Origin of the sequence: Vibrio sp. CK2-1, from assembly GCF_021726515.1 — a bacterium.
Lineage (GTDB): Bacteria > Pseudomonadota > Gammaproteobacteria > Enterobacterales > Vibrionaceae > Vibrio.
In genome coordinates, this window is record NZ_JAKKCJ010000003.1 from 403,156 (window position 1) to 518,498 (window position 115,343).

A 115,343-nucleotide genomic window follows, 5' to 3' on the forward strand; every position below is an offset into this window, starting at 1 on the left:
TACTTTATTTAGACAGGCGGTACTTGTGCTTTCTGTTTATCATCACTCGTGTGAGAAAGAGTTATTGAATAAACTGGGCAATGAATTTTGTAAGTACATCGGAAGAGTTAGAAATGCTGATGGGCCTATCTCACATGGGCAACCATCACCCAAACCAAATACGAGTTCTAGAACACTTGCAATTATGGTTGAGAGTGTAACAGATATTATCGCTTTCCATATGCTGGAAGTCTTCTCCCTAATTGATTTTCAGCGTGAAGATACCCCTAGTGAACAACTGGCAATTACTGAGTCTTTTATGTTGAAAACCGACGAAGAGTTGGGGAGCATATGTGAGCGAGAAAAGATTGTTCGTGAGTTTAATGACTTTTTAGATGAGCAGTACCCTCTTGAAGGAAAACCTCGCTACAGCCGTGCACTTTATGAGCAGTATTCAGAGGACTATGAAATCCAGCTTCAAGAATTCATTGATAGTAAAGAACAGGAGTTGATGGAATGACTACGCCTAATCTTCAAACCGAAGCACAATTAGAAGAAAGCCTCATCCAGCGATTAGTCGGATTAGGTTATGCGCGTGTGTCTATCCACAATGCTGATGAGTTACGCGCGAACTTAAAGCAGCAGTTAGAAGCTCATAATAAAATCGAGCTGAGTCATGGTGAATTTAACAAGATTCTGAATCATTTAGATAAAGGGAATGTTTTTCAACGAGCAAAAACACTGCGTGACCGGTATCATTTAACCCGGGATGATGGTTCAGGTTGCTACATTCAGTTTATGAATACAGCCCATTGGTGCCAAAACCAGTACCAGGTAACGAACCAGGTCACTCATGTGGGGAAATATGAAAATCGCTACGATGTGACTTTGTTGGTAAATGGTTTACCACTGGTTCAGATTGAACTAAAGAAGCGTGGTATTGAGATAAAAGAAGCTTTTAATCAAATCAACCGCTACCAACGCCATAGCTTTTGGGCTGAAAGTGGTCTGTTTAACTATGTGCAGCTGTTTGTGATCTCCAATGGTGTAAACACGAAATACTATGCCAACAATCGCAAACAAGATTTTAAACAAACCTTCTATTGGGCAGATGCAGAAAATAATCTGATTACCCATTTGGACGATTTTGCAGACGTATTCTTAGAAAAGTGTCAGGTCTCTAAGATGATCAGCAAATATATTGTGTTACATGAATCTGACAAGATTCTTATGGTGCTGCGCCCATATCAATATTATGCAGTGGAAGCAATTGTTGAGCGAGTAATGCAAGGTCGCAAGCACGGTTATATTTGGCATACTACTGGTTCAGGCAAAACGCTTACTAGCTTTAAAGCGGCGCAGATTCTCACTGAATTACCTAAAGTGCACAAAGTAGTTTTCGTTGTAGACCGTGCCGATTTGGATTATCAAACCACTAGAGAGTTTAACCATTTCAGTGAAGGTAGTGTGGATGGTACTTCCAATACTAATTCACTTGTGAATCAAATGGCAGGTGATAACCCACTAATTGTAACCACTATCCAAAAGCTCAATACTGCAATAACTAAACCCAAACATGAAGTAGCAATGGACGCTCTGCGTGATAAACGAGTGGTGTTTATTTTTGATGAATGTCACCGCTCTCAGTTTGGTGATACCCACAGAAATATCATCAATTTTTTCAGCAATGCACAAATGTTCGGCTTTACAGGTACCCCTATCTTTAAAGAAAACGCTACCACGAACCAGTTGGGGAAACGTACTACTAAAAATTTGTTCACAGAATGTCTGCATAAATATCTAATTACCAATGCTATTGCTGACGAGAACGTATTAAAGTTTTCGGTGGAGTATTGGGGTAAACTTAAGCAAAAAGACGGTAGTTTGCTTGATGAACAAGTAAACAACATCAACAAAAAAGAGTTTTACGAGTCAGAGGAACGTATTAATAGCATCGTAGATTGGATTGTTGCTAACCACAATCGAAAAACTCACAACAAGCAATTTTCCGCCATGATGTGTGTGAGCAACAAAGATCTTCTCATCAAATACTACGAAGCCTTTAAAGCCAAAAAAGATGCTGGATATCATAACTTACGGGTGGTAACTATATTCACTTATACTTCTAACGAAGAAGACGACGATGCAAATGGTCTGATTGGTGAACCTGAGTTTGATATTAAAACTGACACCCCAATAACGAAACATAGTGGAGAAGCTCTAGAAGGGTTTGTTGATGATTATAACACTCTGTATCACACCAAACACTCGGTGAAAGATAGTAAGAGTTTTTATTCCTACTACAAAGATATTGCTAAGCGTATGAAGGAGCGCGATAAAGAGGGCTTTGAAGACAAAGATCGTGCAGATATTTTATTGGTGGTTAATATGTTCCTTACGGGATTTGATGCTAAAAAGCTCAACACTTTATATGTCGACAAAAATCTGAAGTATCATGGTTTAATACAAGCCTACTCACGCACCAACCGAATATTGGGAGAGCTGAAATCTCAAGGTAATATTGTTTGCTTCCGAAACTTGAAAGATAGTACAGACGAAGCCATACAACTTTTTTGTGATACCAATGTCAACGAAGATATTTTGATGGAACCTTATGAATTTTATGTTGAACAATTCAATCAAGGTTCAGTTCATGTACTCGCATTGGCAGACACACCTGCTGCCGTGAATGATCTGCATTGTGAAGACGCTCAATTGGCTTTTGTAAAAGCATTCCGGCATTTAATTCGTACACTCAATAAGTTAAAGTCTTTTGTTGGCTTCTCATGGCTAGATTTGAAATTTGACGAGCAAACATTTGAAGATTTCAAGAGCAAATACCTAGACATCTATGATCGAACTCATGACAAAGAACCTGGGGGGTCGATTCTAGGAGAAATAGATTTTGAGCTGGAGCTTATCCACCGTGATGAAGTAAATGTAGCTTATATTTTAAGATTGCTAAGGAATATCAAAGAAAAACACATAAGTGCGAATGGTGATATACAGAAAGCTACGGAAGATGTCCTCAATATGTTAGGAAAAGAAGTACAGTTGAGGAGTAAACGGGAATTAATTGAAAAATTTATACACGAGTACATGCCTAATATAGCACCAGAACAGAACTTACAGGATATCTTCGTAGGTTATTGGTATAAAGAAAAGCGCAAAGCAGTCCACCAACTTTGCGTGAAAGAAGGGTTAAATAAAGAAGCCGTTTACCGTATGATGGATGAATATAGTTTTACGGCTAAAGATCCGCTGCGCGATCAAGTGTTTTCTGCAATGGTTTATAAACCTAAGTTGATGGAGCGAAAAGCCATTTACACTAGAATTTTAAAAGAGTTCAAAGATATTATCCAAAAATACGAAGATGACACAGGAAGTCTTGGTACGAATGAAGATCCTTCGGAGTACGAGAATTTAGGTTTAGAAAACTTAGCTCATTCCATTGGCGATGCAGTTGTATTCTTTACGAATGAAATTAACTACTCACGACAAGCTACAGAATTAGCACGGTTTACTATCAAATTGGATAGACCCTATAAACAAGGGTTAGCAAGTTTAAGTAGTTATGGTATTGGAAGCGAGTTACTAGGTAGAGGAGTCATCAATGATGACATTCTTGCTGAATATCTGCGTTTGACAGGTAATTTACAAAACACCTTGGGTGAGTATGGCTTTAGTTTTTTTGATAGAAGCAATGTTCAAGAAGATATGCTGTTGTGGTCACTTAGTGAAGCTCGCGAAGGGAGTACTGTACTAGAATTCGTTCTACACGCTTGGGGTTATAGTGCAGCGATAGGCGGGCCAATCATGGCATTTTTAAGCGCATATCCTAAAGCCAGTGATGGTTTTGAAAGACTAAAAGCTGATATCAAAAAACAATTTGGTAAACCAGATAGTCAACCTGATCCCATGGTTATCTCAGAACGTCTAGATGAGGAACTGAGAAAGCTTCGTAAGAAGCATTAATGGGGACTGTTGTCTCGTGACAATCTCACCAACATGCTATAAGCGTCTTTTAACTATTATCAGGCGCTTAGAGAGCTTGTGAAACTATCGTTTTCAGTTAATCATTTGCCTAGCCTTTGCTTAAAGTAATGCTTTCTGAATGTCGTTTTTTTGAAATGTTCAATCTTTCAGTTGCTTATCGTGTTAGGTCGAATCCCTCACTCTCGAAGCCCTAGCAGAAATGCTGGGGCTTTTTTACTATGTAGACCTCTATATTTTCTTTATCTCCCATCGCCATATCCAATTGAGTCATATATCATTATAAACAAATGACTTATCTCTGGTTTTCTATGTCCCAAACGCTTGCTATCTATAACGAAAATGCAGCTCAATTTGTTGAGCAATATGACTCCGTTACCTTTGAATCGGTTCATCAGTCTTGGCAAGAGTATTGGCCTCAATCCGGCTATAACGTTTTAGATATTGGTGCTGGCTCTGGGCGTGACTCACGTTGGTTTGTGAATCAAGGTTGTGCAGTGGTTGCGGTAGAGCCTTGCGATAATCTACGTCAGCTAGGAAAACAAAACTCACCAGATTCGATTCAATGGTTTGGAGACTACCTACCAGATTTAGTCGGTGTTGAGGCATTGTCTCGTCAATTTGATTTGATCTTATTATCTGCGGTTTGGATGCATATTCCAGTTGAACTACGTCCGGCTTCATTAAAGGCTTTAGCTGAACAATTAAATGCTAAAGGTAAGATCGTGATTACACTGCGTCATGGTGACTTTGATGATGGGCGTGAAGGTTACGATGTGTCGATCAAAGAAATTGAAAAATTAGCCAATCAAGTAGGTTTAGTGATATGCCAACAATCCGGTTCTGATGATGTATTGCAACGTAACTCAGTGATTTGGGAAACGGTTGTATTAAGCCAACAAAATTAGAGTGAATATGACACCAATTCATCACCAACAGCAGCAACAGCAGCAACTAGATTTTATTGCCTACATTCAACGTTTGCTTGTTGAAGGTGATTTTACGGCAACGTACAAGTTTGCTTTATTACATGCGCTGGCCGATGTATGTGTCGAACAAGCAGTCGTATATGAAAATGGTGACCTAAATATTCCTTTAGACCTATTAGCTGAAAAACTGATTATTTTGTATTGGCATCATGCTGTACCATTTTCATCAGAACACACGGGTGAAATGGCACTGCTTAAACAGAATAGTGGCGGGCAATCTAAGGTCATTTCGGTGCTTTATGAATGCCAACAAAATAACATCCGCAGTTTACGAGCCTTAAAACAAAGTTCGCAATGGCCAAGCGTTTTTAAAGCTGCCATGCGAACTTTAAAAGAGGGGCCTCTTTGGCGTTTGCAAATTCTAGCTAAACAAGAAGAGTGCTTTCTTTATCCCCATATTAAAGGCCAATCGTACATTACGTTAAAGTCAGGCATTGCTTCTTGCTTTAGACGTTTTTACGATCTGGTTGTTTATCTAGCAAAAAACTCGTGGCTACAAAAAATTCAAAGTATTAAACATAATCAAAGTTTGATTGGCCCACAAAGTCAGTTGCATGATTTTCTATTTGGTTTAGACCGCAATGCACTAGGCAAAGCAAAGCCGATACTCGAAGAATTACAACATGGTCTGTGTTTTTACTGCCAAAAGCCGTTAAATGGAAATACAGAAGTGGATCACTTTATTCCTTTTGCTCGTTATGCCAATGACCTAGGGCATAATTTTGTCGCTGCCCATCGCGCTTGTAATAACAATAAACGTGATTTTTTAGCAGGGCAGAAGCATAGAGAGAATTGGGAAGATCAAAACCTCGTCCAGTTTAAAACGACGATTGAATCTGAGTTGAGCACTTATTTTCATTGTGATGTCGATAAGTCTCGCGCGGTAAGTAATTGGGCCTACCAAGTCGCACACAGTAATGGCGCAAAGCTTTGGTTAGCAAAAGATAGCTTTGAATTAGCGGTAAGCCAGCCATTGCAATATAGCCAACCGTTGGGACTAGTGGCTGAAAAACCTGCTAAATATGAATAGTTGAAAACTCTAGCTTATATTTTGTGTTGATCCTTTCATTGTTATTTTCCCTATCATTTTTTCCCATCTCTATTTTGGTACTAGCACTTTTGCCACCGCGCTCACATTCTTACTTTCTTTTCTATCAACAAAACGCAAGTTGTCGACAATCTCTTTGACATGCGCCTCCTTTGTCGCTTAATTTATTACCATTAAATGTATATTGTTGACACTTTGTGTCGGAGTGAGTGTGAATGGCGAGTGTAGCAGACAGCGTGATAAGCAATATTTCTGATACTAAGGAACATACTAAATCAGAAAGTTTGACCGAGTATTTAATCGAAGCGATTGTGAATGGTGAGCTAGAGCCTGGGAGTAAGATCTCTGAGCCTGAACTGGCTAAGCGTTTCTCGGTCAGCCGTGGGCCGTTGCGTGAAGCGATTATGCGGGTGGAAGCCTTGGGGTTAATTGAGCGTATTCCACATGTTGGAGCTAGGGTGACGACGTTCTCGCAGCAAAAGCTTATCGATTTATATGCGGTGCGTGAAGCATTGGAAGGCATGGCGGCTCGCTTGGCTGCGCGTTGTATGACCGATGATGAAATCGATGCGTTAGAACAGGTATTGTCGACACATTCAGAACATATCAATCAATCGGATGGCCAGTCTTATTTTCATCAGCACGGCGACTTTGATTTCCACTACTGCATTATTAAAGCCAGCCGTAATACTCAATTGATTACCTTGTTGTGTGATGAGTTGTATCACTTATTACGCATGTATCGTTATCAATCCCCACGTTCTCATTCCCGTCCGGTTGATGCGCTCAACGAACATCTATTTATTTTTCAGGCTATTAAAAATCGTGATGAAGAATTGGCAGAGATGCTGATGCGTCGACACATTTCAGGTAGTCGCAAGTTAATCGAACAGCAAATCGGTTAGATAAACCTATTCAAGTTAAGGAGAACGACAATGGCGACATTAAGCCAGAGGCAACAATTGACTCAAGGACAAAAGTTTCGGCTCGCGGTAGAGCAAAATGAACCGCTGCAAATCGTCGGTACCATAAACCCTTATTGCGCCATGATGGCAAAGAATATTGGTCATCAGGCGATCTACCTTTCTGGTGGTGGCATTGCTAATGCATCTTATGGTTTGCCCGATCTCGGCATTACTACCCTGAACGATGTGTTGGTGGATGTTGAGCGGATTACCAATGCGTGTGATCTCCCTTTGCTAGTGGATATCGATACCGGATTTGGTGGGGCGTTTAACATTGCGCGCACCATTAAGGCAATTGAAAAGGCAGGTGCAGCGGCGGTTCACATGGAAGACCAAGTGGCGCAGAAGCGTTGTGGTCATCGTCCTAATAAAGCGATTGTGAGCCAGCAAGAAATGGTCGACCGAGTAAAAGCCGCGGTAGATGCTCGCAGCGATGAAAGCTTTGTGGTGATGGCACGTACTGATGCGCTGGCAATTGAAGGTATTGATAAAGCCATTGAACGTGCGATTGCTTGTGTCGAAGCGGGCGCAGATATGATCTTCCCGGAAGCGATGAACCAGCTAGAGCAATATGTTCAGTTTTCTGAGGCGTTGCAGTCGGCGGTTGGGCGTCATGTACCAATTCTGGCCAACATTACTGAGTTCGGCCAAACGCCATTATTTAGCGGTGAGCAATTAGCCAAAGCCAAAGTGGATATGGTGCTTTACCCTTTAAGCGCATTTCGAGCAATGAACCGCGCGGCAGAAAATGTTTATAAGCATTTGTTAGTTGAGGGCAATCAAGAAGCGTTGCTGGACCAAATGCAGACTAGGGCGGAGTTGTACCAGCATCTTAAATATCATGATTATGAAGATAAGTTGGATAGATTGTTTTCGGAAGAATAGTAAGAATGGAGCCGGGTTTCGAGGACGCTGCGCTCGGGAGCCGAAAAGCGGGGGAGATTGTTACGGGTTGCGTGTGGCGTGAATGCTTCGCTACGTGTAAGAGCTGAGTCGGGCTTCGGGGACGCTACGCTCGGGAGCCGAAAAGCGGGAAAGATTGTTTCGAGTTGCGTGTGACGTGAACGCTTCGCTACGTGCAAGAGCAGAGCCGAGTGTCGGGGACGCTACGCTCGGGAGCCGAAAAGCGGGAGAGATTGTTTCGGGTTGAGTGTGGCGTGAACGCTTCGCTACGTGTAAGGGTAGAACCGGGTTTCGAGGACTCTATGCTCGGGAGCCGAAAAGCGAGAAAGATTGTTTTGGGTTGCTTGTGACGGTTAGCGAGGAAGGCTTTTACTCGCAACTCGAAGCGGAGCGCACTCGGATCTCGCAACCCATTATTGATATCGAAAAGGAGTTCTAAATGACAAACAAAACTTTATCTGGAGCCGGTTTACGTGGACAAAGTGCAGGCACGACTTCGTTATGTACTGTTGGCAAATCAGGCACAGGGTTAACTTACCGCGGCTATGATATTACCGACTTAGCCAATCACGCCCAATTTGAAGAAGTGGCGCATCTATTACTGGTCGGGTATTTGCCTAATCAAACCGAACTTGATGCTTATAAAGACCGTTTAATTGGTCTGCGTGGACTGCCGGATGCGCTTAAACAAGCGTTAGAACTGATCCCAGCAAGTGCACACCCAATGGATGTGATGCGTACTGGTTGTTCTGTGTTGGGTAACCTAGAACAAGAAACTGATTTTACCCAACAGCAAGCGGCAACAGAACGTATGTTAGCGTTGTTTCCGGCGATTATTTGTTACTGGTATCGCTTTAGTCATGATGGCGTGCGAGTCGATACTTTCGATCAAAGTGAAGATTCCATCGGCGGTTATTTTCTCAAACTCCTCACCGATAAAGCACCCAGTGAACTGCATAAGCAAGTCATGCATTGCTCGCTAATTTTATACGCTGAGCATGAATTCAATGCTTCAACCTTTACTGCGCGAGTTTGCGCTTCAACCTTGTCTGATATTCATTCTTGTATTACTGCGGCTATTGGTAGTCTGCGCGGGCCGTTGCATGGTGGTGCCAATGAAGCCGCCATGGAAATGATTCAAGATTGGAAAACGCCAGATGAAGCGGAAGCCAATATTCTGAAAATGTTGGCCAATAAAGACAAGATCATGGGCTTTGGGCATGCGATTTATCGTGAAAGTGACCCTCGTAATGCACTGATTAAACAATGGTCGAAAAAGCTTTCTGAAGCGGTAGGTAACACACAACTTTATGCGGTTTCAGAGCGTGTCGAAGCTGTAATGAAACGTGAAAAAGATTTGTTCTGCAATGCCGATTTCTTCCATGCTTCGGCATATCACTTCATGGATATTCCCACTAAGTTATTCACGCCAATATTTGTCATGAGTCGACTCACTGGCTGGGCGGCGCATGTGTTTGAACAACGAGCCAATAATCGAATTATCCGTCCTAGTGCTGATTATGAAGGGCCAGAACATCAAGAGTGGCTGCCGATTTCGCAACGAGCATGAGCAACGTCTGCAACATCAAGATATGGAGAAAATGATGAACAATCAATATCGAAAAGTATTACCCGACACTGGGTTGGAGTATTTCGATGCGAGTGCGGCGGTAGAAGACATTCAAGCTGGTGCTTATCAAGGTTTACCTTATACCTCGCGCGTGTTGGCAGAAAATTTAGTGCGTCGTTGCGAGCCTGAACATTTACAAGCGTCACTACGCCAGCTTATAGAACGTAAACGAGACTTGGATTTTCCTTGGTATCCGGCGCGGGTAGTGTGCCACGACATTCTTGGCCAAACGGCATTAGTAGACTTAGCGGGCTTGCGTGATGCGATTGCTGAACAAGGTGGCGATCCAGCCAAAGTGAATCCGGTCGTTGAAACCCAGCTTATCGTCGACCACTCATTGGCGGTAGAACATGCCGGCTTTGAAGGTGATGCGTTTGATAAAAATCGCGCCATAGAAGATAGACGCAATGAAGACCGCTTTCATTTTATCGAATGGTGTAAAACCGCGTTTGAAAATGTCAGCGTGATCCCTGCCGGCAATGGGATTATGCATCAGATTAATTTGGAGAAAATGTCTCCGGTTATTCAAGCCAAAGATGGGATTGCCTTTCCTGATACTTGCGTGGGAACCGATAGTCATACGCCGCATGTAGATGCACTAGGCGTGATTGCGATTGGCGTTGGTGGATTAGAAGCTGAAACCGTGATGCTTGGGCGTCCGTCGATGATGCGTCTGCCGGATATTGTGGGCGTAAAACTGACCGGTAAGCGTCAACCGGGTATTACCGCTACCGATATTGTACTGGCGATAACGGAGTTTTTGCGCAATCAAAAAGTCGTGTCTGCCTACCTGGAGTTTTTCGGCGAAGGGGCGCGTGATTTAACCATTGGTGACCGCGCGACCATTTCTAATATGACCCCGGAATACGGTGCATCTGCGGGAATGTTTTATATTGATGAACAAACCATTCAATACTTGAAACTGACCGGTCGTGATGAACAGCAAGTTGCTTTGGTCGAACAATACGCCAAGCAAACCGGATTATGGGCAGATGATTTAACCGAGGTTGATTATGAGCGAGTACTGGAATTCGATCTCTCTAGCGTGCAACGTAATATGGCTGGGCCGTCCAATCCGCATCGTCGTTTACCGACCAATCAATTAACCGAGCGTGGCATAGCCAGTGCGTGGCAAAAGAAAGAAGGTGAACTGCCAGATGGTGCGGTGATCATTGCCGCCATTACCTCGTGCACTAATACTAGTAATCCTCGTAATGTAGTGGCGGCAGGGCTGGTGGCGAAAAAAGCCAATCAACTTGGTTTAGTGCGTCAGCCTTGGGTGAAAACCTCTTTTGCACCGGGCTCTAAAGTCGCCAAGTTATATCTTGAAGAAGCCGGTTTATTATCTGAATTGGAGCAGCTAGGTTTTGGCATTGTCGGCTATGCCTGCACTACTTGTAACGGCATGAGTGGCGCGCTTGATCCGACTATTCAACAAGAAATTATTGAACGCGATGTCTACACTACCGCGGTGTTATCGGGCAATCGTAACTTTGATGGTCGAATTCATCCTTATGCCAAACAGGCGTTCTTAGCTTCTCCACCATTGGTCGTCGCTTATGCGCTTGCTGGAACTATTCGTTTTGATATTGAGCGAGATGCGTTGGGGCATGATGGGCAAGGTAATCCTATCTATCTTAATGACTTATGGCCAAAAGATGAAGAAATCGATCAGGTAGTCAATGAGCATGTGAAGCCGGAACAATTTCAGCAAATTTATGTGAAGATGTTTGAAAAAGATAGCAACATTTATCAAACCAAGCCGCTGTATGACTGGCGTAAAATGAGTACCTATATTCGCCGCCCGCCGTATTGGGAAGGCGCGCTGGCCAGAGAATGTACTTTAAAAGGCATGCGGCCGCTGGCGATTCTCGGCGATAACATCACCACCGATCATTTATCCCCATCTAATGCGATTTTAGCGTCCAGCGCGGCAGGGGAATACCTAGCCAAAATGGGGCTGCCAGAACAAGATTTTAACTCTTACGCGACCCACCGAGGCGATCATTTAACTGCGCAACGTGCGACTTTTGCTAACCCGAAACTGTTTAATGAAATGGTGCTGGAAAATGGCGAGGTCAAGCAAGGCTCTTGGGCGAGAGTGGAGCCGGAAGGCAAAGTCACTCGCATGTGGGAAGCGATTGAAACCTACATGCAGCGCAAGCAGCCGTTGATTATTGTTGCAGGTGCTGACTATGGCCAAGGTTCATCGCGCGATTGGGCAGCTAAAGGTGTTCGCTTAGCTGGCGTTGAGGCGATTGTGGCCGAAGGCTTTGAACGCATTCACCGTACTAACCTAGTTGGCATGGGCGTACTACCGCTGCAATTTAAACAAGGGACTAACCGACATACTTTGGCACTCGATGGCACCGAGTTATATGACGTGAAAGGGGACATTACCCCAGGTTGTGATTTGGTATTAGTGATTACTCGGGTAAATGGTGATCAAAAAGGCGAAGTAGTCGAAGTTGAGGTGACTTGTCGTTTAGATACCGCCGATGAAGTGTCGGTGTATCAAGCGGGTGGTGTATTACAGCGTTTCGCGCAAGACTTTTTGGCGCACTAACTGGTGTAGATGCAGGATATAGAGGGTTTTAAATATGAATCAATCGGTGACGGTGTCACAATTATCTAAAACGCAACAAATAAAAGTTTCAGCAACCTACATGCGCGCCGGAACCAGTAAAGGTGTGTTTTTCAACTTAGCGGATTTACCTGCAAGTGTTCAACAAGCCGGAGAAAGCCGAGACCGCTTTTTACTGAGAGTAATTGGTAGTCCAGATCCGTACGGCAAACAAATTGATGGCATGGGCGGCGCAACCTCGAGCACCAGCAAGGTGGTGATTTTATCCAAAAGCGATAGCCCAGATCACGATGTCGATTACCTGTTCGGCCAAGTGTCTATCGATAGTCCTTTTGTTGATTGGAGCGGCAACTGCGGTAATTTGTCTTCTGGTGTCGGTGCCATGGCGCTGCATATGGGGTTAATTGATGAGAGTCACATTCCAAAGCAAGGGCGGTTAGCGGTTCGAATTCGCCAAGTGAACATTAATAAAACCATAGTCACTCACGTACCGATTCAGTATGGCCAGGTGCAAGAACTCGGGGATTTTGAGCTTGATGGCGTGACCTTTCCAGCGGCAGAAATTCAAGTCGATTTTCTAGACCCAGCTGATGGTGAAGCGGCTGATGGTAAAGGTTCGATGTTTCCCACTGGCAATGTGGTCGATGAGCTCGACGTGCCGGGAGTAGGTTGCTTTCAAACTACCTTTATCAATTCCGGTATTCCAACCATGTTTATTGATGCTCAAGCACTAGGTTATCAAGGCACTGAATTGCAAGATGACATCAATAATGATGAAAAAGCGTTAGCCATGTTTGAAACCATTCGTGCTCATGGCTCGGTTAAAATGGGTTTAATTGAGCATGTCGATCAAGCCAAGCAGCGGCAACATACGCCTAAAATTGCTTTTGTTAGCTCGCCCAAAAACTATGTGACTTCTAGTGGTCAGCCTGTGAATGCCGGTGATATTGATGTGTTAGTCCGCGCGTTATCAATGGGGAAATTGCACCACGCCATGATGGGCACCGCCGCGGTGGCGGTTGGTTCCGCCGCTAGTGTGCCGGGTACAATTGTGAATCTTGCCGCTGGTGGTGGCGAGCGCGAATCTGTGGTGTTTGGCCACCCATCTGGCAGCTTAAAAATTGGCGCTAAGGCTAGCTATACATTGCTTGAAAATGGTGAGCGAGATTGGAAGATAGAAAAAGCCAGCATGAGTCGCAGTGCGCGGATATTAATGGAAGGCTGGGTTCGCGTGCCCAATCAGTTTTAATAAAGGAATTTTAATAGCGGAATTGTTTATCAGGTTCACATTCAATTGATAAATCACTAGGTAGCACGATGTCTTTTGGTAGTATCTTTAAATTATTTATATTTTAAGGATAAAACATGCAGCAAGATGTCGTGTATTTTTCAGATGATCAACGTGTCAGTTTAACCTCTTATATTCAACCTAAGTGCAGTGAACTACCAAATCAAACGGCATTGCCAGCAGTGATTATCTTCCCCGGTGGTGGCTATAAAATGCTATCCGAAAGGGAGTCTGAGCCGGTAGCTTTTTCTTGGTTAGCCAAGGGTTATAACGTGTTTATTCTGCGCTATTCGATTCAAGAACACGCAGCATTTCCTCAACCTATGCTCGATGCTTTTAAAGCGATTGCTCATGTTCGTCAGCAGCATCAGCACTACAATATTCACCCTGATAAAATTGCCTTGCTTGGTTTTTCCGCTGGTGGGCATTTAGCGGCGAGCGTTGGTACTTTGTGGAATCGTGAAGAATATCAGCAATTAGCCGGTGTAGAAGGGCAAGAGCATAAACCTAACGCACTAGTCTTGGCGTATCCGGTGATCACTACCGATTGGATGAAGTTAAATATTGAAGCCAATTTAAAGAATATTCTGCGTGAGAAATTTGATGATCCGCAGATGATTTCCACGGTCACTTGTCATCATAATGTGGGGCCGCACACGCCTCCGACCTTTCTTTTTCACACTACCGAAGATCAATCTGTACCTGCTTCCGATAGCTTAAAATTTGCTAGCGCACTAGATGATCAGGGCGTGCCTTATGAGCTGCATATTTTTCAACGTGGACCGCATGGTATTTCGCGAGCCAATGCCTTAACCGATGACGGTACAGGGCTAAAAATAGAGCCGGAAGTGCAGTGTTGGGGAGATTTATGTTCAGCCTGGCTAGACCGATTGTTTGAGCATAATCGATAAATATAATCTAGACATTTACTTTAGAACTAGATGTTAAAGCATTCTTGATGGTGAAAAATATTCAGGATCAGGAATGCTATTTATTTAGCTCAGACTAGTTTAACCACGACTAGTTTAACCGCGACTAGTTTTTATTACCGTGAGTCATTTCATCAAACTCAGGTTGGTAGCTTACAACCTTATTACGACCGGTTTGTTTAGCTTGATATAACGCATGATCGGCATAAGAGATGGCTTCGCTCACAGGAGTGGCAGCCTCTGTACTTTCATAAATACCGGCACTGATCGTAAATTGAGTTGGTAGGCAATCAATAGCAGCGACTTTTGAGCGAATAAGTTCAGCTAATAAGTAGGCTTGATGTAGATTCATATTTTGCAAAAGAAGTACAAACTCTTCACCACCATGTCGTGAAGCGAGGATTCGTCTTGATTGATATTGCTTCAAAATATTGGCGGTTTCTCTAATCGCATTGTCACCTTCATTGTGGCCGTAGGTGTCATTAATGGCTTTAAAGTAGTCAATATCGAGGATGATGACAGAGTAACCATTATCCAGTTTAGCGCCTTTAGAGTTCGCGTATTGCATAAAACTACGGCGATTATGTAACCCAGTTAAGAAGTCTTTTTTCTCGGCTCTAAGTTGGCGTTTATGGCGATAAGTTAAGGTAACAACTAAAGCGCCAATCACTAGGAATAAGCTCACTCCCGCCATCAATAGGCCATGAGATAATAAGGTCGTCGAGTGGGTTAATTCGTCAGTAGAAATACCGGATGCGATGATCCAATCTAAAAATGGATAATATTTATAGGCAACGGTTTTGGTGACTTCTTGGCCATTCTGAGGGTGCAGTAAATAAGTGAACGTACCTTCATGATCGCTTAGTGCTTGTGCCATAAAGCGGTTGGCGCTATTGCCAATCAAGGTACTAATGGGTTGCCCTTCATTGGTAGGGTGTAATATCAGTTGTCCATGGCTATTCATTACGTAAACATAACCGGTTTTTCCATAGTTATATTCACGCAGTTTTTGCTTTAAAAAATCACGATCGACTAATGACAGCATCTCGCTTTTGTAGGCGGAGGCGGAAACCACATTGCCATTGGGCAACTTGACTGAGAATGCGACCTTAAGACGTGGCTTTTCATCACCTGGATTTTTCCATTCATATTCTAAAAATGAAGAGTCTTGGGATAGTTGCTTCTGAATAAAGGCAAAGTGTGAAACATCGGTATTTTTTAAGAAAGGGTGAGAGAGATAAATACCACTAGGGCTGAGAATAGAAACATAGCCACTTTTCCCAACATGAATCTGATTGATTAATGCATCAAGAGCATGTTCGATGTTTTGGTCTTTAAAATGCAAAGATTTATTTTGTGTAACCGTCACTACGTCCTTAACGGTAAAGGCAACCCCGCGTAGATAGTTCTCTATCGCTTCATTAACCGTGGTATCAATGATGTCATAAGTGGCTTTAACGGTTTGATGAAAGACATGTTGCGTGGTCTGGGTTAGGCGTTTTTCTACATTGTAGAATTGTACGACAGTGTAACCAATGGATGAGCATATAAGAGCTGATAAAACGAAGATCAACGTAATGATCATTGGCTTTTTGTTCATGCCGCACGGTGCCTATAGACTGTATTAATTAAAGTGAGATAGTACCACTTTTTGTCTTTCGCATTGAATTATTCATAACAAAAAAAGGGATAGGTCTTATTTTAAGATCTATCCCTTATGGTATAACCCTATGTTATACCCAAGTCACTTGAGTATATTAATCAAACTCTGGTTGATATATGACGGTTCTATTTCGACCCGTTTCTTTGGCTCGATATAAAGCATGGTCAGCGTGAGAGACCGCTTCGCTAATTTTCTCTTTACCTATATAACTTTCATAAACACCAGCACTGATGGTGAAATTGCTTTGTAAGTGAGAAATCTCAGAAACTCGTTGGCGAATAATTTCAGCCAGTAAGTAAGCCTGTTGAACATTCATATTTTCCATCAAGATCAAGAACTCTTCACCTCCATGACGAGACACAATGATTTTTGAATATTCAAAAGCTTTTAAAACTTTAGCGGTTGCCAAGATAACCAGATCGCCTTCACCATGACCGTAGGTATCATTAATTGTTTTAAATTTATCAATATCGAGAATAATGACCGAATAAGGTAGACCTTCTTTTTGTTCCAGAATCTTGGTGTATTCCATCACGCAGCGACGGTTATTTAAGCCAGTTAAAAAGTCTTTTCGCTCAATCATTAAAATACGCTTATGGCGCGAATTCAGGCCATAAGTAAGCCCCGCAATAATCAATAATAAGCAAATTACCGCCATGGCTAGACCATGCCAGAGTAGGTCTGTTGGCTTAGTGAGTTCATCTTGAGAAATACCAGAGGCAATAATCCAATCTAAATACGGATAATATTTATAGGCCACAGTTTTAGTGACGGTTGAACCATCAGGCATAAGCAGAGGGTAGGTGAAACGACCTTCGCTTTTTTCGTGAGCTTTACGCATAAACTCATCGGCACTATCCCCGATCAAGCTACGAATAGGTTTTCCTTCGCTAGTTGGGTGCAGCACAAAGTTGCCTTTACGGTCGACAACATAAACATAGCCCGTCTTTCTAAAGTTATAATTTTTGAGCTTTTGTGTCATGGCTTCTTTGTCGATGAGGTTCATCATTTCGTCTTTATAAACTGAAATGTTGATCACAAAGCCATCATCTAACTTCATTGAATAGGCAACTTTCTGACGCTTTTCTTTTTCACCGGGATTTTGCCAATCGTATTCTAAAAATGTTTCATCGTGAGAGAGTTGTTGCTGAATAAAGTCGCGTTCAGAAATATCTTTTCCTGCGGCATAAGGGTGAAAAATCAACTTGCCTGCTGGGCTCACAATAGAAATATAGCCGCCTTCACCGACACGTGTTTGATTAACAAATGCTTTGAAGGTTTGGTTTAATCGAGCTTGGTTAAGAGGCAGCTTTTCAGTGGTATCCAGCATTTTGGAGATTGAAAAGGCGATACCATGCAAATAGCTTTTTAATGATTCATTGACGGTTGTATCAATGATGTCGTAGCTCGCATATACCGTTTTATGGAAAATTTCTTCGGTATTATAAGTTAATCGTTTCTCGACATTATAAAACTGACTAATGGTATAACCGATGGCGGCAATAATAACGAACGATAAGATCGCTATCGGTAAAATGGATAGGGGTTTTTTATTCATAAAGGGGTGGCCAGCAAGCGCAAAAGTGTGAGCTGGATCATATCAGAAATGAGTGATTGATAAGCTACTTAGATCAAGATTATCGATGATATAGAACAAGAAAAGTAGATAAATTTAAGCCCTTATCGCCCAGTGATAACTAGGCTAAATAAGGGCTTGAGTAATCTATTTCTGCTGAATGATTTAAGCGTCGTGCTTGTTATTTTCTGAGGTGGTTTGTTTTACCGCAGCAAGTGCTTCAGGGTTGCTAATGTGCAAGTGAACATCACGTTGTGGGAATGGGATATTTACTCCCTCTGCGTCAAAGCGCATTTTCACTTCACGAGTACAATCACGCATTACATCCATGTAATCTTCGGTTCTTACCCAAGGGCGAACAATAAAGTCGACTGAAGATTCATTTAGATTATCAACTTTGATCATTGGCGCTGGTGTTTTTAGAATACGTTCATCAGCACTTAAAATTTCTTCAAATATTTTTTCTGCTTGTGGAATAGAATCGCTATAGCTAATGCCAAACACCATATCGACGCGGCGCACTCTTTCGTAAGTACGGTTGATGATCACTTCCATCCAAATTTTTGAGTTTGGAACAAGAAGTACTTCGTTATCAAAGGTTCGGATTGTGGTATTCACTAGGCTTACGTGACTAACCGTGCCTTCTACGCCTGCGGCATTGATCCAATCACCTTCATCAAATGGGCGGTAGATGAGCAGCATCATGCCTGAAGCGAAGTTGGATAGGGTATCTTGTAGCGCAAAACCAATGATAATACCGGCAACACCAAGACCAGCAATGACAGGTGTTAAATCTAAGCCAATTTGCGCAAGGGCAATAAGTAAACCCACGCAGAATATCAATTTCACCGACATAGAAACGATAAATTGCTGCATCAAATTACTTAGTTTGAGGTGAGGGGCTTTCACCGCTTTGTTTAAAACTTTGTGAGTAAATTGAGCAATGATTTTGGCAATCGCCATGATTAATATAAACATGAAGACATTGAAAATCATGCTTGGGCTATTCGATAGCATCCAACCAGTAAATTGGTTTGCCCAGCTAGCAAAGGTTGATTTGAGTACTGCCCAGCTGAGTAGGTCATGAGTGATATCACCAGTAGCGACAAATAACTCATGTCTTAACTCTACCGTGCTGATCCCTAGATTATCGGCAGTATCGACTAGGTTAGAGAGCGCTTTGCTGTAGGTGTTAATGTCTCTTTCTAAATAAGACAATTCTAAGTTGATTTGTTCTGCTTGGCCGGCTGGTAGTCCATCAAGTTGACCTTGAAGTAGTTCACGATGGGTTAAGGCGTAATTTAACGCTGCGGAAGAGTAGTGAGCAAGTTGAATTAAACGAGCTTTAAAGGGCTTGAGGCTTTCATCAACATTGACCCCTAGAGTTTGTAGCCAAGCATAGTTTTGATATTGCTCTGAATATAATACTGCTTGCGCCACGCGCATTTCATTTAAAGGGATTTGTTTTAGTAGGCGATCTTCTTTGCTTGATTGCTCAATATCATCTTGTAGCGAGTCTAATTTCTTCTCTACATATTTCAGGTAGAAATCGTAGTACTTGGTTTGCAACTGAATTTGTTCGGTTAAAAACTTTGTATCATGGTCAGTACGATCCATCGCATTACTGAGTTCTTGGCGTAATCTTTCGTTCATATTGTAAATTTCTAATTGAACGATAGATAAACGATCACCTTTTAACGTTTTGGCTCTGTCTGCCAACCCTTTCATAGTCGTAGTGATTTGATTAATTTCGGATTTACTTAATGACTCTTCGCTTGATTGAGCAAACGAGGGTACTGAAAAGCTGATAAGCAAAATTAGAATAAAGTTTAAGTAATAGCGCATGGGCAAACCATCTTGATGTTGTCGATTGTCGCTATTATTACTGACTTCTAGTCAAACGCAACAGGCTTAGATTATTTATGGTTATTTCTCAGTAAAATCATTCAATTTACTTTCGATAACGACAAAATTTTCTCATTGGACTCATATTACGTTTTATAAGTTAATGCGCGTGAATTAGCGTTAGCTCCGGATAAAAGAGCTTTCGTTAACCTTATGATTTAATTTTAAAACTTAATGTAACCGGTGAGGTAATGATGTGGAAAACTCTTTGAACCTTGAGCAAATTCGCGCTAACTACAATGTACGCCATTGGAGCCAAGGCTTTTATGGAATTAATGATGCAGGTGAAATGACGGTATCGCCTAGAGCGGGCCAAGATCATTTACAAGTGCCATTAAGTACTATCGTGAAACAGATGGAAGCGAAAAACTTAACGCTGCCAGCTTTGGTTCGTTTTCCGCAAATTTTGCATCAACGTGTGCACAGTGTGTGTAATGCTTTTAATCAAGCAATTGAAGAATATAACTACAGTAATCGTTATTTGTTGGTTTACCCAATTAAAGTGAATCAGCAAAAAGAAGTGGTCGATGAGATTCTAGCCAGCCAGGCTGAACTTGAGCATAAACAATTGGGTTTAGAAGCGGGCAGCAAGCCTGAACTTTTGGCAGTACTGGCATTAGCTCAACAAGCTAGCTCGGTGATTGTGTGTAACGGCTATAAAGACCGCGAATACATTCGACTTGCTTTAATTGGTGAAAAGCTTGGACATAAAGTGTTTATCGTTTTAGAGAAATTATCTGAGCTTGATTTGGTGCTATCGGAAGCAAAATCATTAGGGGTTAAGCCTCGTATGGGGTTGCGTATTCGCCTAGCTTCACAAGGTGCCGGTAAATGGCAATCGAGTGGTGGTGAAAAATCGAAATTTGGTCTATCTGCTAGCCAAGTACTAACGGTAATCAATCGCCTAAAAGCCGAAGACCAACTTGATACGCTACAACTGGTGCATTTTCACTTAGGTTCACAAATGGCCAATATTCGCGATGTGCGTAATGGGGTTAGTGAAGCGGCACGTTTCTATTGTGAGCTACGTGATATCGGTGCTCAATTAGATTACATGGATGTCGGTGGCGGTTTGGCGGTCGATTACGATGGAACTCGTAGTCAATCACACAGTTCGATGAACTACGGCTTGGCAGAATACGCGCGCAATATCGTGTCAACAATTGGCGATATTTGTCAGCTTTATAACCAGCCTGAACCTACGATTATCTCTGAATCTGGACGTTCATTAACCGCGCATCATGCCGTATTAATTACCAATGTTATTGGTACTGAAAGCTATAAAGTCGAAGAGATTTTCGCGCCAGAAACCGAAGCACCAACGCTATTACATAACATGTGGCGTAATTGGGAAATTTTATCGCAAGGTACTGACGATAGAGCGTTAATCGAAATATATAACGATACGCAAAGCGATTTAGCTGAAGCGCATAATCAATTTGCGACTGGCGTGATTAACTTGCAGCATCGCGCTTGGGCGGAGCAAGTGTGCTTACGTATTTGTTATGAGTTGCGTAGTCAATTGAGTAATAACAACCGTTTCCATCGTCCAATTATGGATGAATTGAATGAGCGTTTAGCGGATAAGTTTTTCGTGAACTTTTCCTTGTTTCAATCTTTGCCAGATGCATGGGGAATTGACCAAGTTTTCCCAGTAATGCCTTTGACTAATTTGAATCAAGTCGAACAAACGCGTGCGGTGATGTTGGATATTACTTGTGACTCGGATGGTGTGATTGACCAATACGTCGATGGTCAGGGCATTGAAACCACATTGCCAGTACCACGTTGGGATAAAGATACCCCGTATTTGATGGGCTTCTTTTTAGTTGGCGCGTACCAAGAGATTTTGGGCGACATGCATAACCTATTTGGTGATAGTCACTCGGTAGTGGTGAATGTGAATGAGCAAGGTGAGCCGGAGATCGTTTCGATTAACGAAGGTGACACGGTAGAAGACATGCTGCGTTACGTGCACATTGATGTCGATGATATTCGTCGTAACTACCGCGAACTGGTGGCAAGCCGTGTTGATGCTTCAGAACAACAGCAGATCCTTGCAGAGTTAGAGCAAGGGCTATCTGGATACACTTATTTGGAAGATATATAACAATGAATAAGTTTGATGATTTGTTTAATAAACCAGATTACTCACTGTATTCCAACTCAATGAGTTTTGTGCGCAGACCTATGGTGCAAAACCCAGTTGAAGCGCAGGCTGATGTGGTGGTATTAGGTGTGCCGTTTGATATGGCAACTTCCGGACGTTCTGGTGCTCGCATGGGGCCGGATGCGATTCGCCGTGCGTCAGTCAATCTTGCATGGGAAAGTAAAAAGTTTCCGTGGAATTTTAATCTATTCAAACATACCAATGTGGTGGATGCTGGTGATTTGGTGTTTGATTGCGGTGACGCAGAAGATTTAACGCAGCGTTTAGAAGCGGCCGCGACAGAAATCATTGCGAGTGGAAAAACGTTATTAAGCTTAGGTGGCGATCACTTCATTACTTTGCCTTTATTACGTGCTCATGCAAAACAATATGGTGAAATGGCATTGATTCACTTTGATGCGCATACTGATACTTACAGCAATGGCAGTCGTTATGATCACGGCACCATGTTTTATCATGCGCCGAAAGAAGGGCTGATTTCTCGCGAGCACTCGATACAAATTGGTATCCGCACCGAATATAAGCAACAAGGTCACGGCTTTAATGTGATCAACGCAATGGAAGCGAATGATTTATCGGCGGCAGATATTGTAGAGAAAATCAAAGCGATAGTGGGTGATAAACCTGTCTATTTAACCTTTGATATTGATTGCTTAGATCCCGCCTTTGCACCGGGTACTGGTACGCCAGTGTGTGGCGGTATGACATCGGATAAAGTACTGAAGATTCTGCGCAATCTGCAAGGAATCAACTTGGTCGGAATGGATGTGGTTGAAGTGTCACCGGCTTATGATCAAAGTGATATTACTGCTTTGGCTGGGGCAACCATCGCACTGGACTTATTGTACCTCTGGACTCAACAGCGCCTCAGATGCTAAAAGATAAAATGCACAACTATTGAACGGTTGTGCATTTTTGTTTGACTTTTGTTACCAATCGATTGCTTTTGTGTGAGTCGCTGCTTAGAATTCGCCCATCTTTTCCTATTGATAGAATGCAATTGCAATGAAATTAGAAACCGTCGATTATCTCGCTGATAATGCTGCTGAGTTATTTGTCAAATCTCTGCGTGAGACTGGCTTTGGTGTATTAAAAAATCATCCAATCCCTAAAGAGTTGGTTGAGTCTATCTATGAAAATTGGCAACAGTTTTTCTTATCAGAACAAAAACATGATTTTCATTTTAACGCCGATACTCAAGATGGTTATTTTCCTCCTTCAGTGTCTGAAATGGCAAAAGGCCACAGTGTTAAAGATATTAAAGAATATTTCCATGTGTACCCTTGGGGGCAAATCCCTGAACCTTTAAAGGCTCAGATTTTAGATTACTACCAGCGTGCAGATTCATTTGCTCAACAGTTATTAGGTTGGGTTGAAGAATATGCCCCTCAAGAGGTTCAAGAAAAATTTTCAATCGCACTTTCAGAAATGATTAAAGATAGTGATAAGACTTTATTACGTATTTTGCATTATCCACCAATGACTGGTAATGAAGAACCTGGCGCTATCCGTGCGGCAGCACATGAGGATATAAACCTTTTAACGATTTTACCTGCGGCAAATGAGCCTGGACTGCAAGTGAAAACATTAGAGGGTGAGTGGTTAGATGTCCCTTGTGACTTCGGAAATTTAATTATTAACATTGGTGACATGTTGCAAGAAGCATCGGGCGGCTATTTCCCATCTACCACGCATCGAGTCATAAACCCAACTGGAGAGCGTCAAGAGAAGTCACGTATTTCTCTGCCACTGTTCTTACACGCAAAACCGGATGTAGTGCTTTCTGAACGTTATACCGCGCATAGTTACCTAATGGAGCGCCTACGAGAATTAGGGTTAATTTAATTCTAGATATACCTAATTTCCATATATCTTCTAAAACCTATGACGGAATCTGAAAAAGAGGAAGCCATGGGTTTTTTATTACTTGGATATTGGTGGTTATTAGGTCAACCTTAGGCAAACTTGCGTTGATAACGTTTTTCCATACTAACATTACCCAGTAATCCACCTTGATGGATATACAGTAGTGGCTGGGTTGGGTGGCTCTCTCTCCATAGCTGTAAACATTGCCACATATATGGGTCGTAGAGTAGGTCAAATTCAACTTGGGTTTGTTGCTTTAATTGCTGCCATATTTGGTAGTCTTGCGCATATAATTTACCAAATTGGTGCTTTGCTTTTTCATCTGTTGTGAGACTTTTTGTAAGAATAGTCGGGTGCAAAGGCTCATTTAAGCTATCAAATTGCTGGGTTAAGTACGCTGTACCGCCAACACAGGCACAGGTGATCACATCAATATTATGTTTCTTGAGATGCTTGATTAAATACAGCGCAGTGGTTCCTGTGCCAGATGGTAGCGCAACAGTTAAGGCGCTAATGCCTTGCGCGCTTTTCCAATCAATGATTTCTTGCGCTAACTGCTTAATTCCACGTTCAGCAATCGGGCTTCTACCGCCTTCTTCAACAAATAAACACTGCTCGTCTGGCTGACGAATTTGCTTGATGTAATCACTAGGATGAAGAGCGGAAGAAAGGGCACTCACCTCGATGAGTTTTGCGCCTAGTGCTAATGAAGCTTGATAATTACCAACCGGATTTTGTTTTAACCAGCTAGGAATATGGTCAACATAAAATTCCAATTGCCAGCCTTTGAGTTTCGCCAGTGCAGCCAAGCTGTATAACGAATTCGCCTGGGGTGAACCATAGCCAATAAGGGTGGTGACATTTGGGAAGTCATCTTCCAGTAGCGCCATAAATTTACGAGCTTTATTACCTGAGAATTCTGGGTGAAGCAGGTCATCCCGTTTTAGATAAAAAGGATGACCGTTGAAGGTGTGGTGGGTTATTGGGGTGTTGGCTAGCTTCATACTCAGTGGAGAGATTATAGTTCCTAGTGTATAGGTTGCTCGGGCACTTTGTTTCTCGTGGCTCGTAACTCGAACGACGCTTTGCTTTTTCAAGTACCGAGAAGCGTAGCGCTCGAAATACGAGTTACGCTCTAAGACTATCTCGCGCGACTACCCGCAGGTTTGCCTTTGGGCTTACCCTTAAACCCAGTGTTTTTGCCTTGATTTGGTTTGTTTTGTCCCGCGGGTTTACGGTTAGCACCTGCTGGCTTTTTGTTATTACCAGACGATTTACCGTTACCATTACCTTGTGGACGTTCACCACCTAAACCCGGTTGACCTTTAGCTCCAGTGTGTTTGGTCGCAAAACGGTTCGCGCCATGGCGACCTGATTTACGACGCTGTGCTGGTGTTAAAGTATCGACTGCATCTTCAGCCGGTACTAGGCAGCTTGGCTTATCACCAATTAAATGCTTTTTACCCATGTTAATTAATGCTTCACGGATCATCGGCCAGTTAGCTGGATCGTGATAACGTAATAAGCCTTTATGTAAGCGACGTTGGCGTTCACCTTTAGCAACCGGCACATCTTCACGTTGTTTGTATTTAACACGCTTCAATGGGTTGGTTTCTGAGTAATACATTGAGGTTGCATTACACATTGGCGATGGGTAGAAGTTCTGTACCTGATCACACTCAAAGTTGTTGCTCTTGAGCCATAGTGCCAAGTTCAACATATCTTCATCTTCTGTGCCCGGGTGAGCCGAGATAAAGTAAGGGATCAGATATTGTTTTTTACCAGCTTCTGCACTGTATTTTTCAAACATTTGCTTGAAGGTGTCATAAGTACCCATACCTGGCTTCATCATTTTATTTAATGGGCCATTTTCAGTATGTTCTGGTGCTATTTTTAAGTAACCACCAACGTGATGAGTAACCAGCTCTTTCACGTATTCTGGTGATTCAATTGCTAAGTCATAACGAACGCCTGATGCGATCATCACTTTCTTAATCCCCGGCACTTTACGTGCAGCGCGATACAAATCAATGGTGTGTTGATGATCGGTATTCAGCTTGTTACAGATACCCGGGAATACACAAGATGGACGACGGCAGTTAGCTTCTGCTTTTGGATCTGAACAACCTAAACGGTACATGTTTGCCGTCGGGCCACCAAGATCTGAAATTGTGCCAGTAAAGCCCGGTACTTTGTCGCGAATGTCTTCCATCTCACTCAAAATAGACTCTTGCGAGCGGTTTTGAATAATACGACCTTCGTGCTCTGTAATAGAACAGAATGAACAACCGCCAAAGCAACCACGCATGATATTTACTGAGGTTTTAATCATGTCGTAGGCTGGAATTTTTGCCTTGCCATACATTGGGTGTGGGCGGCGTGCATACGGTAGACCAAACACAAAATCCATTTCCTCTGTTGAAAGCGGGATAGGGGCTTGGTTTACCCATAATTCACGATCACCATGCTTTTGAATCAAAGCGCGGCCCGAATATGGGTTCGTTTCTAGGTGCATAATACGGCTAGCGTGCGCGTATAGAATTCGGTCGTTATTTAATTTTTCAAACGGTGGCAAGCGAACCGCGGTGCTTTTTGAATCATGACGCGGTTTGCGATCTAACTTTATCTGCTGCGGCTGAATTTCAATCGGCTGAGCTTGTGCTTTCTGAGCATCTTCCGCTTGTTGATCTTTAGATTGAGTATCGCAGTTGCTTTCTACTTCATACGGGTTAATTGGTACGAAGACCGCTTTGCTTGGTTTTTCAATACGTGAAGAGTCAATCACCGTGAAGCCTTCTGGAACTGCAGGTAAGTTCACCGCGGTGCCACGAATGTTAGTCATTTCGCTGATTGATTCTTGATTGGCAAGGCGATGTGCCACTTCAACCAAGGCACGTTCGGCGTTACCAAAGAGAAGAATGTCGGCTTTGGCATCGAATAAAACTGAGCGGCGAACTTTATCTGACCAGTAATCGTAGTGAGCGATACGGCGCAAGCTTGCTTCAATGCCACCTAGAACAATTGGGGTTTCTTTATATGCTTCACGACAACGTTGTGAGTACACCAAAGTCGCACGATCAGGGCGTTTGCCACCTTCGTTATTTGGCGTGTAGGCGTCATCGTGACGAAGTTTTCTATCAGAGGTATAACGGTTGATCATTGAGTCCATGTTGCCAGAGGTGATACCGAAAAATAGATTCGGCTGACCTAGCTTCATGAAGTCGTTTTTATTTTCCCATTTTGGCTGCGCAATAATACCGACACGAAAGCCTTGCGCTTCCAGTAATCGACCTATGATCGCCATCCCAAAACTTGGGTGATCAACATAAGCATCGCCCGTTACAATGATAATGTCACAGCTATCCCAGCCAAGTGCATCCATTTCTTTTCGACTGGTCGGCAGGAAAGGCGCAGGACCAAAACATTCCGCCCAATATTTTGGATACTGGTCGATAGGTGTTGGCTTGGTGGATTGTTGGATGTCGCTGTACATAAAATGACCTCTAATTTGGGATGCCAAAGTATACAGATTAAGACCAAGATCGACTAGGATAAAAGTAAACTATTTTCATTCTATGCCCTTATTTATATAGGGGTTAAGGCATTATCGAAATAACCCAAGGAGTCTGTATGTCAAAGCAAGTTGCTGTAATTTTAACAGGATGTGGTGTTTATGATGGGTCAGAAATCAACGAGGTGGTATTAACCTTATTGGCACTTGAACAACAAGGTGCGAGTTATCAATGTTTTGCCCCTAATATTGAACAAACTCATGTGTTAAATCATTTATCCGGAGAAGAACAAAGCCAAACACGCAATGTATTGCAAGAGGCGGCTCGTATCGTGCGAGGTAATGTGCAAGATATTGCCGAATTAGACGCTAACAATTTTGATTCCATGATCATGACTGGCGGCTTTGGGGTGGCTAAAAACTTATCGTCATTTGCTTTTAAGGGGCAAGGTTTGGATATTCTGCCGTGTATTAGCAAAACCATGAAAGCGTTCCATTCAGCAGGGAAAATTGCCGGCTATATGTGTATTGCCCCGGTGTTATTACCAAAAGTGTTTGAAGGTGTGAAATGCACCATAGGTAACGATCCTGATGTTGCAGGAGCGATTAATGCACTAGGTGGCCAACATGTTGAATGTAGTGTCGATGATATTGTTGTTGATGAGCAATACCATGTGGTGACGACACCTGCCTATATGTTGGCTGAAAATCTGTTACAGGCGAAATCAGGTATTGATAAATTAGTTGCTCATATTTGCTTATAGTTTTGAGTGGTTGAGAAGGTTAACTTATTGCGGATTCACCAAGATTTTTGTGATGAGTTTTGGTAAAGTCCGCAGCGAGTTAACTATTTAGATCAACAGCCCCTAGGATCCAGCCTGATGTATTCGTATTTATTAAACGTTATTCCGCCGATGTTATTTGGCGCTCAATGTGTTTTGTTAATGGTGTTGCTCAAAGGGGAAATTTGCCCGGGTCAGCGTGGTCGCATTCATAAGCAACTCCCTGTGATTGGGGTAGTATGGCTGGCTATTAGCCCATTATTTTGGCCACTAGCATCAGTTGGTATCTTAATTCTGGCTTTCTTTTCTCAAGTGAAAGTCAGCAAAACTCGCGATTCAGGCCCACTTTGGCTACTTAAAGTCGCCAATGGTTTTGCGCTGGCTTATAACGTGTTTTTCATTCTAGGTTCAGACCGCCCACAAGGTTTGTTCATGCTGTTTGCCATGCTGTTCCTAGGCGCAGGTTTAAGCCATGTACTACTAACTTTTGCTCGTACACGTTTGCAAGCATTTCACCGTTTATTGCCCGTTGCAGGTATTGTCGGCGCGATGCTGATTTGCTTAGCGGTACTATGGCAAACCCAGCAATATAGCTTGAATTACTTGCACAATACCATTTGGTCTTTAGTAGGCTGCTTTGGTTTGATCTTATTGGGAATTGTCGCTTCAAGCTGGCATATCTTTACCCAGAAAACCATTACTAAAGCACAACCTGCGATTGGTTTAGTAATGAGTCTAGCCGCTATGGTTGGCTTCGCTGGGTTGTTGTTTTAAATAACCTGATTCATTCGAAAGCGATTATTTTTGCTTCATCACAGAATTTCTCATCGACAAGTACTATTCTTAGATTGTGACTTTTTCTAAAGGAGCAATCAGATGGATTTAAGCAATGTAAAACGTTGGGATAGTATTATTCTGCTTGGTATCGTAAACGAAAAACTAAGATTAGAATGCGACAGTTTTGATGAACTAGTCACCATGTATGAAATGGATGTAGAAGACTTGGTCGGTAAGCTTGATGTGCTTGGGTATCAATATGATCCACTGACGAATCAGTTTAAGGCGAGGTGAGTTTGCGAGTCTCGGAATCTCGTTGCTCGTAGCTCGGAAAAGCAGTATCTCGAGTTACGAGAAGCAAAGCGCTCTAGTAACTAGGTACGCATACACTATCTTAAACTTTTGGTGAATAAACTTACGTAGCTCGGAATCTCGTTGCTCGTGACTCGAAAAAGAACTACCTCGAGTTACGAGAAGCAAAGCGCTCTAGCAACGAGCCCCCGCTAAATCACTTATCTTTTTGATGAATAAATTTACGTAGCTCGGAATCTCGTTGCTCGTGACTTGAAAAAGAACCTCCTCGAGCCACGAGAAGTGAAGCGCCCGAGCACCGAGCTACGCTTACACCATCTTTATCCCATCCAAATGACTCTGACACTGCTGCTTCGCAGTACTAAAAAACGCCTGCAAGTACCGTTTATCTTTTTCTGCATGCCTAGTCGCGGCGAATAAACGTCGCCATAAGCCTTTACCTAGAGGTTTACTGGTAATTAATCCCTGTCGTGAAAACTCACTGATTGCCCAGTTTGGTAATGCTGCAACGCCTAATCCTGCCGACACCATTTGTACCAACATTAAAGTATTATCTGCTTGTTTCCATTTTGCGGGTTCAACGCCAGCGGGTTGCAAGAAATGCTTCACCACATCTAAGCGCTGCTTTTGTACTGGGTAAGAAAGCATGGTTATCGCTGCGAGATCGTCGGGTTCGATGAATTCTTTATCAGCCAGTGGGTGATTGGTGGCAGTGATCAAACGCATTTCAAAATCAAATAACGGCTCATAATGCACTTCTGATCGCGGTTGAATATCGGATGTGATCACCAAATCTAACTCACCAGCCACCAATGCCGGTAAAGGCTCAAAGCCAAAACCTGATGAAAAATCGAGCGTGACACTTGGCCATGCAATTTGATATTCCTTTAATGCTGGCATCAGCCACTGAAAGCAAGAGTGGCATTCAATAGCCATGTGCAAACGGCCATTCACATCTTCTTTTAAGCTAGCGATATCATTTTCCGCTCGGGCGATCTTCGGTAGTACTTCATCGGCCACTTTTAAAATGATAGCGCCTTCAGAAGTGAATTTGATTGGGCGGGTTTTACGTAAAAATAATTTGCCGCCAATACGAGATTCAAGCTCTTTTAATTGATGAGAAAGGGCGGATTGAGTGAGATGCAGCGCGGTTGCGGTGGCGGTTAATGAGCCGGTATCACGTAAGACTGACAATGTCCGTAAATGCTTTATTTCTATCATTACTCATCCTCATGATGAAAAACTTTCCTTTAGAATTATTAATAAAACTACTCCCTTATTTTGTGATTGTAAACGTCTAGATGGCTATTTGTTGTTATGCGTTGAAATAAATTCATAATCATTGTGAATGAATAGACATTGCTCATGTTGCTGCAAAGATCGATTATTTAGCCATCTAGACAGATAAATGTAGTGGCAATACTTCACTACAACAATCCGAATAACGCGCTTGAAAAATCATAAGGCAGGGACAGTATGACGACACAAAATAAAACCATCACACATATTCTGGGCTATCCACGTATTGGTGAAAAACGTGAGCTGAAATTTGCTCAAGAACAATATTGGAAAGGAGAAATCGATCAAACCGCATTAAAAGCCGTAGGCAGTGAACTGCGTCAACGCCATTGGAATGACCAAACGGCGAGCGGTTTAAGTTATGTGACGGCAGGTGATTTTGCTTGGTATGACCATGTACTCACCACTAGCTTACTTCTAGGGCATGTGCCAGCAAGGCATTCAAATGGTGGATTTCCAGACCTAGATACCTTGTTTAAAGTGGCACGTGGTCAATCGGCGAATAGTGAAGCTTCAAGTTGTGGTTGTGGAACTGCTCATGAAGAAAGCGTCGGTGCGGCGGCATCCGATATGACAAAATGGTTTAATACTAACTATCACTACATTGTGCCGGAATTTAGCCAAGACGACAGTTTTCAAGTGAGTTGGCCGCAATTGTTTGATGAAGTGAATCAGGCCATTCAAGCCGGGCACAATGTGAAGCCGGTTTTATTGGGCCCACTTAGCTACTTGTATTTAGGCAAAGAAGTCAATGAAGAAGAAGTCGAAAATGGCTTTGATCGTTTATCTCTATTGGCGCGAATTCTGCCTGCCTATCAAGCGATTCTGGCGAAATTAAAAGCGCTTGGCGTAGAGTGGGTACAAATCGATGAACCTATTTTAAGCTTAGAGTTAGAAGATAAATGGTCTAGTGCCTTTAAATTGGCATATCAAATCTTACAAGGCGAAGTGAAGCTATTACTGACGACCTACTTTGATTCCGTTGAAGATAATCTGGCTAAAATTGTTGAGCTACCTGTTAATGGTTTACACATTGATTTATCGGCCTCGCCAGAGCAATTAGAAGCGGTGAATAACGCGATCCCACAAGATTGGGTGTTATCGGTTGGTGTGATTAATGGCCGAAACGTATGGCGTGCTGATCTTGAATCTTGGCTTACAAAATTACAGCCAGTAAAAGCGCAGCGTGGTGATAATTTGTGGGTCGCGAGTTCATGTTCTTTACTGCATAGCCCAATCGATTTAGAGCTTGAAACCGAGCTATCAGAAGAAGTGAAGAGTTGGTTTGCCTTCGCCAAACAAAAACTCAATGAAGTAAGCTTATTAGGCGCAGCATTAGATGGGAATGGTCACGCGATTGCCGCGTGTTCTAGTTATAGCCAACCGATTAAAGCTCGTTTAAATGCCGATCACGTTAACAAACCTCAAGTACAGCAGCGCTTAAATTCATTAACTCAAGCGCTTGTCGAGCGTAGTGCCTCTTACCCAGAAAGGGCGCATCATCAAGCGGAAGTACTTGGCTTACCACTATTGCCGACTACCACGATTGGTTCATTTCCTCAAACCGCCGAAATTCGTCAACAGCGTAGTGCATTCCGTACGGGGAAACTAAGTGCCGCAGACTATGACCAAGCCTTAAAAGGCCATATTCAAGATGCAGTGAAGCGCCAAGAAGCTCTCGATTTAGACGTTCTTGTACACGGTGAAGCTGAGCGTAATGACATGGTGGAATATTTCGCGGAGAACTTATCAGGTTTTCAGCTAACCCGTTTTGGTTGGGTGCAAAGTTATGGCTCACGCTGCGTGAAACCGGCGATTGTAGTGGCGGATATTGAACGTGAAAAACCGATGACGGTAGGTTGGTCGGTGTATGCTCAATCGTTAACGTCAAAGCAAATGAAAGGCATGTTAACTGGGCCGGTGACGATTTTATGTTGGACCTTTCCGCGAGAAGACATCACACGTAAGCAAATTGCTCAGCAACTCGCGTTTGCGTTGCGTGATGAAGTGGATGATTTACAAAAAGCGGGCATTAATATTATTCAAATTGACGAGCCAGCGATTCGTGAAGGCTTACCACTGAAAAAACGTGACCATAAAGCATATTTAGAATGGGCAGTAGATGCGTTTAAACTATCGGCTGCCAGTGCTAAGCCAGAAACGCAAATCCATACCCACATGTGCTACAGCGAGTTTAATGAGATCATTGATTCAGTCGCGGCGCTCGATGCAGATGTCATCACGATTGAAACTTCACGATCCAATATGGAATTACTCAAAGCGTTTGAAGAGTTTAACTACCCGAATGAAATTGGCCCGGGAGTTTATGATATTCACTCACCAAACATTCCAACCCAAGAATGGATCATTGGACTACTGGAAACCGCGGCGAAGAAAATTCCAGTAGAGCGTTTGTGGGTAAACCCAGACTGTGGCTTAAAAACTCGTAACTGGGCGGAAACGGAAGCGTCATTACATAATATGGTAGAGGCGGCGAAGACGTTACGTAAACGCTTCTAAGCTTTTAATCCAGCTAACAAAAATAAAAATCAGCCGCGTGCTGGTTTTTTATTGGGTCACACAAATGACATTAAAATAATCACTAGGGTCGTGATCTCGAGTGGCGATTTGGTTTTGAATACGGGTGATGGTTCTATTGGGATCTAACCAAAACTGCGATTTCACCGCGTACTTCATCATAAATTCCATATTCGACAACATGTAATTGTAATCGCGAGCACTGGCTATTTTACTATTAGATTCTCGGCATACCGCTTGTGCCTGTGCAAAAGTGAAACTACCAATATAAGTCTTGTTATAGCGAGTGGTTTTGCCTTGGTAGTTGTCATCATAGATAGGCAGTAGTGCCGTTGAACCACCGATAGAAAATACTGGCAGCATATAAGGCATGACTATGGTTTCAGCTTGTTCTGGTTCTTCATCATTGTTTTGACCTGATGAAGAAAGCGAAATGGTTTTGGAAGCTTTTGATTGGGTATAAAACTTGAGTAACGCATCGCGATAGCCACGACGATTTAATTCAGATAAGGCGAGTTGTGCATTCTCAAGTGATAGTGGGCCAATCATCATGCGATAACCATAATTATAAGGTTGGGCAGCAATGGGGTAATCAAGCTTACTTTGCATTTCACCTTTTATATTGAGGTAAGACTGAAAGCTAGAAGCAAATAAGTATTGAACAAAATATTGGGTGGAAGGCGTAACTTTATCTAAATTAGTCGAGTTATATGGCGGTAGTTCACAGTCTTCTGAGACTAAATACTCATTACCAATTGTCGATTGCGTGATTTGGCATGCTTGAGAAAGAAAGGACAGTGACGATAATAAAATCCCCAAACAATATTTAAACACAGTCGAACTCCATTCTACCTATTCCAACAATTCGTTATGCTACATATGCATCATGCTACAACGGCTTCTTATGAAGTTCGACTAATTTTAGATAAATATGATACCCAAGTGACTTGGGGGTAGATTAAATGGGATTAATATACCCAATCTTTCAGAGTGTAAGTCAGCTTGTGCTGGTCATTAGAAAGAGTCAGGGTTTCTTTCCCTAAATCAATTTTGCTCCATGCTGATAATGTGCTGGCGACGGCACGTTCAATATTCATCGCTTCGCCTTGACACATCTTCATTGTCATCGCCATCTTCTCAATACGGAACTCACCAGTTTTTGGGTTGATTTCAGCTTGTCCGTGGAAACCATTACAGCCCGCATTACCATGGGAACTCATCGCTTCACCGATTTCTAGATCAGGCCTAATATCGTTATGGGCTTCAGGTACTTCTTTGCCATCAACTTCTGTTAATACCCAACGGTGATGCTGTAGATCGGTAGGTGTTACAAAGTCAGCTTTATCAGTTGAAGAACAAGCGGCCAGTAATACAGGAACACTTAATGCTGTGATCAGCTTTTTCATCGGACTCTCTCCATATAGGTAGGCTATGCTTTACGTTAGTAATGTGCGTTAAAGCATTTATATTTCTATAGATTAGCAAATTATTGTTAGCTGAGCATTAGACGTCAGTCATTTAAAAAAGTTTGAATGTTTACATTTATTGACAATGTGATTAATTTATAACAAAGGCATAACAAGTTATAGCAGGATTGAGGAGGGCACATGGAACAATTAGAGTTTTTTTCAGTGCTAAGTCCGTGTGTTGGTGTCTGCACCGTTGATGGAAAGGGATATTGTCAGGGATGTATGAGAAAACGCGAAGAACGCTTCAACTGGCTTAATTTCACTCCCGCTCAACAAAGACACATCATCAAATTATGCAAGCAACGATATTATCGTAAACGCTTAGCCCAACGTAATGCTATTCCTGTTACTCAAGTTGATAATGACGAGGATTTACCGCCACAGGGGAGTTTGTTTTAAATTGCAGTATGTAGAATACGACGCAGCTAAAACAGACTGATTAAAGCCAAAGACTACGCCGTTTCTATTAAATTTTCTGATATTACTCAAAGTCGTTTTTACACATATCAATAGCGTTATATAAGTCATCGTGACTTAAACGCTTTTTATCAAGCCTTGTTTTGGTTTCTGCACCGAGGGCCTGTAATTTTTTCCGATTGTCTGCAGTTTGACGTAATCCCGCATGACGTAAACAACCATTTAACTCATGATCTTCACTAAAGTTAACGAACTTACTATCGACAGATGCCATAAGACACTCCTTTTTGTGTTGTGAGAAGCATAGCGCTTAAAGGAGTATAGAATTAAATTGTGAAGTGACTCGTAAAAGTTTAGGAATTATCTGTTCTTTTTAGAGTGGAGGGTAATAGAAAGGCGAAAGCCCGAAAGTTGGTAGCAATCGGGCTTTCTAATTTTTATTGAGTTCCGAGTGGTAAATTCGAATTCAATGGTATGCAAAAGGTGGATTCATCGAATCAAAGACTGGTAGGTCTTAAACGCGGATGAAGTCCATGTGCTCAACTTTTGGCTTAAACGCGTGACGTTGAACGTCTTGCGGTTTAACTTTAAGTTCTTTGCCATCAACTACTAGAGTGATGCCTTCGTAGAACTCAGGCTTATCCATTTGGTTGATAAGCTCATCGTGGTTTAGAGCGATAGAAACAGGTGCTGCTTCTCCACCGTAAACGATTGCTGGGAATAGGCCAGCGTGACGTAGGCGGCGGCTCGCACCCTTACCTAGTTCAGTACGTACTACTGCTTCAAATTTCATAGTATTTACTCTCAAATTAGTAAATTAAAAGATGTTTAATCACGTAGCGACCTAGTGATTAAGCGTTGTTTCAAGCTTGATAAAATAATTAAGCATTGAAACGAGCGCGGATACTACCATTCAACATGGTATTCAGCAATAAAAATCCTCGGAAAGCGCAGCAATTTTATTGTTTTAGATATCAACCCAACTCATCGGGAAATATCTTGTCTCGAATCTTCCAGAATCGGCCTGATTTACGGGCAATAATAAACAACGGCAAACGGAATCTATGTTGGTGGTTTACTACTTTGGTTGGTGAGCTTTCTTCAAATGGGCGATGTCTATCCGCGAGGTGGGGGCGAACAAATTGCTCGGCAAAGTTTTGCTTTTGTTTTTTGGTATTGAGTGACCAGAATTCATGAACTAAAGCGGCAGATTGCTCGTCATTACTTTCACCGGAATAGGTGACTTTAAGTTGTGACTTGCCATCTTGAGTTTTGTGAACGTTCAGTTCCATATCTTTACACTCAAACACTAAGGCATCTTTTAGGTTTAACGCATCGCGCAGCTTTTTATCTGGATCGACTAGGGTGGCATCACACTGATGACAGATTCGTGCGGCAATGTCGTTATCCGCGCCGCATTCAGAGCAGAACTTGGCTTTGAAACGATAGCCGCAGTGTTCCCGCTCACCGGTAGGCTTATCTTCTTCGTCTAATACTTCAAAGTAACCTTGGCAACGGCGGCCATAATGTTCGATCAACATGCCATTCTTATCCAGTTTTCCCCAGAAGGTATTGTTGAAGCCACAAGCGGGGCAAGGAATGGTGACGGCGTCACTGGTTGGGTCGGGTTTGGTTTCACCAACTTCTGGTTGGTAGAGGTCATAGTTATTGCCTGCATAGTCTAACACTAAACATTCGGTTTTATTTTCTGCTAAACGCAAACCACGGCCGATGATTTGTTGGTATAAGCTGACAGATTCAGTGGGGCGAAGAATAGCAATCAAATCAACATGAGGAGCATCAAAGCCTGTGGTTAATACCGACACGTTGACTAAGAATTTAATCTGCTTGGCCTTGAACTGATTAATGATGCGATCACGCTCGGCCTGATGTGTATCACCAATAACCAGTGCTGAATGTTCTGCGGGTAAAAGCGTGAGAATTTCTTGAGCATGACGAACAGTGGCGGCAAAGATCATAATGCCTTGTTTGTCTTTGGCCAGTTCAATAATTTGTTCAATGATTTGTGGCGTAGCGCGTTTGGATTGCTCAATAACCAAATCGAGGTCGGCTTCTTTGTAACGTCCAGCTAGCGCAGGTTTTAAATGAGAGAAATCATAGCTCAATACCGGCGCATCAATCATTCTGGCTGGGGTTAAAAAACCTTCATCCAATAAATACTGAATCGGTAGCTCAAAAATACAATCACGGAAAAAACGTGGCTCTTGTGATTTAACTTGGCCAGTTTTGCCACGCACTTGATATTGATATATCCAACCCATGCCAAGGCGATAAGGGGTCGCAGTAAGGCCGAGTACTTTGATGCCGGGATTGATTGTTTGTAGGTGTGAAATTACCTTGCGATAGCTGCTTTTCGGGTTGTCGGGCACCCGGTGACATTCATCAATCACCAATAATGAAAACTGATTGGCAAAGGCATCAAGGTTACGTACTACTGATTGTACTGAGGCAAAGACAACTTGTTCGTTAGATTCTTTCCGACCTAAACCCGCCGAGAAAATTCCACCTTTAAGCGGACGATCTTCTGTGGAATAACTTTCGTATTTAGCATGGTTCTGCTCAACCAGTTCTTTAACGTGGGTTAGCATTAATACGCGGCCTTTAGCTAGTCGAGCCAGTTCGGCGATCACTAGGCTTTTACCTGCGCCAGTGGGTAAGACTATGACGGCAGGATCGCTGTTACTACGAAAGTAATGGATAACGGCTTTTACGGAGTCGGCTTGGTAAGGGCGAAGTTTGAACATGATAAATAAGCGAATGATAAAGAAGGTGAGAGGATAATAGGCTTGGGCGGGAAATGCTAGGGCGTTTCTCTAATCTTGGGTACTTCGTTTCTCATGACTTGGCTTTGTTGTGGAGCGCCGATAAAAAACCCACCGAGGTGGTGGGCTTTAATCGTTCATTTAAGCAAGGCTTAGAATGTGTAGTTTAACTGTACAGAACCGATGTAAGCTGGGCCTGATGAGTTATAGTTATTTTGAGGTAAGCCAGTGAGAGCTCCTGTCGCTGATGTTTCATCAAAGTCGCCTGATTTTCCATCAATGTAAGCAAAACCAGCATCAATTGAAAGGTCTTTGCTCCATAGGTAAGTGAAACCTGCGGTGTACCAGTAACGGTCTGTATCCGGAATGCTCAATGTTGCTTCGCCCGCTTGTTCATCATAAGCGAAACCAGCGCGTACTAGCCATTGTTCGTTGATGGCATAGGTTGTACCAACCGACCAACGTTGATTGTCTGAGTAAACTTCTGATTTTTGGAATAACTCTTGACCACCTTGCGAACTTGTCGCTTTCAACTCTGAAAATTTGCTCCAGTTTGTCCATTGCCAGCTATATTGAACAGACCACTGGCTATTCAACTGATGAAAACCAGATAAAATTACAATATCTGGTAGATCTATACTTAGATCTGCATCAGTCTTTGCTCCTGTTGGGGAAGTGAATTCACCCTCCTCAAAATCAAGTTTTACCGCTGACTTATAGGATGCTGAAAAGCGGTTATTGTCATTGATTTCATACAATGCACCAATATTCCAGCCATAACCAAAAGTATCCCCTTCCATTTTTATTAAAGTATCAGATGGAGAACCACCACCACCTAATTGAGGTGGTGCAGCGTATAATGCACCTTTAGTTCTTTTTAGTTTAGCTTTTGCATAAGTTACGTTGAAGCCCGCACCAACACTGAAGTGGTCATTTAATCTATACGCAATATTAGGGTTAAATTTAAAAGTCGTTAAAGATGTTTCCCCTGAAATATCACCAGCTAAAAAGTCACCAGGGTATTCGGTTGCCACACCGTAATCAGTGTACATGCCGATTCCCCAAGCCCAATGCTCATTAATTGGATTTACATAGTAAAAGGCAGGAACAACTTGAGAGGGTGCGATGTCGTTTGCTGAATTATTCGTCCCAGGAATAGCAGTAGCATCATTACCTTTGACATCAATTTCAGGCTCAATCCAGGAAACCGCACCAGAAAATTGTTTTTTCTCAAATAGCATCATGGATGCGGCATTTGCTGACATTTCACTTGCGTTGTCACCAACAGCACCGGCACCAGAAAATGCACGACCTAGGCCAGAAGCAGAGTGTTCTACTACTTGGAAACCAGCAGCATGAACTTGAGAAGCAAGAGCAATCGAAATTGCTAATAGCGAATATTGTGTTTTTTTCATTGTCATCCCTTACACATTAATTATTTTATTGTGCCGCACCGGTTTGGTCCGATGTGTTGTTAATAGTTTTATTACTTAATGTGACGATTTGGTATTTAAATTTGCAAAAAATGCTACAAGGTTAATAATTTTGCAATTTATCTTATTTCTCCTCATAAATCAGGTATGACCAGTATAACTCGTTGATAATTACTAGGTTTTGAAATTGTTTATTTTTTGAGCGAATAATGGTGCGGGTGGGGTATAAGACTAAAGTCTAACAGTGAGTTAACTTTTTGATTTCATTTTAGACTAAGGTCGAGGGGGTTAATTTATTGCCTAAATAATGTTTTGCTGTTTGATGGAATAAATTAGCTAAAAAACCAAGGCAAACTTAATTGTGACAAAATGATACGAAGCTATTTAAGAAGGACACAAGTAGAAAATAAATAATATTCGCAATAAAAATTGTTTGTTATTTGAGCAGTGAAGGGCTGGTTTTTAAATAACAGGCTTTATATTACCTCCTGATCTTGGAGCGTTATATTTTCCTTTAATTCATTAATAAATCAATTTTGTGAAATAGCTCAACTAATGGCGTAAATATCTCTATAATGATGTCTCATGCTCGAACTAGGGGGAGTGAGTCTTTCACAGCAACAATGCTCACAAAAGATCAACCGTCCCTAGTGTTTATAGCAACATTTATGTGTGCTGACTCGCTCAACAAGCGATAGTCAGACTAGAGGTATTCATGCGTTTAGATAAGTTTTTATGTGAAACATTAGGGGTAACCCGCCGAGAAGCGACCATTTTATTACGTCGTGGTGAAGTAACGGTAGATGGACAAACAATTAAAGTCGCATCAGTCAAAGTAGGGGAAGAATCTCATGTTGAGTGGCAAGAGCGCCATTTGCCTATGCCGGGGCCTCGTTACTTTATGCTATTCAAACCGGATGGCTTTGTTTGTTCACATGAAGATAGCAATAACCCGACGGCGTTTACTCTATTAGATGAAGTGAATATGGATAAGCTTCATTTCGCAGGTCGTCTTGATGTCGATACCACAGGCTTGGTGTTAATTACCGATGATGGTCAATGGTCACACCGCATCACTTCTCCAAAACACAAATGTGAGAAAACTTATCGCGTATGGTTAGAAGATGCGATTGGTGATGATTACGCACAACAGCTGCAAGACGGCATTCAATTAAGAAACGAGAAAGGGCTGACACTTCCTGCGCAAATGGAGATTGTAGACTTTTCTCAAAATGAATTATTGCTAACGATTTCGGAAGGTAAGTACCATCAAGTAAAGCGTATGTTTGCTGCTCTAGGTAATAAAGTTGAGCAACTACACCGTGAATCAATTGGTACGATTATTCTGGATGAGGCGCTTGAACCTGGTGAGTACCGTCCTTTAACGGCGGAAGAAGTCGCTTCAATTTAAGAACTTCACGTTACTTATCTATTTATCTAGTATCTATGTATATATTTACTCAAGCCGCAGGTTATCACTTGTGGCTTGTTTATTTATCCTTTCAAAGGACACGCTATGCCGCAAACTTCCTTACCTAAAAGCAGCTTTGTTTTATTTCTGATTTTAGGTTCGATTGGTTTATTAACACCATTCGCTATTGATATGTACTTGCCTGCAATGCCGACTATTGCCAATGACTTTATGGTTAATCATGGCATGGTACAGGCGACATTAACCGCCTATACCGCTGGCTTTGCTTTAGGGCAATTGTTACATGGGCCTTTAGCGGACAGCTACGGTCGTCGCCCAATTTTAATGGGAGGAATTGTGTTTTTTGCAATTGCTTCGATTATCTGTGCCACTACGACGAGCATTGAAGCCTTATTGTACACTCGATTTGCGCAAGGTTTTGCTGGTGCGGCAGCGGCTGTGATCGTGCAAGCCGTGGTTCGAGATATGTTCGATAAAGAAGAATTTGCTCGAGCGATGTCTTTTATTACTCTAGTTATTACCATTTCACCTTTGTTGGCACCGATGATAGGTGGTCACTTAGCGGTTTGGTTTGGCTGGCGTTCTATTTTTACCGTACTTGCTGCGGTGTCTTTCTTCGTTCTATTGGCGGTGCTGTTTAAAATCCCTGAAACATTAGCGCCCGAAAACAAGCAGCCTTTACGCTTTAAAACTACCATGCGTAATTACTTCAAGTTAATTACCAACCCTGTTGCCTTTGGCCTTATCTTTTGTGGTGCATTTTCGTTTGCCGGTATGTTTGCTTTTATTACCGCAGGCTCATTTGTTTATATCGATATCTACGGCGTGCAACCAGAATACTTCGGCTATTTGTTTGCGTTAAATGTTGTTGGTATGGTAGCGATGACTAGCTTTAATGGTCGCGCAGTTCGTAAAATGGGTTCGCACTGGATGCTACGTTTTGGCCTTTGGTGTCAAACTTTTGCCGGTGTAGCATTGTTGATGAGCTGGTTATTAGGCTTAGGCTTATGGGCGATAGTGCCTTGCGTGATCTTGTTCGTTGGTACTATTTCGATTATCGGTAGTAACTCGATGGGATTACTGTTAAGTAGTTATCCTCAAATGGCAGGCACGGCTTCTTCACTTGCCGGTACACTACGATTTGGCGCGGGTGCTGCCATCAGTGCGTTGATTGCTTTCTTACCAAGCGGCTATGTATGGCCGATGGTCGTCGCAATGTTCCTATGCGCAGTATTGTCGGCAAGCTGTTATTGGTTATTGAGCCGAAATGCTTAAATGAATACAAATTTTGAATTAGAGAAAAACATGCAATATTCACAAGAGATCCAACGAGTAGTGACCAGTGCTTTATCAGAATTAAAGCAGCAGCATCAAAACGGTAAACTGGCCAATACGCCGATTACGAATACTCATTTTTTAGCTCGTTGGGTAACAAAAAGCATAAAGACTCAAGAGTTTGATAGTTGCGTCAAAGATGATTTGATTCGTTGGCAAAAATTGAGCCGTAGCAAAGGAGCGGGTAGTGATCTTCTCGCCACGTTTGAACGCATTGCAAAGTTATATCAACAGTTTCTACCCGCGGAGTCTGAGCCGAAAGCGGTGAAAGATTCGGATATTGAAGCTTTTATGGATCACATGGAAGCGAAAGGGTGGGAAGTGGTTAATGAATTTGAGTTAACCGAAAAAACACAAATTTTTGCCGATCAACCGAACTCGTTTGTTTTATGTGCTAAGCAATGTGATGACTGCTTTGATGGTGAGTTATTAACTAAACCAATGAGCTTCTATGTGAGAGGAAACCACGCAGCCTTTATTACCGAGGCAACAGAGCAAGGTTTCTTACTGCATAAGCAAACCGATTATAAATCAATTGTGAAGTATCACGGTGAATACCTCGTTTACCCGTACAACATTGGGCCTAAATTAGCTGAAATTCCAATGAATTATTGATGCTTTTGTTAGTAACCTCAATTGGTTACTGAGAGTTTGCGGTTTTATTGAGTTTGTGTTTGATATTTGGTGTGTCGGTGTTACGTACAGCGGTAACTCAGGTCATATAGGGTAAAGCTCTTCCTACAACAAGCTAATTAGTGTAAATTTCCTTTCTTATTATTGGTCGCAGGTGCAAGTTTAATGCTTTATCTTAAAAATCTTTGTAAAGGCTATATTGATGGGGGCGTATTTAACCCCGTTTTACAAGGTGCTGAGTTATCATTAGACCGTGGAGCCCAACTTGCTTTAATGGGAGAAAGTGGCTCAGGGAAAAGTACATTATTGAACATTATTGCAGGATTAGACTCTTGCGATTCTGGGGAAGTAATTTGTTCTGAATTTCCTATGCACGATGCCCCTGATAGACAAAAGAACGCCTTTCGTCGTAATAATATTGGGCTTATTTTCCAGCAATTTAACTTGCTAACAACGCTGAATATTGCCGATAACATTCGCTTTTGTCGTCAACTAAAAGGCTTACCTGAAGACCCACATCTCTGGCGTCAAATATTATCCTCACTTGATTTAATGCCATTGCTTGGCCGTTATCCTGAAGAAGTCTCCGGTGGGCAACAGCAGCGTGCCGCGATTGCTCGTGCATTGTATATGGAGCCTTCGATTTTATTAGCGGATGAGCCAACTGGTAGTCTAGATGAGAAAAATGCCGAAGCGGTGATGCGTTTATTGACGAGTCTGTCGAGCAAGATGAATTGTACTTTATTACTGGTGACGCACAGTGAAAGGGTAGCCGCCCATTTGGAAGGCTGTGTTCGATTACAAGGAGGCGTGTTGAATGTTGTGGCCCGTAGCTAAAGCTCTACTTGGCCATTATCGTCGCCACCCATTTCAAATTCTTCTTGTATGGCTAGGTTTAACACTAGGCATATCGTTGTTCGTTGGTGTTTTAGCGGTTAATTACCATGCCAAGCAGAGTTATGCGAATGGTGAAAAGCTATTTTCCAATCCTCTTCCATATCGAATCCAGCCGAAATTAGCGGGCAATAAAATTCCTCAAGGCTTTTATATCCAATTAAGACGCAATGGTTTCCATCAATGCGCACCTTTTGATACCTATCGAGTGGTGACTGAAGATGGCATGCAACTCAATATTGTGGGTTTTGATCCGGTGACCATGTTGTCATTTCAGCAGAATCAAAATCTTGCCTCTTCCGATATGCTTGAGCTGATGCGTCCTCCATATCCTATTTTGATCAGCTCCCAATTATCCAACTACTTAGATGTGGTTGATAATGATTTTATCACTTTAAAATCAGGTGAAAAAATTGGACCGATAAAGGTGGATACCCAAGGTCGGATTTCGGGTTCAAGACTCGTGGCAGATATGTCTTTACTGCGAAAGCTTAACCGTAGTTCCGGCTTTGATATGATTGCTTGTGCCGCCATGTCACCGGCTAAGTTAGAAAAGTTACGTAACTATTTGCCCGATGGTATTTCTCTACATCGTAATACCCGCGTTGAATTAGGCTCGCTGACTAAAGCGTTTCATATGAACTTAACCGCGATGGGGATGCTGTCTTTCCTTGTCGGTTTGTTTATTTTCTATCAAGCAATGTCACTTTCTTTTATCCAACGTCAGCCTCTAGTGGGTATTTTACGTTTAACAGGTGTGTCTGGTTGGCAATTAACCAAAGCATTGCTGTTAGAAATTATGGCTTGGATTTTAATTGGTTGGTTGAGCGGTACTGTACTTGGATTGGCTTTGGCAAACCGACTCATGCCTTCGGTTTCAGCAAGTTTAAGTGATTTATATAATGCCGATGTTGGCCTATCCATTAAATGGGACTGGGAGTGGATTCAATACAGCTTATTGATGTCTATCTTTGGTTGTCTATTGTCTTGTTTCTGGCCGCTAGTTCGATTGGTTCGTGCTCAACCTATTCGACTCGCTTCTCGTTTATCATTAATGCGTTTTGCTGGCCGTGAGTTTAGTTTACAAGCTTTTGTCGCCTGTATCTGTACCGTAGCGGCGGTGGCTTTGTATCAATCACCGAGTAATCAAAAAGAAGGCTTTACGCTCATTGCGTTAATATTAGTGAGTGTTGGCTTGGTGATGCCATATTGTTTATGGAAGTTATTTACCAGTTTTTCTTACACTATGCCGTGGGTCAAAGTGCGTTGGTTCTTTGCTGATATGGCTGCCAGTATGAGTTATCGTGGGGTGGCAGCAATGGCGTTTATGTTGGCATTAGCGACCAATATTGGTGTGGTCACTATGGTTCATAGTTTTAAAGAAACAACAGATAAATGGTTGGTTCAAAGGCTATCTGCTGACTTATATATTACTCCGACAATATCTTCTGCTGCGAGAATGAGTCATTGGCTTGAAGCGCAACCTGAAGTGAAAGGTGTTTGGTGGCGATGGGAGAAATCTCTGCAAACCAATACCGAAACGATTCAGGTTGTGAGTTCAGGTGAAACGGAAGGTGAGCGTAAATCGCTAACCGTGAAGTTGGCGGTACCACAATTTTGGCATCACTTACATCATGACCGAGGCGTTATGGTCAGTGAGTCAATGTCACTCAAACACAAAATCCACCCTGGTGATATTATTAACCTACCTGAACCTTTAGGTGGAAGTTGGCCTGTTTTAGGGGTTTATTATGATTACGGTAACCCGTATAACCAGGTGATTATCTCGGAAAATAAATGGTCAGATACCTTCCAAGGCGAAGGAGATGTGGCGTTAGGCGTGGTGCTGAATGATCAAGCGGCTCCAAGTGATTTAATACAGCGGATGGAAAAAACCTATAGTCTGTCTCCGGAAAGGATCTATAACAATAACGCTATGCATACTAAGGCGATGATTGCGTTTGACCAGACCTTTAAGGTGGCGGATACCTTAGGGAAAATCACCTTGTTTATCGCGGTTTTTGGATTATTTGTTTCAACCGTTGCGGGTGAAGTATCAAGGCAAAAGCAAGTTGCTTTGCTGCGATGTTTAGGTGTTTCGGGCAGAGAGTTGGTTATTTTAGGGGCGCTGCAGTTGCTTGCGATAGGGCTATTTACTGCTTTTATTGCTTTACCTCTTGGTATTTTAGTGGCGCAGTTAATGGTGGATGTCGTTCTTAAGAATGCTTTTGGTTGGACTATGCAAATCACTTTATTGCCTGAACAATATATTTCTACTTTTGTTTGGTCACTTTCGAGTTTGTTTATTGCTGGGGCATGGCCGGTTTGGCATATGGTTAAATCGACGCCAATGAAGTTGTTGAGGGACTCATTATAATGAAAGCCAAACGACACCAATGGATATTTAAAGCCACTGTGATGACGCTTGCTTTCTTGCTGTTATCAGCTTTGCTCGCTCCTCACTTCGTCAAAGAATTAGTGGCCAAAGAAATAGACCAGCTTCATCTTCAAGCGGAATCGAAAGAAGGGAATCAAGCGGTATATGACCCTGTTTTACCTGATTACACCATTAAATACGGCAAAGACTTTGCAGAACACGATGGCTTTCATAATGAAGTTTGGCACTACAGAGCCAACTTGAAAGGCGATGATGGTCTAGACTATGGCGTGCAGTGGACGGTTTATCGTGTTGCGAACGGTGATCATCAAGGCGTAGGTTGGAGAAATGCACAAATCTATACTGCGCAGGTCGTTGTCTCGACTTCCAAGCACTCATGGTCACAGCAGCGTATTGCCCGTGGCGGTATTGGGCAGGCCGGAGTGATGATGTACCCGTTTAGGCTATGGATCGATGATTGGAGTTGGGTTTCGAATAATAACTTTGCCATCGCAAGCCAGTTGAATGTTAAAACCGACGATTTCCAAGTCTCACTACAAAATGCAGCGTATGGGCCTTTTGTTCTAAATGGTGATAAAGGCTATAAAAAAACGCACGATCTGATGTCTACCGCGTCTTATTCGTTCAGTGCTCCCTTTATTAAGACGAAAGGAAGTTTGATTCTCAATGGTAAAGAAGTAAACGTTTCAGGTGTTGCTTGGTTAGATAAAGAGTGGGGTAACCATCTTGTCGCCAACCGTTCACTGCGTTGGGATACCTTTAATCTTCATTTGTCTGATGGGCGAGTCTTGTCTTTGACCCAGTATCATAATCCACAGAATATGCGCTATATTTCAGGTTCATTATCGAATAAAAATGGCTCGACAGTGAAGATTAAAGATAGTGAAGTGAGAATTTATCCAATCGAAAAGCAACAATTGCTAAATGGAAGACTTTTACCTTTACGATGGGTCATTGAACTACCAAACTATCAAATAAGCTTAATTACTCAATCTTTAAATAAAGAGTTATGGCTACCATTTTGGATCCCATCATGGGAAGGGCCAATTCAAGTGACAGGAAGCCATAAAGGGGTTGGCTTTATGCAATTGACGGGGTACTAGGCTCATCTATAATTCTTATTTGTATGATTTTTAGTAAATTAAATGTGAGCCATTCATATTGTTGACTTTGTTGTATATGTGAAAGACTTTTTAAAATTTTATTAATTCGGAAAATCCGAGTATTAGTATCTAAACAATCGATTTTTATAGTTTAAATTATCCATATACTATCGATGCATGTTTTGTCAGATGACTTACGCTAGACTAAGGAAAAGGTTTTATGCGCGATAAAGTAGTTAATTTTTTTAAGATGGAATCAGCAAGTGGCATCATTCTCGTGATTGCAGCTGTTATTGCAATGCTGATTGCCAACTCATCATACGGTTCTCTATACCAAGATACTCTTCATACATACATTTTTGGTATGTCAGCATCACATTGGATCAACGATGGTCTAATGGCGGTTTTCTTCTTACTTATTGGTTTGGAAGTAAAACGCGAATTACTAGTCGGGGCATTGCGTTCTAAAGAAACGGCTATGTTCCCAGCGATTGCTGCAATTGGTGGTATGCTTGCACCCGCTTTAATTTACCTTGCATTTAACTACAGCGATCCTGTCGCGGTTGGTGGTTGGGCGATCCCGGCTGCAACGGATATTGCCTTTGCACTAGGTATTATGGCGTTACTAGGTCCACGTGTTCCTGTGAGCTTAAAAGTATTCTTACTTGCCTTAGCTATCATTGATGACTTAGGTGTTGTCGTGATCATCGCGCTATTCTACTCAAGTGATCTATCAAGCCTTGCTTTACTGGTTGGCTTTATCGCGACCGCTGTTTTGTTCTACATGAATATGAAGAATGTTACTAAAACACGTTGGTACTTGATTGTTGGTTTCATCTTGTGGGTGAGTGTGTTGAAGTCAGGTGTTCACGCAACGCTTGCTGGTGTGCTGATCGGCTTTGCTATTCCGCTTAAAGGTGAAGAAGGTGGTAAGTCTCCACTGAAATCACTAGAGCATGCATTGCACCCTTATGTGAACTTCTTAATTTTGCCACTCTTTGCTTTTGCAAATGCGGGTATTTCTCTAGCAGGTGTGTCACTAGCTGGCTTATCATCAACAGTACCGATGGGTATTGCGCTAGGTCTATTAATTGGTAAACCACTAGGTGTATTTACCTTTAGCTGGGTGTCGGTAAAAGCTGGTTTTGCTCAATTACCAGAAGGGATAAACTTCAAGCATATATTCGCGGTTTCAGTACTGTGTGGTATCGGTTTCACTATGTCGATCTTTATTTCGTCACTGGCCTTTACTAATGTTGATGCTGCATTTGATACTTATTCTCGTCTTGGTATCTTGATTGGCTCAACGACCGCTGCAATTTTAGGTTACGTGCTACTGCACTGTTTCTTACCTAAGCAAGCTGCAGCACAAGTTGCTACGGAAAAGTAAGCTAGCTTAATGATATAAAGCTGAGTTGCTTAAGAAGCCCAAGCCACTTAAGAAATATAAGTCACTTGGGTATAAATAAGAGGTCACTTCAAGGAGTGGCCTTTTTTACGCCTGTAGAAAAGCGAGGGTAGTGTGATGGAGACAAAAAAAAGCCCAAATCAATTTGAAATGGGCTAAAAACAATATAGGAGTTGTATATGAAAAAAATTGCAGTTAGGTGTAGAAAACTGATGGATGAACAAACTAAGACATGTTTCCAGCTTATTTCCACTTGCTACGTAATATAGGACTGGGTTAATTGCATTCGGTTCAATCTTTTTTCAAAAAAAATCGAGTTTATTTGTAACATGTTGAATTGATGGAAATATTAAATTTATTGGTGAACTATGTTTCGCATTTGTGATCGTTGCCGCTTGTTCAGTTGATCTATCCTGATAATATTCAAACAGGTGTTTAATACGAGTGATTAAAATGACGGCAAAGAATAAGACAAAAGCAAAAATCATGGATGTAGCAGAAGCATTGTTTGCTGAGCACGGATTTAATGATACGTCATTACGTACGATCACCACCAAAGCCAATGTAAACCTAGCCTCGGTAAACTATCATTTTGGCGATAAGAAAACTTTGGTGAGAGCGGTTCTTAACCGTTACTTAGAAGCCTTTATGCCTGAGTTGGAAAAAAGCCTAACAGAGCTTAACCAAGGTGATGATTACACCATGACGGATGTGTTTAATACCTTAACGCATCCAGTGTTGTCTCTCGATAACCTTCGTCCAAATGGTGCAAGTCGTTTTATGTTGTTGATTGGCCGTGGTTATACCGATGTGCAAGGCCATCTGCGTTGGTTCATTACGACTCAATACAGCAGTGTACTTAACCTATTTACTGACTCGGTAAAAAAAGCCAACCCAGCATTAGATGCTGAAACCCTATTTTGGCGACTACACTTCACCTTAGGTACTTGTGTATTCACCATGTCATCAAGTAAAGCACTTGCGGAAATCGCTTATAACTCTTATGGAAAGAAAGTCGATTCCGATGTGTTTATTCAACAGTTAATCCCATTTTTAGCGGCAGGGGTTGCCGCTGAAGCCTAGATTTTCAAGCATAAACATAGAAGAACCGGTTCTAAGATTGGACTCGAATATAACAAAAACAACTAAACGAATAACGTGGATAAAAAGGAATAGATTATGAGCTCGCTAAGACAAAAATGGATCAGTGACCCAGCGTTTAAATGGTTTAAACAAGTATTACCACCGCTTTCTAGTACTGAAAGAGAAGCGATGGAAGCGGGGAGTGTCTGGTGGGATGGTCAGCTTTTCTCAGGTTCGCCAGATTGGCAAACGCTGCATAACTATCCTAAGCCAACGCTGACAGAAGAAGAACAATCTTTCATTGATAATCAGGTTGAAACATTACTTGCGATGCTTGATGACTACAAAGTGGTGCAAGAAGACCGTGATCTTCCTAAAGAAGTGTGGGACTACATCCGCAAAGAGAAGTTCTTCGCACTGATCATTGATAAAGCCTATGGCGGTTTGAATTTCTCAGCACACGCTAACTCAACAATTGTAACCAAAATTGCTACTCGCAGTATTAGTGCCGCGGTAACCGTAATGGTTCCTAACTCTTTAGGCCCAGGTGAGCTGCTTTCGCATTATGGTACTCAAGAACAAAAAGACTACTGGTTGCCACGTTTATCTGATGGTACAGACATTCCATGTTTCGCTTTAACAGGCCCAGAAGCGGGCTCTGATGCTGGCGGCATTCCCGATAAAGGCGTGGTGTGTCGAGGCATGCATAATGGCGAAGAAGTTTTAGGTATTCGCCTTAGCTGGAATAAACGTTATATCACTCTCGCGCCAGTGGCTACGGTACTTGGTCTCGCATTTAAGTTAGACGATCCTGACCACCTACTTGGCGATAAAGAAAATCTTGGTATTACTTGTGCGCTGATTCCTGCTGATCACGAAGGGGTAGAGATTGGCGAGCGTCACGATCCACTAGGGTTAGCCTTTATGAATGGCCCAACTCGCGGTGAAGATATCTTCATTCCTATGGATTGGTTAATTGGCGGTGCAGATTACGCAGGTAAAGGCTGGCGTATGCTGGTGGAATGTTTGTCCGCGGGCCGTGGTATTTCTCTACCGGCGCTTGGTACTGCGATTGGTCATCTTACTAGCCGTACAACTGGCGCTTATGCTTATGTACGTAAGCAATTTGGTATGTCGATTGGTAAGTTTGAAGGCGTTGCCGATGCAATGGCGCGTATTGGTGGTATGACGTACATGCTAGAAGCGGCGCGTACTTTAACCACAACTTCATTGGCTATGGGTGAAAAACCGGGGATTGTTACCGCGATTGCCAAATATCACATGACAGAAATGGGACGTACCATCTTAAACGATTCAATGGATATTCATTCAGGACGAGCGATTCAAACTGGCCCAATGAACTATTTAGCGCATCACTATTATGGGGTGCCGGTTGCGATCACCGTAGAAGGGGCGAACATCTTAACCCGTAACTTGATGATTTTCGGACAAGGCGCAACTCGTTGTCATCCATTTGTGCTGCCTGAAATGGAAGCGGCGGCAAATCCAGATGAAAAAGCCGGTGCAAAAGCGTTTGATGACTTGTTGTTCAAACACATGGGTTATGCCATTAAAAATAGCCTAGGGGCATTTAGTATGGCATTGACGGGCTCTCGCTTTGCTAAATCTCATACCTCTGGTGCGACCAAGCAATATTACCGCGACATGACTCGTTTAAGTAAAGCACTAGCGGTGACGACAGACTTTGCCATGCTAACCCTAGGTGGTGAGCTAAAACGTAAAGAGATGTTATCTGCGCGTCTTGGCGATGCATTGAGTTACCTATACTTAGGCTCTGCAGTGTTAAAACGTTATGAAGATGAAGGCTGTCAGCAAGACGATCTCGATTACGTTCATTACGCGATGAATCATTGTTTAAGCCAAGCCGCTAACGGTTTAGAAGAGGCTTACCGCAATATTCCTAGTCGTATCGCAGGAAACCTTCTAAAAGTATTGGTTTTCCCACTAGGCAATCGCTTTAAAGCACCGTCTGATAAGCAAAAAACCAAAGTGGCAGAAAGCTTAATGACACCGGGAGCACATCGCGAACGTTTAACGCACCTTTGCTACATTGGTGACGATGAAAATGACAGTGTTGGACTTATCGAACGAGCGTTCATTGCCATGTACGGTGTGAAGCATCTAGAGCGTAAAATGATGAAAGCGGTCAAAGATGGCAAGCTAGCAAAAGCAGGTCCATTAAAAGAGCGTTTGCAAGCGGCGGTTGAGCAAAAAATCTTAACTCAAGACGAAGCGGAACAAGTGATGAAAGCGGACGAAATTCGTTACCGTTCAATTCAAGTTGACCACTTTAGCCATGATTTCAGCGAAATTCGTACGCATGATGCAGAGAATAAGGAGAAGTCGTCAAAAAAGCTTGATAGCGCCGCTTGATTTGAAACGTGCGCATATCATACAAAATAGATGATTCTTGAGTATACTTAACGACAACGCCACAGCTACTGTGGCGTTTTTGCTTTAGTGGAGTATTGGTTAAACAGGTCTAACCACAAGTGTATAAAGCAAAAAAATGCAGAAATAAGATGCGAAACCTCGGATAAACTTTTATCCTACAGGGGTTTTTTAAAGGAAGCTGAATATGATCATCAAACCGAAAATCCGTGGATTTATCTGTACAACAACACACCCAGTGGGTTGTGAAGCAAACGTAAAAGAACAAATTGCCTACACAAAAGCTCAAGGTCCAATAGCTAACGCACCAAAGCGTGTACTAGTGGTTGGTTCTTCAAGTGGCTATGGCTTGTCATCTCGTATTGCAGCTGCATTTGGCGGTGGCGCATCAACTATCGGTGTGTTTTTCGAAAAGCCTGGCACAGAGAAAAAAACTGGCACAGCGGGTTGGTATAACTCAGCAGCTTTTGACAAGTTAGCGAAAGAAGAAGGCTTATACTCTAAAAGCCTAAATGGTGATGCTTTCTCAAATGAAGCAAAACAAAAAACCATCGACCTGATCAAAGCAGATCTAGGACAAATCGATATGGTGGTTTACTCATTAGCATCGCCAGTACGTAAAATGCCAGAAACCGGTGAAGTTATTCGTTCATCGCTTAAACCAATTGGCGAAACGTACACAGCAACTGCAGTTGATACCAATAAAGACGTTATTATTGAAGCCAGTGTTGAGCCAGCAACAGAGCAGGAAATCAAAGATACTGTTACTGTAATGGGCGGCGAAGATTGGGAACTTTGGATGGCAGCGCTATCTGAAGCGGGCGTTCTAGCAGAAGGTTGTAAAACTGTCGCTTATAGCTACATCGGTACTGAGCTAACATGGCCAATCTACTGGGATGGCGCACTAGGTCAGGCAAAAATGGACCTAGATCGTGCAGCAACCGCATTAAATGAAAAGTTAGCGGGCCTTAACGGTACTGCCAACGTTGCCGTATTGAAGAGTGTTGTCACTCAAGCAAGTTCTGCAATTCCAGTTATGCCTCTTTATATCGCAATGGTATTTAAGAAAATGCGTGAAGAAGGCGTACATGAAGGTTGTATGGAACAGATTCACCGCATGTTCACTCAACGTCTATACAAAGAAGATGGCAGCGCTCCACAAGTGGATGACAAAAACCGCCTTCGTCTAGATGATTGGGAACTACGTGAAGACATTCAACAGCATTGTCGTAACCTATGGCCTCAAGTCACCACTGAAAACTTGAAAGAGTTAACAGACTACGTTGAGTACAAAGAAGAGTTCTTGAAACTATTCGGTTTCGGTGTTGACGGTGTTGACTACGAAGCTGACGTAAACCCAGAAGTTAACTTCGACGTTCAAGATATCTAATTTTCACACGTTAAAGTGAATACAACATAAGGCGCTCCTCGGGGCGTCTTTTTTATTCTTTCTATAAAGCAAAGAGACTACCTTAGATCTGGTCTATGTTTTAGTGGTATAACTAACCCAAGCTGAGGTTATTTATCAAAGACAACGTGGTTATTTGTGGGGTAGAGAACATGGAAAACGTAGCAACACTTTATTTTTATGCCGGCAAAATGGGGTCCGGTAAATCGACACATTCTCTACAGTTGGCCAAAGAGATTAAAGCGGTTCATATCAGCGAAGATGAGTGGCTAACGGCGTTGTACCCTGAGCAAATCAGCAATTTTGAAGATTACTTAAAATTTGCGTCAAGAATAAAATCGATACTCTCCAAGCATATCCAACAAATTCTCACCTCGGGAACAGATGTTGTGCTCGATTTCCCTGCCAATACTTATCAACAAAGAACATGGTTTAAGCAGTTATTTGAAAATACTCAAGTTAAGCATCAACTGATTTATATCGATGCCGATGATGAGGTTTGTCTGCAGCAAATTAAACATAGACGAATAGAGCAACCAGCCAGAGCGAGATTCGATACCGAAGCCATGTTCTACCACGTAACCCAATATTTCGAAGCGCCTCAGCCCCAAGAAGGGTTTACGATCAAAACTATCCGTAAGGAAAACCAATAGGGATTATACCCAAGTGACTTCAAGATGCAGAATTCAGAGCTATCATTCTAACCTTTAGGCAAGGAAGATTGGTGAAGGAATGTAGGCACCTTTCAAATCAATCTGACACGGCATAAAGGTTTGAATGAAGCTCCCGAAGGGCAAGTTAAAACAAGCTTTATGCTGCGTTAAATTAAATAGAGATAGAATAACTATGATCATATTCAATTTGTCTTGCCTAAAGCTTGTTTTATTCTTGCTGAAACTCACATCTTGAAGTTACTTGGGTATATATGCAGTCACTAGAGCTAAAAATAAAACCGCCGATTGTGGCTGTCATTGCCGTAATCATCATGTTTGGGCTCGACTACTGGCTGCCTAGTGACAAACTAGGAGTAGGGCAATATCGTTTGGGAATGGTACTAGGTTTAGTACTTATTGGTTTAATGCTTGCCATGACCGGTGTAAAGAAGTTCATTCAAGCAGAAACCACCATTCATCCTGATCTAAAACACGCCACCAATAAACTGGTTACTAGTGGTATTTATCGTATTTCACGAAACCCAATGTACCTCGGAATGCTACTTAATTTATTAGCGATTTCGGTGTGGCTTAATAATTGGTTAACCATCGGAGTATGTATCGGCTTTGTGTGCTATATCACCCAATTTCAAATCAAACCGGAAGAACGTTTCCTACAACAAAAGTTTGGAAAGCAATACACCGACTATTGTCAGAAAGTACGCCGCTGGTTATAAAGTAGCTTATTAGTCTATAACCATCTCCCGTCTAAATTTTGAGCTTATCAATATGAAATTGTTAAATAGCCTTTTGGCATTATTATTCTTTGCACCCTCTGTAGCATTTGCATCCAGCGAGGCGTTTATGCAAGTTGAACAAGAGGTGCGTTTGGTTGAACAGAACCTAAATGCTCAAGTGGGTGTGGCGATTTTAAACACTGAAACAGGGGAGAATTGGGATCACAACGGCAATGAACGATTTCCTCTTACCAGCACATTCAAAACCATTGCCTGCGCTAAGTTATTGTACGACTTTGATAAAGGGAAGGTTCCTTTAGATGCTAAGGTTCAAGTCAAGAGTACCGATCTTGTGACGTATTCTCCCATCATAGAAAAACATGTTGGTAGTGAAATAACACTGACCGATGCGTGTCACGCGGCTATGACGATGAGTGATAACACCGCGGCCAATATCATTATCAAAGCAGTAGGTGGAACGCAAAGTATCACTAATTTTGTTAAAAATATCGGTGATACACAGACTCGCTTAGATCGAATGGAGCCAGATTTGAATGAAGGCGCTCTCAATGATCCTAGAGATACAACGACACCAACGGCCATAACCAATACTTTGAATGAATTGTTATTTGGTTCGACTCTGTCTGATACTAGCAAGGAGCAACTCAAAGAATGGATGGTCAATAATCAAGTGACGGGAAATTTATTACGTTCGGTATTACCAAATGATTTGAAAATAGCTGATCGCTCCGGTGCTGGTGGCTTTGGCGCAAGAAGTATCACCGCTATTGTTTGGAATGACCAACGAGCTCCCATCATAATAAGTATCTATATCGCTCAAACAGACGCTTCCATGGAACAACGAAATGCTGCCATTGTTAATATTGGGCGAGTGATTTTTGGTAGTTATGTGGCAAAGCTTCATTAATCAATTTGTTCATCAAATAGTGAGCTTATCGCTTATCTATCCACATCAAATAACTTTACCAGTTATTGTTACTTGACCTTACAGTTAAGGTCAGGAGGATTGGTGTATGAAACTGATTTATGCCCCAAAATGAGTTGAGACTGATAGGAAATCGATTGGTAGACCTCAGACTTTGGGACACTTCAGATAATGAGGGCAAAAGGCGGAGCCTTATCCTCTGTGTGCTTGCGTTACAAAGGGTTAGCGACCAGCACCAGAGTGAATTGCAGAGGTCATACTTTGGAGTACTAGAGCTAATACAGGCAAAAAGAAAGACCTAACTCTACTATTTCTTTGTATAGAGAGCCAACCAATGAGTTCAAAGATTAGCTCGGCAGTCCCTAACTAGCTAATTGGCATGACACTTTGTGCTTCCTCATGTCAAATCCTAATCACATTAACTGTTAGTATGACTTGAGTTGCTTACGCCAATGGTGGAGTATTAATCAAAAGCAATAGCGTAAAGATTCCGTTTCAAGTCTTAAGTCTGCTCACAACAATGTAAGGTCTATATTACTTAATACTGATGTAAAATAGACCTCCAGAGTCGCCTCTTTATGTAAGTAAGCTTTTCTAATTGGATTAAAAAAGAATAAGAAGTAAATATGGATATCAAATATTGGGACGGTGGCCTAGAGCGCCACGAAATCGATGCGATTAAAAAAATTGAAAATGTGCTGAGCACCCCGAATGTACAAAAGTATAAAGGTAAAAATTCAAATCAAGGACAAGGGTTTGAAGCGCTTCAAGCGTTAAAGAAGCCTTTTAATGAGGGCTGGAAAGGATATGCAGGTTTTCGTTTTATCAATAAGCATAAGCAAGGTGAAATAGATTTATTAATAGTAACTCACTGCAATATTTTAATTATTGAACTTAAAGACTGGAATGGTAAGCCAGTTACTTCAAATTGCGGAAAATGGTTTTGGGGAAATGAAGACAGAGGCACATCCCCAGTAGAGCTTACTAGAAAGAATTTATACTTAAAAAATTACTTAAACCATTTGCAGGGAAGTTTAAAAATGAGGGACGTGTTCCTCATGTGCATTTTTTAGTAGTAATGAGCGGTGATAGTGATTTTTCTAAGTTACAAAAAAATGATTTAGCCCATACCTTAACATTAACTGATTTTTGTAAATTATGTTCTAACGAAGGTCAGTTTAATAAACGCTTTACTCCACATCCTGATGCAAAAGTATTGCTGCAAGATATTCCTCTGCTAGAAAAAAGCTTGCTGCTAAATGATAAAAAAGTAGAAGCAAGACCGTTATCCGTTGATGGTTGGCTAGGCCAAGAGCAAATTTTTGAACACCCGAATGAAGTATATAAAGAGTACCTTGCTCAAAGTGAAGCCGATAAGAATGATAGTGCCATTATCCGCAGCTGGGATTTTGATAAACTATCAAATCATGAGGCTAAAACTCCTGATGGACGTATAAAAATTGCCTCTCGTGAACGTGAAGTACTCACCAAGATAAAAAGAGAAAATAGAGAGCTATACGAGCATTGTGTATCTTCACTAACAATACCGACTAAAGAGAAGATAACCTCGCAATACAATGAGGTCGTTGAGCTTCCTCATGGTCATGAGCGCCTTAATGACTTTATCGCTACCTATGGTGAAAACTTATCCATTGATGAGCGTGTTAACTTAGTAAGAGTGTTAATAGCTCGCTTTGCAGACTTGCACCAATTGCAACTCGCTCACCGGGATATAGGTAAACACAGTATTTGGTTAAGTACTGGGCAACGTGTTGCGCTTTCAAACTTTATTTCGGCCTTTGATCGCAAGAAAGAAACCGTGGGTGATGTTCGAGATGAGCTATCGGTATACAACCAAGCTACGTCTTCTCTGTCGGCCTATCATTACGATGTTTCTCGCCTTGCTATTATTGCGTGGGCAATTCTTGAAGCCAAACGATTAACACCTGCACTTGAAAAATCATTAGAGAAAGACCTATCACAATGTGATGCTTGGTATGGCGAGACGTTATTAAAAGCACTTAACGGTAAAGACTTTGCTAATGCTGGTGAGTTTTTAGATGCTTTAGTTAATCAAGAACCAAGTAAGGAAGCCGATTTTAGCTTTTCGACTCAAGAATTAGAGCGATTTGTTAAATCGACTAAAGTTGGCCGGTTGCACCCTGAAGTGAAGTTTATTTCTGAAACTGATTCAAAAGAGGTATATAAGGCCGACAACGGTGTAGTGAAAGTTTGGAATAATATTAACCCTACTGACATAAATGCCGGTCTAGGGTTGCGCACGTTATCGTTTTTAGAACGAGTAGAAAAACTGCAAAGCCTTAATCTAAGTTTTATCCCCACCGTTATTGATTATGGTATTACCGCACGAGATAGCTCATTGTACTTGGTAAGTGAGTGGATTGAAGGTGAGGCTTTAGATCCTTATAGAATGCGTAATCGCAGAAACGATATTGTTAAAAGCTTAGTAGCACATATTGAGCATATGCATTCATTAGGCTTTGCACATGGCGACTTAAAACCTGAAAACGTTCTTGTAGATAAGCATGGTGACGTTTTTATTATTGATGTTTTAGATTTTCATCATGATGCAGAAGAGTTGCTTAATACCGAATATAGTCCTGCTGATATCGATAATAGCTCAGCCTTTGAACGTGATAATTATGCGGTAATGAAAATAAGTGCTGAATTACTGGAAATTGACTGGGGCACTGAGAGCTCAAGCTTTGAAGCAGTTAGCCAAGCTATTATTCACGAACTTGAAGACGTTGATTTTGGCTTTAGAGAATTAACTCGTTTTAAAGATGCCGTTTTAAATCCAGAACAAGCAGCACAACCATCGGTTGAAACAATTGATATTGAAATTGGTAGTGCCCGAGAAAACTTTGATACGCTGATAATATACCCAGATAACGGTAAGTTGTATGTTTCAATTGAAGAAAACAGAAATAAAGGCTACGGGTTAGTCGTTATCTTTTCAGGTTTAGGCGGCATTCAAAAGCTTTACTTTGATGAAAGTCGCTTTGAATTTGAACATGGCATGCGTCCAATAAAAAGTGAAAGGAGTGATGTTGCAAAGAGAGATATTGAAAATGCAGTGCTAGAACTTCCTTTTGCTATTCGGATTACTCAAGGTAGAGCAAGTAACTTAGAAACCCTCAATAGACGAATTCGACAGTTTTATAGTTTTGAAAACGCAGTTAAGCAATTTCAATTAAAACAAAGAAAAGTAGCGCCGCTTTCGATAGAACAATCCTCTGATATTATTGAGACTGAAACCAGTGTTGAGCCGATATCGACCAAAGAACTTTGGAAGGCAATTCTTAAAACAGAGACTGAATCTCATCCATATGTAGAGCTTATTGGCGAGCCTAGAACACATAAGGATGATAAAGACATTCTAATCCTGCCATATGAAGCTGAGAAAGATCCACTTGATGGCTTTACCGCTAAAGATCAAGTTGAAGCGATTATCGTTAATGATGAAGAAGACTACTTTATTGGCGAAGTTAATTTATCAGCCTCAGGATTAAATAGAGTGCAGTTATCTCGCTATTCGAATAGAGCTCACCGATTAACTGAAGAAGATATCATTTTCTTTCGTAGTAAAGCGGATAAGTCTTCTTTTAATAAGCGAAAGAACGCATTAACTCGTATTCTTGACCAAGACTCAGTTGTTGAAAACTTATCAGATTATTTTGAGCCTAACTGTGACATAGAGCCTACAGACTATGATTTAACTGTCACCGATGAAGACTTTAAACGTTATGACCGTAAAGACGATAACGGTAATGCTATTAAGCTTAATGATAAGCAACGAATAGCCTTTCAAAAGCTTCTAAGATTTGGCCCTCTTTCAATGTTGCAAGGACCACCTGGTACAGGTAAAACTGAGTTTATTGCTGCTTTTGTTCATTACCTAATTGAAAAACAAGGCACTGAGCGAATTTTATTGGTGAGTCAGTCACATGAAGCTGTAAATACTGCTGCAGAACGAATTCGAAAACACTGTGGCCGTTTAAAAACGGATCTTGATGTTGTGCGTTTTAGTCGAAGTGAATCAACTATTTCTCACTCTTTACGTGATGTTTATTCTGACAATATTGTTAGTCAAAAAGTAGAACAATTTGAAACTCAATTAAAATATCGAGTGTTGAACCTAGCTAAGTCATTAAAAGCTCCTGCTGATTATTTAGAAGCCTATTTAACGTTAGATAAGCAAATACTTTCACACATTACCGAGCAACAAAATGCTTTAATAGCGCTTGATGATGAAGAATTAGTTGCTAAACAGAAGAAAGAGCTTAAAAAACAAATAGGTGAAAGGAAGTCATTAATTAACAGTAGATTGCCTCAGAGTATACGTACCAACAAAGATTGGCATGATAATTTGAGTGAGGTTCGTGAAGGCTTAATTAAAGATTTAAACCATGAGTATGCTATTGAACCTAATATCTCTAGTTCAGTTCAACGATTAGTAAAATTGTCGAAAGATATGATACGAGTTATGCAATCTGGGAATGCGAATATGGACGAGTTTTTGGCCCGTTCAAAACAACTGGTCGCAGGTACTTGTGTTGGTATTGGTAACTGGAATATTGATATAGCAAGTAATCAGTATGACTGGATCATTATTGATGAAGCGGCTCGCTCAATTGCAAGTGAACTAGCAATTGCGATGCAAGTAGGTAAACGAGTGCTACTTGTTGGAGATCATAAGCAACTACCACCTCTTTATACTGATCCTCACAAAAAAGCCTTAGCAAGACATTTAGGTATTCAATCATCGAATGATATTGATGAATTAATTGAAAGTGACTTTGCCCGTGCGTTTGAAAGTGATTATGGAAAACAGGTTGGTGCAAAACTACTAGTACAATATCGAATGGCTCCTGCTATTGGTACTTTGGTCTCTCAGTGTTTTTATGATGGTGAGCTAGAAAATGGTGAACGAAAGATCCCTGATATTTACCGTGATGTGCCCAAAGCATTGAGTTCAGCTACAACGTGGCTTGATACATCGAATTTAAATAAAAAAGCACATCATCAAACGGGTTCTGGTCGAAGTATTTACAACGATGCTGAAGCTGATGCTATTGTTGATTTGCTTAAACAGGTTGATGAAAACGAGACTTTTGTTCATTCATTACTAGAGCAAGTAAAAGAAGGTGAAGCTGCTATTGGTGTAATTTGTATGTACGCCGAGCAGAAAAGACGAATAAGACAAAAAGTTAAAAAAGCATCTTTGTCTGATGAACTAACTAAATTATTGAAAATTGATACTGTAGATAGTTATCAGGGTAAAGAGAATCGCGTGATTATTTTATCGGTAACACGTTCAGAGCAAAAGCAAGGTTCAGGGTTTTTAAAGCTACCAAACCGAATTAATGTTGGCCTTTCAAGAGCTATGGACCGTTTGGTAATTGTTGGTGATAAGAGAATGTGGCAAGGAAAGAATAGCCAATTGCCATTTGGTAAGGTTATTAAGTTTATGGAAGAAAACGCTAGTGAAGACTTGTATCGCTTTGTAGACATTACAACCAAGAAATTTAAGAAGGCGGTATAGCTGTTATGGAAAACACAACGATTGAATTTAATGAAGTAGATTATATTGTACCTACTGAAACATTTGGTATTGAATACTCCTATTTAAGTAAACAAGGCTTTCCGTTCATAAAAGAATTTTTGCTTAAAGCACTTTATATTTCACCGCTTTCGAAGTTTGAACTGTCTTCATTTTTTGGCTTTAACCAGCGTGAATTAGCGGCTGCTATTGAGGAACCTATCAGTAAAGGTGAAGTTGCATATTCTGACGAAGGAAAGCTATTTTTAACCACATTGGCAAAAGGTTATTTTTCATCATTAGATGATAAACCTATGATTGAAAAGCCACAGTCTCGAACTTCTTCTGTTTCATTTGAATTAGTTGGGTTTAATAAAGTTAAAAACCAGCATGAAAATTGGCACACAGGTCTTCGTTTAAATGTTAATCATGAAGTACAAAGCTTAAGTGAGCAGCATGCAAGAGCTATGTTTACTAAACACTTTCAGCGGCTAGTAGAACGAGGTGAATTGGGAGTTATTAAAACTCATGATAACTCGTTACCTAGCCTTTATTCAGTTGATAAAGTGTCTAGAAAGAAAACTATCGCTCACAGAATTAAGCGTAAGTTTGAGATAGATTTAGACAGCCGAATTAAGCCTTTTTATGTTGATAAACTTTACGAAAATGATGAGGCAATTACACAGGCTATTGCACAAGAAACTGACAACATCAGATTAGGTAACAATCTAAATAGTATTATAGCTGCATGGGATGCTTTTGAAGATATGTCTGTTAGTCGTTTTATCAAAGATGACAGCATCGACTTTCGAAGTATGCTGGTTGAAATGGTAGCTGGCACTTCTGATAAACCGTATGAGCTTTTGGTTGGTCCATTATATGCTAAGCAACCTTGGAATGTTATTGAGAGCAATTTAAAGAAACTCAAGCCCCAGAAAAAGACGCAAAAACCAAGAGAGCTATGCTGGTTTGGTGCTAATACTCGTTATTGGGGAATGAGTGAAGGCTTTAATAAAGCTAAAGATAGCCTGAACAACTATAAAACGAATGGAAAAAGCACAAATTATAAGCTTAAGGTGTATTTACCTTGTGATGACCATCAGAATGTTGAAAGGCAAGCTGGTAGAGCATGGAAACACAAATTAGGTAGCATTGAGTTTTGTGAAGGTATTAGAAACGGCTTATTTGATGGTAGCGTTGAGGTTTTACTCTTAGATAATGAATTTGCTGCGGTAAGTTATCACTTATCAATGCCAGATCTTAGCCCTGTTCATATTCCGCTAGGTTTTTTCACAACAGACCAAAAGTTAGTTGCCAAAATAGCTAACGTTGCTAATGAGTTTTTGAAAGGCTCTGTGTCTCATGGAAAGCCGAATTTAATCGGTAAATTGTAAGTTAGAGCCTGATTTTGGGAAGTGTTACATCTGATTTTAGCAGTATAGTGGATGAGTGAGCGAGATCAGTTGCATACAAACTGTTTGCAATACTAAAAGTAATCTAAAAAGACAGTGTATCCTAAGGAGTCTAACTCACTTTGATGTCCAAAAACAGTTCTAATATTTATTGTGTAATAGCAATTTCTTGTTGGTCAGTTGAGGGGAATCACTTAATGAAAGCAAAACTTATATTCATCTCGGTATGTAAATATTGTATCAATATGACTACAAGAGAGGTTTCTTTATGATAGTTTTAAAGTATTCAGAGCTAGGCTCAAACTTAAAGAATGTCTGCGATTTAGTGATTAATAATTGTGAAATCGTGACTATTCAACGCCGTAATTCTGAAAATTTAGTGATGATGAGTGAATCAGAGTTTAATGCATGGCGTGAAACTATTTACCTGATGTCGAACCCTCATAATGCTTCATGGCTAATGGAGTCAATTGCACAAGGTACGCTTGTTGATAAGCCATTAGTTGATAGTGATGAATAATGTTATCTTGCTTTACTGAAAATGCTTGGAAAGATTTCGAGCATTGGCAAGTTTAAGATAAGACAATTTATCTAAATACTCACTCACAGAAAACCTCAAAGTACCCATATATGTCTAAAGATTTTGATTTCACTACAGAATACACTCTTGATAAGCGCTTTTTTGAAGAGTGCTATGATCAAACTAGTCGTCCTGCTAAATTTCCCAAGGCCTATCTCAAGGCTATGTTTTTTCTCATTTTCGGTGTGATTGTCGTTAAATTTGATCTCTTGCCAAGCAGTTACGTTGGTTGGTTCTTTATTGTTCTGAGTGTTATTGAAGTGCTTAGTGTTTATTTTAAGCGAACGTGGTGGGTATGGCGACAAACGTACAGTACCGGCTCTAATAGCAAAGTGACATTTCAAGTCAACTCTAGCGGTGTGAGTTATGATAGCTCAGCCAACAGTCGTAGTATTGCCTGGACTGATATCAACCAAGTTCAACAAAGTGATTTAGGTTTTATTTTTCATATAGGCAAGCAACGTCAATATATCAGTAAATCTTGCTTAAATGATGAAGCGATCGCATTCATTGTAGAGCAGCACGCAGCAGCTAAATGAAGACGGTTAATATTCGAAATATAGGGCAATAATAAATACTACACACTAAAACCTTGTATTGTCTTTACAAGGTTTTCCCATTCTACTTTTCTCACCGTCTATTTAACCGCGCTTTGGCTTTCCTTTAAACTCTTTAATACTACGCTTTTGTGCGCTGCGACGATTCGCTTGTTTATCACGAGCAGGACGTTTTGCTGCGCCAGAACTGGGTGTGTCAGTGACAGGGAAACCCACCAAATCATCGAGAGGTAATGCGCGTTTGGTTAGCTTACGTATTGCGTCTAATGCCAATGTTTCTGCATGACAAACCAAAGATATTGCCAACCCAGTGTGACCAGCACGAGCGGTACGGCCGACTCGGTGGACATAAACGGGTGCACTTTCAGGTAGATCAAAATTAATGACTACAGGTAGCGCATCAATATGAATGCCGCGAGCAAGTAGGTCGGTTGCAATGAGCACTTGGATATTTTGTTGTTTAAAGTCAGTGAGAGTTTGCTCGCGTGTTATTTGATCTTTATTACCATGTAAGGCAGCGGCTTTCACTCCAGCTTTAATCAGTTTTTTAGCTAAAGCATCGGCGTTGTCTTTGGCGCTGATAAAAACCAGAACTTGTTGGTTGGAATGTTGAGCCAGCAATGCCAGTAGTGCTTTGGTTTTACTGCCTTTGTTCACTAGATATAGTTGCTCATCAATATGGTCGACGACGCTATTCTCACTATTAGACTGAATTTTCTTGGCATTTGACATGATGGAATGCATTTTTTGTGCTAATTCATCGGCTAAGGTGGCAGAGAAACACAGTGTTTGGCGCGAGCTAGGCATAAAATCAATGATGCTTTGAAGGTCTTTCCAAAACCCCATATCAATTAAACGATCAGCTTCATCTAATACCAAGTGCTGAATAGCGGATAAGTCGAGTTTGTTTTCTTTGATAAGCGCCAATAACCGGCCTGGTGTTGCGATAATTAATGCAGGACTTTCGGCGAGTTGCTGTAATTGTTGTTCGATATCTACGCCGCCGAATAGGCTTGCGACTTTAATGCCTATGCTTTGAGCGAGTGGCTGTAGGCTGTGGTTTATTTGTCGGGCGAGCTCACGGGTTGGCACAATGATCACTGTGAGAACTTTACCGTTATTTTTAGGTTCTGCGGCAATCATAGAGAGTAGTGGTAGGGCAAATGCGTAGGTTTTGCCACTGCCAGTTTGCGCCAAAGCCAACACATCAGAACGGTTTAAAATTTCCGGGATCACTTGTTGTTGGATTGGGCTCGGAGTGACAACGGAATCGGGCAAGGCTTTGATAAGGACGGGGTTGAGTTTGAGTTCGCTAAAGGTCATGAAGGGGCTGCCTGTCAAAAATATGCGCAGAGTGTAGCACACAAGAGAAAGTACAAAGCCGCCATCGTTTAGTTTCGATGGCGGCTTTGTGTTTGGAAGTTAACGCTAATGCTAGCTTAATATAATGATCAAGGTACCGGCGAGCGTCATTAATATATTGGCAATGGCGTAAGTACCCGCATAACCAAGTGCAGGGATGGTTGATTTAGCGTAATCGTTAACAATATCCATGGCTGGAGCACAGGTTCTTGCACCGATGATGGCACCAAATAATAATGCACGGTTCATTTTCAATACATGAGCGCCAAATAGGTAAGCAACCACAACGGGAAGTACGCTGATAAGGAAGCTAACCCCAACAATTTTGAAACCCATTTGGCCTAAATATTCGAGCATATTTGAACCAGCACTTAGGCCAATTCCCACCATGAAGACCATTAAACCGAGATCTTTGACCATGTTCAGCGCACCTTGAGGTACATAACCGAAAGTCGGGTGGTTCGCTCTTAAATAACCTAGAGTGATGCCCGAAATAAGTAAGCCAACCGCATTACCTAATCCGAAAGTTACTTGACCAAATGTCATGGTGATCAAGCCAAACAGTAAACCAATAATAAAAAAGCTACAGAAGGCCAGTAAGTCGGCAATTTGGCTATGAATGGAGATGAAACCAATTCGCTCTGCTAAGCCAAGTACACGGCTCTTTTCACCACTGACTTGTAAAATATCACCTTTAGCCAATACGATATTTAAGTCCATTGGCATTTCAATTTGCGCACGAACAACACGGTTTAAGAAACAGCCGTATTCTGCAATGTTTAGGTCAGAAAGCTTTTTACCCGCAATACTGTCACTTTTTACTACGATTTCTTCTTCGGCAATGCGAAGGTCAAGCAAGTTACGGTCGAATACTTCTTTACCGTTACGGAAGCTAGGATCGAGACGAGCGTGACTATCTGGATAACCTACTAAAGCAATCTCATCACCGAGTTGTAAGATGGCATCACCATCTGGGTGGGCGAGGATACCATTACGACGAATACGTTCGATATAGCAACCAGTTTGGCGATAAATGCCTAGCTCACGTAGGTTCTTGCCTCCAGTCCAATCGATAAGTTCTTGCCCAACACGGTAAGCTCGAATAATAGGTAAGTAGACTTTTCGTTGTCCCGCACCGCCTAGACCGCGCTCTTGGGCAATCCGTTGAGCAGAATCACTGAGGTTTTCTTTTTGCAGTTTAGGTAGCAACTTAGCAAACATGATCATGCTGGTTAAGCCAATCAAATAAGATAATGCATAACCCACCGATAAGTTATCTAACACGGTAGACAGTTGCATGCTATCGGGAATCGTTCCTAGGCCGGAATTTAATGCATCTTGCGCACCTACTAGGATCGGGGTTGCTGTCATCGAACCAGCCATGATGCCGGCGGTTAATCCGAAATCTAAGCCGAAGAAATGTCCTAAGCCGTAGGTCAGTGTTGTTGCAGTAATCAGTACAATCAAACTTAGGAAGAAATAGTGCTTACCATCGCGGAAGAAAATGCCGAAAAAGTTAGGTCCAGCTTCGATGCCGACACAATAAATAAACAGCATAAAGCCTATGGTTAGCGCCTCGGCGTTAAATACAAAGCCAAGATCACCCATAAATAACGCCGTCAGCAGGACGCCAATAGAGTTGCCAAGTTGAAAGTTTCCGAAACGGATTTTACCAATAGATAAACCGATCGCTAATACGACAAATAACAGCAGTATAGGATTTTGGTTTAAGAGTGCAGCAACGTCTATATTCACGGTATTTCTCAGGTGAAATTAAAGTACAACAAAGAGTAGGATAGCTATCTAAAAACTTACTATTAAAATCAGTAAGCTTAAGTCGATATGCTTAGTTGTGAAGTGTATCGGATAAATGTGGAATTAATAAGAAAAAAAGCAAAAATATTAGATTAAATTTTGCGCTGTTAAATATTGGTTGATGATGTGTTGTGATTTAAGGCTAGATGAAAAAACGACCAGTGAGACTGGCCGCTTTAAAAGGGGGGATTTGAATGCGTTTTATTCGCTGTATAAACCTAGGTTTTCTTTTGCATAGGCTTCAAATTCTGTAAATCCACCTACGTGATCTTGGTCTACAAATATTTGAGGAACCGTTTCAACTGGTTTACCAACGGTCTTTTCTAAATCGGCTTTGCTGATACCTTCTGCATGAATATCAACATAGCGGTAGTTAAAGTCATCACGCTCTTCTTTTAACTTTTCCGCTAGCTCTTTTGCTCGTACACAAAACGGGCAAGCTGGACGACCAAAAATAACTACAAACATGGTTTATCTCCTTCCAATTCGTTATGTCGCCCACTATGCCTCAAGAGCATGCATTTTTAAAGTTGAGAACGGCTTATTTTAAGAGTTAAAAGTAATTAAGTATGTTGGATTCGCCTAAAATGGACTCGTTTTATTGTAACGAGAATCCCTTAGTACATCTTTTACTCGTTTTAAGTTTTCTCTAAAACCTGAGCCGCGACGTAAAGTAAAACCGGTCGCGAGTACATCAATCACGACCATTTGAACCACACGACTTGCCATTGGCATATATACATCGGTGTCTTCTGGAATATCAAGGGTTATTGCCAAGTCGCACACTTGCTCTAAAGGAGAGTCTTTGGCGGTAATCGCAATCACAGTCGCACCATTTTCTCTGGCGAGTTGCGCGGTTTCTACTTGGCTTTTTGTCCGTCCGGTATGTGAAATCAAAACCACCACGTCATTTTCTGTCGAGTTAATGCAGCTCATTCGTTGCATTACTACATCATCAAAATTCATGATTGGAATATTAAAACGGATGAACTTGTTCTGGGCATCTTTTGCAACGGCAGAAGAGGCGCCCAAACCAAAAAATGAAATTCGTTTCGCTTGCGTAAGTAAATCGACAGCACGGTTAATTTGAAAAGGGTCGAGGCTATTTTTGGCGACATCTAAGCAAGCCATAGTGGATTCAAAGATTTTATGGGTATAAGCATCAGGACCGTCAGATTCTTCTACATTGCGATTTACATAAGGCGTGCCGTTGGCCAAACTTTGAGCTAAATGCAGTTTGAAGTCAGGGAATCCTTTGGTATCTAAGCGGCGGCAGAAACGGTTGACGGTTGGTTCACTCACGTCAGCAATTTTGGCTAAGGTCGCAATACTAGAATGAATCGCCGTTTGTGGGGCTTCGATGATGACTTCTGCGACTTTTCTTTCGGATTTACTGAAAATATCTAGGTTCTTTTGAATTTTTTCTAATGTATTCATATTGCTCTCGAAAATGCTGAGACTCAAAGCCAAATTGGGTATTACTTGAATATAAAGATAGGGTAGTCATTGCCCAGATATATACTCGAGTCCATGAGTACATTGTCAGTATAACCATGGTGAGGGGATATTCATGTATTCGGTGGGGATTTTTATAGTGATAACATGACAAACTTCAAATTAAATTACAGTTTTGTAAGTTATGTACCCAACTTTATCGTTCAACAATGGTGATATTGGTCACTGGGTTTCTACTTTTCGAAAGAAATTTACAGAATGCTTGTTTGGATGGCCTTAGGCATTCTGCAAAATTTTGGCTGTAAGTTGGTTAATTTGTGGCAAGACTAATGAACTCGTTTGAGCAATTTGTCGCTGTTCTTCGATAACTGAATGAAGAATGTCATTGGTGGTGAGTGGGTTCGCGAGTACAACGCGGAATACGCTGGTTTCCATACGCTCCCACTGCACTGGCGTTAAACGAGTACGGGAGACAAAGGAAATACCATTTTCACGCTGCTTCTTTTGAACGAATTGCGTCAGTTCATTGAGTAATTGGTGTAACTGTTGGCGATCTTCAGCCGATGCGATTAATAAGGCTTTTCGTGTGTCTTGCGGTACATAGCGATAGGTTAGTAAACATAACTCAGGCTCAGAAATCAGTTCGAAGTCATTTTGTTGTTTGATTAAATCGGCAAAGTAACGGGCTTTATCAATGCTTTGATCGATTAATAGTTCGTAACCTGGGCGACTAATAATGTGCATGCTGGAATACACGAGCATCGCCATACCGGAGCGAGAACCTTCTAATGTGTGTGAACCGAGATCTTTTGAGCCTTTACGTAGAATGTATTCAGCATGGTGTTCAACCGCTTTCATTGCTTCTGGATCTTTAAATAACACCATTCCAGCACCCATTGGGATATACAGTTGCTTGTGAGCATCTATCGTCACAGAATCAGCACGTTCAATGCCTTTTAATAATGAACGATGATTATTCGACATTAATGTCGCGCCACCCCAAGCGGCATCAACATGGAAGTGGCAATCTTCTCGTTGTGCAATATCGGCGATGGTATCTAGAGGGTCAATGTTGCCTGTTTCAGTCGTGCCCGCCACACCAATAATCGCGAATGGTTTGATATTTTTTGCTTTGAGTTGTTTGATGGTTTCTTCAAGTGCTGTCGGGCAGATACGGTTGTTTTCATCGGCTTTGACTGGAACAAGATTAGACTGACCAATACCAAGCACATCGGCGGCTTTTTTAAGAGAGTAGTGCCCACGTTCAGACACTAATATCGCCATGCCTTGATAGCCATAATGCATCATGGCATTAAATAGGCCTTCTTTTTCTACCCCTTGAAAATCGCCATCAGCTTTTAATGCATTGTTGCGCGCAACCCATAATGCGGTGATGTTAGCTATGGTGCCACCAGAGCAAAATGCGCCGAGTGAATGCTCCGCACTATGCATCCATTTTTGATAAAAACTCTCAGATTGCCCGTAAATTAAACGATGTAGCATGCCAAGCACTTGGCGCTCTAATGGCGTGAATGCTTTGGAGGTTTCAATTTTTACTAGGTTTTGATTCAGCGCAATCATGATTTTAGACAACGGCATTAAAAAGTAAGGCAATGCAGAAGTCATGTGACCAATAAAGCTTGGTGCTGAGGTGTGTACCGAGTGGGATACTAGGGTATCAAGAAGATGCTGAGTATGCTCTGAAACAAAGGTCGGAAACTCGGGAATGGCGGCATCTGAAAAATCTTTTTCGATCTCTGATAAGGGTTTTTCTTCCGCGACAATATGCTCTCTTAAGAACTCATTTAGATTCTGAGAGAGTTTTTGTTCGATGTTACCCAATGTTGAATCGGGAGCCTCTGGCACAGTAAAAATGCGCAGCAAGCTCTCAAAATTGACATCTACAATTTTGTCGTTAGATCCCATAACACGTTTTCTTCTAGAGTTTCCGTTGATTTGAGCGAAATAATTTATCGTAATAAATCAATAAAGTCTCGCTCAAATGTAGGTAGGTTGTGTGTGGTTGTGCCCGAGGCAACATTATATCGAGGCAACATTATATATAGCTACTTACACTCAATGGCGTTAGTTTTCGCAACCGATTGATTGTATTTGTCTAATGCAGGTTTGATATTGCTAGGGTGGCTTAATAGGTCAGCAAAAGCAGAGCGTAAATCATAGTTTTTTTCATTTGGTGGTGACTGACGGTCATCAAATGTTGTTTTAGCAATTTTACCAAGTTCATCATCACGTTGTGATAAGGTTTTTACATCAGCTTGAGACAGTTTTAACCATGATTCTACTTGCTCATCCGTGGCAATTTTTTCAGGCTCAGAGGTGAGATAAAAATCTACTGCAGCACGGTTCAATTCAAAATGGTGGGTTCTACCTTGTAAAAACCAATCACCGACCTCTTTTAAATCTGGATTCGACTCTGTAGTGATAGACACAAGATCTTGGTACCAAGTTAAAGAGGCATCAATATAAGCATCGTATTTATCCGTTAAGCATTGGGTATTTTTATCTGTAGCGGCAAACACGGAACTGCTTAGAGATAACAATAAAAGGGCGATAGCAGGTTTTTTCATTTTCTTTCCTTGAAGTAAGGCATCAATAAAGCCATTTATTATAAATCATGGCTGCAGTCTAAATCAGTGCATCATATCACTTTTTATTGTCTGTTTTTTCGAGTTTACGCGCCCAATGATACGAAAAAGAGCATCAATACCGGAACGAGTAAGCTAAGAATAAATCCGCTGACGATGGCAATAGGGACACATTTTACACCACCAGTACTTTGGATGACGGGTAAAGTAAAGTCCATGGCGGTCGCGCCAGCATAACCAATACTGGTGCAAGGGTAGCGACGAATAAACATAGGTATGGCAATTAAGGCAACTAACTCACGCAGTAATTCCAACATAAAAGATGCGCCACCATAAACGGGGCCGTAAGCATCTCCCATTAAAATCCCCGCAAGTGAATACCAGCCAAATCCTGATGCCATCGCTAGACCGTTAGTCATTGGAATATCCAATATATACGATGCAATGATGCCACCGATCCATGAGGTTCCAACAATAATACAAGCGATGATCATGCCGCGTTTGTTTAAAATAATCTGTCTGAGTGTGAGGCCACTATTTCTTAATTGAATACCAATAAAAAAGAGCAAGAGTAATAAAATGCCTTCGCTGATTTCACTAATGTACGGAACCTGAAAAGGAAGCAGTAGACCTAATAATAAGCCAGCGCCAACGACTAAAATGAGTTTGGCCGATTCTAATGCCATCATATAAACCGGTAATGGGGCGGCTTTCGACTGGGCTTCGACTGGCATCCATTTATCTACAAATGGTAGTGCTGCCAAGTTGCAAGCACCAATCGCGATAAAAAAGGTAAAGGTGAAAAGTGCAATAGTCTGCAAGTTACTGCCGAGGTTATCTAACGCCGACAGACTTAATCCCATAAAAAATAGGATAACGTAGATCAAATAAGAAACGGCTTGATTGATTCTGTGGTGCCAAGCTTCGCTACGAAGGGTGATGAAATAACCCACGACTAATGGCAGGAAAATCATAAATACACCTGAATACATAAACACCCCAAATGAAAAGTGAGAGAGTAAAGCGCAATTGCGCGACCATCTTAATGATTTTGAGAATGAAAATCATCTACTTAACTAAGTTGGTTATTTATTTTTTTGTTTGAATTAAGTTTATTGACTATTTTATAAACAATAGGTTTTTTGTGGGAATATTGACTTCTTGAATTCGTCATTACATTTCCATGACACGATAAAAATAATAATGCGAGTAATCTCTCATTTTTCAATGGGTTTTCATGGTTAGGTGTGAGCTGTGCACTTACTTAATTTTTACCATAAAGTATCATTAATATTAGAGCGTGTTCATAAAAACATGGTTAATGGAGTCGATGTTTTTAAGCTTGCTCGCAAAAATATGGAAGTTATAAATAATATGTCTTAATGACGCTTGTGTATTGATCGGGGGATTAAACATAAGTACGGAGGTTACACATGGGCAGCAATATGGAGCGTTCTTTTTTTGAATATGTAGCTAAGTTTGGCTCGTTTCAAAAACGTTCAATGTTTGGAGGAATTGGATTATTTAGTGAAGATGCAATGTATGCACTAATTTCCGATGGAACTATTTTTATTCGTGGCGGCGGTAGTCTTGATAAAACCTTAGAAGAGAAGGGTTGTAAAAGATATAAACACGTTAAAAAACAAACGGTGGCAACGGTAAATTATTTTGATGTGACAAAATTATATACGGAAGGTGATGAGTCACTCGATAGCATCATTCAACTATCAATAGAATATTCTAAGCAAGAAAGAGCATTTCAAAAATCAGCAGATAGTCGTAGGTTGCGTGATTTACCCAATATGCAACTTACACTAGAGCGAATGGTGAAAAAAGCAGGCGTACCAGATGTGAGTACGTTTTTACAGATGGGACCAGAAGATGTCTTCATGAAGGTAAAAGAAGCGTATGGTGGCGATGTCGATATACGCTTGTTGTGGAAATTTGCCGGAGCAGTAGACGGTTGTCACTGGAAACTTATTCAAGAGCCTAGAAAGCAGCAACTTTTATCCAGTGTGCACCACTAAGTAACGCTTAAACTCTAAAAGAAAAGCCTCGCATGTTGTGCGAGGCTTTGTTGTCTTTATAGTGTTCAGTTTTGATTTACAGTTAAAACGTGCTTGATTAATAGTTAAAACGAGCTGTAATCATAACCTGGTCGCCATAGATGTAATTTAGCTTACCTTCTAGGCCAATAGAGAATAATTCTGTTGCATGGAATCGACCTGAAATTGAGCCATAAACTTCATCAGTATCATCATGGTTGTTGATTTTGTAGTAACCAAGTTGACCACCAACTTCAAACTGTGGACCTAACCATTGTCTAACACCTAGATTTACTTCCATTCCCGCGTCATCATCGAATTTGCGTCTGTCATCAACTAGTTTGAATAACATTTCACCTGTAATGTCTGTCCAGTTACTTACTGGCGCATGGAACCCTAAACCAGCAGAAAGATCGTAATCGCTGTCAAATTCAGAATCTAATGAAAAAATCGCGTGTGCATTAGGATGGATAGACTTACTGACAGCAGCACCAAAAGTCATCGGGCTAAGGCCAATTCGTGCATCAATATAATCGTAGTTAAAGTTGCTCATATTGGCAGAACCATTACTAGCGGCAAAAGTAGACCCAGATACCAATAGTAGGCCAGAAAGAATCAGTGACTTGCGCATGAAAGAAAACCCTTTTCTTATTCAATCGTAAAAATAGCAAATGAATTATTTATTTGTTTTTGCTCTATGTGACTGATTTTGTCAGAAGCCGCGACTGATGTAAATTGGCAAAGTACCAGTTAATGTAAACATTCAGACAAATATTACAGCTTTATACATTAATTTAATTTATGAGTTCTGAAATATTGAGCCTCTAGTACTTTCAATTTCTTTTTTTCATGACATCAAAAATGAATTTACGATAGACTGTTTTTTATTTGCCAAGGATTAAAATGAATAATGTAAAGAAGTTTGTCGCAATTGGTGGTGCAGTACTATTAGCTGCATGTTGGCCGTTAGCGCTAGGGCAGTTCGCCCAAACGACCATTCAAGACGCGGTAAATAAGCTAGACAAAGAAGAAGTCAATGTTGAGCTTGTTAATTACGATCGTGGTTACTTGAGCTCAACAGCCCAAACGAAAGTGACTGTGATTGATCCAGTATTAAAGCAGCAGCTTGAACTAGATGGTTTGCCAACCGAGTTTTTGCTAGATCACAATATCAGCCATGGCTTGGTCAGTATCGCGACGGATACTAAGCCTAATGACTATTCCCGTTTACCGATTGATATCCACTCTGTTACCTACATTAACGGTTCAACTGCATTGGATATGACGAGTCAAAAAATGGCATTTAACTTTGCCAATGATGTGAATTCTAAATTGGAGTTTTCTCCGGCTAAATTAAATGCGGATATTAGCCGCGATGGTCATATCAAGTTTGATTATGTTTTTGAAGGTTTTGATGGACACTTCAGTAATGGAGAATCGCTGATTGTCGACTCTATTGCTGGTTCAGGTAATGGCCAGAAAAAAGAGGGCTTTTGGTTGGGTAGTCAGCAAATCACTGTGGGTGAAACCAATATGGTTGATGCTCAAGGCGTGAGTATTGTTGATGTGCACAAATTTGATTATGAATTTAATACTGAAGAAAACGCAGAAGATAAAACCTTCTCTAGTCATCATAAAATCGCCGTAGATACCGTCGATCTTGTTGATGACTCGCTGACAGATCTGGGCGTTGATGCTTCATTTAATGCGTTAGATATTGAAAACTTTTCTCAGTTATTAAGTGTTTATCAAGATAAAGGTCATGCACTCAATAATGATGATCTTAAACTAATCATGGCATCGATTGATGGCTTGTTTGAAAAAGGGTTCAGCATTTCTCTTAATGAGATGAAAGCCTCGATTGGTGAAGGCAAATTTAATAGTGATTGGTTACTTAATTTCCCTAAAGGCGATAACAAAGTGACTAAGAACCCGATGCAAGTGATCTCATCGATTAATGGTGGAGCGAATGCCTTTGTTTCTAATGAAATGGTTACGCAATTTCCATTTATTCAATCGGGTTTAGATAATTTAATCCAGCAAGGTATTATGGTGAAGCAAGCGGATGGTTATCATCTTAATGGTGAGATTAAAGGCGGCAACATTGTGTTCAAAGGTGGTAAAACATTGCCGCTATTTGTGGTACTTGCACCGTTATTTTTATAATCGGAATGAAATGTACGACACACATTTTTTATTGAGAAAATAGGTGTTTTGCGATGAAAGGGGCCAATGTGGCCTCTTTTTTTATGTTTGAACAAAAATGGCTTTTCTCAATTAAGTAAAAAATGGTATTACTGTAGGTAAATTCGTTATCTTCATTTGTCATCTACGCAGGAGCAAAATTCATCATGGAACCTATCTATAACTTCAGTGCTGGCCCAGCAAGTCTTCCTAAAGCGGTTATGCAACAAGCTCAAAAAGAGTTTTTAGATTGGAATGGCCTAGGCACATCCGTTATGGAAATCAGTCACCGCAGTAAGCCTTTCTTGAAAGTTGCGGCGGATGCAGAGCAAGATCTACGTGATCTACTTTCTATCCCTGATAATTACAAAGTGCTTTTCTGCCAAGGTGGCGCACGTGCTCAGTTTGCGGCTATTCCGATGAACTTACTGGGCGATGCTAAAACCGCTGATTATATTGATGGCGGATACTGGGCAGCCAGCGCGGTTGATGAAGCGCAAAAATATTGCCGACCGAATGTATTTAAAGCGTCTACCGAAATTGATGGAAAAACCGCAGTACTGCCGGCTTCTGAGTGGATTTTATCGGATGATGCAGCTTATGTGCATTTTTGTCCGAATGAGACCATTGATGGCATTGAAATTAATGATTTACCACAGACAGATAAACCCATTGTCGCAGATATGTCTTCAACAATTCTATCTCGTGAAATTAATGTTTCTAAATATGGCGTGATTTACGCTGGCGCTCAGAAAAACATTGGCCCAGCCGGTTTATGTATTGTGATCGTTCGTGATGATTTGCTTGAATTCGCTCATTCAGCATTGCCAAGCATTTTAAATTATAAAGTTTTGTTTGAAAAAGAGTCGATGTTTAACACGCCTCCAACTTATGCTTGGTACTTATCGGGCTTAGTCTTTAAATGGCTGAAAGCCAATGGTGGTGTTGCAGCGATGGAAAAAGTGAATCGTGCCAAAGCGGCGTTACTTTACCAATGTATTGATGAGTCAGATTTTTATCGTAATAACGTCCATGCGAATAACCGTTCATTGATGAATGTGCCATTCCAACTCGCCAAACCTGAGCTTGATGGATTGTTCCTTGAGCAAGCTGAAGCGCGTGGTTTGCAAGCCTTGAAAGGGCATAGAGCGGTAGGTGGCATGCGAGCGTCTATCTACAATGCAATTCCATTAGAGGGCGTACAAGCCTTAGTTGATTTTATGAAAGAGTTTGAAGCCGCGAATAAATAACTTCAAATTTATGAATAGATAAAAAACCGCCAAGTTGATTTTTCAACTTGGCGGTTTTTGTTTGGATTATCTTTTTTAAGCGAGGTTCTTTATAAACGTTGATGTAAGCGGTGATACAAGCCATTTTTGGCCAGTAATTCGCTATGGTTACCTTGTTCTACGATCTCACCTTGATCCATCAGACAAATCATATCCATTTTTTCTAAGCCAACTAAGCGGTGAGTTACGAATACCACTGTTTTATCAATAGCATGTTTACTTAATAACTGCATGATTTGGCTTTCAGTTTGTTTGTCTAAGCCTTCTGTTGGTTCATCTAACAGCATAATTGGAGCGTTGTGTAATACCGCGCGGGCAATACCAATACGACGTTTTTCACCGCCAGAGAGTTGACGACCACCATCACCTAACCAAGTATCTAAACCGAGGTTTTCATTCAGGTGAGAAAGACCAACTTCTTGCAAAATCTGCTTCATTTCTTCATCAGAAGCATCAGGCTTAGCCAGTTGTAGGTTGTCTTTTAATGTGCCATTCAGAATATCAACACGTTGACTAACCACTGAAATACTTTGGCGTAAACCTTTCTCTGTCCATTGTTCAATAGCGCTGCCGCCAAGAAGTAATTCACCTGAAGTAACATCAAACTGGCGAGTTAACAATTGCAGTAGGGTAGATTTCCCTGAACCGGTTTGGCCGACAATCGCCAGTTTCTGACCAGCATTTAAATTCAGCGATACAGATTTAAGCGCATCGTTATCACTACCATGGTAACGATAATTCACCTTGTTCAGTTGAATATCATAATTTTGGCTGGTTTCTGTACCTGATTCAGTAAATACGACATCTGGCGTTGCTGAAAGCACTTCGTTTAATCGGCGCGCTGATTCTAAGGTTTGTCCTAGGTATTGGAAGGCGCCAGCAATTGGCATTAACAGTTCAAAACTGGCCATGGTTGCAAAGGCCATCATCGCGACCATTGGGCCCGGAGGCTGACCATTAATACCATCAGCTGCCATCCAAATGATCAGCACTAGGCTCCAACCATTTGCAAGTAACAGTAGGGCGCTTGCAAGACCGGTGTAGTGAGCATTCTTAAATTGGTTTTGAATCAGTGAGTTTTGGTGCGTGCTTATGGCTTCACGGTATTTAGGTTCAGCGCCAAATAGCACTAATTCACTATGGCCTTGTACCCAGTCTAGGGTAGCAATACGTAATTTAGCTTTATTTTGAGTTAGTGTTTCACCATTGTGCTTGCCTAATTTGTAGAAAATAATAGGCCACAGCAATAACAAGGTGAGTAGAATCGCTCCAAGTGTTAAGCCTATGGTTAAATCAAACCAAGCAATGAACACAGTTAATGATGCGATACCAAAAATGCCGACAATAATTGGACTCACTAAGCGTAAATACACGTGATCCATAGCATCGACATCCGCCACAAGACGGTTGAGTAGATCCGCATCTCGCAGTTTTGATAAGCGACCCGGAATCAGCGGTGTTAATTTCTTAAAGAAGAAAATACGTAGATCGGCCAATAATTTGAACGTTGCATCGTGGCTGACAACTCGCTCACCCCAACGGCCAGCAGTTCTCGCCATTGCAAAACCTCGAACACCGCCACCAGGTAGCATGTAGTTGAAGGTTTCTCTTGCAATAGTAAGCCCAGCAACCGCTGCAGCGGATAAGAACCAACCTGAAAGGGTAAGAAGACCAATTGAGGTAACTAAAGTCACAAAGGCTAAAAACATACCCAGTGATAGGCTAAACCAATGTTTTTTGTAGAGTTTGAGATAAGGTGCTAACTCACGCATCTAAATTCCCCTTATTCTCGTTGTCGATTTCAACTTTTGAAGACAACATTTGAGCAAATAAACCTGAATCTTTAATCGCATCATATTGGCCAGATTGAACAATCTGACCGGCATTCATCACCAAGATATTCTCAACTTGTTTTAAGTGATCTAATTGGTGAGTCACCATTAATGTGGTTTTGCCAACGGTATTATCCGCTAATGCCTTAGCCACTAATTTTTCACTATGTGCATCCAAGCTGGCGGTTGGTTCATCTAATAGCCAGAATTGACCATTTTGCAGCATGGCGCGTGCAAGTGCTAAACGCTGTGCTTGCCCAACCGATAGGCCACCTGAACGATCGCTAATGTGATAATCCAAACCATGACTTTCGACAAACTCAGCCGCAAAGGCATCTTGTAATGCTTTGGTGACTTCTTGTTGAGAAATGTGTTGTTGTCCAAGAACCACGTTGTCGTAAATGCTGCCGTTAACCAGCAGTGGGTTTTGGCCCACCCAACTTATATTACTGCGCCATTGTTTTAAATCGAGTTCTTTGACTTCAATGCCATTGATTTGCAAAGAGCCAGAATAGGGTAGAAAACCTAGAATCGCATTGATTAAACTGGTTTTACCTGCGCCGCTTGGGCCAACTAACGCTGTGGTTTGATTAGCATCTAAAGTGAAAGAGATAGGGCCAACTAGCTTAGTTTTCTCCGGGCTAAATACTTCCAAATCATGGGCGGTAATTACGATTTTATCTGGGGTAGCTAAAGGTGTCGTGCCAGATTTAGCCGCTTCAACATCAGCATCTAAAAACTCAACAATACTTTCCGCTGCACCTAATGCTTGAGCTTTAGCATGGTAGAAGGTGCCTAAGTCACGTAATGGTTGGTAAAACTCAGGCGCTAATACAAGAACAAACAAACCGGTAAATAAGGTGATGCCTGCGCCGTAGTAACCAAAGTTAAGTTCGCCAATGTAGCTAAACCCGAAATACACCGCAGTAATCGCAATGGAAATAGAAGTGAAGAATTCAAGTACTGCCGAAGATAAGAAGGCAATACGTAACACATCCATCGTGCTTTTACGTAAAACCTCTGAAGCGCCGCGTAGTAATTCAGTTTCAGCTTCTGCGCGGTGGAACAGACGAATCGTGGTCATAGATTGCAAACGATCATAAAAATGACCAGATAAACGTTGCAATGCTTTGAAGTTCTTCTTATTCGCATCAGCCGCTTTCATGCCAACTAATGCCATGAACAGTGGGACGAGTGGAGCAGTGATAAGGAAAATCAAACCTGCTGCCCAGTTGGTTGGGAATACGACCACTAAGATCAAAAACGGAATGAAGACCGCGAGTGACATTTGCGGTAGGTAACGAGAGAAGAAGTCTTGCATCTCTTCAACTTGTTCTAGTAATAACGCTGCCCAAGTACCGGCTGGTTTGCCTTTAATATAGGCAGGGCCTAGGTCGCGGAGTTTATCTAAAATTTGTTGACGGATATAAAGACGTACCGCTTCACCACAGCGATAGCCGGCAATTTCACGCCCCCAAGTACATAATGCACGGCCTGCGATCATCACCGCTAAACCGATGAAGGAACTGACGAGTTGATGTTTATCGACATTCTCTATGATGATGTTATGCAGAATAGAGGCTAATAATGCGGCTTGACCGAGTAGAAATAAGGTAGAAAGAACACCTAATCCTATTGTTATCAGTAACCATTTTTTCGCAAGTTTACCTTGCTGTTTTAGCCATTTAGTTAAATGACGTCTTTGTTGTTTATCCATGTAAGACTCATTCCCATCAGGGGTGAAAGGGGCAGGATTGCATCTAAAAAAGGCCATTGTCATAAACACTGAAATTCGAGAGTGATGCCGCGTCGGCACTGCAGTGATATAACAAATTGGCTTGTGTTACTTTCGCCTTAATAATTAGGCAGGCATATTCTATCAGCGATTGATTCGCTTGTACTTAATAAGGTGCTTATTTATAAAAGAAAAGAGGGCGAAAAACCCTCTTTTATATATTGCTATTTTACGCTGTTCAGTGCATCTAGGTAGCGTTCTGCATCGAGTGCAGCCATACAACCAGTACCTGCGGATGTGATCGCTTGGCGGTAGTTATGATCCATAACATCACCCGCGGCATAAATGCCTTCAATGCTAGTTTGAGTCGCGTTACCGTCTAGGCCCGATTTTACGATGATGTAACCATCTTTCATTTCAAGTTGGCCTTGGAAAATGTCGGTGTTCGGCTGATGACCAATCGCTATGAAAGCACCCATCACATCAATGGTTTCAACGTTATCAGATTGAGTATCCTTAATTTTAACGCCAGTTACGCCCATTTCATCACCCACGACTTCTTCAAGTGTGCGGTCAGTATGAAGAATGATATTGCCGTTCTCGACTTTATCCATTAAGCGGTTAATCAGAATTTTTTCTGCGCGGAAGCTGTCGCGACGGTGAATTAAGTGAACTTCAGAAGCAATGTTTGACAAGTAAAGCGCTTCTTCTACGGCGGTATTACCACCACCGACTACCGCGACTTTTTGGTTGCGATAGAAGAAACCATCACAAGTGGCACAAGCAGAAACGCCGCGACCTTTGAAGGCTTCCTCAGATTCTAAACCTAAGTATTTGGCAGACGCGCCCGTTGAGATAATTAACGCATCGCAAGTATATTCGCTTGAATCACCTTTTAGGCGGAAAGGGCGCTGGCTGAAATCAACTTCATTAACGTGGTCAAACACAATCTCAGTTTCAAAACGTTCTGCATGCTCTTTCATGCGATCCATTAAGCCTGGGCCTGTTAGTCCTTCTGGATCACCCGGCCAGTTTTCAACTTCAGTTGTGGTGGTTAATTGGCCACCTTGCTGCATGCCTGTCACTAACACCGGCTTCAAATTGGCGCGCGCAGCATAAACCGCCGCAGTATAACCTGCAGGACCTGAACCAAGGATGAGTAAATTACAATGCTTAACGTTGCTCATGAAGACTCCAATTTGAATGCGATAAAGGTCAATATATTGTGTCTGGATTGTATGGAAAATGTCGCATTAAAGAAAGTAATAGATTTACATTCTGCAAAGGAAATGGAGTGAACTGACATAGCACCGCTAAATTCATGCGCGTAATTAGCATTATATTCTGGCAAGTTGTACTTAAGTGTTTGTTACTGGCTAAGAAGTTAGAATTAAGTTTTATATTTCACTGCTTAATTTGATTTGGCTAGATTAATGACTAAGACTTATAACTGATAAAACATAGTTATATTGAGAGGTTGGTATGAGTGATGCAACAGTGAGTCGACCAAAGAATGAACTGCAACTCGTTCAACTTGGTCGTGAGGCCTTAGCGCCTATCCTAGAAAGCTTTTCAGCGCTTCCGCATACGAATCATGCCGATGGGCAATACCGTTTACGCCGTTATTCCGTTATCTATTTTCTGGATGATGCAGTAAAGCCGAGCGACAAGCATGATTTTGTTCAGACTAGTGATATCAACCATTTCCAAGGTGATGTCGTCCGACGTTTCGAACCAATTGAAGCTGATGTGTTAGCGAGTTCGTCATTAAAGTTAATGTGTTCTCATTTCATGCAAGCGAACCACTTACCGAATGGACAAGAGATTGAAATTCATCAAATGAGAGTGGCGGCGCTTATGGATGAAACCCCAGTTGCGCCAGAAGGTGTGCATCAAGATGGTTTTGATCATATCGCCATTATTGGCATAGCAAGGCACAACGTGGTTGGAGGGGAAATCATGCTGTATAACCACGACCATGAAGCGCCATTTTTCAGAAAAGTGTTAGATGATGGCGAGATGGCAATGCTAGATGATCATCGACTTTGGCATAACGCTCAACCCATTCGAGCAATCGAACCACAACAAGATGGTTATATGGATGTGATGGTGCTAACTGCCAAGGAGGGACGTAATGCCGCAAATTAAACCTTTAGATATCGAAGCATTACGTAAAGATTTTCCGGCCTTGCAACAGCAGCACCAAGGTAACCCCGTAATATTTATGGATGGTCCCGGCGGCGCGCAAGTTGCTAATGTCACATTACAAGCCATGCAAGACTACCTCGGCCGATACAACTCCAACCTTGGTGGGGCTTTTTTTTCTAGTCAGATTACCACCGACTTAATCAGTAAAGCTCGTTATTATGCAGCGACACTGGTGAATGCAGAACATCCAGAAAACATGGTATTTGGCGCTAATATGACGAGCTTAACCTTCTCATTAAGCAGATCCATTGCCAGAGAATGGAAGGTGGGTGATGAGGTTGTGGTTACGCGGCTCGATCACTATGCCAATGTATCTTCTTGGCAACAGGCGGCGCAAGATAAAGGCTGCATTGTTCATCAAATAGATGTCGATCCTGAAACTTGTGATCTTAACTATCAGCAACTTGCATCGGCAATCAATGAGAAAACCAAGTTGGTCGCGGTTACTTATGCATCGAACACCACAGGCACTATTGTTGATGTTAAACGCGTAACCGAACTCGCCCATAAAGTTGGCGCTAAGGTGTTTGTCGATGCGGTTCATTATGCTCCTCATCATTTAATCGACGTGCAAGAGTTACGCTGTGACTTTTTGGTGTGTTCCGCTTATAAATTTTTCGGACCCCATATTGGCATGATGTACATTCATCCTGAGTGGTTACATAGATTAGAGCCATACAAAGTTGAACCTGCCACCAATATTGGCCCGGGGCGATATGAAACGGGAACTCAAAGCTTTGAAGCCTTATCTGGCATGGTCGCGTGTATTGAACACTTAGCTGCCTTGGGGGATGCAGAGCTCTCATTAAGAGAGAAATTAGAGCAGAGCTTTAGTGCCTATAGCGCCCATGAACAACACTTATCGGAAGTATTTCTACAACATTTAAACAAAATGCCTGAAGTGACATGTTATGGACATACCAACCTAGAAAGTATTTCACAACGAACACCTACCTTTGCATTAAAAATCAAAGGGGTAGATTCTGGCGAAATGGCAAAGTTTTTAGCGAAAAAGAATATTTGTGTTTGGAGCGGACATTTTTATGCGATTGGTTTACTAGAGCAGCTAAATTGTTCGGATAGTGGAGGACTATTGCGGGTCGGCTTGATGCATTACAACACCGAAGAGGAGATAGCGGTGTTTTTTGATGAGCTTAAAAAAGGAATTAGAGATCTAAAGTCTCAATGAGTATTAAAATCATCAGCCACTGATTGTTGGTGGTCAGTGGCTGATAGTTGATTCAAGCGTTTTATGGCTTAATCGCTAAACGTCACTTCATACGAGGTGAATTTTCGGATGTTAATCACTCCAGTATCTAAAATTAAATATTGTCCTTTGATACCTTGTAATAGGCCCGTTACAACAGGGTTCTTGTCAAAGTTATGCGAGACAATTTTAACTGGATGCTGTTCTACCGGGTAGTCAATTGGGGTGATCTCGGAAGATAAAACTTCGACGGCATCATCGCCAAATTGTTTTTTCACTTCATCAATCGTCGGCTGGATCAAAGGCAATAGCTGGGCGAACTTTTCTTCTAACGCGAGATCTTCACCATTTTCTTTTAGTAGCGTGCGCCAGTTAGTTTTATCGGCAATATGCTTAGTGAGTTCAACTTCGATTAAACCTGAAATATGACGCGTTTTGACTTTGAAAATTGGTAGGCCTTGAGTCGCACCTTGATCAATCCAGCGCGTTGGAATTTGAGTGTGACGAGTAATGCCCACTTTTATGCTTGAGGTGTTTGAAAGGTAGACGTAGTGATCGACCATGCAATTTTCTTCGCCCCATTGCGGCTCACGGCAAGTGCCTTGATCGTAATGGCAGGTCTCTGGTTTCATAATGCACATGTCGCAGCTTGCTAGCTTTTTCATACATACAAAACAATGGCCTTGTGAATAGCTTTTCTTGGTTTTTTTACCACATGATGAGCAGAAAATATTGCCAGTGTGGGTGAGGGTAATAGTTTTACCAATATAAGGGTTGAGCGCGATTTTTTCTTCACCAACCGGTAAAGCATATTCAACCTGATTGGCTTGCTCTGAGTTTAAGCGAGAGCTAAGTTTCGATAGGGTTCCAGTGATGTTTAGCGACATATTTTTGCTCATAATTTTTAATTTTGTCTAGTCTATCTAAATTTTAGGTGGCTTTATACTCATAGCACCTTAGTTAATGATTTAATTATCACTGAAAATTGTATGTCTATTGGTGCTTTATGTTGTAACAACTCTGATGTGTTGAAAGTTTACCGCACAATATATAATGGATATTGAGAAATTATGAATAATATAATGATGTCAATATGACTAAAACTCTCATTGTGAATTAAAGAATCAAGGCTTTAACTAACATGTGAATACGGATTTACAAGGAATGAAAATGCTCAATAAGCTATACATTAAAGTTGTACTTGTAATTATTGTACTTAACGTATTTCTATCAATCAGTTACTACTTTTTCGGCCATGATAAAACACTGGAAATGTCTCCTAAATATTATCCATATAAAGTGGCGTCTGACAGTGTGGTGGGGGGTAATAGCGAAGTCAGTTTAAATATGGATGGTGATACGCCCATCATGTCCTGTCGGCTAGTGAAAAGTAACTATCCATGGCCTTATTGTGAAATGACCATTACCTTATCGGACGATGTTACCCAAGGTGTTGATTTATCGGGTTATGACCGTGTATACCTCGATGTTGATTATCAAGGGGTGCAAGAGAACACGGCAAAAGTTAGGGTGAATATTCGAAACTATGAGCCTAAGGTTTTTGATCCGAAAGATGATAATACACTGAAATATAACGGTATTGAGTACCATGCTGGTTTTGGTCAAGGAGGCAAAGAAATTGGCTATGATAAGTTTCAAGTCCTGACTTGGTGGTTGTTTGATTACAATGTCGCAATTGAAGAATCTGGCGTGAAAGTGGATAACGTTTCGATGATTCAAATCGCGACGGATTCAGGATCAGTACTCGGTGATCATACTATTACGGTGAATAAAATCATTTTTAAAGGTGACTACTTAAGCCCAAGAGCTTTTGCTTTGGTTCTGTTGTCTACCTGGATCTCTGCTGCATTAGCGTTCTTGTTTTATGAGTTATTCCAATCGAGAAAGCGGGTTCGAAAAATGGCCGCCTATGCCGAGCATTTGAATAAGTTGAATAAAGCCTTAGAGACCAAATATACCGAAGTTTCTTTGATTGCCACTAAAGATGAACTGACTGGCGCATGTAACCGCCGAGCGATTCGTGAGTGGTTAGACAGTCTCGCACGCCGAGTTCGATGGGGAACGGAGAGTTTATCTGTCATTTATGTGGATTTAGACCACTTTAAAGCCGTGAATGATAACTTTGGTCATAATGTTGGTGACCAAGTGCTTCGTGAGTTTGCTAAATTAGTTTATGGGCAACTACGAGAAGGTGATCGTTTAGTTCGTTGGGGTGGTGAAGAGTTTGTTATTTTTTGTCCTAAAGCCGATATAGAGGGGGCTGCACAGGTTGCTGAGCGTATTCGTACGATGGTTGAAAGTTATCAATGGCCTGAAGTTGGAGTATTAACTTGTAGCTTTGGTGTCACTGAAATGGCATCGGGTGAAGGTGTGACAGAAATGATCGCTAGAGCAGATGAGGCTTTATATCATGCTAAGAGAAACGGTCGTAATCGTGTGGAAGTGTTAGAAAGGCTTATTTAATCAAATTTTCTACAGGCTCATCTTTGTCATTTTCTGCTTTTAAATCAGGAGATAAATCGGTAGGTGAGCCTTGTGGATTGGCTTCTTTAATCGGACTTATTGGGCCAAAAAATTTAGGCTGTGAGTGTAGAATATACAAGTCTAAAAAGGCTTTCGTTCTAGCAAACACTTCACGAATTCGAATCGATAAACCAGAGGTCTCAACAGGACCGGGAACCGCTAAACATTGGGCGTTAATATGGTAATACTGAGCAATGTAGAGCGCTCGCTCACAATGAAAGTCTTGGGTAATAATTAAAAAGTGATCAGCAAGAAAAATCTCTTTTGCCCGCACGATAGAATCTAAGGTTCTAAAGCCTGCATAATCAAGATGAATATTGTCTTCTTTAATCCCCGCTTTAAGCAAATCCCGCTTCATTGTCCATGGTTCGTTATAGGAACGGTGTGCGTTATCGCCACTAAGTAGGAAACTTGTCACTTTTCCTCTTCGATGCAGTTCAATCGCCGCTTCAATTCGATGCGAATAGTAAGTGTTTAAGGTGTGTCCAATATACTTGCTGGTGCCTAGTACTAGGCCAATATCAAACTTAGGTACATCTGCAATGTCGTGATAAATCGAATCTTGAGTTTGCCAGCTGATCAACCGATCAATCAGTACAATTCCACTGAGAAAGAGCACAAATAAAATCCCCAGAGCAGTTAAGCTTCGGGTTAGCCATTTTAGAGTTAATTGCAGTCGATCTTGGCGTATGGACATAGAGCTATAGACTTTGCTCTAAGGGGATGAAAAATGCGCTTGTCCCACATAAAAAATCACGGCTTATTGTCATGTCAGTATCCATACCATATTACCTGTTATGTGGGGTATTTTAAGACGTTTGATAATAGCAGCGTAATTAGGCGGTGAAAAATAAAAAAGCCCACTTTGTTTAAATATTAAAGTGGGCTTACATTCACTTGTCATTATTGTTTAATTTATCAGCATCTAAGCTGCAGTTTTAAACGTTATAGCGAACCGATTAGAATGCGGTACGTTTATAGCGACGATATTCTGGTTGCCAAAAACCATTTTCAATTGCCGCTTCAATCGCATCATCTGTGATTGAAAGTGCGACACCTTGTTCGATGGCTTTTTTCGCTACAGCAAAAGCAATCTTTTTCGACACCGTATGAATTTCTTCTAGTGGTGGCAGTAATGCACCTTTGCCTTTTAGGGCTAGTGGTGAACAGGTCGCAAGCGCACGGCTTGATTCCATCAACATTTCATCGGTAACGCGTGATGCAGAAACTGCAAGTACCCCTAGACCAATCCCCGGGAAGATATAGCTATTGTTACATTGGGCGATTGGGTAATCTTTGCCTTCAAATTTCACTGGCGCAAATGGACTGCCAGTTGCGATCAGCGCTTTACCGTTTGTCCATTGGAAAATATCTTGTGGAGTCCCTTCAACGCGACTAGTCGGGTTTGAAAGAGGGAAGATAATAGGGCGCTCACAATGTGCATGCATGGTTTCAATGACTTCTTGGCTGAATAAGCCAGGGACACCAGAAACACCAATTAATACCGTTGGTTTAGCATTACGCATTACATCTAGTAGAGAGTAGCCTTGTTCTTCACCTTGCCACTTTTCTAGGTGTTTATTCTTTTGAACCAGTCGCTGTTGGAAATCAAGAAGGTTTTTCATGCCTTGTTGTAGTAAGCCCCAACGGTCAACCATGTAAACTTGAGCGCGAGCTTGTTCATCGGTTAATCCTTCTGACACCATTTGCGCAATAATTGCTTCTGCAATACCACAACCGGCAGAACCTGCACCTACAAAGGTAACTCGTTGCTCAGAAAGCTTACTACCTGCCGCATGACAAGCCGCGATTAATGAACCAACCGTGACCGCTGCTGTGCCTTGAATATCATCATTAAAGCAGCACACTTTATCTTTATAACGCTCAAGTAATGGCATGGCATTTTTCTGAGCAAAGTCTTCAAACTGAATAAGAGCATCAGGCCAGCGGCGTTTGATGGCTTGCATGAAATCATCGACAAATTTGTCATATTCTGCGCCAGTAATACGCGGATGACGCCAGCCCATGTACATAGGATCGGCAAGACGTTGCGGATTATTGGTACCTACATCGAGCACGATAGGTAGAGTATAAGCCGGACTGATCCCACCACACGCGGTGTAAAGAGAAAGCTTACCGATTGGAATACCCATGCCGCCGATACCTTGGTCACCAAGACCCAAAATACGTTCACCATCGGTTACCACGATCACTTTTACATTTTGGCTGGTGGCGTTGTTAACCAAATCGTCAATGCGATCACGGTTTGGATAAGAAATAAATAAGCCACGACCACGGCGATAAATATTCGAGAAATTCTCACAAGCCGCGCCTACCGTTGGCGTGTAGATAATCGGCATCATTTCAGAGATATGATTCTGTACTAAACGGTAGAAGAGTGTTTCGTTAGTATCTTGAATGTTACGTAGATAAATGTGCTTATCCATATCACTTTCGAATGCTTGATATTGTAGATAGGCACGCTCTACTTGTTCTTGAATGGTTTCTGTTGCTTCAGGTAGTAACCCTTCAAGGTTGAATTCTTTTCTTTCTTCAAAGGTAAAACCACTACCTTTATTCAGAAGAGGGGTGGCCATTAATACTGGGCCTGCGTAGGTAATATATAGGGGACGTTTATCGTTATTCATTGTCGGACTCTTTTTCTACGAGCAAAATTTGCTTGGTTCGGAACAGAAACATAGATTCGATAGTATAGCGCTATATTAAAATGCACATAGTAATTGTAAACAATCTTTCTGTAATGTTTGGCTTTAGCGCACAGAAAATTGATTTTAACTTCTAGAGTAAGAGGTGGTAAAAATGATGGAATGTTATTTAATTGTTTGTTTTTAAATCAATTGTGTGATTTTTGTTAGCTTTTAAAATTGAAACTCACTAGGTACAAAAAAACTAAATTTTGTATACAGTTTTGTTGGTTTTTCTGTTTTTAATCTGAAAAGTCTAGCTGCTGACGAATGTGAGAGTACCACTGCAAAGGTAGCTGAGCTTGCGTAGGATCGCTTTGCTGCATGCGTGAGTAGTGGGTGAGTGTCTTTTGTAGATAGCGCTTATTCAATTCAGCTTGTTCTTGATTGGAATAGTGCCAAATCTGCTCCCCAACGGGATGAATATTATCTTGTGGACTTTGAGGTGCCTCGTGAGATACATGCAGAATCTCATAATATCGACCGTTATCTTCGATGAGCTTTTCTTGCTTTAAGCTCATATTCAAATTGATTAAGGTTTGGCGCAGGTTAAATTGTTGGTAAACCGGACACAATAGATAGTCGATCTCTAAGTGAGAATATTGCTTTTGCAACGCTTGAACAAACTCCATCATTAAATCGCCACCCACACCTGCAATGATGACCAGTTGTTTACCGGAATACTTTTCTAGCGGGAGTGTTTTGACATCTTGACAGTAGACCTGCCATTGAGAGGGGCAGTCGTGAAAGAATTGCTCTAAGCGTGTTTGCACTAATGAGGTTAACTCGGGAACGATATCGACAAAGTTAATAAACGGAGCCGCTTGGCGTTGTAGTAATGCCGCGCCTAGAAATCCGTGATCACAGCAGCAATCCCATATATGTTGGTAATCCTGCTTTGAAATCATAGATTCAATATGTTGTAGTCGTTTACTTAGCTTCACGATTCTTCTCGTCAATTTAATCGCTCAGCATTGTACTGCGTTATTAGGGATAGGTGTAGGTGAGTTCATATCATTTGGCTATTACTTCGTCTAATATCTGTTGTAAGCACCGCTTTCTAGACGTGATTTCAATTAGTTAATTGATTAATAAATAAGGGAATAGATATGACCAATGTACCCTCTAATAATAAAACGATTCCAGCACTGTTACTCGGCGCATTTATTTGTATTGGGCTGGCTTTGTTGGGCTACCAACTAGGCTCGGCGGCTATTGAATATAAACAATACGAACGCAGCGTAAACGTGAAAGGATTGGCAGAAAAAGAAGTCGAGGCCGATGTGGTGATTTGGCCGATCCAATTTACCTTAGCCAATAATGACTTATCTGCGCTTTATAATGAGGTTGATAAAAGCACCGAAAAAATTAAAGCCTTCCTTTTGCTAAAAGGCGTTTCTCCGGAGGCAATCAGTTTTAGTGCTCCAGCCATTGTTGATAAATCGGCTCAACAGTGGGGTGATAATTCTCGCGCTGAATTTCGCTATTCCGCTAATCAAACCGTGACGGTTTACTCAAATAAAATCGATATTGTGCGCAATGTAATGGCTGAAATGTCAGAGCTCGGCAAGCAAGGAATTGTGTTCAGCGGAGACAGTTATTCATCTCAGCCTGAATATATCTTCACAGGCCTGAACGAAATCAAACCATCCATGATTGAAGAAGCCACCAAAAACGCCCGCATAGTGGCGGAAAAGTTTGCCAAAGATTCTGATAGCCAATTAGGTAAAATAAAACGAGCATCACAAGGCCAATTTACCATTTCACCAAGAGACAAAAACACGCCTTATATCAAAAAGATCCGTGTGGTTTCTACGGTACAATATTACCTATCAGATTAAATAAACTGCGGATAAATACGAAAGGCATAATAATGAATGAAATAAAAACCCTGCATTCTGAGGTGGTTTACCAAAACAAATGGATGACAGTTCGCGAAGATCAAATTGAACGACCAAGCGGCGCGAAAGGTATTTATGGCGTGGTCGAAAAGCCTAATTTTGTGGTGATTTTACCGATTCAAAATGATGACGTTTACCTTGTTGAGCAATATCGCTATGCGGTTAAACAGCGTCTATTAGAGTTTCCTCAAGGTGCATGGGAAAGTAATCCAGATGCAGATCCTGTCGTTTTAGCTGCCGGTGAGTTAAAAGAAGAAACCGGCCTAGTAGCAGGCAATATGGTTTATGTTGGTTTTCAATACCTTGCTTATGGATATTCCAATCAAGGTTACCATATCTATTTAGCGACCGATTTAACGCAAACAGAACGTAATCTAGATCCGGAAGAAGAAGGGTTAGTGACTAAGAAAATGCCAATAACTGAATTTGAACAAAAGATCATTTCGGGAGAGATTAAAGATGCTTCAACCGTTAATGCTTATGGTTTAGCTAAGTTGAAAGGTTTGATTTAGCGAGTTAATAACTTAGAAAAATATAAAGCCAATAAGAGCGATTTACTGGAACTTATTGGCTTTGATTTTAACATTTGAACGTTATTTTTTAGGCGCTAATAGATACAACTTCCCTGAATCTGTGGAGAAATAAACCAATCCTTGTTCATCGACAGTAATATCTCGAACTCTTTCTTGCAGATCTTCAACCAAACGAATTTCATCTCTTATTTGATTATCAGGCGTTAATGAAATCATATTAATGTGAGTTTTTACGAGAGCGCCAATCAATAAATTTCCTTGCCATTGTGGGAAAGCATTACCGTTATAAATCACCGCAGAACTTGGTGCGATAGAGGGAACATAAACCATGATTGGGGCTTCGATGCCAGGTAGAGTTTCTGCTTCACCTACATCCAGTGGTCCCCAGTATTCCTTGCCGTGAGAAGTTTTTGCCCAACCATAATTTAGCCCGGGTTTGATAATGTTAATTTCATCGCCACCACGCGGGCCATGCTCTACTTCCCATAATATTTTTCGGTTTGAATCGTAAACTAAACCTTGTGGATTACGATGACCATAGCTCCATATTGCTTCATTACCTTGTTTCGTTTTAATAAATGGATTGTCTTGTGGCACTGAACCATCAATGTTTAAACGCAAAATAGCGGCGGCTTGGTTATCCATATTTTGGCCATTATCTCGGTTGCCGCGATCGCCTACGCCAAAGAATACATGCCCTGATTCATCAAAAGTAATACGGCTACCAAAGTGTTTACCGCTGTCATCGGCTGAATCAGTGACGAGCAGATCTTGCCATTGGGTTAAGGCTTTGTTGGTAACATCTAACTGAGCTCGAGCTAGAGTGGTTGCAGAGTTGCCATCTTGGAGAGGTTTTACGTAAGTAAAATAAAACCAAGTTTGCTTATTTGAATCGGTATAACGCGCTACATCTAACAAACCGCCTTGACCAGAAACTTTGATGTCAGGTAGACCAGATATTTCAGATTTTTGTTTGGTAGTGAGATCGAGTAGGTAAAGATGGCCACTACGTTCTGTCATCAAGAGTTGATTTTCACTTACCCAATCCATTCCCCAAATAACGCCTAGTTTATCGGCCACTATTTTGGTGGTGTAACCTTGTTGATTTTTAGGAGCTTCTTGAGCACTAGCTACAGAAGATAAAGCGGCAATCGAGCTAAATAGCAGTAGTGAAGAATAACGTTTGCACTGAGACAGTAAAGGTAGCATTGGTATAATTCTCTCGATGTTGAATGGGGTGAATATTCATACTCTGGACAGTAAATGGATAAAAATCGAGCGTGAAATCGTAAATAGACATGACAAATAAATTATGAACAAAAATAAAGCCGTATTTAATAGGATTTCAGTTTGGCTTTGTGGGCTGCATTCATTACTATATAGGGCTATTTTCACTGGCTTTTTATCATGATGAGCAAGATTGCCATTTTGCATAACTTTTTGATGCACGGATTGTTGTAAAAATGATTAGTGATAAAGATGTTGAGCAAAATGGCAGATGTTAAGCCAATTAGGAACTGAACTATCCACAGGACTACCGAATGGTAGGTGAGGAAACGATGCAATTAGAACAAATCATTGCCAATGCAACGGCAGCAATAGAGCAGGCTGACTCTGTCGCGACACTAGAAGATGTGCGTGTACAAGTCTTAGGTAAGAAAGGGGAATTAACCCTTCAATTACAAAGCTTAGGTAAACTTCCACCGGAAGAACGTCGTAGTGCTGGTCAAGAGATCAATAAAGCAAAAGGCTTAGTACAACAAGCCATTGCCGCTCGTAAAGACGCACTACAACGTGCCGAACTTGAAGCAAAACTTGCTGCGGAAACGATTGATGTTTCTCTGCCTGGTCGTCGTATTGAAAATGGTGGTTTACACCCAGTCACTCGTACCGTTGAGCGTATAGAACAGTTCTTTGGCGAGCTAGGCTTTAACGTTGAAGCGGGTCCTGAAATTGAAGATGCATTCCATAACTTTGATGCGTTGAATATTGCAGACGATCACCCAGCACGTACTGATCACGATACTTTCTTCTTTAATCCAGATCTGATGCTACGTACTCATACCTCTGGTGTTCAGATCCGTACAATGGAAAATGGTAAACCACCGTTCCGTTTCATCGCACCGGGCCGTGTATATCGTAACGATTACGACCAAACGCATACGCCAATGTTCCACCAAGTGGAAGGTATGCTAGTAGATGAAAACGTGAACTTTGCTCAGCTTAAAGGCATCTTGAACGATTTCTTATGCAATTTCTTTGAAGAAGAAGTGCAAGTGCGTTTCCGTCCTTCATATTTCCCATTCACAGAGCCTTCTGCAGAAGTAGATGTAATGGGTAAAAATGGCAAATGGTTAGAAGTACTAGGCTGTGGCATGGTTCACCCTAATGTACTTCGCAGTGTTGGCATTGATCCTGAAAAATACTCGGGTTTCGCATTTGGTATGGGCGTAGAGCGCTTAACCATGTTGCGTTACGGCGTAAATGATTTACGTGCGTTCTTTGAAAACGATCTTCGTTTCCTTAAACAATTCAAGTAACCGAGAGGATTAATCACAATGAAATTCAACGAATCATGGCTTCGTGAGTGGGTTAACCCTGCGGTTGCAACTGACGAGTTAACACATCAAATTACAATGGCTGGCCTAGAAGTCGATGACGTACTTCCAGTTGCTGGCAGCTTTACTGGCGTTAAAGTCGGTAAAGTAGTGGAATGTGGTCAACACCCAGATGCTGACAAACTACGTGTCACTAAAGTCGATGTTGGCGCAGAAGAATTATTAGACATCGTTTGTGGTGCACCAAACTGTCGCGAAGGCTTAACCGTCGCAGTGGCAACCGTAGGGGCAGTTCTTCCGGGCGATTTCAAAATCAAGAAAGCTAAACTACGTGGTCAACCATCACACGGTATGCTGTGTTCATTTACTGAACTCGGTATCGACGTAGAATCTGATGGCATTATGGAATTGGCAGATGATGCCGTTATCGGTACTGATTTCCGTGAATTCCTAGGTCTTGATGATGTCACTATCGATGTTGATCTAACCGCAAACCGCGCAGATTGTTTCAGCGTTCGTGGTATGGCTCGTGAAGTTGGCGTATTAAACCGCGCTGATGTCACTGAGCCTTCAGTCAATGCAATTGCTCCTTCGATTGACGATACCGTTTCAATTGAAGTAAAAGCACCAGCTGCGTGTCCACGTTACCTTGGCCGTGTGGTTAAGAATGTGAATGCTCAAGCGCAAACACCACTTTGGATGCAAGAAAAACTGCGTCGTTGTGGTATTCGTTCTATCGATCCTGTGGTTGATATCACTAACTTCGTTCTATTAGAGCAAGGTCAACCAATGCACGCGTTTGATCTTACTAAGATCGAAGGCGGTATCGTGGTTCGTATGGCTGAGCAAGACGAAAAGCTAACACTACTTGATGGTACTGAAGCGAAATTAAACGCGGATACTTTAGTCGTCGCGGATCACAATAAAGCTTTGGCTATCGCAGGTATCTTCGGTGGTGAAGAGTCTGGCGTAACCGCTGAAACTAAAGATGTACTACTTGAGTGTGCATTCTTCGCACCAGATCATATCCGTGGTCGCGCTCGTAGCTATGGTCTACATACCGATTCTTCAATGCGTTTTGAGCGTGGTGTGGATTACGCACTGCAAGCAAGCGCAATGGAACGTGCAACTGAATTGCTTGTTGAAATCTGTGGTGGTGAAGTAGCGCCGGTTGTAACGGTGGAATCTGAAGCTGATTTACCTAAGCCAAACAAAGTCGCATTACGTCGCACTAAGCTAGATAATCTTTTAGGTCATCATATTGCCGATAGCGATGTGGTTGAGATCTTAGAACGTCTAGGTATGACAGTTGAAGCGACTTCTCTTGAAAACGGTGCAGAAGGCTGGACTGCAATTGCTCCGACATGGCGTTTTGATATCGCAATTGAGCAAGATTTGATTGAAGAAGTCGGCCGTATCTACGGTTACGACAATATTCCAAATCAAGCACCAGTTGCTGCACTTAGCATGAACGATCATAAAGAAGCGAACTTGCTTCTTAAACGTGTTCGTAACCTTTTAGTTGACCGTGGTTTCCAAGAAGCGATTACTTATAGCTTCGTTGAGCCTGAGCAACAAAAACTGATCGTACCGGGTGTTGAGCCGTTAATTCTGCCATTCCCAATTTCAGTAGAAATGTCAGCGATGCGTCTTGGTTTAATCCAAGGTCTATTAAACACTGTAGTTCATAACCAAAAACGTCAGCAACCACGTGTTCGTTTATTCGAATACGGTTTACGTTTTATTCCTTGTGAATCTGCTGAAAACGGCATGCGTCAAGAGCCTATGCTAGCAGGTGTTATTGCTGGTACTCGCTCTGAAGAGCATTGGGACATTGAAACCAATACAGTTGATTTCTTTGATCTGAAAGGCGATTTAGAAGCGGTTCTTGAGCTGACTTCAAATGAAATAGCGTACAGCTTTGAGCCAGTCAGTCATCCTGCGCTACACCCAGGTCAATCAGCAGCGATTGTTGTTGATGGCGAACCAGTTGGTGTGATCGGTACGGTTCACCCAGAACTTGAGCGTAAGTTTGGCTTAAATGGTCGTACTATCGTATTTGAAATTGAATGGTCAGCGATTAATTCACGTGTGATCCCTGAAGCAGTAAGTCTGTCTAAATTCCCAGCTAACCGTCGTGATATCGCGGTTGTTGTGAAAGAAGACGTTGCAAGTGGCGACATTGTTAACGCATGTCTTGCTAACGGTGGTGAACTTCTTACTGGCGCGAAATTGTTTGATGTGTACCGTGGTAAAGGTGTCGAAGAAGGTAATAAGAGCCTGGCCATCGCCCTAAGCCTACAGTCAACTGAGCGTACTTTGGAAGATGCCGATATCGCCGCTTCTGTTGATGCGATTGTTGCTGCATTGACTGAGCAATTTGGTGCGACATTACGCGATTAATGTGATTTTCAATTGAGTATATGAAGTCCGCTTCTTCTATATTAGGAGGAGCGGATTTTTTTTATCAAATTTGGAGTGAGTATGCAGAAGAAAATCATTATGGGAATTGCTGGCTTATTAATGTTGTCTGGCTGCTCTTCTAAACTCGATGTCGTTACAGCTGATAATGTTGATTTAGTGTCGACCAATCAAACGGTCTACACTCAAGTTAATCTTCACCCCGATGCCGCAAGAAAGAAACTGTTTACTTTAAATTACCTTCAAGATGGCTTTATTCCTCGCTGTACTAAAGTGGATATCATTGAAGCGAATAGCAAAGTCATGACATTTAAAGTGGCTGAAACCGGTTTGGAGTATATGTATGTGTGGCATAAAGCGACGGGAGATTTTCAGTCGGGTATTGTAAGAGACTTTGGAACAACCTGTCCTAAGCTCTCTAATCTAAATACAGTCGATCAGAAAGGAATCAAAGAAGGGCGAGTGTATGAAGGAATGACTAAGCAAGGCGTTCTTAATGCGATTGGCTATCCACCAGCACATGTGACACCAACAACGGATTTGAATACTTGGGTCTATTGGAAAAATCGTTTCAATAAAATGAATGTGCTTTTTGATGAGCAAGGACTAGTAGAAAACATTCAAGATTGATCGCTCAACTTCAAGCTTTGCAACAAAACCGTCATTATTGACGGTTTTTGCGTCTATAGGCATAGAAATATAACCAGAAATTCGCTAAATATAATGCTTATGAGCGGGTAAGCTCATGAGTGCAATAGAGTATTTAATTAAGCGACTCAGCAGGATGCACTATCAAAATAATAAGGATATAAAACAGATGCACACATTCAAAAAAACAACGCTCGCACTGACTTTCGGTGCACTATTTTCGTTCTCCACAATAGCTGCTCAAGTACCTGATAATGTTGAACTTGCAAATAAACAGGAACTAGTACGAGGTAATGGGGACGAGGTTCCAACTCTTGATCCTAGTATGTCTTCCGATACCGCAAGCTCGCGTGTTATTTCAGATATGTTTGAAGGATTAGTTACCGAAGACCTTCACGGTAATATTATTCCCGCATTAGCAACTCGTTGGGATATTTCCGAAGATGGCACACAATATACTTTCCACTTACGTGATGCGAAATGGTCAAATGGTGATCCCATTACTGCTGATGACTTTGTTTTTGCTTTACAACGTATTGTGAATCCTATAACTGGCGCACCATATTCTTGGTACGTTTCAATGGCGAATATTGCCAATGCAGATAAAATCACTAAGGGCGATGCGGCTAGCGATAGCCTTGGTGTAAAAGCCATTGATGCTAAAACGTTGCAAGTGAGTTTAACAAAGCCGGTGCCACATTTTATAAAGATGTTGGCACATGAAAGTACGTTTGCGCTTCCCGAAAAAGTCGTTAAGCAATACCAAGAAGCTTGGACAAAACCAGAGAATATTGTCGTGAGTGGGGCATATAAACTTACTGATTGGGTGATCAACGAAAAGCTTATCTTAGAAAGAAATCCTCAATATTGGAACGACAAAGAAACAGTCATTAATCAAGTTACCTATTTACCAATTTCGGATGTTAATGCTGAATATAATCGCTTCCGAACAGGTGAAATTGATATCACCAATGTTGTGCCTCTTGAACTATATCAAACGATTAAAAAAGAGCGCCCAGATGAGCTGCTTACCATGCCTTCTTTGGGAACGTATTACTATTTATTCAATATGAAAAAGAAGCCATTTGATGATGAAAGAGTTCGTAAGGCACTGGCGTATTCAATAGATCGTGATGTGGTGGTTGAACGAATTTTAGGGCAAGGGCAGTTACCCGCTTATACCAATACACCTCCAGCAGTCGCTGGTTTTGACGTGCCTAAATTAGAATGGGCAGAAATGTCACAACAAGAACGTAATCAAAAAGCGAAAGCCTTGCTTAAAGAAGCAGGTTTTGATGAAGAGAACCCATTGAAGTTTGAACTTGAGTACAACACCAGTGAATCACACAAAAAGTTAGCCATTGTGATGGCCTCAATGTGGAAGAAAAATTTAGGGGCTGAGGTAGAGATTGCTAACCAAGAGTGGAAGACATTCTTGCAAACATTATCGTCGAAAAACTTTTCGGTAGCTCGCTATGCATGGATAGGGGATTACAATGAAGCTTCGACTTTCTTATCCTACTTTGACTCTGCAGGATTGAACTACGGAGGGTGGAGTAATGCTGATTATGATGCGGTATTAAAACAAGCATCTTCGGCGAAATCAGAGCAAGAACGTAATGCTTTATATCAAAAAGCAGAACAAGTTTTTGCCGGTGAAATACCAGCTATCCCAGTTTATTTTTATACACGTTCGGTATTAAAAAATAAGAAGGTTGGTGGATATAGCCAAGATAATGCTTCTGATCGTCGCTATACACGAGATTTATACCTAACTAAGTAAAGTATTATCCTTCACTACAATCCAACACTTCCATTGAGGTGTTGGATTTTTCATATAGATTATAAGCTGGATCATAGTTAATTGATGGCTGCTCATGAATAATGAGATTAAAGTTTCACGATAGGCTCAGATTATGATTTATATGTTTCTTTTGGTTTTGGTCATTATGTTGCTGGTGTGGGGGCATTATTTCAAATCAGCCTCTAAGCCAAGTTATTGGGTGCCCATGGGCATTTCTATCTTCATATTGATTGTCAGTGGCGTGCTTTATTTTAACCTTGGTCATAGTGAGTTTTTTCTCTCCGATAAGAGCACCGAATATACTGCCGCGAATAACTTGGATAACAAGTCAGCACATGATGTTAATCGTGAACAAGTAGAACGAATGCAACAACGGGTTTTAGAAGATAAACAAAATGGTGAAAGTTGGTATGCGTTGGGAAATGCTTATATGTATACCAATGAATTTGAACATGCCGCTACTGCTTTTTCATATGCCGAGCGTTTAGCGGTAAAGCCTCAAGCGAATATTTATGCCGCTCGGGCAACGGCGTTATATTACGCTAATAATCAAAGATTTGACTCAACCATTGCAACCTTGCTCGAGAAAGCACAAGCGGTTGATCCAGACAACGTGCCAACATTAATGCTGATTGCATCGGATCATTTTTTAAATGCAGAATACCAAGATGCGATTGATACTTGGCAACACGCGCTTGATACTGGTCATGCAGATGTTGATAGGGTCGCGATTATTAACGCTATCAATCAGGCAAAACAATTTATTAATTAATACCGAAGTGAATTTTGCATCTTGAAGTTACTTGAGTATACATACAAAAAGCCCCAAAACTGGATAAGTATTGGGGATTTATAGTGAGCTACATTAGCTATTATTGAGGGTAGGCAGCCTCGCGAGCATCGGCTTCTTTATCCCATTCCGGTATGACGTTTTTCAAGAAATCATCTTTTTCTTGGTTCATACCTTTCATATCCATACCAAGAGCAGCTTGTGCTTTTTCCTTAGTAGAAATATCAGGGATTTGAATTGGATCGGTAATGCCATGTTTAGCAAGTACGCGGATGAGCTTGGTTCGAGCATCAGTGGCACGGTCAACGGATGTTCCTAATACGCGTAATGCGACTTCTGGAGCATGCATATGAACACCATGAGAGGCAATCGCATAGTCCCAGCGCCATTGAGCATGACGAATATCCATTAGAATATCTTTCATTTCAGCTTCAGTTGCACCAACTTCCCAAGCAGCTTTTGCCTCAAAGTGTGCGGCAACCAGTTGCTTCTCAGCGATCAACTTCATCTCTTGTACTTTGTCTTTTCGAGATTTCACAATATCCATCATGGATTTCTTATCTTGCGTATGACATTGCGCACAAGTGTCTTCAAAGCGATCAAATGGGTTACCGACTTTATGGTCGGTATACACTTTACCTTGTTTATTTTTCACTTTAGGCATGTGGCAATCAACACAAGCCACATTGTTTTTACCGTGTATGCCCATTTGCCAGGTTTCATATTCTGGGTGTTGGGCTTTGAGCATTGGCGCTTTAGATACAGGGTTAACCCAATCGCTAAAGCCTATTTCATCGTAATATTTTTCGATTGAATCTACGTCGACACCTTTATCCCAAGGGAATTTGACCGCATTCTTTTTGTCTTTTTGGAAATAGTATTCAACATGACATTGACCACAAACTTGAGATTGCTGTCCGAATCTATCTTGTTTATCAAAATCACGGTCGATGGCATGCATGGCTCTAGAGGCAAAGGGACGGGCAACGCGCAAGGCTGGTTTGCCATTTTTGAAGTCATCACTTTGGGTGTCATGGCAGTCTGCACAACCGATTGGATTGACGATCTGAGAGCCTAAACGAGACCATTTTCCATCGAAGTAGCCATCTTCACCACGCTCATCAATCACTCGTGGTACGTCAGGGCTTTTACAGCTCCAACATGCCATTGGCATAGGGCCAGATTTCGCATCTTTAGGGCCACCAGTACGCAAGGTATTACGAACATCGGTGACGGCGTAGAAGTGTCCTCTTGGAGCATTATAGTCTTTAGCAAAACCGTAACCGGCCCATAAAATCACCATATTAGGATCACTTTGTAGGGCATCGGTTATATGCTCACTTTTAGAGGTGTTTTTCCAGCTTTGGTATTGCTCAGGATGGTCCGATTCGAATTTTTCATTTCGAGGATCGAACTTCATTATTTGAGTAGCGGATTGGGTTGTTTCTGCTTGCTCGTTGGCGTAGGTGGAAATTGGGCTTACCAAAAGACTCATACCTAACAACGATAGCAGTGCTGAATTAACCACAGGGGCTTTCCAGTTAATATTCACGATCATCACTCCATTATTGTAAATACATATCAAGTGTTGTTGTGGGCAGTTGATAACAATGAGAGTGCAGATGAATATTAGCAAAGCCCTTGTACTTTTTGAGGTTAAAGTGACATTGAATTGATTGATATCAAATAAAGGTATATTAAAAATATACGTTTTATGAATTGTTAAATAGATCGGGTTTTTTATTCTTTAGTGGTATTACATTTTGTAACGTTAAGTGTTGTGGCTAAACAAATTTGATGACATGAGTTGCACTAATTGCAAATGAGCCCTTGAGGTGTGTTTGCAAAATATAAATACAAAACCATTAACAGCTTGTTTTAAAAATAAGTGTTTTGTAAGAAATAAGGTGCAAAAACATGGATAGCATAAAAAAGACCATCGCAAAGCTATCGGGAATGTTCCTGATATCGATCGCATTGGTTTTTTCATTCAATGCGTTAGCGAGTTCACAAGGAAATACCGCAGAGCCAACTCTTAAAAAAACAGACGAAGCTCAAGTGTCATTTCAACGTGATAAAAACTATGCCTGTACGCAATGCCATAAAGATGAGCATGATGTTTTGTTAGGGCAGCATGCTAAAGCGTTGAATGAAAAAACAGGAAGAAATATTGGCTGTATTGATTGCCACAATGATATTAGTGCCTCTCATCGTGATGGTGCTCCTAATGTGGTTAAATTCCGTCAAGGCCAAGTTGTTGCCGGAGAGAGTAAATCTGCTCACGATCCAGCCTGGGTCAAAACTCAAAATTCACAATGCATAGATTGTCATCAAGGTGAACAATTGCGTAAAGCCAATTGGACCCATGATGTACATGCTTTAAAACTGACATGTTCCTCGTGTCATTCCATTCATCCAGAAAAAGATCCAATGCAAGGTATTGAACGTAAACCACGGATCAAAATGTGCGTGGATTGCCACTCAGATATGACAAGTTATAAGCAACAGGAGGATAAGTAATGTCCTGTTCAAGACGTAATTTCTTATTAGGAAGTGGTGCGGTTATCTTTACCACTGGCGTTGCAACTACTGCGTTAGCGAATGGTAAAAAACTGATTGCTACGGAAACCGATGGCTTAATACGTTATGGCATGGTCCATGATGAAACATTATGTATTGGTTGTACTGCTTGTACCGATGCTTGCCGAGAAGTGAACAAGGTACCAGAGGGTGTAACAAGGTTAAAAATCAAACGTAGTGAGCCTATTGGTGAGTTCCCAAATGCTTCGTACACATTTGAACGTATATCTTGCCAGCATTGTGATAACGCACCTTGTGTTCATGTTTGTCCGACTCAAGCGGCGTACCGAGATCCTAAAACGGGCATCGTGGATGTGAAGGCTGACCGATGTGTTGGTTGCGGCTATTGTTTAGCAGCATGTCCTTATCAAGTTCGTTTCTTTAATCCTGAAACCAAAGTGGCAGATAAATGCGACTTTTGCCGTAAGACCAATCTTGCACAAGGTAAAAAACCAGCGTGTGTTGAATCTTGCCCAACCAAAGCACTCACGTTCGGGGATTTAAACGATCCCAATAGTGACATTAATAAAGTCATTCAAACTCATACCGTTTATCGAATGAAAGTTGAGCTAGGCACTGAACCTAAAATGTACAAAGTGCCCAACAATAAAGGGGAGATTTTAGGATGAGTGAGATTATTAACCAAGCCTTTCACTTTGACTCCCTAGTTTGGGATTGGGTGATTGCGATTTACTTATTTCTTACCGGTATGTCTGCTGGTGGGGTGATGATTTCCATCTACTTGAAGAAAAAGGTGATTACTGGCGAGGCATGCAAAAATGGCATTATTCGAGCCAATGCCATTTTTGCCCCCTTGGGGATCATTTTAGGTTTGACCATTTTGGTGTTCCACCTTCAAAGACCCTGGCTATTTTGGAAGATTATGTTGTATTACAACCCATCATCGGTGATGTCGATGGGGGTGTTGTTATTCCAAATTTATATGGCGGTGTTGTTTGTTTGGTTAGGCATCATTTTCAAAAAAGAGATTTATCAGTTCTTAACTAAATTTTCCGTTATTCAAGGTTTGGTAGAACGAGTATTAACCATTGCGAAAAAGTTTGAAAATCCAATTGAGTGGGTTTTGGCGATATTGGCTTTCTTGTTAGCCGCGTATACCGGTTTCTTGCTTTCCGCATTAAAAACCTACCCATTATTGAATAACCCTGTGTTACCCGTGTTATTTGTTTTTTCCAGTGTTTCATCTGGGGCGGCGGCGTGTTTGTTGTTCGGCATTGTGGGTGGAAAAGAACCCATTAATAGTCCAAGCGTACGCTGGATCCATAAAATTGAAAAACCAGTGGTGTTGTTTGAGTTGTTTGTCTTATGCGCATTTTTTGCCGGTCTATATTTTGGAGGCGGTGCCAGGGCAGACGCTGTGATAACCGCAATTGGTGGCGGTTTTTGGTCGAGTTGGTTTTGGATAGGGGTGATTGGAATGGGGATGTTATTGCCATTAGCCATGAACACCTTTACCTCAAATGAAGTTCAGCATAAAAAAGCCTTTATTATCTTTGTGACAACACTGAGTTTGATCGGTGTGTTGATGTTGAGAACTTTCATTTTGTATGCCGGGCAAATGACGGTGTATTAATACCGATATCTAAGTTACTTGAATAAAAAGAGGGTGTGTAATGCACCTTCTTTCTTCTACCGATTTGAATAGGTTTATATGATTGCTGAGTTAGGCCATTGGTCACTAATTCTTTCTATTGTTTTATCTTTAAGCAGCGCACTCTGCTCGATTTTTGCTATCTATAAAGTTGATTCCTATTGGGCGAGTTGTAGCCGGTTATTGAGCTACTTAGCATGTGGATGTGTCACGCTCAGTGTTACCTTTTTGGCGATTTGCTTTGCCACTGATGACTTCTCGGTACTGTATGTCGCTTCTCATTCGAATACTCACCTACCTTTTATTTATAAGCTCACTGCGGTTTGGGGAGGGCATGAAGGCTCTTTCTTATTCTGGCTGTTTTGCTTAATCGGTTGGACAGCGTTAGTTGCCAAGCTAGGAGAGACAAAAAATCAAGTGTTCCAAAACTGGACATTGATGATTTTAACTGCAATTTCAACGATGATAGGCGGTTATATCTTATTTGCCTCCAACCCATTTATTAGGCTATTACCCGCAGCATTTGAAGGGCGAGATTTAAACCCAATGCTACAAGACATCGGGTTGATCGTGCATCCGCCATTGTTATACCTAGGCTATGTTGGATTTGCCGTGGCATTTGCTATGTCTATGGCAACAATGATCACGAAAGAGAACAACCCAAAGTGGGCTGAAGATATTCGGCCATGGGCACTATCTTCTTGGTGTTTTATGACTGCTGGCATTGTGCTTGGCGCTTGGTGGGCTTACAACGAATTAGGTTGGGGCGGCTGGTGGTTTTGGGATCCAGTAGAAAATGCCTCTTTAATGCCTTGGTTAACCGCGACTGCGCTATTACATTCATTAAAAGTCAGTAAGCAACCGAATATTATGTCGGGTTGGAGTTTACTGCTTGCGACGTTTACCTTTTGTTTAAGCATTCTTGGCACTTTTATTGTTCGTTCAGGAGTGATTACGTCAGTCCATGCATTCGCTACCGATCCTACAAGAGGGATCATTCTATTGTCGATTTTAAGTGTGGTGATGATTGGCTCAATGCTGGTCTTTGCTTATCGTGCGGGTCGATATATTCAACCGATGAAGTTTGAATGGTTGAGCTTGCCAATGCTATTTTTCTTGGGGAATGGGCTGTTTTGTATTGCGACCTTTAGCGTATTACTCGGCACACTCTATCCTATGGTTTATCAACTGTTCGGTTTAGGTAATATCTCAGTCGGCGCTCCGTATTTTAATCAAATCTTTATACCGATTGTTTTGTTTCTGTGTATTTTAATGGGCTTGAGTTCGTTTATTCATCATCAGAAGTCCAACGTTGCTGTCCCTTACTTCCATTTAATTAAGCGGCCTTTAATTATCTCTATTGGTATTGCATTACTGATAGGTGGAATAGGCGTTTTCAAGGCTTATCGCCCTGAATTTCAATGGTTTGAAGGAAGCTATTTTATCGTTGCTATTGCGAGTATTTTGTCTTGCTGGGTGATTGTTTCTTCAATTATGGCGGCAATCAAAGATAACAAAAAAATGGCAATGGCGTGCGCGCATATTGGGGTTGCTTTGATTGTGATTGCGGCAAGTTATGAAGGTTACGCTTCTGTTGAAACCAGCCGGAAAGTCACAAATGGAACTCAGTTTAGCTTTCATGATCATAACTTTGAGTACGAAAAAACAGAGCTATTGATTGGCCCAAATTATACTGCTGAGCGTGCGGTTATTCGAATGTCGGATGAACAAGGGCAGTTGGTTAACTATTTAAAGCCTGAGAAACGCCATTACACCGTGAGAGGCATGGATATGACGGAGCCTGATGTCTCTTGGAATCGTTGGGGAGATTGGTATATCACCTTAGGGGATAAAATTGATAACGAGCATTATGCACTGCGTTTGCAATATAAGCCTTTAATGCGTTGGATTTGGTTTGGTGGTGGGCTGATGATTTTTGGTGCGCTGATAGCTCTTGTTTCTGTTCGCACTAAATTATTACTGAATATCAAAGAACAAAAAGGTCGCTGGTGTGTTGAGTAAATATAGCTTTATGTGCGTTATTTCCGTTTTCATTATATGCGGCTTTATGCCGAGTGCGTATGCACAGTTGACCGTTTCTAACGACCGTAACAGTGTAGAGGTGTTCCAGTTTAGCTCGATAGAGAATCAACAGCGCGCTTATTATCTTGCGCGTCACCTTCGATGTCCAAAATGTCAAAATCAAAATTTAATGGAATCAAACGCTTCTATTGCTGTCGATATGAAGTATCAGGTTTTTGTTATGGTGGAACAAGGCAAAACCGATACAGAAGTTATGGATTTTATGCAGGAAAGGTTTGGGGAGTTTGTATTATATAAACCTAAACTAGAATATAAGACTTGGCTGTTATGGTTTACTCCCATTGGGCTCTTGGTTTTACTTGTTTGGGCAGCGAGTCGGATGACCTTAAAACGGCAGACAAAGACGGATTGAACGAATGCTTAATCTAATGTTATAGACGATTTAAGGCTTTGCTTTTGTTGGTTTTATTTTGAAAATATGTCTAAAGTTTGAATTTTTTCTCACTTCTTAACAAAAAGTCAAATGTAGGGATAATGACTGAACGTTATTCAATAAGCTGATTTATTTAACTGAAATTTTTGATTTATTTGGTTTTATTAACTATCTACTAGTATATGAATAGCGACTTTCAAAAGAAATTCTAAAGTAAATTTTATACAAACGACCAAAAAAATTTGGCGAAAATCATAAGGTTGGCTTACACTTTCGAAGTTATACTTAGCTTTAAGCTTGCTAACTACGTACTAATGCTATAAATACTGCCACTACGGTAGTGATAAATTGAGGGATGTTTTATGGCGCTCACTAAGGCCGATTTGGCTGAAAACCTGTTCGAAAAACTTGGTTACAGTAAACGTGATGCCAAGGATACAGTTGAAGTGTTTTTTGAAGAAATTCGTAAAGCACTAGAAAATGGTGAACAGGTTAAATTGTCTGGTTTTGGTAACTTTGATCTACGTGATAAAAGTGAAAGGCCTGGACGAAACCCTAAAACTGGTGAAGATATTCCAATTTCTGCTCGTCGTGTTGTAACATTCCGACCAGGGCAAAAACTGAAAGCTCGTGTTGAAAATATTAAGATAGAAAAATAAAAACACGGTAGTCACTGGAAGAAAGAAGGTCACCCTATTGAGGTGGCCTTTTTATTATCAAATGTTTATAGGTAAATGATGCAAGATCAAGAATTTTGGCATAACAAATGGGCGGAAAATAAAATTGGTTTCCATTTAGAAGATGTAAATCCACTTTTGATTGAATATTGGAAAGTCGTGTCTGCTGAACAACATCATTCTGTTCTCGTTCCTTTATGTGGAAAAACAGAAGATCTGGTTTGGCTGGCACAAAAGCATAATGAAGTGACAGGAGTAGAGCTCAGCAATATCGCGGTACGAGCCTTTTTTGCTGAACATTTTTATACCCCAATGGTTACGCCACTCAATGGTCAGCATGAATTGTATCAGTTTGATGAGCTGTCGATTTATGCTGGAGATTTCTTCACCGCACCATTGACGCAATTTGATCGCATCTATGACCGAGCGGCTTTAATTGCACTGCCTTCTGAATTACGTGTTGTTTACGCTGAGCGTATTAAATCGTTACTTGCACCGGGTGGGAAAATGTTGTTAGTAACGCTGGATTATGACCAATCTGAAATGTCAGGACCACCGTTTAGCGTACCTGCTGAAGAAGTTAAAAGCTTATTTTCAGGTTATAAAGTGACACATTTAAATCGTGATGATGGGGATAGTGAACACCCAAGAATTAAACAAGGGTTGTCTCGCTTTGCTGAAGAAGTTTGGTTAATTGAATCAAGTTAATATAATTGATTGAAAGGGTTGCTCGAAGAGGTGAATACATTCTTCGAGCAACAAGCAACTAGAAGCTTACTTTTACTTTTCCTGCGGCTTCAACCGCATCAGAAACCGCGCTTTCAATATTGTCACGTCGTGTCAGCGTAACCCCTAAACGACGGCGACCATCAATATCCGGCTTACCAAAGAGACGAATTTGAGTTTGCGGCGCAGCAAGCGCATCTTGTAGTCCTGTGAAACCAATGTTTTGTGAACTACCTTCCGTTAGGATCACCGCAGAAGCACTTGGCCCATATTGAGTAATGCCGTTAATTGGCAAGCCAGTAAATGCACGAACATGTAGGGCGAATTCTGATAGCTCTTGAGAAATTAAAGTCACCATACCGGTATCGTGCGGTCGAGGGGATACTTCACTGAAAATTACTTCATCACCTTTGACAAAAAGCTCGACACCAAATAGTCCATAACCGCCTAAAGCGTTCACCACTTTCTCTGCCATTTGCTCAGCGGCCGTTAATGCTGCTTTCGACATAGCTTGTGGCTGCCAAGATTCACGATAATCACCATCTTCTTGTCGGTGTCCAATTGGAGCGCAAAAATGTACACCATCGACAGCGCGAACCGTTAGTAGTGTGATTTCATAATCAAAATCAATAAAGCCTTCAACGATCACTCTACCGGCTCCCGCACGACCACCTTCTTGTGCGTATTGCCACGCAGACTCCATATCTGCTTCGCTCTTAATTACGCTTTGGCCTTTGCCCGATGAGCTCATGATGGGTTTTACCACGCAAGGTATAGAAACAAATTCTACCGCTTGTTTGAATTCTTCATAAGTATCACAGAAACGGTATGGAGAGGTTGTTACACCAAGATCTTCTGCGGCTAAACGACGAATACCTTCACGGTTCATTGTTAGCTTAGTTGCATTGGCTGTTGGAACAATATTGACACCTTTTTGCTCTAGCTCAACCAACTTGTCAGTCGCAATCGCTTCAATTTCAGGAACAACGTAATCTGGCTTTTCTTGCTCGATAATAGCTTCAATTGCATCGCCATCTAACATATCAACGGTATAGCTGCGGTGGGCAACTTGCATTGCTGGGGCATTGGCGTAGCGGTCTAATGCAATGACTTCCAAGCCTAAACGTTGGCATTCAATGGCTACTTCTTTACCTAGTTCACCTGAACCTAGTAGAAGTACTTTTGTGGCAGAAGGAGAGGTCGCCGTTCCAAACATGTTTTTTATTCCTATAGAAGATCTATTTTGATACCCATGTATTTACTAGGTAATTATTTGGTGTGATTTTAATGGTGAGCAAACGTTTGCGCAACAGGAAAAAGAAATTAAAAAACCCGCAAACTTCATTTAGTAAGTTTACGGGTTGTTTTTGAACAATGTTGATTATTTAATGACGTGACTATAAAGATAAATAATCAATCGTGATATCAGGATTAATCGCTTCTAGTGTCGATTGTGTTTCCGCTAAGTGACTAATTGTTCCATTGGCGTTTTCTGCTAGTACCGCAGATTCGATATTAGCCAGATCTTCACCTGCTAGTAGTAATAGGTTAATCGCAACCTGTAATGGGGGTAGGCTTGGATTAAATGCGGCGTTTTCTGCATAACTGCCTGAGTAAATAGCACCAGACTGTGTTTGTAATGCCACACCACTGTGATTATTGCTGTATGGCGCGTGGCTGTTATTTAGCGCTTTTACGGCAGCAGTAATAGCTGCATTATCACTATCAAATTGATAACTGTGTTGTTGGTTATCCATTAAGCGAGCTTCGATGCCCAAATCTTTAGGGCCAAAGGATTCCGGTAGTAATTCCGTTAATCGATAAGCAGGGCGCTCAGGAAGTTGAATGGATAGGTTTTCAATACCATTTAATTCATTCATAAACTGGCGGCAGTGACCACAAGGTGTGTAGTTAATGGTGATGTCTTTTAGCCCTGTTTCACCTTTCATCCATGCATGGCTAATTGCTGATTGTTCGGCATGAACAGTTTGGTTTAACTGCACGCCAGCAATTTCAATATTGGCTCCAAAGTAAACATTTCCAGATAGACCTTCTGCGATAGCACCAACGTGGAAGTCAGAAATTTCACAATAAGCACGCGTTGCCGCGATTGGCAGTAAGGCGAGTTTAAATTCTGTGTCAGTCATTCCCGACTGCGATAACAATGCTTGATAATCTGTTGCAGAGAAGTGGCCACTGAAGTCAGCCTTTTGCATTTGAGAAACAATACGACCAGCAAGCTCTGTAGGTAAGTGTGCTACAGATTCTGGGTTAATAGATTGAGTCATTTGATATCCTTGTAATTCACGTATAAGTGAGCGGTTAAGCTCCTTTTTGTGTAATTATATTTAATCGTTACATATTTATTGTGCAATAAGTCAAATTATGGAGTGAGATCTCGTGAGTGAGTAGTTTCAATAGTCAAAAACACTACCTAGATCGAGTTTTGCTGCATAAAGCCTAGTTTTATTTATCTATATAAATAAGGAGCCAAATCAGCTCCTTATTAATGTAGTACTTAGATTGTTTTTTATAGGTTTAGCCAATAAAGCCGCCAACCCAGAGACAGAAAGTAAAAAACAATGGGGCAAGGATTGAAGTGATAATGCCGCATGTTACTAGGGCAAGAGAACTAAACGCCGCATCTTCGGCATTTTTTTCAGCGCAGGTTGCGGTACCTAAAGCGTGCGATACCGTACCCATGGTTAACCCTTTGGCTATCGGGTGAGTAACACCTAAAAATGAATAGATTGGGTAGGCAAATACCGAACCAAACACACCAACAATTAGCACCAGGATTGCGGCAATAGCGGGTTCACCACCTAAGCTTTTGCCTACTTCCATCGCTATTGGGGTAGTGACTGATTTACCCATTAAACTTGCTACTAGCGTTGGATCGGTGTGCAAAGCAACGGCAATAAGTCCGGCGGTGAGCATCGACATCGCGCTACCTACGCCACAAGCTAAAAAGATGATTTTCCAATTTTGGCGAATTTGTGGGAGTTGCTCGTATAACGGGTAAGCGAGCGCTACTACCGCAGGTTGAAGTAAAAAAGTCATCCAATCATTTTGTGCGTAATACACCTCATAAGGCACATCGAGCGCCATTAGAATGGGAATAATAATTACGATGCTTAGCAGTAAAGGGTTCGCTAATGGATTACTAATTTTATTGGCAAACCAACGTACTGCAAAGAAAACTACAAAGGTGAGTAGAAGCCACATGATTATTTATCCTCACTTGCTTTATTAGTAAGGATTTTTTGTAGTCCCAGCGCGAGTAATACCAACACGATAGTAGTTGCCCCGACACTGCTAGCAAAAATAGAGAGAGCGTTATCAATTAATAGAGGGAAGTGATCCATTAAACCGACACTGATTGGGACAAATAGAATGATCATATAGCGAATGAACAACTGCGCACCGGGTTTTACCCATTGCACTTTGACTAACCCAGAGACCAGTAGTGCGAATAAAATCAGCATGCCGAAAATGCTGCCGGGTACGGATAAATGAAAAAAGTGCTGAATGGCATTACCTGCCCACAAACTCACCATAATCAGTGCGAATGATAAAGCATAATTGAGCATTTGCTTGAACACGTTGGACTCCTAGGGCGGAACAAGAGTTAACAAAGCGCTCAATATTAATAAGATGAAAAAGAGCGCGGTTGTAAAAAGCAGTTGTAGCTGTCAAAAATAGTTAAGAAACGAGAGATTCTACATATTGATAGACAGATTTTAGAATCTCGATCTTAGCGGCATCACTTTCATGCTCATGAGCAAGGTTCTCAAGATTGAGCATGTACTCTTCAATATTGCTCTCATAGTACTCACGGCAATGTGCGAGCCATTTTTGTTGCTCAGCTTCGGTCAATGTCCACGGGAAGTGACGCGCGCGATAGCGGAACAGCAAAGGTTCGATACGATCATCTTTCACTGATAAATCTAATCCAGCAAGCTTTTCAGGCTCGGTTTCTCGAATAATATCGATAGTAGCTTTGTCAGCTGGTGAAAAGAAGCCACTATAAAGTTGAGTATCGACGTTATTATCTTGCTTAAATTCACGCTCAATATTGTAGATAGCAATCAGCTTTTCTCGAATTTCTGGGTGCGATTTTAAAAGCGCGAGATTATCTAAACATTGTTTGCGATCAATACCGATTCGATCGGCATTTTCAGCGGTAAGCGTTTTAGCTGGCGCGAGAACAGGGCACTTATTAAGATGCACAAGTTTAAGAGGAACCGGAAGTTCATTAGGCGCGAGATCATCACGTTTGGTGTACATGCGTTGATGCAGCGTTTCAGCATCTAGCTCGATGAGCGGCGTTGGGTCCATTGCCAAGTTAACGGTGATTACCGCATTGTTATTGGTTGGATGCCAAGCCATCGGCACGATCCAACTAATATTGGAACACTGAACACCAAACATGCCAGAAACATGCACCAGCGGCGTCATGTTAACAATATCGACGAGTTCATTGAGTTTACGCTTGTGGCGCATACTTAATAGGTAGTTGAATAGTTTTGGCTGGGCTTGTTTGATTTTCTTAGCAAGTTCAATAGTGGCAATAACATCGGCCATCGCATCATGCGCATTGCTGTGTTCAATACCATTGGCTACTGAAAGGTGTTCTAGTTTAAAGCTTGGAAAGCCTTCATCATTTTCTGGCCAGTTAATACCGCCTGGGCGCAATGCATAGCAAGTGCGCATAATATCCAGTAAATCCCAACGTGAATTACCATTCTGCCAAGACCAAGCATACGGATCGTAAAAATTACGATAAAGAGTATAGCGTGTCACTTCATCATCAAAACGAATGCTGTTGTAACCAAGTGAGATGGTATTTGGAGTGGCAAGCTCTTTATGGATTCGGCGGATGAATTCTGGCTCAGGTAAACCATCTTTAACGGCTTTTTGAGGTTTGATACCGGTAATTAATGCTGCTTCAGGAGAAGGTAGATAATCACTCGGTGGCTGGCAATAAATCACCAAAGGCTCACCGATGATATTGAAATCCATATCAGTACGAACGCCAGCAAATTGACTCGGTCGGTCTTTGGCTGGACTAACACCCCATGTTTCATAATCCAAAAAGAAAAAGGTTGGGGCGTTTTCGTTACTCATGGGAACTTCCAGAAAGTTATTGTCTTTAATATCGGTATATTACCCCTAAGTACCACGTAAAGAAATGGCTTCCCGTTTTTTAGGTAAGTTTTTATCTATGGGGTCATGATCCATTTTTAGCGATATTTTCATTCCACATGACATAGGATCTCAAACGAGAATCTCATCTCACCGCCATCAGAGTAAATGCTAATTTGAAAGCAAAAATGTAGTGGATATCTCATGCAGTGTACTTATACAGTTATAATGCCATTTTTCGGTTTTTAACAAACGTTGAGTGAAAGCGAGAACTATTCTCTAAATAGTGCCTATCCGATTTAACACTAGGTAATTGTTAATTAGTGATATTTTTGGCTTGTGGTGCTCGTCACTATAACAATTGGCTCGCTAAACCCAGTTCTCGCTTTCTACATCGCATAAAATCGGCTAATTGCTTTTAAAAGTCCATCATTAGAGTATCTTATGGTGATAAATGAATGGATTAGCAGTGAACGTGTTGAAAAATCTTCGGGTTTATCCGTGTTTCTTGCTAAAACACTGTTATATTTACAATCAACTTCGGAGTTCAAGAATGAATCCAGTTTTACTTTCTTATCAAAAATCATATTTTGAAATTATTCATGAGTTCTTTGTTGATGTAACTGGAAAAGAGCCACGGAATTTTTCCGACCTAGACTCATTTGAAGAAAGTATTTCTGCAATGGCCGAGAAGTATCGAAATAATCCAGCAAGAGCAGAGCGCTCAATGCTCGCCTTTGTTAGGCTTGGCGAAAAATTGAATTCACTTTATGAATCTCAAGGAGAGGAAGTCTATCAGCTGTCAATAGAAATGGATGCTTGCAAACTTAACTTGGGTGGAAGTTCTCGATTCTTGAAGACACACCTAAATGCTACGAGAAAATCAATCCTCTTTTCTGACACAGTTCTAATTCCTGACCCAATAATGCCTTTCCTAGAGAAAAGTCGAGAAGAAGAGCGCTTTAACCATGTCATCCCCTTACAGATGGCGTTTTTTGTTCTTCACCTTAGCGATTTACTATCAAGTGATTTTGATATCTTACCATTCTTTATTTTCCCCAGCTTTGAGAAAACCAAAGAGGAAAATGATGCATATACACAAGATCAATCAATGCAATTGATTGCTGATGTGTTCAACTATTATGTTGATGAAGGTATTCAAACATTACCAGATGTTATTGAATACAGTGAAAAGCATGAGGAGCAGTTTTTCCGAAAGGTTGAGAAAACGAAATTGTTTGTTTCCCCAGGAAAAAGTGCTGGTGAACCAATGGCTGATGCTATCGAGAACTACAAGCTTGAAATGAGACATTGGCGAAGTGAAGATTGGTGCCAAAAGCATTTATCTTTAGGGGATACTAAAATTGTGTGTACAGGTATCTTCGAGCGTTTGTTACCACAATTTCACTTGCTTGAACACTCTGACAACATGAGAAGTAATCCGCTTTTGTGCATTGATGCCCAAGCTCATTATTATCAGCTCGTTTCTAAAATGAAGAATGAACGGTTCAATTTATCAAATGTAGACTATTCAACGGACGCTGTCATAAAGGCGATGGCATCTGAACGGTTGAGCTATCTGGCCAATATTACCGATACTCAAATAGTGGAATTGCGCAAAACAAATGAAAATGTAGCGTTTCGACGAGAGCTACGAGATGCAGTAAATAGTCTACCAACATCAAGATTAGATGATTTAGGGTATGTTGCATCGGAAGTTTGTTCCCATATTGATGTAATGGTTTCTAAGCATACAAAAGAAGTTCAGGCCATTAACGACAAATATAATGCGAAGCATAAGTATACGGCTTTGTTAGGTGCAGGTACGCTAGCTGTAAGTATGATGCCGGCACTAGCTCCATTTTTGTCGGGCGTGGGGTTTGTCGCTACAGCTGGAAAATATGCATCTGACAAATTCGAACAACAAAATGAGTTTAAGCAGGCATCAAAATCTATGATGGGAGTCATTGCTTTAGCAAAGTCTAAGTAAATATAACAAACGACTATGGCGCCAATAATTAATTTTTAGCGATATTTTCATCCCACATGACGCCATCTCTTAGTATCGAATTTAAGATAACAACCATCTTTCTAACACAGGCAATGATGGCGACTTTATTGGGCTTTCTTTGGTTATCGTCGCTACACCGATAATAGAAGCTGCTTGCTTAATTGAAAGCATAGCTTCTGATACCAGAGTAGGAATAAACGATCTGACACTGCTAGATTAAGGAGCGACGGAGAGTTTGGCGCGAATGAAATCACTGTGATTAACGTACAACAGTTCGGCGACTTTTCGAATAATCGCTTCTTCAATTGGGTCTAGAACGTTATCTGCATAAGCGACTTGCCACATGGATTGAATTAGTTCAAAACGTTGTTGATGCTCTAAATCGCGTAGTTGGTCGGTAAATTCATAAAGAGATGCCGAGTTTTCTGAACGCAAAGTGGCCTCTTGTAATAAAGCTTTCGCATCCTCTTCGGTTAAAGAAAGCAGCTTACCTAGCATTTGTATTTTGGCGGCTTCTTCTTTTTCATCAACAGAATGATCGGCTTGCGAAACCTGACAGAGTAAGGCGGCTATCGCTAGGTTAGTATCAACCGATTGATTTTCTTGAACGTTTCCATCAACGATTTGATTAAAGAAGCTTTTTAAAGATTGAATCATAATGACCTTCATACGTTTGTTATCAATACACCCTAAAACTTTGACATTAAAAATCAAGAAAAGTCTTCATCAATCAAAATGATTTAGCGATATAATGCCGCTTCTTTTCAAAATCACTCTCCAATTTGGAATCTCATGTTTGATATAAATAGTACTGTGATACTTGCGATGGGAATGATTTTCCTTGGCTCATTTGTACAAAGCGCGATTGGTTTTGGGCTCGCAGTGGTCGCGGCTCCTTTGCTGTTCTTAATTTCTCCTCAATATGTCCCTGCGCCGATAGTGATGGTGGCGTTATTTAACTCACTTTTTAATGCCTATAAATACCGCAATAACATTTCTATTGGTGGTTTGAAAATGGCGATTTATGGTCGTATTCCTGGCTCTGTTGCGGGGGGAGTTTTACTGCTGTACGTGTCTAGCTCTGTTTTATCATTGTGGCTAGGTGGAATGG

The 115,343-nt window shown here is 41.4% G+C and carries 93 protein-coding genes and 1 pseudogene (2 of these 94 only partly in view); 58 read left to right on the plus strand and 36 right to left on the minus strand.

Annotated features, from left to right (window positions below; all coding sequences use genetic code 11):
- The 10 genes from L3V25_RS10515 to L3V25_RS10560 form a co-directional block, all read left to right on the plus strand.
- Window positions 1-499: the 3' portion of a hypothetical protein gene (locus tag L3V25_RS10515; RefSeq protein ID WP_237295304.1), read on the plus strand. The gene continues 281 nt to the left of window position 1, outside the view; only the last 499 of its 780 coding nucleotides appear in the window; its start codon lies off the left edge, out of view; the stop codon is at window positions 497-499.
- Window positions 496-3,954 carry a type I restriction endonuclease subunit R gene (locus L3V25_RS10520; RefSeq protein ID WP_237295305.1) on the plus strand — a complete coding sequence of 1,153 codons (3,459 nt, stop codon included), beginning with the start codon at window positions 496-498 and terminating at the stop codon, window positions 3,952-3,954. The genes L3V25_RS10515 and L3V25_RS10520 overlap by 4 nt, the downstream gene beginning before the upstream one ends.
- A gap of 329 nt (window positions 3,955-4,283) precedes the next feature.
- The gene (locus L3V25_RS10525) at window positions 4,284-4,880 is read left to right on the plus strand and encodes a methyltransferase domain-containing protein (protein ID WP_237295306.1); all 597 of its coding nucleotides are present in this window, start codon (window positions 4,284-4,286) and stop codon (window positions 4,878-4,880) included.
- A gap of 7 nt (window positions 4,881-4,887) precedes the next feature.
- Window positions 4,888-5,991, plus strand: coding sequence for an HNH endonuclease (locus L3V25_RS10530; protein ID WP_237295307.1), 1,104 nt, complete (start codon window positions 4,888-4,890; stop codon window positions 5,989-5,991).
- Between the two features lie 233 nt (window positions 5,992-6,224).
- Window positions 6,225-6,914 (plus strand): GntR family transcriptional regulator, encoded by a 690-nt coding sequence (locus L3V25_RS10535; protein ID WP_237295308.1) that lies wholly within the window; start codon window positions 6,225-6,227, stop codon window positions 6,912-6,914.
- Between the two features lie 30 nt (window positions 6,915-6,944).
- Window positions 6,945-7,859 carry a methylisocitrate lyase gene (prpB, locus tag L3V25_RS10540; protein WP_237295309.1) on the plus strand — a complete coding sequence of 305 codons (915 nt, stop codon included), beginning with the start codon at window positions 6,945-6,947 and terminating at the stop codon, window positions 7,857-7,859.
- 457 nt (window positions 7,860-8,316) lie between these two features.
- Window positions 8,317-9,447, plus strand: a complete 1,131-nt coding sequence (gene prpC / locus L3V25_RS10545) for a 2-methylcitrate synthase (RefSeq protein WP_237295310.1) — start codon at window positions 8,317-8,319, stop codon at window positions 9,445-9,447.
- A 22-nt stretch (window positions 9,448-9,469) separates the two neighbouring features.
- A complete protein-coding gene (gene acnD, locus L3V25_RS10550) occupies window positions 9,470-12,073 on the plus strand; it encodes a Fe/S-dependent 2-methylisocitrate dehydratase AcnD (RefSeq protein WP_237295412.1) in 2,604 nt (867 codons plus the stop codon).
- A 34-nt stretch (window positions 12,074-12,107) separates the two neighbouring features.
- Window positions 12,108-13,340: a 2-methylaconitate cis-trans isomerase PrpF gene (gene prpF, locus L3V25_RS10555; protein ID WP_237295311.1), complete on the plus strand. Its 1,233-nt coding sequence runs from the start codon at window positions 12,108-12,110 to the stop codon at window positions 13,338-13,340.
- A gap of 116 nt (window positions 13,341-13,456) precedes the next feature.
- Window positions 13,457-14,290, plus strand: coding sequence for an alpha/beta hydrolase (locus tag L3V25_RS10560; RefSeq protein ID WP_237295312.1), 834 nt, complete (start codon window positions 13,457-13,459; stop codon window positions 14,288-14,290).
- 124 nt (window positions 14,291-14,414) lie between these two features.
- On the opposite strand, the gene L3V25_RS10565 is transcribed toward L3V25_RS10560, so the two are convergent.
- The 3 genes from L3V25_RS10565 to L3V25_RS10575 all read right to left on the minus strand — a co-directional run bounded on the left by L3V25_RS10565 (window position 14,415) and on the right by L3V25_RS10575 (window position 19,392).
- On the minus strand, window positions 14,415-15,908 hold the full coding sequence (locus L3V25_RS10565; RefSeq protein WP_237295313.1) for a diguanylate cyclase: 1,494 nt from the start codon (window positions 15,906-15,908) through the stop codon (window positions 14,415-14,417).
- 157 nt (window positions 15,909-16,065) lie between these two features.
- On the minus strand, window positions 16,066-17,529 hold the full coding sequence (locus tag L3V25_RS10570) for a diguanylate cyclase (protein ID WP_237295314.1): 1,464 nt from the start codon (window positions 17,527-17,529) through the stop codon (window positions 16,066-16,068).
- Between the two features lie 183 nt (window positions 17,530-17,712).
- The gene (locus L3V25_RS10575) at window positions 17,713-19,392 is read right to left on the minus strand and encodes a mechanosensitive ion channel family protein (protein ID WP_237295315.1); all 1,680 of its coding nucleotides are present in this window, start codon (window positions 19,390-19,392) and stop codon (window positions 17,713-17,715) included.
- A gap of 256 nt (window positions 19,393-19,648) precedes the next feature.
- Here L3V25_RS10575 and speA point away from each other — a divergent pair, with 256 nt between their 5' ends.
- From speA to L3V25_RS10590, 3 genes are all read left to right on the plus strand, one after another.
- Window positions 19,649-21,562 (plus strand): biosynthetic arginine decarboxylase, encoded by a 1,914-nt coding sequence (gene speA / locus L3V25_RS10580; protein ID WP_237295316.1) that lies wholly within the window; start codon window positions 19,649-19,651, stop codon window positions 21,560-21,562.
- Window positions 21,563-21,564: 2 nt separating this feature from the next.
- Window positions 21,565-22,500: an agmatinase gene (speB, locus tag L3V25_RS10585; RefSeq protein ID WP_237295317.1), complete on the plus strand. Its 936-nt coding sequence runs from the start codon at window positions 21,565-21,567 to the stop codon at window positions 22,498-22,500.
- Between the two features lie 127 nt (window positions 22,501-22,627).
- A complete protein-coding gene (locus L3V25_RS10590; RefSeq protein WP_237295318.1) occupies window positions 22,628-23,467 on the plus strand; it encodes a 2OG-Fe(II) oxygenase family protein in 840 nt (279 codons plus the stop codon).
- A gap of 110 nt (window positions 23,468-23,577) precedes the next feature.
- Here the strand turns inward: L3V25_RS10590 and L3V25_RS10595 are convergent, their stop codons facing one another.
- Both L3V25_RS10595 and L3V25_RS10600 read right to left on the minus strand, forming a co-directional pair.
- Window positions 23,578-24,492 (minus strand): pyridoxal-phosphate dependent enzyme, encoded by a 915-nt coding sequence (locus tag L3V25_RS10595; protein ID WP_237295319.1) that lies wholly within the window; start codon window positions 24,490-24,492, stop codon window positions 23,578-23,580.
- 137 nt (window positions 24,493-24,629) lie between these two features.
- On the minus strand, window positions 24,630-26,981 hold the full coding sequence (locus L3V25_RS10600) for a YgiQ family radical SAM protein (protein WP_237295320.1): 2,352 nt from the start codon (window positions 26,979-26,981) through the stop codon (window positions 24,630-24,632).
- Window positions 26,982-27,118: 137 nt separating this feature from the next.
- Between L3V25_RS10600 and elbB the strand changes: the two genes are divergently transcribed.
- The 3 genes from elbB (at window position 27,119) to L3V25_RS10615 (ending at window position 28,852) form a co-directional block, all read left to right on the plus strand.
- On the plus strand, window positions 27,119-27,763 hold the full coding sequence (elbB, locus tag L3V25_RS10605; RefSeq protein ID WP_237295321.1) for an isoprenoid biosynthesis glyoxalase ElbB: 645 nt from the start codon (window positions 27,119-27,121) through the stop codon (window positions 27,761-27,763).
- Between the two features lie 117 nt (window positions 27,764-27,880).
- The gene (locus L3V25_RS10610) at window positions 27,881-28,555 is read left to right on the plus strand and encodes a hypothetical protein (protein WP_237295322.1); all 675 of its coding nucleotides are present in this window, start codon (window positions 27,881-27,883) and stop codon (window positions 28,553-28,555) included.
- A gap of 102 nt (window positions 28,556-28,657) precedes the next feature.
- The gene (locus L3V25_RS10615) at window positions 28,658-28,852 is read left to right on the plus strand and encodes a DUF4250 domain-containing protein (RefSeq protein WP_237295323.1); all 195 of its coding nucleotides are present in this window, start codon (window positions 28,658-28,660) and stop codon (window positions 28,850-28,852) included.
- A gap of 327 nt (window positions 28,853-29,179) precedes the next feature.
- Here the strand turns inward: L3V25_RS10615 and L3V25_RS10620 are convergent, their stop codons facing one another.
- Window positions 29,180-30,091 carry a LysR substrate-binding domain-containing protein gene (locus L3V25_RS10620; RefSeq protein ID WP_237295324.1) on the minus strand — a complete coding sequence of 304 codons (912 nt, stop codon included), beginning with the start codon at window positions 30,089-30,091 and terminating at the stop codon, window positions 29,180-29,182.
- A gap of 255 nt (window positions 30,092-30,346) precedes the next feature.
- Here L3V25_RS10620 and metE point away from each other — a divergent pair, with 255 nt between their 5' ends.
- Window positions 30,347-32,689 (plus strand): 5-methyltetrahydropteroyltriglutamate--homocysteine S-methyltransferase, encoded by a 2,343-nt coding sequence (gene metE, locus L3V25_RS10625; RefSeq protein ID WP_237295325.1) that lies wholly within the window; start codon window positions 30,347-30,349, stop codon window positions 32,687-32,689.
- Window positions 32,690-32,737: 48 nt separating this feature from the next.
- Here metE and L3V25_RS10630 read toward each other — a convergent pair whose 3' ends face one another.
- Window positions 32,738-33,541: a hypothetical protein gene (locus L3V25_RS10630; RefSeq protein ID WP_237295326.1), complete on the minus strand. Its 804-nt coding sequence runs from the start codon at window positions 33,539-33,541 to the stop codon at window positions 32,738-32,740.
- A 134-nt stretch (window positions 33,542-33,675) separates the two neighbouring features.
- Window positions 33,676-34,113: an META domain-containing protein gene (locus tag L3V25_RS10635; protein WP_237295327.1), complete on the minus strand. Its 438-nt coding sequence runs from the start codon at window positions 34,111-34,113 to the stop codon at window positions 33,676-33,678.
- A 201-nt stretch (window positions 34,114-34,314) separates the two neighbouring features.
- Here L3V25_RS10635 and L3V25_RS10640 point away from each other — a divergent pair, with 201 nt between their 5' ends.
- Complete coding sequence (locus L3V25_RS10640; RefSeq protein WP_237295328.1) at window positions 34,315-34,575, plus strand: DUF1289 domain-containing protein; 261 nt, start codon at window positions 34,315-34,317, stop codon at window positions 34,573-34,575.
- 82 nt (window positions 34,576-34,657) lie between these two features.
- Here L3V25_RS10640 and L3V25_RS10645 read toward each other — a convergent pair whose 3' ends face one another.
- The 4 genes from L3V25_RS10645 to L3V25_RS10660 all read right to left on the minus strand — a co-directional run bounded on the left by L3V25_RS10645 (window position 34,658) and on the right by L3V25_RS10660 (window position 38,791).
- Entirely contained in the window at window positions 34,658-34,867 is a 210-nt protein-coding gene (locus L3V25_RS10645) for a hypothetical protein (RefSeq protein WP_237295329.1), read from the minus strand.
- A gap of 240 nt (window positions 34,868-35,107) precedes the next feature.
- The gene (gene rplY, locus L3V25_RS10650; RefSeq protein WP_237295330.1) at window positions 35,108-35,386 is read right to left on the minus strand and encodes a 50S ribosomal protein L25; all 279 of its coding nucleotides are present in this window, start codon (window positions 35,384-35,386) and stop codon (window positions 35,108-35,110) included.
- A gap of 181 nt (window positions 35,387-35,567) precedes the next feature.
- A complete protein-coding gene (locus tag L3V25_RS10655) occupies window positions 35,568-37,358 on the minus strand; it encodes a DEAD/DEAH box helicase (RefSeq protein ID WP_237295331.1) in 1,791 nt (596 codons plus the stop codon).
- Between the two features lie 170 nt (window positions 37,359-37,528).
- The gene (locus L3V25_RS10660) at window positions 37,529-38,791 is read right to left on the minus strand and encodes a porin (RefSeq protein WP_237295332.1); all 1,263 of its coding nucleotides are present in this window, start codon (window positions 38,789-38,791) and stop codon (window positions 37,529-37,531) included.
- A gap of 733 nt (window positions 38,792-39,524) precedes the next feature.
- Between L3V25_RS10660 and rsuA the strand changes: the two genes are divergently transcribed.
- From rsuA to L3V25_RS10750, 18 genes are all read left to right on the plus strand, one after another.
- The gene (gene rsuA / locus L3V25_RS10665) at window positions 39,525-40,220 is read left to right on the plus strand and encodes a 16S rRNA pseudouridine(516) synthase RsuA (protein WP_237295333.1); all 696 of its coding nucleotides are present in this window, start codon (window positions 39,525-39,527) and stop codon (window positions 40,218-40,220) included.
- Window positions 40,221-40,325: 105 nt separating this feature from the next.
- A complete protein-coding gene (locus L3V25_RS10670) occupies window positions 40,326-41,516 on the plus strand; it encodes a Bcr/CflA family multidrug efflux MFS transporter (RefSeq protein WP_237295334.1) in 1,191 nt (396 codons plus the stop codon).
- Entirely contained in the window at window positions 41,517-42,191 is a 675-nt protein-coding gene (locus tag L3V25_RS10675) for a DUF2913 family protein (protein WP_237295335.1), read from the plus strand.
- Between the two features lie 183 nt (window positions 42,192-42,374).
- Window positions 42,375-43,046, plus strand: a complete 672-nt coding sequence (locus L3V25_RS10680; protein WP_237295336.1) for an ABC transporter ATP-binding protein — start codon at window positions 42,375-42,377, stop codon at window positions 43,044-43,046.
- Complete coding sequence (locus tag L3V25_RS10685; protein WP_237295337.1) at window positions 43,027-45,480, plus strand: ABC transporter permease; 2,454 nt, start codon at window positions 43,027-43,029, stop codon at window positions 45,478-45,480. Before L3V25_RS10680 ends, L3V25_RS10685 begins: the two co-directional genes overlap by 20 nt.
- Window positions 45,480-46,604 (plus strand): lipocalin-like domain-containing protein, encoded by a 1,125-nt coding sequence (locus L3V25_RS10690; protein ID WP_237295338.1) that lies wholly within the window; start codon window positions 45,480-45,482, stop codon window positions 46,602-46,604. Before L3V25_RS10685 ends, L3V25_RS10690 begins: the two co-directional genes overlap by 1 nt.
- 220 nt (window positions 46,605-46,824) lie before the next feature.
- Window positions 46,825-47,994: a Na+/H+ antiporter NhaA gene (nhaA, locus tag L3V25_RS10695; RefSeq protein WP_237295339.1), complete on the plus strand. Its 1,170-nt coding sequence runs from the start codon at window positions 46,825-46,827 to the stop codon at window positions 47,992-47,994.
- Between the two features lie 471 nt (window positions 47,995-48,465).
- Window positions 48,466-49,095: a TetR/AcrR family transcriptional regulator gene (locus L3V25_RS10700; RefSeq protein WP_237295340.1), complete on the plus strand. Its 630-nt coding sequence runs from the start codon at window positions 48,466-48,468 to the stop codon at window positions 49,093-49,095.
- Between the two features lie 96 nt (window positions 49,096-49,191).
- Window positions 49,192-51,489 carry an acyl-CoA dehydrogenase gene (locus L3V25_RS10705; protein ID WP_237295341.1) on the plus strand — a complete coding sequence of 766 codons (2,298 nt, stop codon included), beginning with the start codon at window positions 49,192-49,194 and terminating at the stop codon, window positions 51,487-51,489.
- 205 nt (window positions 51,490-51,694) lie between these two features.
- Window positions 51,695-52,897 carry an enoyl-ACP reductase FabV gene (gene fabV / locus L3V25_RS10710; RefSeq protein WP_237295342.1) on the plus strand — a complete coding sequence of 401 codons (1,203 nt, stop codon included), beginning with the start codon at window positions 51,695-51,697 and terminating at the stop codon, window positions 52,895-52,897.
- Between the two features lie 170 nt (window positions 52,898-53,067).
- Window positions 53,068-53,568 (plus strand): ATP-binding protein, encoded by a 501-nt coding sequence (locus L3V25_RS10715; protein ID WP_237295343.1) that lies wholly within the window; start codon window positions 53,068-53,070, stop codon window positions 53,566-53,568.
- Between the two features lie 272 nt (window positions 53,569-53,840).
- Entirely contained in the window at window positions 53,841-54,305 is a 465-nt protein-coding gene (locus L3V25_RS10720) for an isoprenylcysteine carboxylmethyltransferase family protein (protein WP_237295344.1), read from the plus strand.
- Window positions 54,306-54,357: 52 nt separating this feature from the next.
- Window positions 54,358-55,233 carry a CARB/PSE/RTG family carbenicillin-hydrolyzing class A beta-lactamase gene (gene blaCARB / locus L3V25_RS10725; RefSeq protein WP_237295345.1) on the plus strand — a complete coding sequence of 292 codons (876 nt, stop codon included), beginning with the start codon at window positions 54,358-54,360 and terminating at the stop codon, window positions 55,231-55,233.
- A gap of 644 nt (window positions 55,234-55,877) precedes the next feature.
- Window positions 55,878-56,324, plus strand: coding sequence for a nuclease-related domain-containing protein (locus L3V25_RS10730; protein ID WP_237295346.1), 447 nt, complete (start codon window positions 55,878-55,880; stop codon window positions 56,322-56,324).
- Window positions 56,312-60,817: an AAA domain-containing protein gene (locus tag L3V25_RS10735; protein ID WP_237295347.1), complete on the plus strand. Its 4,506-nt coding sequence runs from the start codon at window positions 56,312-56,314 to the stop codon at window positions 60,815-60,817. The genes L3V25_RS10730 and L3V25_RS10735 overlap by 13 nt, the downstream gene beginning before the upstream one ends.
- A gap of 5 nt (window positions 60,818-60,822) precedes the next feature.
- Window positions 60,823-62,208, plus strand: a complete 1,386-nt coding sequence (locus L3V25_RS10740; protein WP_237295348.1) for a hypothetical protein — start codon at window positions 60,823-60,825, stop codon at window positions 62,206-62,208.
- 286 nt (window positions 62,209-62,494) lie between these two features.
- Window positions 62,495-62,746, plus strand: coding sequence for a type II toxin-antitoxin system Phd/YefM family antitoxin (locus tag L3V25_RS10745; RefSeq protein ID WP_237295349.1), 252 nt, complete (start codon window positions 62,495-62,497; stop codon window positions 62,744-62,746).
- A gap of 110 nt (window positions 62,747-62,856) precedes the next feature.
- On the plus strand, window positions 62,857-63,345 hold the full coding sequence (locus L3V25_RS10750; protein WP_237295350.1) for a YcxB family protein: 489 nt from the start codon (window positions 62,857-62,859) through the stop codon (window positions 63,343-63,345).
- A 102-nt stretch (window positions 63,346-63,447) separates the two neighbouring features.
- Here the strand turns inward: L3V25_RS10750 and L3V25_RS10755 are convergent, their stop codons facing one another.
- The 7 genes from L3V25_RS10755 to L3V25_RS10785 form a co-directional block, all read right to left on the minus strand.
- Window positions 63,448-64,686, minus strand: coding sequence for a DEAD/DEAH box helicase (locus tag L3V25_RS10755; protein ID WP_237295351.1), 1,239 nt, complete (start codon window positions 64,684-64,686; stop codon window positions 63,448-63,450).
- A 111-nt stretch (window positions 64,687-64,797) separates the two neighbouring features.
- Window positions 64,798-66,480, minus strand: coding sequence for an aspartate:alanine antiporter (locus tag L3V25_RS10760; protein WP_237295352.1), 1,683 nt, complete (start codon window positions 66,478-66,480; stop codon window positions 64,798-64,800).
- 261 nt (window positions 66,481-66,741) lie between these two features.
- The gene (locus tag L3V25_RS10765; protein WP_089123054.1) at window positions 66,742-67,008 is read right to left on the minus strand and encodes a GrxA family glutaredoxin; all 267 of its coding nucleotides are present in this window, start codon (window positions 67,006-67,008) and stop codon (window positions 66,742-66,744) included.
- Window positions 67,009-67,122: 114 nt separating this feature from the next.
- Window positions 67,123-67,977 (minus strand): MurR/RpiR family transcriptional regulator, encoded by an 855-nt coding sequence (locus L3V25_RS10770; protein WP_237295353.1) that lies wholly within the window; start codon window positions 67,975-67,977, stop codon window positions 67,123-67,125.
- Window positions 67,978-68,271: 294 nt separating this feature from the next.
- Window positions 68,272-69,921, minus strand: a complete 1,650-nt coding sequence (gene panP / locus L3V25_RS10775; protein ID WP_237295354.1) for a pyridoxal-dependent aspartate 1-decarboxylase PanP — start codon at window positions 69,919-69,921, stop codon at window positions 68,272-68,274.
- Window positions 69,922-70,061: 140 nt separating this feature from the next.
- On the minus strand, window positions 70,062-70,583 hold the full coding sequence (locus tag L3V25_RS10780; protein WP_237295355.1) for a hypothetical protein: 522 nt from the start codon (window positions 70,581-70,583) through the stop codon (window positions 70,062-70,064).
- A gap of 104 nt (window positions 70,584-70,687) precedes the next feature.
- Window positions 70,688-71,593: a lysine exporter LysO family protein gene (locus tag L3V25_RS10785; protein WP_237295356.1), complete on the minus strand. Its 906-nt coding sequence runs from the start codon at window positions 71,591-71,593 to the stop codon at window positions 70,688-70,690.
- Between the two features lie 441 nt (window positions 71,594-72,034).
- On the opposite strand from L3V25_RS10785, the gene L3V25_RS10790 reads away from it, so the two are divergent.
- Window positions 72,035-72,628 (plus strand): TfoX/Sxy family DNA transformation protein, encoded by a 594-nt coding sequence (locus tag L3V25_RS10790; protein WP_089123049.1) that lies wholly within the window; start codon window positions 72,035-72,037, stop codon window positions 72,626-72,628.
- Window positions 72,629-72,725: 97 nt separating this feature from the next.
- Here L3V25_RS10790 and L3V25_RS10795 read toward each other — a convergent pair whose 3' ends face one another.
- Window positions 72,726-73,277 (minus strand): hypothetical protein, encoded by a 552-nt coding sequence (locus tag L3V25_RS10795; RefSeq protein ID WP_237295357.1) that lies wholly within the window; start codon window positions 73,275-73,277, stop codon window positions 72,726-72,728.
- 272 nt (window positions 73,278-73,549) lie between these two features.
- Between L3V25_RS10795 and L3V25_RS10800 the strand changes: the two genes are divergently transcribed.
- Together L3V25_RS10800 and serC are read left to right on the plus strand one after the other, a co-directional pair.
- A complete protein-coding gene (locus L3V25_RS10800; protein WP_237295358.1) occupies window positions 73,550-74,812 on the plus strand; it encodes a DUF945 family protein in 1,263 nt (420 codons plus the stop codon).
- 185 nt (window positions 74,813-74,997) lie between these two features.
- On the plus strand, window positions 74,998-76,080 hold the full coding sequence (gene serC, locus L3V25_RS10805) for a 3-phosphoserine/phosphohydroxythreonine transaminase (RefSeq protein ID WP_237295359.1): 1,083 nt from the start codon (window positions 74,998-75,000) through the stop codon (window positions 76,078-76,080).
- A gap of 89 nt (window positions 76,081-76,169) precedes the next feature.
- Here serC and cydC read toward each other — a convergent pair whose 3' ends face one another.
- The 3 genes from cydC to trxB all read right to left on the minus strand — a co-directional run bounded on the left by cydC (window position 76,170) and on the right by trxB (window position 80,873).
- Window positions 76,170-77,891, minus strand: a complete 1,722-nt coding sequence (gene cydC, locus L3V25_RS10810) for a cysteine/glutathione ABC transporter ATP-binding protein/permease CydC (protein WP_237295360.1) — start codon at window positions 77,889-77,891, stop codon at window positions 76,170-76,172.
- On the minus strand, window positions 77,884-79,668 hold the full coding sequence (gene cydD / locus L3V25_RS10815; protein WP_237295361.1) for a cysteine/glutathione ABC transporter permease/ATP-binding protein CydD: 1,785 nt from the start codon (window positions 79,666-79,668) through the stop codon (window positions 77,884-77,886). Before cydD ends, cydC begins: the two co-directional genes overlap by 8 nt.
- 242 nt (window positions 79,669-79,910) lie before the next feature.
- Window positions 79,911-80,873 (minus strand): thioredoxin-disulfide reductase, encoded by a 963-nt coding sequence (gene trxB / locus L3V25_RS10820; protein WP_237295362.1) that lies wholly within the window; start codon window positions 80,871-80,873, stop codon window positions 79,911-79,913.
- Between the two features lie 295 nt (window positions 80,874-81,168).
- Between trxB and L3V25_RS10825 the strand changes: the two genes are divergently transcribed.
- Both L3V25_RS10825 and L3V25_RS10830 read left to right on the plus strand, forming a co-directional pair.
- Complete coding sequence (locus tag L3V25_RS10825; protein WP_237295363.1) at window positions 81,169-81,834, plus strand: 2OG-Fe dioxygenase family protein; 666 nt, start codon at window positions 81,169-81,171, stop codon at window positions 81,832-81,834.
- The gene (locus tag L3V25_RS10830) at window positions 81,821-83,083 is read left to right on the plus strand and encodes a cysteine desulfurase-like protein (protein WP_237295364.1); all 1,263 of its coding nucleotides are present in this window, start codon (window positions 81,821-81,823) and stop codon (window positions 83,081-83,083) included. Before L3V25_RS10825 ends, L3V25_RS10830 begins: the two co-directional genes overlap by 14 nt.
- A 68-nt stretch (window positions 83,084-83,151) precedes the next feature.
- Here the strand turns inward: L3V25_RS10830 and L3V25_RS10835 are convergent, their stop codons facing one another.
- Window positions 83,152-83,988: a DUF2797 domain-containing protein gene (locus L3V25_RS10835; RefSeq protein ID WP_237295365.1), complete on the minus strand. Its 837-nt coding sequence runs from the start codon at window positions 83,986-83,988 to the stop codon at window positions 83,152-83,154.
- Window positions 83,989-84,271: 283 nt separating this feature from the next.
- Between L3V25_RS10835 and L3V25_RS10840 the strand changes: the two genes are divergently transcribed.
- Window positions 84,272-85,585, plus strand: coding sequence for a GGDEF domain-containing protein (locus L3V25_RS10840; protein WP_237295366.1), 1,314 nt, complete (start codon window positions 84,272-84,274; stop codon window positions 85,583-85,585).
- Here L3V25_RS10840 and L3V25_RS10845 read toward each other — a convergent pair.
- The 3 genes from L3V25_RS10845 to L3V25_RS10855 form a co-directional block, all read right to left on the minus strand.
- Window positions 85,578-86,342 carry an ElyC/SanA/YdcF family protein gene (locus L3V25_RS10845; RefSeq protein ID WP_237295367.1) on the minus strand — a complete coding sequence of 255 codons (765 nt, stop codon included), beginning with the start codon at window positions 86,340-86,342 and terminating at the stop codon, window positions 85,578-85,580. The two genes, L3V25_RS10840 and L3V25_RS10845, sit on opposite strands and share 8 nt — an antisense overlap.
- Before the next feature lie 262 nt (window positions 86,343-86,604).
- Window positions 86,605-88,293 carry an NAD-dependent malic enzyme gene (locus L3V25_RS10850; RefSeq protein WP_193000351.1) on the minus strand — a complete coding sequence of 563 codons (1,689 nt, stop codon included), beginning with the start codon at window positions 88,291-88,293 and terminating at the stop codon, window positions 86,605-86,607.
- Between the two features lie 299 nt (window positions 88,294-88,592).
- Window positions 88,593-89,294 carry a tRNA (adenine(22)-N(1))-methyltransferase TrmK gene (locus L3V25_RS10855; protein WP_237295368.1) on the minus strand — a complete coding sequence of 234 codons (702 nt, stop codon included), beginning with the start codon at window positions 89,292-89,294 and terminating at the stop codon, window positions 88,593-88,595.
- Between the two features lie 165 nt (window positions 89,295-89,459).
- On the opposite strand from L3V25_RS10855, the gene L3V25_RS10860 reads away from it, so the two are divergent.
- A complete protein-coding gene (locus L3V25_RS10860) occupies window positions 89,460-90,191 on the plus strand; it encodes an SIMPL domain-containing protein (protein ID WP_237295369.1) in 732 nt (243 codons plus the stop codon).
- 32 nt (window positions 90,192-90,223) lie between these two features.
- On the plus strand, window positions 90,224-90,763 hold the full coding sequence (locus tag L3V25_RS10865; RefSeq protein ID WP_237295370.1) for an NUDIX hydrolase: 540 nt from the start codon (window positions 90,224-90,226) through the stop codon (window positions 90,761-90,763).
- 81 nt (window positions 90,764-90,844) lie between these two features.
- On the opposite strand, the gene L3V25_RS10870 is transcribed toward L3V25_RS10865, so the two are convergent.
- A complete protein-coding gene (locus L3V25_RS10870) occupies window positions 90,845-91,993 on the minus strand; it encodes a PQQ-dependent sugar dehydrogenase (RefSeq protein WP_237295371.1) in 1,149 nt (382 codons plus the stop codon).
- 350 nt (window positions 91,994-92,343) lie between these two features.
- Between L3V25_RS10870 and pheS the strand changes: the two genes are divergently transcribed.
- From pheS to L3V25_RS10895, 5 genes are all read left to right on the plus strand, one after another.
- Window positions 92,344-93,324, plus strand: a complete 981-nt coding sequence (pheS, locus tag L3V25_RS10875; RefSeq protein WP_038150220.1) for a phenylalanine--tRNA ligase subunit alpha — start codon at window positions 92,344-92,346, stop codon at window positions 93,322-93,324.
- Window positions 93,325-93,342: 18 nt separating this feature from the next.
- Window positions 93,343-95,745, plus strand: coding sequence for a phenylalanine--tRNA ligase subunit beta (gene pheT / locus L3V25_RS10880; protein ID WP_237295372.1), 2,403 nt, complete (start codon window positions 93,343-93,345; stop codon window positions 95,743-95,745).
- Window positions 95,746-95,826: 81 nt separating this feature from the next.
- Window positions 95,827-96,393, plus strand: coding sequence for an outer membrane protein assembly factor BamE (locus L3V25_RS10885; protein WP_237295373.1), 567 nt, complete (start codon window positions 95,827-95,829; stop codon window positions 96,391-96,393).
- Window positions 96,394-96,580: 187 nt separating this feature from the next.
- The gene (locus tag L3V25_RS10890) at window positions 96,581-98,194 is read left to right on the plus strand and encodes a peptide ABC transporter substrate-binding protein (RefSeq protein WP_237295374.1); all 1,614 of its coding nucleotides are present in this window, start codon (window positions 96,581-96,583) and stop codon (window positions 98,192-98,194) included.
- A 133-nt stretch (window positions 98,195-98,327) separates the two neighbouring features.
- Window positions 98,328-98,987 carry a nitrite reductase gene (locus L3V25_RS10895; RefSeq protein WP_237295375.1) on the plus strand — a complete coding sequence of 220 codons (660 nt, stop codon included), beginning with the start codon at window positions 98,328-98,330 and terminating at the stop codon, window positions 98,985-98,987.
- 100 nt (window positions 98,988-99,087) lie between these two features.
- Here L3V25_RS10895 and nrfA read toward each other — a convergent pair whose 3' ends face one another.
- The gene (nrfA, locus tag L3V25_RS10900; RefSeq protein WP_237295413.1) at window positions 99,088-100,500 is read right to left on the minus strand and encodes an ammonia-forming nitrite reductase cytochrome c552 subunit; all 1,413 of its coding nucleotides are present in this window, start codon (window positions 100,498-100,500) and stop codon (window positions 99,088-99,090) included.
- A gap of 422 nt (window positions 100,501-100,922) precedes the next feature.
- Between nrfA and nrfB the strand changes: the two genes are divergently transcribed.
- The 7 genes from nrfB to L3V25_RS10935 all read left to right on the plus strand — a co-directional run bounded on the left by nrfB (window position 100,923) and on the right by L3V25_RS10935 (window position 107,058).
- Complete coding sequence (gene nrfB, locus L3V25_RS10905) at window positions 100,923-101,525, plus strand: cytochrome c nitrite reductase pentaheme subunit (protein WP_237295376.1); 603 nt, start codon at window positions 100,923-100,925, stop codon at window positions 101,523-101,525.
- Window positions 101,525-102,214 (plus strand): cytochrome c nitrite reductase Fe-S protein, encoded by a 690-nt coding sequence (gene nrfC, locus L3V25_RS10910; RefSeq protein WP_237295377.1) that lies wholly within the window; start codon window positions 101,525-101,527, stop codon window positions 102,212-102,214. Before nrfB ends, nrfC begins: the two co-directional genes overlap by 1 nt.
- Window positions 102,211-103,179 (plus strand): cytochrome c nitrite reductase subunit NrfD, encoded by a 969-nt coding sequence (gene nrfD, locus L3V25_RS10915; protein WP_237295378.1) that lies wholly within the window; start codon window positions 102,211-102,213, stop codon window positions 103,177-103,179. The genes nrfC and nrfD overlap by 4 nt, the downstream gene beginning before the upstream one ends.
- 78 nt (window positions 103,180-103,257) lie before the next feature.
- Window positions 103,258-105,219 (plus strand): heme lyase CcmF/NrfE family subunit, encoded by a 1,962-nt coding sequence (locus L3V25_RS10920; protein WP_237295379.1) that lies wholly within the window; start codon window positions 103,258-103,260, stop codon window positions 105,217-105,219.
- Entirely contained in the window at window positions 105,209-105,652 is a 444-nt protein-coding gene (locus tag L3V25_RS10925; RefSeq protein WP_237295380.1) for a cytochrome c-type biogenesis protein, read from the plus strand. Before L3V25_RS10920 ends, L3V25_RS10925 begins: the two co-directional genes overlap by 11 nt.
- 383 nt (window positions 105,653-106,035) lie before the next feature.
- A complete protein-coding gene (gene ihfA, locus L3V25_RS10930; RefSeq protein ID WP_027697326.1) occupies window positions 106,036-106,332 on the plus strand; it encodes an integration host factor subunit alpha in 297 nt (98 codons plus the stop codon).
- Between the two features lie 78 nt (window positions 106,333-106,410).
- Window positions 106,411-107,058 (plus strand): thiopurine S-methyltransferase, encoded by a 648-nt coding sequence (locus L3V25_RS10935; protein WP_237295381.1) that lies wholly within the window; start codon window positions 106,411-106,413, stop codon window positions 107,056-107,058.
- Between the two features lie 58 nt (window positions 107,059-107,116).
- On the opposite strand, the gene purT is transcribed toward L3V25_RS10935, so the two are convergent.
- The 5 genes from purT to sbcB all read right to left on the minus strand — a co-directional run bounded on the left by purT (window position 107,117) and on the right by sbcB (window position 112,203).
- The gene (gene purT, locus L3V25_RS10940) at window positions 107,117-108,292 is read right to left on the minus strand and encodes a formate-dependent phosphoribosylglycinamide formyltransferase (protein ID WP_237295382.1); all 1,176 of its coding nucleotides are present in this window, start codon (window positions 108,290-108,292) and stop codon (window positions 107,117-107,119) included.
- Window positions 108,293-108,473: 181 nt separating this feature from the next.
- Window positions 108,474-109,364 carry a cytidine deaminase gene (gene cdd / locus L3V25_RS10945; protein ID WP_267135467.1) on the minus strand — a complete coding sequence of 297 codons (891 nt, stop codon included), beginning with the start codon at window positions 109,362-109,364 and terminating at the stop codon, window positions 108,474-108,476.
- 250 nt (window positions 109,365-109,614) lie between these two features.
- Window positions 109,615-110,301, minus strand: coding sequence for a CidB/LrgB family autolysis modulator (locus L3V25_RS10950; RefSeq protein WP_237295383.1), 687 nt, complete (start codon window positions 110,299-110,301; stop codon window positions 109,615-109,617).
- A 2-nt stretch (window positions 110,302-110,303) separates the two neighbouring features.
- Window positions 110,304-110,678: a CidA/LrgA family protein gene (locus L3V25_RS10955; RefSeq protein WP_237295384.1), complete on the minus strand. Its 375-nt coding sequence runs from the start codon at window positions 110,676-110,678 to the stop codon at window positions 110,304-110,306.
- Window positions 110,679-110,778: 100 nt separating this feature from the next.
- The gene (gene sbcB / locus L3V25_RS10960) at window positions 110,779-112,203 is read right to left on the minus strand and encodes an exodeoxyribonuclease I (protein WP_237295385.1); all 1,425 of its coding nucleotides are present in this window, start codon (window positions 112,201-112,203) and stop codon (window positions 110,779-110,781) included.
- Window positions 112,204-112,774: 571 nt separating this feature from the next.
- Here sbcB and L3V25_RS10965 point away from each other — a divergent pair.
- Window positions 112,775-114,211 (plus strand): hypothetical protein, encoded by a 1,437-nt coding sequence (locus L3V25_RS10965; RefSeq protein WP_237295386.1) that lies wholly within the window; start codon window positions 112,775-112,777, stop codon window positions 114,209-114,211.
- A gap of 28 nt (window positions 114,212-114,239) precedes the next feature.
- Here L3V25_RS10965 and L3V25_RS10970 read toward each other — a convergent pair.
- Window positions 114,240-114,347, minus strand: a pseudogene (locus tag L3V25_RS10970) (IS110 family transposase); the annotation flags it as partial.
- Between the two features lie 101 nt (window positions 114,348-114,448).
- On the minus strand, window positions 114,449-114,889 hold the full coding sequence (locus L3V25_RS10975) for a TerB family tellurite resistance protein (RefSeq protein WP_237295387.1): 441 nt from the start codon (window positions 114,887-114,889) through the stop codon (window positions 114,449-114,451).
- Window positions 114,890-115,024: 135 nt separating this feature from the next.
- On the opposite strand from L3V25_RS10975, the gene L3V25_RS10980 reads away from it, so the two are divergent.
- Window positions 115,025-115,343, plus strand: partial view of a sulfite exporter TauE/SafE family protein gene (locus L3V25_RS10980; RefSeq protein WP_237295388.1) — the 5' end (the start) only. It continues 407 nt past the right edge of the window; only the first 319 of its 726 coding nucleotides appear in the window; it begins with the start codon at window positions 115,025-115,027; its stop codon lies beyond the right edge, outside the window.

Bases quoted from the DNA above. Each gene is read 5' to 3' on its own strand.
- L3V25_RS10920 (WP_237295379.1), top strand. From the start codon at position 103,258: ATGATTGCTGAGTTAGGCCATTGGTCACTAATTCTTTCTATTGTTTTA.
- L3V25_RS10790 (WP_089123049.1), top strand. From the start codon at position 72,035: ATGGGCAGCAATATGGAGCGTTCTTTTTTTGAATATGTAGCTAAGTTT.
- nrfD (WP_237295378.1), top strand. From the start codon at position 102,211: ATGAGTGAGATTATTAACCAAGCCTTTCACTTTGACTCCCTAGTTTGG.
- L3V25_RS10740 (WP_237295348.1), top strand. From the start codon at position 60,823: ATGGAAAACACAACGATTGAATTTAATGAAGTAGATTATATTGTACCT.
- L3V25_RS10935 (WP_237295381.1), top strand. From the start codon at position 106,411: ATGCAAGATCAAGAATTTTGGCATAACAAATGGGCGGAAAATAAAATT.
- L3V25_RS10590 (WP_237295318.1), top strand. From the start codon at position 22,628: ATGAAATTAGAAACCGTCGATTATCTCGCTGATAATGCTGCTGAGTTA.
- L3V25_RS10680 (WP_237295336.1), top strand. From the start codon at position 42,375: ATGCTTTATCTTAAAAATCTTTGTAAAGGCTATATTGATGGGGGCGTA.
- L3V25_RS10705 (WP_237295341.1), top strand. From the start codon at position 49,192: ATGAGCTCGCTAAGACAAAAATGGATCAGTGACCCAGCGTTTAAATGG.
- cdd (WP_267135467.1), bottom strand. From the start codon at position 109,364: ATGACTCAATCTATTAACCCAGAATCTGTAGCACACTTACCTACAGAG.
- L3V25_RS10780 (WP_237295355.1), bottom strand. From the start codon at position 70,583: ATGAAAAAACCTGCTATCGCCCTTTTATTGTTATCTCTAAGCAGTTCC.
- L3V25_RS10830 (WP_237295364.1), top strand. From the start codon at position 81,821: ATGCCGCAAATTAAACCTTTAGATATCGAAGCATTACGTAAAGATTTT.
- L3V25_RS10610 (WP_237295322.1), top strand. From the start codon at position 27,881: ATGTATTCGTATTTATTAAACGTTATTCCGCCGATGTTATTTGGCGCT.
- L3V25_RS10535 (WP_237295308.1), top strand. From the start codon at position 6,225: ATGGCGAGTGTAGCAGACAGCGTGATAAGCAATATTTCTGATACTAAG.
- rsuA (WP_237295333.1), top strand. From the start codon at position 39,525: ATGCGTTTAGATAAGTTTTTATGTGAAACATTAGGGGTAACCCGCCGA.
- L3V25_RS10975 (WP_237295387.1), bottom strand. From the start codon at position 114,889: ATGATTCAATCTTTAAAAAGCTTCTTTAATCAAATCGTTGATGGAAAC.
- L3V25_RS10575 (WP_237295315.1), bottom strand. From the start codon at position 19,392: ATGCGCTATTACTTAAACTTTATTCTAATTTTGCTTATCAGCTTTTCA.
- L3V25_RS10860 (WP_237295369.1), top strand. From the start codon at position 89,460: ATGACCAATGTACCCTCTAATAATAAAACGATTCCAGCACTGTTACTC.
- speB (WP_237295317.1), top strand. From the start codon at position 21,565: ATGAATAAGTTTGATGATTTGTTTAATAAACCAGATTACTCACTGTAT.
- L3V25_RS10850 (WP_193000351.1), bottom strand. From the start codon at position 88,293: ATGAATAACGATAAACGTCCCCTATATATTACCTACGCAGGCCCAGTA.
- L3V25_RS10835 (WP_237295365.1), bottom strand. From the start codon at position 83,988: ATGTCGCTAAACATCACTGGAACCCTATCGAAACTTAGCTCTCGCTTA.
- L3V25_RS10730 (WP_237295346.1), top strand. From the start codon at position 55,878: ATGGATATCAAATATTGGGACGGTGGCCTAGAGCGCCACGAAATCGAT.
- L3V25_RS10675 (WP_237295335.1), top strand. From the start codon at position 41,517: ATGAATACAAATTTTGAATTAGAGAAAAACATGCAATATTCACAAGAG.
- fabV (WP_237295342.1), top strand. From the start codon at position 51,695: ATGATCATCAAACCGAAAATCCGTGGATTTATCTGTACAACAACACAC.
- L3V25_RS10965 (WP_237295386.1), top strand. From the start codon at position 112,775: ATGAATCCAGTTTTACTTTCTTATCAAAAATCATATTTTGAAATTATT.
- L3V25_RS10700 (WP_237295340.1), top strand. From the start codon at position 48,466: ATGACGGCAAAGAATAAGACAAAAGCAAAAATCATGGATGTAGCAGAA.
- L3V25_RS10530 (WP_237295307.1), top strand. From the start codon at position 4,888: ATGACACCAATTCATCACCAACAGCAGCAACAGCAGCAACTAGATTTT.
- L3V25_RS10560 (WP_237295312.1), top strand. From the start codon at position 13,457: ATGCAGCAAGATGTCGTGTATTTTTCAGATGATCAACGTGTCAGTTTA.
- L3V25_RS10800 (WP_237295358.1), top strand. From the start codon at position 73,550: ATGAATAATGTAAAGAAGTTTGTCGCAATTGGTGGTGCAGTACTATTA.
- L3V25_RS10645 (WP_237295329.1), bottom strand. From the start codon at position 34,867: ATGGCATCTGTCGATAGTAAGTTCGTTAACTTTAGTGAAGATCATGAG.
- L3V25_RS10670 (WP_237295334.1), top strand. From the start codon at position 40,326: ATGCCGCAAACTTCCTTACCTAAAAGCAGCTTTGTTTTATTTCTGATT.
- L3V25_RS10635 (WP_237295327.1), bottom strand. From the start codon at position 34,113: ATGAAAAAGCTGATCACAGCATTAAGTGTTCCTGTATTACTGGCCGCT.
- nrfA (WP_237295413.1), bottom strand. From the start codon at position 100,500: ATGAGTCTTTTGGTAAGCCCAATTTCCACCTACGCCAACGAGCAAGCA.
- prpF (WP_237295311.1), top strand. From the start codon at position 12,108: ATGAATCAATCGGTGACGGTGTCACAATTATCTAAAACGCAACAAATA.
- pheS (WP_038150220.1), top strand. From the start codon at position 92,344: ATGCAATTAGAACAAATCATTGCCAATGCAACGGCAGCAATAGAGCAG.
- pheT (WP_237295372.1), top strand. From the start codon at position 93,343: ATGAAATTCAACGAATCATGGCTTCGTGAGTGGGTTAACCCTGCGGTT.
- nrfB (WP_237295376.1), top strand. From the start codon at position 100,923: ATGGATAGCATAAAAAAGACCATCGCAAAGCTATCGGGAATGTTCCTG.
- L3V25_RS10845 (WP_237295367.1), bottom strand. From the start codon at position 86,342: ATGTCCATACGCCAAGATCGACTGCAATTAACTCTAAAATGGCTAACC.
- L3V25_RS10795 (WP_237295357.1), bottom strand. From the start codon at position 73,277: ATGCGCAAGTCACTGATTCTTTCTGGCCTACTATTGGTATCTGGGTCT.
- elbB (WP_237295321.1), top strand. From the start codon at position 27,119: ATGTCAAAGCAAGTTGCTGTAATTTTAACAGGATGTGGTGTTTATGAT.
- L3V25_RS10720 (WP_237295344.1), top strand. From the start codon at position 53,841: ATGCAGTCACTAGAGCTAAAAATAAAACCGCCGATTGTGGCTGTCATT.
- cydC (WP_237295360.1), bottom strand. From the start codon at position 77,891: ATGCGTGAGTTAGCACCTTATCTCAAACTCTACAAAAAACATTGGTTT.
- L3V25_RS10565 (WP_237295313.1), bottom strand. From the start codon at position 15,908: ATGAACAAAAAGCCAATGATCATTACGTTGATCTTCGTTTTATCAGCT.
- L3V25_RS10895 (WP_237295375.1), top strand. From the start codon at position 98,328: ATGATTTATATGTTTCTTTTGGTTTTGGTCATTATGTTGCTGGTGTGG.
- sbcB (WP_237295385.1), bottom strand. From the start codon at position 112,203: ATGAGTAACGAAAACGCCCCAACCTTTTTCTTTTTGGATTATGAAACA.
- L3V25_RS10890 (WP_237295374.1), top strand. From the start codon at position 96,581: ATGCACACATTCAAAAAAACAACGCTCGCACTGACTTTCGGTGCACTA.
- blaCARB (WP_237295345.1), top strand. From the start codon at position 54,358: ATGAAATTGTTAAATAGCCTTTTGGCATTATTATTCTTTGCACCCTCT.
- L3V25_RS10750 (WP_237295350.1), top strand. From the start codon at position 62,857: ATGTCTAAAGATTTTGATTTCACTACAGAATACACTCTTGATAAGCGC.
- L3V25_RS10865 (WP_237295370.1), top strand. From the start codon at position 90,224: ATGAATGAAATAAAAACCCTGCATTCTGAGGTGGTTTACCAAAACAAA.
- cydD (WP_237295361.1), bottom strand. From the start codon at position 79,668: ATGGATAAACAACAAAGACGTCATTTAACTAAATGGCTAAAACAGCAA.
- rplY (WP_237295330.1), bottom strand. From the start codon at position 35,386: ATGAAATTTGAAGCAGTAGTACGTACTGAACTAGGTAAGGGTGCGAGC.
- ihfA (WP_027697326.1), top strand. From the start codon at position 106,036: ATGGCGCTCACTAAGGCCGATTTGGCTGAAAACCTGTTCGAAAAACTT.
- prpC (WP_237295310.1), top strand. From the start codon at position 8,317: ATGACAAACAAAACTTTATCTGGAGCCGGTTTACGTGGACAAAGTGCA.
- L3V25_RS10520 (WP_237295305.1), top strand. From the start codon at position 496: ATGACTACGCCTAATCTTCAAACCGAAGCACAATTAGAAGAAAGCCTC.
- L3V25_RS10620 (WP_237295324.1), bottom strand. From the start codon at position 30,091: ATGATAGAAATAAAGCATTTACGGACATTGTCAGTCTTACGTGATACC.
- L3V25_RS10765 (WP_089123054.1), bottom strand. From the start codon at position 67,008: ATGTTTGTAGTTATTTTTGGTCGTCCAGCTTGCCCGTTTTGTGTACGA.
- L3V25_RS10785 (WP_237295356.1), bottom strand. From the start codon at position 71,593: ATGTATTCAGGTGTATTTATGATTTTCCTGCCATTAGTCGTGGGTTAT.
- L3V25_RS10660 (WP_237295332.1), bottom strand. From the start codon at position 38,791: ATGAAAAAAACACAATATTCGCTATTAGCAATTTCGATTGCTCTTGCT.
- L3V25_RS10615 (WP_237295323.1), top strand. From the start codon at position 28,658: ATGGATTTAAGCAATGTAAAACGTTGGGATAGTATTATTCTGCTTGGT.
- trxB (WP_237295362.1), bottom strand. From the start codon at position 80,873: ATGAGCAACGTTAAGCATTGTAATTTACTCATCCTTGGTTCAGGTCCT.
- L3V25_RS10755 (WP_237295351.1), bottom strand. From the start codon at position 64,686: ATGACCTTTAGCGAACTCAAACTCAACCCCGTCCTTATCAAAGCCTTG.
- L3V25_RS10685 (WP_237295337.1), top strand. From the start codon at position 43,027: ATGTTGTGGCCCGTAGCTAAAGCTCTACTTGGCCATTATCGTCGCCAC.
- nrfC (WP_237295377.1), top strand. From the start codon at position 101,525: ATGTCCTGTTCAAGACGTAATTTCTTATTAGGAAGTGGTGCGGTTATC.
- L3V25_RS10950 (WP_237295383.1), bottom strand. From the start codon at position 110,301: ATGTGGCTTCTACTCACCTTTGTAGTTTTCTTTGCAGTACGTTGGTTT.
- L3V25_RS10525 (WP_237295306.1), top strand. From the start codon at position 4,284: ATGTCCCAAACGCTTGCTATCTATAACGAAAATGCAGCTCAATTTGTT.
- metE (WP_237295325.1), top strand. From the start codon at position 30,347: ATGACGACACAAAATAAAACCATCACACATATTCTGGGCTATCCACGT.
- L3V25_RS10715 (WP_237295343.1), top strand. From the start codon at position 53,068: ATGGAAAACGTAGCAACACTTTATTTTTATGCCGGCAAAATGGGGTCC.
- L3V25_RS10570 (WP_237295314.1), bottom strand. From the start codon at position 17,529: ATGAATAAAAAACCCCTATCCATTTTACCGATAGCGATCTTATCGTTC.
- L3V25_RS10690 (WP_237295338.1), top strand. From the start codon at position 45,480: ATGAAAGCCAAACGACACCAATGGATATTTAAAGCCACTGTGATGACG.
- L3V25_RS10745 (WP_237295349.1), top strand. From the start codon at position 62,495: ATGATAGTTTTAAAGTATTCAGAGCTAGGCTCAAACTTAAAGAATGTC.
- L3V25_RS10840 (WP_237295366.1), top strand. From the start codon at position 84,272: ATGCTCAATAAGCTATACATTAAAGTTGTACTTGTAATTATTGTACTT.
- L3V25_RS10770 (WP_237295353.1), bottom strand. From the start codon at position 67,977: ATGAATACATTAGAAAAAATTCAAAAGAACCTAGATATTTTCAGTAAA.
- L3V25_RS10885 (WP_237295373.1), top strand. From the start codon at position 95,827: ATGCAGAAGAAAATCATTATGGGAATTGCTGGCTTATTAATGTTGTCT.
- panP (WP_237295354.1), bottom strand. From the start codon at position 69,921: ATGGGATCTAACGACAAAATTGTAGATGTCAATTTTGAGAGCTTGCTG.
- L3V25_RS10640 (WP_237295328.1), top strand. From the start codon at position 34,315: ATGGAACAATTAGAGTTTTTTTCAGTGCTAAGTCCGTGTGTTGGTGTC.
- prpB (WP_237295309.1), top strand. From the start codon at position 6,945: ATGGCGACATTAAGCCAGAGGCAACAATTGACTCAAGGACAAAAGTTT.
- L3V25_RS10600 (WP_237295320.1), bottom strand. From the start codon at position 26,981: ATGTACAGCGACATCCAACAATCCACCAAGCCAACACCTATCGACCAG.
- L3V25_RS10870 (WP_237295371.1), bottom strand. From the start codon at position 91,993: ATGCTACCTTTACTGTCTCAGTGCAAACGTTATTCTTCACTACTGCTA.
- acnD (WP_237295412.1), top strand. From the start codon at position 9,470: ATGGAGAAAATGATGAACAATCAATATCGAAAAGTATTACCCGACACT.
- L3V25_RS10655 (WP_237295331.1), bottom strand. From the start codon at position 37,358: ATGTTCAAACTTCGCCCTTACCAAGCCGACTCCGTAAAAGCCGTTATC.
- nhaA (WP_237295339.1), top strand. From the start codon at position 46,825: ATGCGCGATAAAGTAGTTAATTTTTTTAAGATGGAATCAGCAAGTGGC.
- purT (WP_237295382.1), bottom strand. From the start codon at position 108,292: ATGTTTGGAACGGCGACCTCTCCTTCTGCCACAAAAGTACTTCTACTA.
- L3V25_RS10825 (WP_237295363.1), top strand. From the start codon at position 81,169: ATGAGTGATGCAACAGTGAGTCGACCAAAGAATGAACTGCAACTCGTT.
- L3V25_RS10595 (WP_237295319.1), bottom strand. From the start codon at position 24,492: ATGAAGCTAGCCAACACCCCAATAACCCACCACACCTTCAACGGTCAT.
- serC (WP_237295359.1), top strand. From the start codon at position 74,998: ATGGAACCTATCTATAACTTCAGTGCTGGCCCAGCAAGTCTTCCTAAA.